Origin of the sequence: Nocardioides pymetrozini, assembly GCF_046058985.1 — a bacterium.
GTDB lineage: Bacteria > Actinomycetota > Actinomycetes > Propionibacteriales > Nocardioidaceae > Nocardioides.
In genome coordinates this window covers 2510809-2622897 of sequence record NZ_CP175556.1, presented here as the reverse complement: position 1 = coordinate 2622897, position 112089 = coordinate 2510809, and the positions used below count along the sequence as shown (strand labels likewise).

Below are 112089 nucleotides of genomic sequence, written 5' to 3'. Positions count from 1 at the left end.
CGGCTCATGCCTCCCTGCGGTGGTCGCCTCGCATCATGCGGGCCATGGCGAAGCAGCACACGGCCAGGGCCAGCATGCCGACCGCGAGGTGCGCCATCTGGTCGACGCTGAACAGGTCGACCGCCAGGAGCACCAGCCAGATGCCGAGGACGTCGGCACCGAAGTGCGGTGCCAGCGCCACGAGCACGCCCGCGGCGACGGTGATCGCGCCGACCCACACGATGACGTCGGAGGTGTCGCCGGGCAGGAAGTTGTCCGCCCACACCGCGACGTACTGCTCGTAGGACTCGGTCATGAAGCCGGTCATCATGTCGAGACCCCAGACGATGGGCAGCAGGGCGAAGGTCGCCCAGAGGGCGGCGCGGCCCTGGCGGTAGGCGTCGATGGTGGAGAAGTGCGCGAGGTCGTGCATCTCCTCGCGGAGGTCGTGGGTCACCTGGTCCCACGGGTGAGTGGCAGCCATCTCTGATCCCTTTCTCGAGCGGTCCCCTGTAAGGGACATCATCTTTGACGGTAGACCTGGTCAGGTCTTTCGGCAAGACTGGCTTCCGCTAGAGATGTGGGCGGCGGAGGGAGGGACCATGGACGAGGCCTTCGGCCAGCGCGTGGCCCGGGTGGGGGCGCTCGCCGACCCGGTGCGACGCGCCCTCTACCGGTTCGTGGCGGAGGCGCCCGGGGCGGTGAGCCGCGACCAGGCGGCCAGCGGGGTGGACGTGCCCCGGCACACCGCGAAGTTCCACCTCGAGCGGCTCGTCGAGGAGGGGCTGCTGGTCACCGAGTTCCGCCGCCTCACCGGACGGACCGGTCCCGGCGCCGGCCGGCCCGCCAAGCTCTACCGGCGCTCCCGACGCGAGCTCACCGTGAGCCTGCCGAGCCGGCGCTACGACCTGGCGGGCCAGGTGCTGGCCGACGCGGTCGAGCGCACGCTGTCCGGTACGCCGATCGCGGACGCGCTCGTCGCCGCCGTCGACGAGGCGGCGGGGCAGGTCGCCACCGCCGACCGCGACCTGGCCGACGCCCTCGGCGCGATGGGCTACGAGCCGCGCGCGGACGGGGCGGCGCTGGTGCTCGGGAACTGCCCCTTCGACCGCATCGCCGCCGACCACCGCGGCCTGGTCTGCGGGAGCGAGGACGGGCTCAACCGCGCCTTCGTCGACGGGCTGGTACGCCGGCTGGGCGGGCCCGGCGCGACCACCGAGCCCGTCGCTCCGGGGCCGGGCTGCTGTGTCCGGGTCGGCGGTGCCGCAACACACCCGTGACACTGCGACACTAGGCTGCGGCCATGGGTAAGCAAGAGGACTTCGTCCTGCGCGCTCTCGAGGAGCGCGACGTCCGGTTCGTGCGGCTCTGGTTCACCGACGTCCTCGGGTTCCTCAAGTCCGTCGCCGTGGCCCCCGCCGAGCTGGAGGGCGCCTTCTCGGAGGGCATCGGCTTCGACGGCTCCGCGATCGAGGGCTTCGCCCGCGTCTACGAGGCCGACATGCTCGCCCTGCCCGACCCGACCACCTTCCAGATCCTGCCCTGGCGCAGCATGGACGGCCCGGCCACGGCCCGGATGTTCTGCGACATCGTGATGCCCGACGGCTCCGCGTCGTACGCCGACCCGCGCAACGTCCTCAAGCGCACCCTCGGCAAGGCGGCCGAGAAGGGGTTCACCTTCTACACCCACCCGGAGATCGAGTTCTACCTGTTCAAGGACGAGCCGCGCGCCGGTGACGAGCCCGTCCCGGTGGACCGTGCGGGCTACTTCGACCATGCGGCGCACTCCCACGGCTCGGACTTCCGGCGGGAGGCGATCACCATGCTCGAGGCGATGGGGATCTCGGTCGAGTTCAGCCACCACGAGGGCGGGCCGGGGCAGCAGGAGATCGACCTGCGCTACGCCGACGCGCTGACCACGGCCGACAACATCATGACCTTCCGCACGGTCATCCGGGAGGTCGCGCTCAGCCAGGGGATCTGGGCCACCTTCATGCCGAAGCCGTTCACCACCCATCCCGGCTCCGGCATGCACACCCACCTCTCGCTCTTCGAGGGCGACCAGAACGCCTTCTACGAGGCCGGCGCCGAGTACCAGCTCTCCCGCACCGGCCGCCAGTTCATCGCGGGCATCCTGCGCCACGCCAGCGAGATCAGCGTCGTGACGAACCAGTGGGTCAACTCCTACAAGCGGATGATGTTCGGCGGCGAGGCGCCGTCGTACATCTGCTGGGGCCACAACAACCGCTCGGCGATGGTGCGCGTCCCGATGTACAAGCCGATGAAGGGCCAGTCCACCCGGGTCGAGCTGCGCACCATCGACTCCGCGTGCAACCCCTATCTCGCCTACGCCGCGGTGCTGGCCGCGGGCATGAAGGGCATCGAGAACGACTACGAGCTGCCGCGCGAGGCCGAGGACGACGTGTGGGCGCTCACCGAGCGCGAGCGGCGCAGCCTCGGCATCGAGCCGCTCCCCAAGAGCCTGCACGACGCGATCGCGATCGCCGAGCACTCCGAGCTGCTCGCCGAGACGCTGGGGGAGCAGGTCTTCGACTACTTCCTGCGCAACAAGCGCGCCGAGTGGGACGAGTACCGCGGCCAGGTCTCGGCCTTCGAGCGGGACCGGATGCTGCCGGTCCTGTGACATGAACCGGGCCACGCAGCGGACCGAGCTGCTCCGGCTCGGCTTCGTCGACCTCGACCGGGCGCTCGCCGACCTCGACCGGCTGGGGCCCGGCGCGGCGGACCTGCTCGCCCTGCTCGGGCGCACCGCCGATCCGGATGCGGCGCTGCGCGGGCTGTGCCGGCTCGCCGACGCGGCCGAGGAGGAGGGGGAGAGCGAGGAGCGGGCCAGGCTCCTCGCCGCCGTCCGCGACGACGAGGGTACGGCGATGCGCCTGCTCAGCGTCCTCGGTGCGAGTGCGGCGCTCGCCGACCATCTCGCCACCCACCCGGCGCACTGGCGCGAGCTCGCGGACCCCGAGCTCGGGTGCACCCGCCCGGCCGCGTGGGCGATCCGGGCCGCCCTGCTCGACGCCGTCCGCGACCGGCCCGACCGCGAGGCCGTCGACGCGCTGCGCGTCGAGTACCGCCGCCACCTGCTCCGGCTGGCGGCCCGCGACCTCACCCACCATCTCGGCGTCGACGACGCCGCGGCCGAGCTGTCCGACCTCGCCGCGGGGACGCTCGACGCCGCGCTCGCGGTCGCTCGCGCTCGGCTGGGAGAGGCCGCGGACGGCGTACGGCTCGCCGTGGTGGCGATGGGCAAGTGCGGAGGCCACGAGCTCAACTACGTCTCCGACGTCGACGTGCTGTTCGTCCACGAGGGCGACGAGCGGGTCGCCGCCCGTCTCGCCGCGCAGATGATGCAGGTCTGCGCCGACCACACCGCCGAGGGCACCATCTGGCCGGTCGACGCCGCGCTGCGCCCCGAGGGCAAGGCGGGACCGCTCAGCCGGACCCTCGCCAGCCACCAGAGCTACTACGAGCGCTGGGCCGAGCCGTGGGAGTTCCAGGCGCTGCTCAAGGCGCGTCCGGTCGCGGGCGACCTCGCCCTCGGTCGGGACTTCGTCGCGATGGTGGCGCCCATGGTCTGGTCGGTCGCCGACAAGGAGGGCTTCGTCGACGCGGCCCGGGCGATGCGGCGCCGCGTCCTCGACCACATCCCGGCGCGCGAGGCCGAGCGCCAGCTCAAGCTGGGCGCCGGCGGGCTGCGCGACGTCGAGTTCGCCGTGCAGCTGCTCCAGCTGGTCCACGGCCGCGCCGACGAGGCGATCCGGCCGCCGACGACGCTCAGCGCCCTCGCCCGGCTCACCGACGGCGGCTACGTCGGTCGCGAGGACGGCGACGCCCTCCACCGCGCCTACGCCTTCCTGCGCCAGCTCGAGCACCGGATCCAGCTCCACCGTCTGCAGCGCACCCACGTGGTGCCCGCCGACGAGGTCGCCCTGCGGCGGCTGGGGCGCAGCCTCGGCTTCTTCAAGGAGCCCGGGAAGAGGCTGGAGGAGACCTGGCAGGACCACCGCCGCGAGGTCAGCAGGCTGCACCAGAAGATCTTCTACCGCCCGCTGCTCTCGGCGGTGGCCCGGATCGGCTCCGACGAGGTGCGCCTGTCCTCGGAGGCGGCCGGGGCGCGCCTGTCCGCGCTCGGGTACGCCGACCCGCAGGCGGCCCTGCGCAACCTCGAGGCGCTGACCGCCGGGGTCAGCCGCACCGCCGCCATCCAGCGCACCCTGCTGCCCGCGATGCTCCAGTGGTTCGCCGAGTGCCCGGACCCCGACGGCGGCCTGTTCGGCTTCCGGCGGATCAGCGAGGCCCTCGGCCGCAGCCCCTGGTATCTCGCGACCCTGCGCGACGAGGGCGAGGCCGCCGAGCGGCTGGCGCACCTCCTGGCGACCTCCCGCTACTGCACCGACCTCCTCGAGCGCGAGCCCGCGGGCGTCCGGCTCCTCGGCGGCGACCTGCACCCGCTGGGCTCCGCGGCACTCACCGAGGAGATGCTGGCGACCGGCGGTCGGCAGGAGGGCTTCGAGAAGGGGATCCGCGCGGTGCGCGGCGTACGCCGGCGCGAGCTGCTGCGCATCGCCGCGGGCGACGTGCTCGGCCTGGTCGACGTCGCCGACGTCGGCTTCGCCCTCACCCGGCTGACCGACGCGACCCTCGAGGCGACCCTGCAGGGCGCGATGACCACCACCGCCCGGGCCCGCGGCCTCGGCGAGCCGCCCACCCGCATGGCGGTCGTCGCGATGGGTCGGTACGGCGGCTTCGAGCTGTCCTACGGCAGCGACGCGGACGTGCTCTTCGTGCACGAGCCGGTCGAGGGCGCCGACGCGCACGAGGCCGCCACCTTCGCCCGGTTGGTCGCCGAGGAGGTGCGCCGGGTCCTGGCGGCGCCGGGTCCCGACCCGGCCCTCGTGGTCGACGCCGACCTGCGTCCGGAGGGGCGCCAGGGGCCGCTGGTGCGCACGCTCGACGCCTACGCGTCGTACTACGCGAAGTGGTCGCACGTGTGGGAGGCCCAGGCGCTGCTGCGGGCCGACGCCGTGGTCGGCGACCCCGGCCTGCGGGCGCGCTTCACCGAGCTCATCGACCCGCTGCGCTACCCGGCCGGCGGACTCACCGACGACGACGTCGTCGAGGTGCGGCGGATCAAGGGCCGGGTGGACAAGGAGCGTCTCCCGCGGGGGGCTGACCCGGCGCTGCACCTCAAGCTCGGCCGCGGCGGGCTGGCGGACATCGAGTGGACCGTCCAGCTGCTGCAGCTGCGCCACGGCGCCGAGGTCGCGGGTCTGCGCACCACCCAGACCCTCGCCGCGCTCGACGCCGCCGCCGAGGCGGGCCTGATGACGCACGACGACGCCGCGACCCTCGCCGCGTCGTGGCGGCTCGCGACGCGGGTCCGCAACGCGGTCCTGCTGGCGCGGGGCCGGGCGGGCGACGAGTTCCCTCGCGCGGTGCTCGAGCGGCGCGCCGTCGCCGGCATCCTGGGCTACCAGCTCACGGAGACCGACCGGCTGCTCGACGACTACCTGCGGGTCACCCGGCACGCCCACGCGGTCGTCGACCGGGTGTTCTGGGAGTGACGCCGGCCCGGCATCCCCGGGAAAAAGGGTGCCGGGCCGCGACCTCTGGGGGGGTCGGTCGCGGCCCGACATCGGACATCATAAACACATCACCGCGCCCGTGGGGCGAGATGGGTGAGGTAGACCTGACTCAGGTCCACGATTTCACGCGGGCGCCCCTCGCCACCGGCTGTCCGCGTGGCGGGTGTCACTCTGTTCATCTACCTGTGACGACGAGTAGCGTCATCCGCGAGATACCGGAGGTACGTCATGCTCCTTGCCGCTGAACAGGCACCGCCCGCCGGGGGTGCCGCGCTCGACCAGGTCCTGATCGCCGCCGCGGCGTTCGCCGCGATCTATGTGCCGCTGGGCATCTTCCTGCTGCGCGAGCGCGACGGGAAGGCCACCCTTCTGGGCCGGCTGGCCGACCGGGTCGCGGCCGTCGACGGCCTGCCCCGCTGGGCCGGGCTGCCGGGCTATCTCGCCGTGATCTCCCTGATCGCGTGCGCGTTCGGCGTGTACTGGGACGTCCCGATCCACATGCAGAACGGGCGCGACGAGGGGCCGCTGGCCAACCCGTCGCACTTCCCGATCATGTTCGGGATCTTCGGCTTCCTCGCGGCCGGCGTCGTCTCGGCCGGGCTCGCGAAGGACCCGCTCCCGCGGCGTACGGTCCGGCTCACGCCGCGCTGGCGGGTGCCGATGGGCACACTGGTGCTGCTCGGCGCCGGGCTGATCGCGGCCGCGGGCTTCCCGGCCGACGACGTGTGGCACCGGCTCTTCGGCCAGGACGTCACGGAGTGGGGACCGACCCACGTGATGATGATCGGTGGCGCGGTCACCTGCATCCTCGCCCTGCCGCTGCTCTACGCCGAGGCCGCCCAGGTCGGCCGGCCGCCGGCGCGCGGGCAGGCGACCCGGCTCGTGATGACCGTCGTCATGAGCCTGTGCATCATCCCGATGGCCTTCCTCATGGAGTTCGACCTCGGCGTCCCGCAGTTCCCCGCCACCACGCTGTTCATCATCTCCGGCTTCCTCACCGGCTGGATCTTCACCGCCGGCCGGATCTTCCTCGGGCGCGGCGGCGCCCTGGTGGCGTGGCTGACCTACACCGGGATCCGGGTCGGGATCTACGCGATCACCCTGCCCATCCCCGACATCCACCGCGCCCGCTGGCTGCTCTTCCTGGGCGCCGCCGTGTGCATCGAGCTGCTGGCGCTGGTCTGGCGCGACCGCGGTCCCGCCTTCGCCGGCGTCGCCGGCCTGCTCGCCGGGACGCTGGGCCTGGCCACCGAGTGGTGGTGGATGGACCTCTTCCTGCCCTACCCGCTGCCGCCCGAGACCTCGCAGATGCCGCTCATGCTGGCCGTCGGCGGAGCCGCCGGCGTCGGCGGCGGCCTGCTGGGCTGGTCCTTCGCGCGGCACGTGGAGCGGATCGGCGACTTCGGCCCGGCGGCGGAGCCGGGCTCGGCCACTCCCTCCCGGGCTCGCTGGGTGGGGACCGCCGGCACCCTGGCCTTCATCGTGCTGATGGGCGTCTTCGCGGCGCCGGCAGGCGCCGGCGAGGTCGAGGTCGTCAAGGAGTGCGAGGGCGAGGACTGCCGCACGTCGTACCAGCCGGTCGCGGGCACGGACGTGATCATGGGCCACGTCTCGTACGACGAGGACTGCATCGGCGAGGAGGGCTGCACCTCGGTCGTCACCGTGCGCGTGGACCCCGACGAGGTGGAGGACGCGATCTGGTTCTCGGCGCTGGCCTACCAGGGCAAGCAGGAGGAGGACTCGCAGCGCCTCGGTGACGGCGTGCTCAGCGTGGCGATGGAGCCGACGGGCCGGGCGGGGGAGTACCGCAGCGCCGAGCCGCTCCCGGTCTACGGCCTGTGGAAGGTGCTCATCCGGCTCCACCTGCCGCTGCGGACGCTGGTGTCGATCCCGGTGCACATGCCCGCCGACACCGCCATCGAGGGACCGGGTGCGGGGCTGGTGCAGGTCGCGAACGACTCCGACGTCCCCTTCGTGCACGAGCCGTTCATGCTCCAGCGCGAGCGCAAGCCCGACGTCCCCGTCTGGCTGTGGACCACCATGTACGCCGTCGTGATCGCCTCGTGGCTGGCGCTGCTCGCCTTCTACGGCTGGCTGTTCTCCTCCGCCGCGGGCGCGGCGGGGGTGGCCAGCCGCCGGGAGAGCTCGCCGGTGTCCTGACCCGCGCCGCGGGGGAGGCGGTCAGTAGCTCTTCGGCAGCCCGAGCATCTGGGTGCCGATGTGCGCGAGCACGAGCTCCTCGGCGACCGGGATGTTCTTCGCGATCCGGGCGTCCCGGAAGATCCGCTCGACCGGGTACTCCTTGGAGTACGCCATGCCGCCGAGGGTCTGGAAGGCCTGGTTGGCCGCCTCCCAGCCGACCTGGGCACCGGTCAGCTTCGCGACATTGGCCTCGTTGCCGCACGGCCGGCCCTGGTCGAAGAGCCAGGCGGCCTGGTAGGTCATCAGCCGGCCCAGCTCGGTCTTCGCCTTGAGCTGCGCGAGCGGGAACTGCAGGCCTTGGTGGGCGCCGATCGGCCGGCCGAAGACCTCGCGCTCGCGGGCGTAGTCGCAGGCGATCCGCAGGGCGGCGTCCGCCGTGCCGATCCCGCCGGACGCGGCGAGGATCCGCTCGGGGTTGAGGACGTCCCACAGGACCGCGAAGCCGGCGTCGACCTCGCCGATGACGTTGGCCGCCGGGACGCGGACGTCGTCGAGGAACACCTGGCTGGACTGCAGGACGTTGCTGCCCATCTTGGGGATCGGCGTGTAGCTCAGCGTGCCTGCGGCCAGCGCCTCCTTCACGTCGACCAGGAAGAGGGTGAAGCCGGCGGTGCGGGGCAGGCCGTGCTCGCGCGTCTCGTGGGCGGGGATGGTCCGGGTGACCGCGACCATCCAGTCGGCGTTCTCCACGTTGGAGATCCACACCTTCTGGCCCTTGATGAGGAACTCGTCGGGGTTGTCGGGGGCCCGGCGGGCCGCGGTCGTGATCTCGATGGCGTTGCTGCCGGCGTCCGGCTCGGTGAGCGCCAGGCAGAACTGCAGCGTGCCGTCGGCCAGGCCCGGCAGGATCCGCTGCCTCTGCTCCTCGCTGCCGTGCCGCGTCAGCGTCATCGCGCCGAAGCCGGGGGTGGTGACGTAGAAGAAGGTGCCGGCCACGCCGCCGGAGGCGCACAGGGTCATGTTGGCCACCGCGAGCTCGAGGAGGCCCTGCCCGCCGCCGCCGTACTCCTCGGGGATGCACAGCCCGAACCAGCCGCCGTGGCCGAGGTCGTCGAAGATCTCCCGCGGGAAGCGGTGCTCCTCCTCGCAGCGCGACCAGTACGCGTGGTCGTACTTCGCGGCGACGGCCGCGACGCCCTCGCGGACGGCGAGGGCGCTCTCGGGCAGGTCGAAGTCCACAGGGTCTCCTTCAGACGAGGGGGCGGCCGAGCCGGCGGCGCAGGCGCATGTCGGCGAGCCAGAGGTTGAACGGGAAGGTCCGCAGGACCCGCGGCAGCCGCCGCTCGACGCCGCCGAGAGTCCGCAGCAGGCGGTCGAAGCGTCGCTGCTGGCGGGCGGTCCACGGCAGGCCCATCGCCTCCCGGAAGAGGGGTGGCAGGAAGCCGGTCGTCACGAAGAGCACGAACGGGCCGAGCAGGCGGAAGGGCCTGGGGAAGTTCTCCAGGCGGGTCAGGGAGAGCAGGTACGACGCCACCGCGGGGTCGATGTCGACCTCGGCCTCCGCCTGCTCCCAGTAGCGCCGGAAGGCGGCGCGGTCGGCGGGCCAGGCGTCGGCCGGCATCTGCAAGGTGGTCCCGAAGCGAGCGCAATGGGCGTAGAGCGCGTCGGCCTCGGCCTCGGGCAGCGGCCCGTGCATCCTCTCGATCATGTCGACCGTGCCGTAGTACAGGCACGCCGCGACCCAGGTCTGCAGGCGCGGGTCCATCGCGCGGTACTGGACCTTCTCGCCGGGACGCGACACGACCTGCGCGTGCTGTCGGTTGACCTCCCTGCGGAAGGCGGTCCGGTCGGCCTCGTCGCCGAGCAGGGCGACGGCGAGATAGGTGAACGTGGTCCGCCCCCGCTTGAACGGCCGCTTCGTGGCGGCGCCGTCGTGCACGCGGCTGTTCATCACGCCGTAGCCGACACTGGGCCAGCTCAGCTGCATGATCACGTTCGCCGGGCCGGCCAGGTGGGCGCCGATCCCCGAGACGTGCGCGCGCATGTCGAAGCCCGCGGGCACGGGGACGTCGCGCTCCTTGCGAGCGCCGGGCGACGGGGCGGTGGTGGTCACGACACCAGCCTAGTACGTTATTGGCAGACTGCCAATAGATAGGATCGCGCCATGCCCGAGCCCGCACGACGCCAGCGCCTGGCCCCCGACGAGCGACGCGAGCAGATCCTGGTCGCCGCCGAGCGGCTCTTCGCCGAGCGCTCCTACGCCGAGGTGTCGACCACGGGGATCGCCCGCGAGGCCGGCGTCGCCCGCGGGTTGCTCAACCACTACTTCGGCGACAAGCGCACGCTCTACCTGGAGGTGGTCCGCCGCGCGGCGCTGCTCCCGACGCTCGAGGACGTGCCGCTGCCGACCGGGTCCCTGACCGACCGGGTGGACGCCGCCGTGCACTGGTTCCTCGGGTCGATCACTCCCGAGCGCGCGACCTACCTGACCGTGCGCGCGGCCGAGGGCGTGGGGGAGGACGCCGAGGTGCGCGCGATCCTCGACGACGCACACGACCTGGCGGCCGGGCGGGTGCTGGAGATGGTCGGCGGCGACCCCGGCGACCCGGCGGCGCGCGCCGTGGTCCGCTCCTTCGGCGAGCTCGCGCGCGGCGCGATCCGAGAGTGGTCGCGAGAGGGGACGCTCACCCGGGAGCAGGCGCACCTGCTGCTGCGCGAGGCGCTGCTGGCCATCGTCGACCGGGTGCTCCCCGGCCTCTGAGGTCCGGGCCGCTCAGCACTCGATGACGTTGACCGCGAGCCCGCCGCGCGAGGTCTCCTTGTACTTCGTCTTCATGTCGCGGCCGGTCTCCCGCATGGTCTTCAGCGCCTTGTCGAGGCTGACCTTGTGGGAGCCCGTCCCGTGGATCGCCAGCCGGGCGGCGTTGATCGCCTTGACCGAGGCGATGGCGTTGCGCTCGATGCACGGGATCTGGACCAGGCCGCCGACCGGGTCGCAGGTGAGCCCGAGGTTGTGCTCGATGCCGATCTCGGCGGCGTTCTCGACCTGCTCGGGCGTGCCGCCGAGCACCTCGCACAGCGCCCCGGCCGCCATGGCGCAGGCCGAGCCGACCTCGCCCTGGCAGCCCACCTCCGCCCCCGAGATGGAGGCGTTCGTCTTCGCCAGGATGCCGATCGCGGCACCGGTGAGCAGGAAGCGGACGATCCCGTCGTCGACCTGCTCGGGCGCCAGGTCCCGGGCCTGGAAGCGCACCCAGTAGTGGAGCACGGCAGGCACGATGCCGGCCGCGCCGTTCGTCGGGGCGGTCACGATCCGGCCGCCGGAGGCGTTCTGCTCGTTGACCGCGAGCGCGAAGAGGTTGACCCAGTCGATGACGTCGAGCGGGTCCGTGCCGCCGGCGCGGCACAGCTTCGCGTAGAGCTCCGGGGCGCGCCGGGGCACCTTGAGGCCTCCGGGCAGCACCCCCTCGCGGTGGCAGCCCTCCTCGACGCACTCCGCCATCACCCGCCAGATCTCCAGCAGCCCGGCGCGGACCTCGGCCTCGGAGCGCCAGGTGAGCTCGTTGGCGAGCATCAGGTCCGAGATCGACATCCCGGTCCGCTCGCAGGCGGCCAGCAGCTCGCCGGCCGTGGTGAAGGGGTGCGGGAGCACCGTCTCGTCGGCCACCACGCGGTCCGCGCCGACCTGGCTGTCGTCGAGCACGAAGCCGCCGCCCACCGAATAGTAGGTGCGTGCCCGCAGCTCGGCGCCGGCCGCGTCGAAGGCGGTGAAGACCATGCCGTTGGGGTGCGCCGGCAGCGACTGGCGCCGGTGCATGACGACGTCGTCGGCCTCGAAGCGGACCGGGTGCGTGCCGGCGAGCCGCAGCTCGCCCTGCTCGAGGATCGCGGCCACGCGGTCGTCGTACGTCGCGGTGTCGGTGGTCGCGGGGTCGTCGCCCTGAAGGCCGAGGATCACCGCCTTGACCGAGCCGTGGCCGTGCCCGGTCGCGCCGAGCGAGCCGAAGAGCTCGGCCCGGACGCGGCGGACCCGGGTGAGCTCGCCGTCGGCGGCGAGCCCCTCGGCGAAGGTCCGCGCGGCGCGCATCGGGCCCACGGTGTGCGACGACGACGGCCCGATGCCGATCGAGTAGAGGTCGAAGACGCTCAATGCCATGCGATCACCGGCTTCTGCGTTCCATGGATCGACGGTACATCCGCGCTGCGCGGCACGCGGAGCATCCGACGCGGGGCAGCCACACGCCGGGCAGCCTCACGCCGAGGCCACCAGCGCCTCGTAGGCGGCGGCGTCCAGCAGGTCACCGGTCGCGGTGACGCGGACGACGAACAGCCAGCCCGCGCCGAAGGGGTCGCTGTTGACCAGGCTGGGGTCGGCGTCGACGGCGGCGTTGACCTCGACGACCTCGCCCGTGACGGGCGAGTAGAGGTCGCTGACCGACTTGGTCGACTCGAGCTCGCCGCAGGCCTCGCCGGCACTGACGGTGCTGCCGACGGCCGGCAGGTCGACGTACACGACGTCGCCGAGGGCGTCGGCCGCATAGCCGGTGACCCCGACCCGGGCGGTGTCGCCGTCGACGGCGATCCACTCGTGCTCGGCGGTGTACTGGAGGTCGGTGGGGTGGCTCATGGTCGGTCTCCTCGCGGTGGGTGGCTCAGGGTGTGGTCGCGGTCAGCGGGCGCGGGTGTAGAAGGGCAGCTCGACGACGTCGGCGTCCTCGCGGGCGCCGCGCAGCGAGACCTGCAGCCGGGTGCCGGGCGTCGCGAGCGCGGGCGGCACGTACGCCATCGCGATCGGGCGCTCCAGCGTCGGAGACGGCGCGCCGGACGTGACCTCGCCGACCTCCGCCCCGGTGGCGGGGTCGAGGACGGGATACCCGGCGCGCGGGGAGCGGCGGCCGCTGGCGACCAGGCCGACGAGGACCCGCCGGGGGCCCTGCTCCTTGCGCGCCGCCAGCGCCGCCTGCCCGACGAAGCCCTCCGGCTTGTCGAGCGCGACCACCCGGCCGAGGTTGGCCTCGTACGGCGTGGTGTCGCGGGTCAGCTCGTTGCCGTAGAGCGGCATGCCGGCCTCGAGACGGAGGGTGTCGCGGCAGGCGAGGCCGGCCGGGACCAGCCCGTGCGGCTCACCCGCCCGCTGGAGCGCGTCCCAGACAGCGGCCGCGTCGGCGGGCCGGCAGTAGACCTCGAAGCCGTCCTCGCCGGTGTAGCCGGTGCGGGCGACCAGCGCGTCGGCGCCGGCGACCGAGCCGGCCTCGATGGCGTAGTACCGCAGCGACGGGACGTCGAGCTCGGTCAGCCCGGCCAGGATCTCCGCGGACGCGGGCCCCTGGACGGCGAGCAGGGCCCAGTCGGCCGAGCTGTCGTGCACGGTCGCGTCGTGGCCCTCGGCGCGGGCGGCGATCTCCGGCGCCACGACCGCGACGTTGCTCGCGTTGGCGACGACGAGGAAGTGCTCGTCGGCCAGCCGGTAGACGACGAGGTCGTCGATGATGCCTCCGTCCTCGGCGCAGATCATGGAGTAGCGCGCGCGGCCGACGCCGATCGCCGACGGGCGGCCGACCAGCGCGCGGTCGAGCGCGGCGCCCGCGCCGGGTCCGGTCAGCTCGATCTCGCCCATGTGGGTCAGGTCGAAGAGCCCGGCGGCGGTGCGGACCGCCCGGTGCTCGGCGGTCTCCGAGCCGTAGCGGACCGGCATCTGCCAGCCCGCGAAGTCGGTGAACGAAGCGCCCAGGGCGGCGTGGACGTCGTGCAGCGGCGTACGCCGCGGGGTCCCTGAAGGAGTGGTCATCGGGAGGCTTCCTCGTGAGGCACGGCGGAGCCGTGCTCGTGGCTGGGTTGCCTCCCCGCTCTGTCATCGGGACCTGAGAGCTTCGCCGCCCGCGCGGGCGGCTTGCACCGTGGGTGCGGACCGGTGGATCCGGTCCGGCTTTCCAGAGTTCGCCTCGTCCCGGCGGTCAGGGGGCCTGAGAGATTCTTGGGGAGATTTGCTCCTTCGGCGCCCCGTCCTCGAGGGACAGGGACTCTCCCGCCGGGGTTCGAACGGCGCGTTGTTCAGTTGTGGGCCCTGCTCGTGGTGCCGGGGTCGGTGCCGTGGGTCGTCGTACGACCGCGCCGAGCATACGGCATCCGGCGCCCGACGCCCGTACGATCTGCCGGTGCCCAGCCCGTACTTCGTCGACCCCTCCGAGCAGCTGACCGGAATCGACCCCGACGAGCTCGCGATCACGCTCAAGGTCCTCGCCCAGCTCCCGCAGCTGCCGCCGGACCACGACGACATCCGCACCGTGAAGCGGGCGGCGTCGTACATGTACAAGCTGCTCAAGAAGTCGCGGCGGGCCGAGATCCGCATGGAGCGCCAGCGCCACGACCAGGACATCATCGAGCGCACGGCCACCGGCTCCCCGATGCGGATCGACGACGAGACGGCCGGCATCCCACTGGTCTCCACCGCGCAGGGCGCCTTCGCCGGTGAGCTGCTCACCGCCCGCGGGTGCTACATCTGCAAGGAGGACTTCACCCTCGTCGACGCCTTCTACCACTGGCTGTGCCCGCGGTGCGCCGCGATGAGCCACGCCAAGCGGGACCAACGCACCGACCTGAGCGGCAGGCGTGCCCTGCTCACCGGGGGCCGCGCCAAGATCGGGATGTACATCGCCCTGCGGCTGCTCCGCGACGGCGCCCACACCACGATCACCACCCGCTTCCCGAAGGACGCGGTGCGCCGGTTCGCCGCCATGGAGGACTCCGCCGACTGGCTGCACCGGCTCAAGATCGTCGGCATCGACCTGCGCGACCCCACCCAGGTCATCGCGCTCACCGATGACGTCGCGGCCGACGGCCCGCTCGACATCATCATCAACAACGCCTGCCAGACCGTACGCCGGCTGCCGGGCGCCTACACCCACCTCATCGACGGCGAGAGCTCGGCTCTGCCCAGCGCCGACGAGCTCGGGGTGAAGGCGCTCCCGGAGATGGTGACCTTCGACCGGATCTCCGAGGCGCACCCCGCCGCGATCGCCGGCGCGCTGGCCTCGACGGCCGTCGCCCACCACGACGGCGAGTCGCCGGAGTCGGCCCTCGCGGCGCACAACGCGGCCTCGATGACCGCCCTCGCGCTCAAGGCCGGCGGCGCCTCGCTGGAGGCCCACCTGGCCGGTACGGCGATCGACGCGGGCGGGCTCATCCCGGACATCCAGGACAACAACTCCTGGACCCAGGTCCTCGACGAGGTCGACCCGCTGGAGCTGCTCGAGGTGCAGTTCTGCAACGCGATCGCCCCCTTCCTCATCAACTCGCGCCTGCGCCCGGCGATGCGCGCGGCCGTGCAGAACGGCGCCCGTCGGGCGTATGTCGTGAACGTCTCCGCGATGGAGGGCCAGTTCTCCCGCCGCTACAAGGGCGCGGGCCACCCGCACACCAACATGGCCAAGGCGGCGCTCAACATGATGACGCGCACCTCCGCGGGCGAGCTGTTCGAGACCGACCGGATCCTGATGACCGCCGTGGACACGGGCTGGATCACCGACGAGCGACCGCACCACGAGAAGCTCCGGATCGCCGCCGAGGGCTGGCACGCGCCGCTGGACCTGGTGGACGGCGCGGCCCGCGTCTACGACCCGATCGTGCGGGGCGAGGCGGGCGAGGACCTGTTCGGCTGCTTCCTCAAGGACTACGAGCCCTCACCTTGGTGAGCGCGCGGCCGATGCGGTACCCGAGGCCGGTCCGAAGATTCGGCCTGATTTTGGTGCAGCATCACGAGAAGGTAGGTCCATGCTCTCCACCACGACGCGACGCCTCGGGCGTGCGCTGCTGATCCTCCTGTCCGCGACGGCGGTGGTCGCCGGCGTGCTGGCGCCGACCGCGCCGGCCAGCGCCGCCGACTCGCCCGTGCCCTGGGTCGCCGGCCAGGACGTCCGCGGGCAGAAGGTCGCGGTGACGCTCGCCTGGGACGGCGTGCCCGGCGCGGCGTCGTACACCGTGCACTGGACGCAGGGCTACGGCGCGCCACTCGACTCGCCCCACCAGTCCACCGGTCCGATCCACGGCACGAGCACCGTGATCGAGGGCCTCGAGCCGGGCACGACGTACTGCTTCTCCGTCGACACCGGCACCCGCGCCTGCAAGGTCACCCCGCCGACGAGCCGGGCGGTCAAGCCCGGTGCGTTCGCCACGACCGCCGCCACCTTCAACGTCGCCTGCGGGTCGAAGTCGAAGTGCAACGGCGGGTGGAAGTGGAAGAAGCGGCAGAAGCAGGTCGTGGACCGCATCGGCCGGATGAACGCCGACATCATGGTGTTCACCGAGGCGCACGTGGCGCACAAGTACGGCAAGAAGAAGCGCTGGATCGGCAAGGTCATGAAGAAGCGCGGCTACACGCTGGCCTGCCAGACCCAGCGGAGCAAGAAGCGCAAGCTGTTCAGCCAGGTCGCCTACGTCCGCTCGAGCGCGTACGCCGTGGTCGACCGCAAGCGCACCAGCAAGGGCAGCCGCTTCACCCGGTTCGGCGACCGCGACCACGGCTACTGCCACGCGCTGGTGCAGCACCGCGCGACCGGCCGGACCCTGGCCCTGGCCGCCCTGCACCTGCACGACGGCGAGGCGGACGCCGCCCGCCAGCAGGAGACCGCCTATGTCCTCGGGAAGCTGCAGGCCCGCTTCGGCGGCCAGCCCACCCTGCTGCTCGGCGACTTCAACTCCCACCGCGGCCGCGACCGCAAGGGCGAGAGCGACACGCCGCGGCTGGTGCTCGAGGGTGCCGGGTTCGCCGACGCCAGCGACATCGCGGCGTGGCTGACCCTGCCGTACCTCAACTCGGCCAACGGCTTCGAGGTCGACCCGCCGCGGTCGAAGGAGTGGCCGACCCACGTCGACCGGGTCTTCGTCTCGCCGGGTATCACCGTGCCCGCCTGGGAGAACCTCGCGGTCCTCGACGGCGCAGGGCGCTATGCCACGCCGATGGCCTCCGACCACAACCCGATCAAGGTCACGCTGAACATCCCCTGACCGCCGAGCGGAGGAGCCGGAGCCGCGGCTCTCCTACGATGACCGTCATGACCGAGGCGGAGCGGGACGGCTGACGGGTGCTGGTCGAGGAGCTGGTCCGCGCGACGGATCTCGAGCTGCGCGTCGTCGTGGAGGGCAACCTCGCGCTGCCTGTCCGCTGGGTCCACATCGTCGAGGTCGCCGACCCCGGCCGGTTCCTGCGCGGGGGCGAGGTGGTCCTCACCGCCGGCGTGTGGCGCTCGAGCGGCGTGAGCGCGGAGCACTTCGTCGACGAGGTCGCCGCGGCGGGCGCGGCGGCGCTGGGCTACGGCTTGGTGCATGCCGAGGAGGAGTGGCCCGAGGACGTGGTCGCCGCGGCTGCGGCGCGCGGCCTCACCTGCTTCGTCGCGCCGGTGTCGACCCCCTTCGTCGCGGTCGTCGAGGCCTTCGTGGCGAGCAAGCGGGCCGAGTGGGAGGCGCCGCTGCGCCGCCAGCTCGACCACCACGCGGCCATGGTGTCCGCGCTGCGCGCCGAGCGCGGACCGGGCTCGGTGCTGCGGGTGCTCGGCCGGCTCCTCGGCCGGCCGGTCGCGCTGCGCTCCGAGGGCAGCGTGTACGGCGCGCCGCCCGCGCCGTCGTACGAGGTCCCGCTGATCGGCGCCGGGCTGGCCGACGCGTCGCTGCTGCTTCCCGAGGAGATGGGACAGCTCGACGTCGGCCTGCAGGCGGCGATCTCGACGGCGATGCCGTTCCTGGCCCTCGAGCTGGAGCGGGAGCGCGCGATCCGGGCGACCGAGCAGCGCTACGCGCTGGAGGTGCTGGACTGGATCGAGTCCGGGACCGGCGACCAGGCGGCGATCGCCCACCGTCTGGAGCTGCTCGGCATCGCCGCCGACGCCGACGTCGCCGCGCTCGTCGTCCGCGGGCTCGACCGGGCGGAGGTCGAGGCCCTCGCCGGGCCCGGCAGCCTGGTCGTCGAGCGCACGGCGGAGACCGTCGTCCTCACGGCGGGCCATCCGCCGCAAGCCGCCACTGCCGGCTACGTCGGCGTGGGCCAGCGGGGTCCGGCGACGAGCCTGCGGGTGAGCATCCTGCAGGCCCGCAAGGCCGTCGAGGCGCTGGAGACGCGCGGCCGGCCGGGCTGGCTCTCCCACGAGCAGCTCGCCAGCCCCACCCTGCTGCTCGACCTGCAGGACCCGGCCCTCCTGCGTGCCACCGGCGAGGCAGTGCTCGGGCGGCTGGTCGCCGCGGACGCCGAGCGCGGCACGGACCTGGTGGCGACCCTCGCGGCCTTCCTCGACCACGGCGGCCGGTGGCAGGAGACCGCGGACGCGCTCCACGTGCACATCAACACGCTGCGCCACCGCCTCAAGCGGGTCGAGGAGCTGACCGGTCGCAGCCTGGCGTCGACGGCCGACCGGGTCGACCTCTTCCTGGCCCTGCGCCTGCGCTGACCCGCCCGGTGCTGATCCGCGCCTGCGCGCCCGGATGGCTCTAGGCTCGGTCCATGGCCGAGGAGACGCCCGCGATCGCCACCGACATCCCGCCGAGCAGCGCCGGCTGCGTCGACTGCGACGCCGTCGAGGGCTGGTGGGTCCACCTGCGCCGCTGTGCCGCCTGCGGGCACGTCGGGTGCTGCGACAGCTCGCCCGCCCAGCATGCGTCGGCGCACTTCCGCGCGACCGGTCATCCCGTCGTGCAGTCGTTCGAGCCGGGGGAGGACTGGTTCTGGGACTACGCACGCGAGGACTACGCCGAGGGCCCGGCGCTGGCCCCGCCGACGAGCCACCCCGAGGAGCAGCCCGCTCCCGGTCCGCGCGGGCGGGTGCCGCTCGACTGGCGTCAGCTGATCCACTGACCCGCCGGTCAGCCGGTCAGGCGCCGGCCGCCCGCAGCGTCGCGGCCACCACCGTCCGGGTCTCGGCGGGGTCGATCACGTCGTCGATCTCGAAGACCCGTGCCACGTTGAGGGCACCGGCGTGGGTGCGCAGCTCGGCGGTGTGCCGGGCGACCGCCGCCTCCCGCTCGTCCTCGGGCATCGCCGCCAGCTCGCGGGCCATGGCCAGGCGCACCGCGCCCTCGAGCCCCATCGGCCCCAGGTGCGCGTCGGGCCACGCCACGGTGAGCAGCGGCCGGTGCGTGCTGCCGCCGAGCATCGCCTGGGCGCCGAGCCCGTAGCCGCGGCGCAGGACCACTCCGACCAGCGGCACGGTGAGCCGCGCGCCGGCGTTGACCATGCGCGACGCGTGGCGCACCAAGCCGGTGCGCTCCGCCTCCGGGCCGACCATGAAGCCGGGCGTGTCGACGAGCGACAGCACGGGTAGCCGCCAGCGCTCGCACAGGTCGAGGAAGTCGGCGGCCTTGGCCGAGGCGTCGGCGGTGAGCGCGCCGGCCAGCTGGGTCGACTGGTTCGCCACGACGCCGAGCGGCAGGCCGTCGATGCGGGCGAAGGCGGTGACCAGCTCGGGCGCCCAGGCCGCCCGGAGCCAGGTCACGCTGTCGTCGTCCGCGAGCGCCTCGACGACCGGGCGGACGTCGAAGGCCTCGCGCTCGTTGGCGGGGAGCAACGTGCGCAGGATGGCCGGGTCGCCCGCCGTACCGCCCTCGGTCGGCCCGGCGAGATAGCCCAGCAGCCGTCGTACGACGGCCACGGCCTCCTCCTCGTCGTCGGCGAGGACGTCCACGACCCCCTGGGCCGCCTGCTCCGCCACGGGCCCGATCTCCTCCGCCGCGAACTGCCCGAGCCCGCCGCCCGCGATCATCGCGGGGCCGGCCATCCCGAGGTTGGTGTCGGGGGTCGCGACGCGCAGGTCGGCGGACCCGGCCAGCACCGCGTTGCCCGCGAAGCAGCGGCCCGACACCACCGCGATCCGGGGCACCACGCCCTCCAGTGCACCCCACAGCGCGAAGGAGCCGACGTCGAGAGCGGAGACGATCGGAAGGTCGGTGTCGCCGGGCCGTCCACCGCCGCCCTCGGTGAAGAAGACGGTCGGCAGTCCCATCCGCCGGACCAGGTCGAAGAGGCGGTCCGACTTGCGGTGTCCCCGCATGCCCTGGGTGCCGGCCATCACCAGGTAGTCGTAGGACAGCACGGCGCACGCGCGCCCGTCGACGGTGGCGGTGCCGCCGATGATCCCGTCGGCCGGCGCCTCGACGACCAGCTCGGCCAAGGGACGGCGCTGCTCCTGTGCGGCGGTGACGAAGCGGCCGTACTCGACGAAGGACCCCGGGTCGACGAGGTCGGCGATGTTCTCGCGCGCGGTACGCCGGCCGCGCGCGTGCCAGCGCTCGACCTTCTCCTCGCGAGCGGCATCAGTGGTCAGGAAGCGCCGGGCGACCAGCTCGACCAGGCCGGAGGCGGGTGGGCGGGCGGTGGTGTCGTCGGTCACCGGCTCATCATGGCGCAGCGGGTACCGTGCGGTGATGGCACTCCATGTCGGGTCCGAGGTCGGCGCGCTCCGCCAGGTGGTCCTGCACCGTCCCGGGCTCGAGCTCGAGCGGCTGACCCCGACCAACAAGGACGAGTACCTCTTCGACGACCTGCCGTGGGTCGAGCGCGCCCGGCGGGAGCACGACGCCTTCGCGGCCGCGCTGCGCGAGCAGGGCGTCGTCGTCCACCTGCTCGACCGGCTGCTCGCGGAGACCATGGAGATCCCGGAGGCGCGGCGGCACGTCCTCGACGCGACCGTCGACGAGCGGGTCCACGGCCCCGTCGCCGCCGACGCGCTGCACCACCTGTTCACCTCCCTGCCGGCGCAGGAGCTGGCGAGCTTCCTCATCGGCGGCATGACCAAGGCCGAGCTCCTCGAACGCGTGGAGGAGCCGCCGTCGTTCGTGGTCCGCTCCCGCGAGCCCGACGACCTCGTCGTCGCGCCGGTGCCGAACCAGCTCTTCACGCGCGACCCCACCGCCTGGGTCTACGACGGCGTCGCGGTCAACGCGATGCGCAAGCGCGCGCGGATGCCCGAGGCCGTCCACTTCGAGGCGATCTACCGCTGGCACCCGGCCTTCGCGGACGAGGACTTCCGTTGGTGGGCCGACGGCGGCGCCGGCGGCCCGGCGACGACGGAGGGCGGCGACATCCTCGTCCTCGGGCGCGGGGCGGTCCTGGTCGGCATGAGTGAGCGGACCACGCCCGCCGGGATCGAGCGGCTCGCCCGGCGGCTGTTCGACGCCGGGAGCGCCGACCGCGTCGTCGTCCTCGCTCTGCCGCAGAAGCGGGTGTTCATGCACCTCGACACCGTGATGACCATGGTGGACGAGGAGACCTTCACCCAGTACGCCGGCCTCGGCGGCCTGCCGTCGTACACGATCCGGCCGGGGGACGCGGCGAAGGAGATCCACGTGACCGCGCACGGGCCCGACGAGCTGCACGGTGTGATCGCCGCGGCGCTCGGGCTGGACCGCATCCGGGTGCTGACGCCGACCCAGGACGCGCGCTCGGCGGAGCGCGAGCAGTGGGACGACGGCTGCAACGTGCTTGCGGTCCGGCCGGGCGTGGTCATCGCCTACGAGCGCAACGTGACCACCAACGAGCACCTGCGGCGGCACGGCGTCGAGGTCGTGACCATCGAGGGCAGCGAGCTGGGCCGGGGCCGCGGCGGCCCGCGGTGCATGAGCTGCCCGATCGAGCGCGACGGCATCTGAGCCGGGAGGCTCAGGCGCGCGGGACCGACCCCGGGTCGCCGGTCAGCACCCGGAGTGCTAGAGCGGTCGTCGCCTCCATGTTCAGGTGGCCCACGACCCGCTCGACCCGCTCGATGTCCAGGGGCAGCAGGCCCGGCGTACCGGGGACGTCCGGCGTCAGCCCCAGGTCGAGGTCGGTACGGCCGGACATCATCCGCAGGTTGAACTCGTAGATGTCGCGCGCTCCGGGAGCCGCGAGCCGCCTGAGGACGGTGACGCCGGTGCGCCGCGCCCCGGTCTCCGCGGCCCATGCGTCGAGCGCCGCCACGACGGACCGACCCTCGTCGTGCTCGATGTCGGCCCAGATCTCCCGCATCGAGCCGATGTGCGAGAGCAGGTAGGCGGCCGTCTTCTCGCCGATCCCGGGCACGCCCGGCAGATTGTCGCTCGCGTCGCCGCGCACGGCCGCGAACTCCAGGTAGCGCTCCGCCGGCACGCCGTACATCGAGCGGAGGTGGGCCGGGGTGAGCAGGGGCGAGCCGTTGATGCCGCCGTTGATCAGCCGCAGCACCCGCGTGTGCGCGCTGATGTGGGCGAACGAGTCGCGGTCGGAGGTGATGATCACGCAGTCCCAGCCGTTCTGCTCGGCCCAGGTCGCCGCCGAGGCGTTGACGTCGTCGGCCTCGAGCCCCGGCGGGGTCAGCGTCGCGAGCCCGAGCGCGTCCAGCAGGGCGCCGGCCCGGTCGAGCTGGTCGACGAGGTCCGGGTCCTTCTCCGCCCGGCCCGCCTTGTAGTCCGGGTAGGCGTCGCGGCGCAGCGACGACGTGCGGTCGTCGAGGCCGAAGATCACCGCGTCCGGCGCGAAGGAGTCGATCGACTCGATGATCTGGCGCAGCATCCCGTGGAGCGCCCAGGCAGGCCGGCCGCCCCGGTCGCGCAGGCGCGTGTGCGCGCGGGCGTGGTGGTTGCGGTGCAGCAGGGACGGCGCGTCGACGGCGAGCAGCAGCCGGCGGGGGCGGTCGGGGACGGGGCTCATGGGGATCGCGGACGATCCTAGGTCGCGGGGGAGGGCGGTGGGGGCGCGCAGGGGCAGCTGTAACTACCTGTTCGTGTCACTGGCGTACCGGTCTACGGGTCAGGTGGTGACATGAACAGGTAGTTACAGCCCGGCCGGCCACGCTAGGCTTCGAACATGCGTTCGGTTCGAGGAGGCGCGACGGCGGCCCAGGAATGCCTCCCGCTCGACCTGCCCCCGCCGACGCAGCCGGCCCGTCGCGAGCGGCCGGCCCGCCCGCGGGCCGATCCCGTGGTCACCGACGGCGAGGACGTCCGGATCCGGCTGCGCAACGACGCCCTCGCCTCGCGCGGCTGGCCCGCGGGGACCGAGCTGCTCGTCTCGACCGATCGCAGGCCGCGCCGCGGGGAAGTGGCGCTGGTGCGCGAGGGCGGCCGGCTCAAGATCGGCGTGCTGGAGGTCCAGTTCGGCCGCTCGGCGCTGCGCACCGACGTCGGAGCGACCCTGCTCGGGTCGACGGCGCGGATGGTCGGCGTGGTGACCGTGGCGGGCGCGCCGCTGGCGGGCATGCCACCCGTCGTCCCGCCACCCGGCTAACGGGGCATCGGGCAGGCTGGGTCCATGAGCCCCGACCTGCTGCTCGCCCGCCGCGATCTCGACTTCCTGCTCCACGAGTGGCTCGACGTCACGGCGCTGACCGAGCGGGACCGGTACGCCGAGCACAGCCGGGACACCTTCGACGCAGTCCTCGACCTCTCGGCGGAGCTGGCCGCGGACCACTTCGCGCCCCACAACGCCCTCAGCGATGCCCACGAGCCGACGTTCGACGGGGAGACCGTGACGATCGTGCCGGAGGTCGGCGCGGCCGTACGGGCCTTCGCGGAGGCGGGGCTGGTGTCGGCGGCGATGGACGCGTCGGTCGGCGGCGGGCAGCTGCCGCGCGTCGTCCAGCAGGCCTGCTTCGCCTGGTTCCAGGCGGCGAACGTCGCGACGTCGGGCTATCCGATGCTCACCATGGCCAACGCCAACCTGCTGCTCGCCCACGCGACACCTGAGCAGGTGCGGCGGCTCGTGCCGCCGATGCTGGACGGGCGGTGGTTCGGGACGATGTGCCTGTCCGAGCCTCAGGCGGGATCGTCGCTGGCCGACGTCGCGACCCGTGCGGTGCGTCAGGCGGACGGCACCTTCCGCCTGTTCGGCAACAAGATGTGGATCTCCGGCGGCGACCACGAGCTGGGCGAGAACATCGTGCACCTCGTCCTGGCCCGGGTGGAGGGCGCGGCTCCCGGGGTGAAGGGGCTGTCGCTGTTCGCGACCCCGAAGTACGTCGTCGACGCCGACGGCGGTCGGGGCGAGCGCAACGACGTGGTCCTCGCCGGGCTGAACCACAAGATGGGCTTCCGCGGCACGGTCAACACCGTGCTCAACTTCGGCGAGGGCACCCACCGGCCCGGTGGCGGGGCCGGCGCGGTCGGTGAGCTGGTCGGCGAGGAGGGGCGCGGCCTCGCCGTTATGTTCCACATGATGAACGAGGCCCGGATCGGTGTCGGCGCAGGCGCCGCCGCGCTCGGCTACACCGGCTACCTCCGAGCGCTCGACTATGCCCGCGGCCGACGGCAGGGTCGCCCTCTGGCCGCCAAGGATCCCGCCGCACCGCCGGTCCCGATCGTCGAGCATGCCGACGTCCGGCGGATGCTGCTGGCCTCGAAGGCGTACGTCGAGGGCGGGCTCGCGCTGGTCCTGCGCGCCGCGCTGCTGCTGGACGACCAGCAGACCCACCCGGAGCCCGCGGTCCGCGAGCGCGCCGGAGCGCTGCTCGACGTACTCACCCCGGTGGTGAAGAGCTGGCCCTCCCAGTGGTGCCTGGCCGCGAACGACCTCGCGATCCAGGTGCACGGCGGCTATGGCTACACCCGGGAGTACGGCGTCGAGCAGCTCTACCGCGACAACCGGCTCAACCCGATCCACGAGGGGACGCACGGCATCCAGGCCCTCGACCTGCTCGGCCGCAAGCTGGTCCAGGCGCGCGGGCGCGGCCTGGAGATCCTGGCCGAGGAGGTGCACGCGACCGTGTCCCGCGCCCGCGACACCGGCGACGCCGCCCTGGCCGCGCACGCCGACCGGGTCGCCGCCACCGTGGACCGCTTCGCCGCCGCGGTCGCGACGGCATGGGAGTCCGGAGACCCGAGCGTCGCGCTGGTGAACGCCACCACCGGCCTGGAGGCGGCCGGCCACCTCGTGGTCGCGTGGACCTGGCTCGACCAGCTCGTGGCGGCGCACGGCCGTTCGGGCGGTTTCTACGACGGCAAGCGGGCGGCCGGGCGATACTTCCTCACCCACGAGCTGCCGAAGGTCGGACCGATGCTGGACCTGCTCGCCAGTGGCGACCAGCTGTTCAACGAGGTGGACCCGGCCTGGCTGTGAGGGGCGGGACCAGGTCGGACGCGGCACCAGGAGGAGATGTGGCGGACAGCCCGTCGGAGTCATTGGCAGGACGGTGGTTCGACGCACGTGCGATCTACGAGGACACCGGCTGGGCATGGACCCTCTGGGCGGGGGTCAAGACGGTCGTGGTCATGTTCGCCACCCTCGGTCTCAGCCTGGAGTGGTACGAGCCGAAGCGGTTCTACGACGTCCTCGTGGTCCGCCGTGACGACGGGTCCACGGTGCTTCGGTTCGACTACGAGAGGGCCGAGGAAGGGACCTATCACCTGAGCAGCCTGCGGCAGAGACTCCGTGAGGAGCATGTGTTCGACTTCTGCCGCGCTCTCGGCATCCCGATCGGCCAGGTCGTCGGACCTGGTGAGGAGATCGTCGACGATGCGGAGGCGGAGTCCATCGCCGTCCCGCGTGCGCTCAGGTTCTCGTGAACTCGTGACGCGCCTGCCGTCCATCTGGCCCGGAGCGGATCGCGGCATGAGCGCACGAAAGCATCTATGAGGGGCGCCACCAGGCTCGTGGCTCCCCATGCCACCACACGATCCCGTCGTCGTCCGGCTCGACGCCTTCGATCATCCCGCCGGGAGGTTCGCCGAGTTCCGCATTGAGAATTTGAGCAACCACGTCACGGACCGAAACGTCTGGATCGATCCTCCGCCGAAGCCCGAGCGTCCCGTCCTCCCACCAGCCCTTGTAGACGAGGCAGATGGTGTCGTCGCCTTCCGTCCAGGAATCCAAGATCCGAAGATCGCCATTGTCCGGGCTCGGCGGCGGTAGGTTCGCCAGTACCTCAGCCAAGGCCGCCGTCGCCCGCGATCGTTCCGTCACGGACTTCAGGCTAGTGAGCCCGCACGTTGGTTGCTCGCTCAACGGCGGGTCTGCGCGGATCGCGGCATGGTCGGGCGGACCTGCCTTATCCTGCCGCATGAGCAGTTCGCCGACGAGAGGAAGCAAAGCGGACGAGTGGATTGAGCGGCTGCGTGCTGCTTCCACAAGAGACGAGGTCCTCGGTGCAGTCTGGGACCTGCGTGACGACGCGTACGACTTCCCCGGCGAGTGGCAACGCGTCTCGGCTGTGAGGCTCTTGCACTTCTTGGCGGACCAGTTGGAGCAGGTTGCCGATGGCACGGTCACTTGGGAGCGGTTCGGAAGGTTAATAGGCAACGCTGTCGCAGATGCACGATCCGGGACTCCGTCCAACTGGGACGGCTGACTCACGCGGACAACCCCGCCCTCTCATCGGCATGAGCGTGCGGTCGTGGCGGCTCCTCGACGCTCTGGAATCGCCGCGCAGGGATGGCCGGTCCAGCGTGCTGCCTCACGTCTCGACGGGCTAGGCGCCTGGGATCTCCCCCCGCCAAGATCGGGGGCGCACCGCCGTCAGGCGCGGTGGCTCAGCACGTTCACCACCTGGCCAGAGCTCGTGCGGAGGAAGAAGCGGCGGACGCCCCAATCCTCGTCCTGCAGGAGGTGGACGATCTCAGCACCGCTGGCCTGTGCCAGCCGATAGGCGTCGTCGACGTCCTGCACTTCGAGCGACATCTCGGGATTGCACGGGGCAGACCGGTCCTTGTCCATGACGCTGAACTGGGCATCGACGTCGGTCACCGTCAGGATGGGCACTGCCCGCAGCAAGTCCATGGCCGCACCCTAGGCAAGGTGCCCGGCCGGGCTCTGCCCGCTCGGTCGCGACCGTGAGGTCAGCGGTGCTCGAGGGCGAGCTCGAGCCCGTACCGGGGACGCGTGTAGACCTCGCCGATGACGGTGCCGTCGGGGGCGCGGAGGATCTCCACGGGAGTGGTGCCGTGCGGAGTGACGACGCGGCCCAGGCCGTGCGGCGTGACCCAGCGGTAGGCGGTGAGGGCGACCTGGCGGACCTGGTAGCCGCCGCCTCCGTCGGGGAGGTGCCCGTGGGTCTTGATGCGATGGTGGGTGCGGGTCAGCGGCGCGGCATTGCGGTCGCCGGTCTGGCCGGGTGGTCCGCCGCGGGGAGGTGGGACGTAGGGCTCGGGGTGGTCCATGTCCAGCCGTGCGGTGCCGCCGGTGGAGTGGGGGAAGACGTCGCCGCCCATGCGCTGGATGGCGCGCTCCCGGACCAGTGCGGGGTGCTCGTAGGCGTCCACACTCGTGACAGCGGCCAGGTCGAGCACGGGCTGCAGCGTGATGTCGCGGCGGCCGAGGAGCCGGCCCAGCTGGTCGAGGAGGAAGGGACCGAGCTGCTCGACGCGGGCGACACCCGGCAGGAGGCCGGTCAGCGCGAGGGCCGACACGTGGACGTGCACGACCGCCTTGCGCCTCGGGCCGGGTGGGCGCTGCTCCGGCGCGGGGTCGTGCAGGCCGTCGAGGAAGGCGGCCGCCGCGTGCGGGTCGGCGAGCAGGGCCAGGGCCTCGGCGCGTAGCTGCCCCCGGGTGGCGGGCTGCTCCTCGTCGGCGAGGTCCTGATGCGCGGCGAGGGCGTCGGCGAGGTCGTCGATCACCGCGTCGAGCTCGACCGCGGCCCCGGCGGGGAGCTTGGCGGAGATCCGGCGGGTGGCGGCCTCGCCGGTGGCGCTGGTGGGGTCGACCAGGTCGCCCGGACGGGGCCGGGAGAGCCAGCAGCCGGTCGCCGCGGCGTCCTTGGCCACCCGGGCGCGATGGGCGGCGAGGTCGGCCTCGATGACCTTGGCCTCGGCAAGGCGCAGGATCCTGGTGGGGGACTGTCCGACGGCGGCGGCGACCGCGGCGTCGACCAGGCCCACCGCGGTGCGGTCGAGGTCCCGGGACATGCTTGCGACCTTGCGCGCCAGCCATGCCGGCACCGCCAGGTCGAGCACGCGCTGCCAGAGCAGCGGCAGCCGGTGGCGCAGGTCCAGGGCCGCGGCGACGAGGTGATGGGTGCCGACGTGGCCCGCCTCGAAGGCGATGGCGAGCTCGGCGACGCACAGCTCAGCCACCTCGGGGGTGCCGTCGCCGCCGATCCGCACCAGCCGGTCTCCGCCCCGGGAGACAGGCACGGCGCCGGGCACGTTCTGCGGGTCCGCGCTGTTGCGGTCGCACCAGGCCAGCGCGAGGAGGAGCTGGTCGACCTCGCCCTGGCGGCGTACGGCGACATTGGCCTCGGCGCGCGCCAGCAGCTCCGCCGCCGAGAGCTCCGCCAGGTCGATGTCCATGGACCGATCCTGCCCCGCACCCCCGACACAAAGGAGCCGCCGCCGGTCGGCTACGACAGCGACGCCACCAGCCACCGGTTGCGCGCCTCCAGGAGTCGCGTCAGGTAGCGGGTGAGCACGACCACGTCGACGGACCTCCCGACCGGACCCAACGGTGAGGCGAACTCCACCGTGTCCGCCATGGTCGTCACCCCGTCACTCTCCTCGAAGGTGTGCTCGTGCCACCACCGCTTGAACGGGCCACGCACCTGCTCGTCGACGAACCTGCGCGGTGCGTCGTACTCGGAGATCCGCGAGGTCATCGTGAACGGCAGGCCGAAGTGCCGCGCCTTCCACGTGACCGTGTCGCCGAGGCTCATGGCGCCCGCAGCGACGCCGCCGACGATCCGCTCGCGGGAGCGGGTCATGGACTCGACGTGGGCGTCGACCGAGAGACTCAGGTCGAAGCAAGCCCGCGCCGGCGCGGGGACCAGGGTCTCGAGGACGATGCGCGGCACCCCCGCATGCTAGGTCAGCGTCCGGGTCCCAGCGCCTCCCGGCCGTGCGGGGTGAGCCAGCCCTCCGGGTCCGGCCCCTTCGGCACGATGCCCGAGGGGTTGATGTCCTCGTGCACGACGTAGTAGTGCCGCTTGATCTGGTCGAAGTCGATGGTCTCGCCGAAGCCGGGCGTCTGGAAGAGGTCGCGGGCGTAGGCCCACAGCACGGGCATCTCGCTCAGCTTGTTGCGGTTGCACTTGAAGTGCCCGTGGTAGACGGCGTCGAAGCGGACCAGCGTGGTGAACAGCCGGATGTCCGCCTCGGTCAGCCGCTCGCCCATCAGGTAGCGGCGGTCGGCGAGCCGCTCCTCGAGCCAGTCCAGCGCCGTCCACAGCCGGTCGTACGCGGCGTCGTACGCCTCCTGCGAGCCGGCGAAGCCGCAGCGGTACACGCCGTTGTTGACCTCGGTGAAGACCCGCTGCATCACCTCCTCCATCTCCTCGCGGCACTCGTCGGGCCACAGGTCCGGCGCGTCCGGGCGGTGGTGGTCGCGCCACTCGAAGAAGAGGTCGTGGGTGATCCAGGGGAAGTCGTTGGTGACGACGGCCTTCGTGGGTACGTCGACCATGGCCGGCACGGTGATTCCGCGCGGGTACTCCGGGTCGCGCGCGAAGTAGGCCTCCTGCAGCCGCTCGTAGCCGAGGACCGGGTCGACCCCGCCGGGGTCGAGGTCGAAGGTCCAGCTGCGCTCGTCGTGGGTCGGCCCGGCCAGACCCATCGAGATGACGTCCTCCAGCCCGAGCAGCCCCCGCACGATGATCGCGCGGTTCGCCCAGGGGCACGCCCTGGCGGCGACGAGCCGGTACCGCCCGGGCTCGACGGGCCAGGTCGGCACGTCGAGCTCGCCCTCGTGCGGGTCCTGGCTGCGGCCCTCCACGCGGGTGATCCGGTCCGGGATGTAGTTCATGTCCCGGCTGAAGGCCTTGCCCTTGGTCGCGTACGTCGGCATCGGCTCGTCGCCCGCCTCAGAAGGGGAGCGCGTCGTGGGCGCTCTCCGCGGCCGAGCCGATCCGCTTCCCGGTCCGCCGCGCGGCACGGCGGGTGCCGTTGAGGAAGCCCTGCAGGCCGAGGGTCGCGCCGGCCCCGACGAGCCAGAGGTCCTTGGCGATCGGCACGCCGTCCTGGGTGGGCCGGATGCTGCCCTCCTCGCGCAGGCCGGGCACCCGCGCGTAGAGGCCGAGCAGGCCGACGCCGAAGCCGGCCAGGGCCGTCCCGGCGAGCGCGGAGGGGACCTTGGGGGTGAGCAGGGCAGCGCCCAGCGCGATCTCGCCGACGGCGAGCATCTTCGTGAAGCGTCCGGCCTCGATGTCCTTGAACTGCGGATAGGCCGTCGAGGCGAAGCCGTGCAGCTGCTGCGCGGTCGCCTCGTCGGCGCCGAGCTTGGTCAGCCCCGAGTTGAGGATGAAGGCGCCCGTGGCAGCGCGGAGAGGTGCGTGCGTCAGGTTCATGCGTCCAGCCTAGGTCGCCGCCGTCAGGCCGACGGCCCGTCCGGCTGTTCGTCCTTCGCCACGACCTCCGCGACATCGGCGGGCGTCACGTGGACCTGGCTCGGGTCGGCCTCGGCGTCGATCGCCGTGACCGGCGCCGGCTTCGGCGTCTTCGGCGGGCGGGGCTCGTCCACGGGCGCGGGGTCCAGGCCGAGCTCCTCGGTCACGTTGACCGGCTTGTCGGGCGAGATCTCGACCTTCGGCTCGTCCTGCGTCGTCGGCGCGGCGTCCGTCGGCGCCGGCGCGTCGGGTACGTCGCCGGGCGCGTCCTGCGTGGTCAGGGACCCGACCGCGTGGGCGGCCTTCTCCGTCGCCGTCCGCGCCACGCCGACGGCCGAGCCGGCCACCTTGCCGGGCACCTTCAACGCCTCGCCGGCGAGGTCCTTGATCGTGCCGAGCGGGTTCTTGGGGATCACGGAGCACTTCCCTTCACTGTGGTCTCACGGGGTGGTGTCAGGGTCGAGCCGGTCGGTCCCGACCGGCGCCGCAGCGGTACCCGTTCGCGGCGGTGCTACCCCAGCCCGGGCTGCCTGCGGCCCGGCGGAGCGCCTGTGTGATGCTTTTCGCTTGCACCGACACGGCCGCGCAGGCCACGACACGACGACGAGCACGGGGGGACGGGGTTGACCGAGGTCGCTGCCGAGCTGGGGCGGGTCAAGGGCGCCTTCGCCCAGCCGACCCTGACCCTGCTGCACCAGCGGCAGGCGCCGGTCGTGATCACGATCTTCCGGTCCGCCTTCGGGCGCAACAACAGGCCGATCCCCACCGCCCGTCTGCACACCCAGGTGGAGGAGCACCTCGCCGAGATCCGCCGCGCCGGCGAGACCGACCTCCCGGCGGGCAGCGGTCGCGAGATCTGCCAGCGCTGGATGCGGGGGCAGTGGCTGGTGCGCTCCCTCGACGAGCAGGGCAACGAGGTCTACACGCTCACCTCGCACGCCCAGCAGGCGCTGGAGCTGGTGAAGAACCTCGCCCGCGACCGGGCCACGCTGAGCGAGCACCGGATCGCGACGATCCTGAGCACGGTCCGGCGGTTCAACTCCGAGGCGAACCCGGACCGCAGCGCGCGGGTCACCCTGCTCAACGACGAGATCGCGCGGCTCAAGGCCGAGCGCGACCGCCTCGTCGACGGCGCGGAGATGGTGAGCGCGACCGAGGACTACATGGTCGAGGGCTTCACCGAGCTGCTGTCGCTGATCTCGGCGCTGCCCAGCGACTTCGCCCGGGTGGAGGAGCGCTTCGCCACGATCCGCGGTGAGATCCTGGCCGCCTTCCGCGCCGAGGACCGGCCCGCCGGCGAGGTCATCGACGAGTACCTCGCCCGCGCCGACGCGCTGATGACCGCGACCCACGAGGGACGTGCCTTCGAGGGCGCCTTCGCACTCCTGCGCGACGACGGCCTGGTGACCCAGCTGCGCGAGGACCTCAACGCGCTGCTGGAGCACCCGCTGTCGTCAGGCATCCTCGGCGAGGCCGACCGGGCCGAGCTGCGCGGGACCGTCAAGCTGGTCCGCGACGGGCTGGACCGGGTGCTGGCCCAGCGAAGCCGGGTCACGGCGACGTTGAAGGAGTACATCGTCTCCCACGACGCGGCCCGCGACCGCGAGCTGGAGCAGACCCTGCGCCAGGTGGAGTCGGAGCTGATGACGTGGATGTCCACCACCGGGCCGCGGGCGGCGCACGACGTGTCGCTGCTGCCCTCCCGGGTCAGCGTCGACCACCTGCGCGAGCGCTTCCACGACCCGGCCGACGACGTCCTGCCCGAGCCGATCGCCCCGGCCGACCCGTCGCAGGCGCCGAGCCTGTCGCTCGAGGAGCTGAAGGCCCAGGGTGGCCCGCAGCTCGGGTCGCTGCGCCAGCGGCTCGACGCCGCCCTGGGCGACCTGCTGCCGGCGGCCTCCCTGGGTGAGCTCTTCGACGCCCTGGAGCCCTCCCTGCGCCGGCCCGTCGAGATCTTCGGCCTACTGCACCTGGCCGCCGACCGGGAGTGGGAGACCGAGGACGCGCTGGAGCGCTTCGCCGCCGTCCGCCCCGACGGCTCCCGCCGTACCTTCGCCGTGCCGCGCACCCCGCTGCCCGACCCTGACCTCCAGCACGCCCGAGAGGAGACCCGCCCATGAGTGTGGAGCTGGACGAGTCCGCCGACGACCTCCGCGAGGACAACGACTTCGACGACCTCGACGAGGTCGCGGACGAGACCTCGGTCTCGCTGTTCGAGGGTGACGAGGGCGGACTGGAGTACGCCCAGCGGCACGCGCTCGTGACCCTGCTCAAGCAGCGCTTCATCAGCGCCCGCACCCACCCGCGGGACTGGCAGGTCCTGGTGGAGAACGAGCGCGTGATCCGCTCCCGCCTCAACGACCTCTTCCTCGACCTCCAGGTCGACCCCACGCGCGAGGTGGCGTGGAAGCGACAGGCCACCTCGGAGACCGCGAGCCGGTTCCCGACCCTGTTGCACGACACCGCCTGGTCGCGTGAGGAGACCCTCGTCCTGGTGCACCTGCGCGACCGGCTCCGCGCGGGCCTTGCCAGCGGCGACGCGCGGGTCTACATCGACCGCGAGGACATCGTCGACTACGTGGCGAGCTTCCGCCCGCTCCACGCGACCGACGAGGCCGGCGACGAGAAGCGGGCCCGCAACGCCGTGGTCAGCATCGTGAAGGCCGGCCTGCTCATCGGCTCGGCCACCGACGACCGCTACGAGATCAGCGAGGCCGTCGAGCCGTTGCTGCCGATCGAGCTGCTCCACGAGCTGCTGGAGGCGCTGCAGAGGGCGAACGGCACGGAGGACGCCGGGGAAGCCGAGGCCGACGCCGATCTCTTCGAGGAGGACAGCGAGTGAGCATCGACCAGCGTCTCGACACGACCTCGCCCGAGGGCCTCTTCGACAAGGAGGTCGTCACGACGCCCGCCGACGACACCGTCCAGTGGCGCGCCTCGTTGCTGCAGCTGGTCAACTGGGGCGGCTTCGGCGGGCTGACGACCGTCCCCCTGCGCGGGGACGCGACGATGATCTCCGGCGCCTCCGGCGTGGGCAAGAGCACCATCCTCGATGCCTACACGGCGCTGATGATGCCGTCGGACACGAAGTTCAACGGTGCCTCCAACGACGCCGTCGCCGGCCGTGCCCGCAGCGCCGGCCAGCGCAACCTGCTGTCGTACCTGCGCGGAGCCGTCGACGTGGTCGACAACCCGCGGACCGGCCGGCCCGAGGAGAAGCTGCTGCGCGGCAAGGGCTCCGACACCTGGGGCGCGGTGGCGATGACCTTCGTCAACGACCAGGGAGGCACCTTCACCGCCCTGCGCACCTACTACGTCCCGCGCCGCGCCGCCCGCTCCGGCGAGGTGCAGATGCAGCTCGCCACCCACGAGGGCGCCCTCTCGCTGGAGACCCTCGAGGTCGCCGTCCCCGAGCGCTTCCACGCCAACACGCTCAAGAAGCTCTTCCCCGGCATCCGGGTGCACCGCACGTACGCCGAGTTCGCGGCCGTGCTGCACGCCCGGCTCGGCATCGGCGCCAACGGCGACGGCTCCAAGGCGCTGCGCCTGCTCGCCCGGATCCAGGCGGGCAACCAGGTCCGCAGCGTCGACGAGCTCTACAAGGAGATGGTCCTCGAGCGGCCGGCGACCTATGCCGCCGCGGACCGCGCCATCGAGCACTTCGACGACCTGGACGCCTCCTACACGGCGATGCGCACCGAGGAGCAGAAGCTCGAGCTGCTCGAGCCGATCACCGACCTCCACGCCCGCAAGGTCGCCGCCGAGAAGCGGCTCTCGGAACTGGACTCGTACGGCGTCACCCTCTCCGGCGACACGCCGCTGCGCCTGTGGCTGCTGCGCACCCACCTGCGCCTGATCGAGACCGCGGTCGCCGCCAACCGCGCCGAGCGCCAGGCCACGACCGAGGCGCTGACCGCAACCCGATCGGCCGAGACCACCCTCGCCGGAGACCTCGAGGCGGCCAAGGAGGCGCACCGGGCTGCCGGCGGCGGCGACCTCCAGGCGCTCGCCTCCCAGGCCGAGCACGAGCGCGTCATCCGCGACGAGCGGGCCAACCGCCTCTCCGAGCTGGAGGAGCGGGTCTACCCCCTGGTCGGCCTCACCGACGCCGACGCCCCCGACCTCGAGTCCGCGCTCGACTCCGCCGCCGCCTTCGCCGAGCTCCAGCTGCTGGCCCGCAAGCGGCTCTCCGCCGGCGAGGCCGCGCAGGCCGCGCTGCGCGCCGAGCGCGACCGGGTCCGCGACGGGCTGGTGCCGCTCAAGAACGAGCAGGCGGTCCTCAAGCGCGAGCGGGCGTCGATGGAGAACCGCAACGGCCGGGTGCCGTCGTACCTGCACGACCTGCGGGCAGCGGTGGCGGAGGCGAGTGGGCTCGGGGTGGAGGAGCTGCCGTTCGTCGCGGAGCTGATCGACATCGCCCCCGAGGAGGCGCGGTGGCGTACGGCGATCGAGACCGTCCTCGGCGGCACCGCGCGGATGATGCTGGTCCCGATCGACCGCCTCGGCGACTTCTCCGCGGCCATCGACGGCCTGCGCCTGCCCGGCCGGCTGACCTTCCAGGGCGTCGAGCTGCACCTCCCCGACACCGGCCCGGCGGACCCCGAGCGGGTCGCGGGCAAGCTGCTGTTCAAGGAGTCGCCCTTCTCGGGGTGGGTCCAGCAGCACGTCGAGGAGCCCTCGCGCAACGCCTACTGCGTCGAGAGCGCGGCCGAGCTCGACGGCCCCGGCTTCCGGGTGACCGCCGCCGGCCAGACCCGCAACGGCGACCGCGGCGCCCACGGCCGCGGCGACCACCGCAACATCATCGGCTTCTCCAACGAGGACGCGATCGCGGAGATCGACGGCCAGCTCGAGGAGCTCGAGCGCCGGATGGAGCAGATCGACGCCCAGCTCGCCGACCTCGACCGGCGGAGCCGCCTGCTGGACCAGCAGCGCAAGGCGTACGACGCCATCGCGATGGTCCGCTTCGACGACGTCGACGTCGCGGGCAGTGACCGGCGCATCGCCGAGCTCGAGCAGCGGCGCACCGACATCCTCACCTCCGACGACCAGCTCAAGGTCCTGCAGCAGCAGATCGACGAGCTCGTGCACCGCCTCGACGACGCGCGCCAGGAGCGCTTCGCCCTCGAGCAGAAGCAGCGCGAGCTCAACGCGGGTCACAGCGAGCTGGTCGACTCCGAGGACCTCGTGAAGGACCGGCTCGAGGCGATGGAGGCGAGCGGCGCGGTCGAGCTGACCGCCGAGCAGGAGGCCGCGCTGGCCGCCGACTTCGCCGCCGCGGCCGCGCCGGCCGACCCGGAGGACCTCGACCGCTTCGCGGACAACTCCCACCGGCTGGGCGAGCGGCTGCGGACGGCGGTCGCGGACGCGGACGCGGAGATCCGGCGCTGCGACGACGACCTCGCGCTGATCTTCAAGCACTACAAGTTCCAGTGGGACTCGCCGAACCTCGGCGCGAGCGCCGACTCCTATCCGGACTACGCGCGGATCCTCGAGGAGATCCGCGGCAAGGGCCTGGCCGACCGCCGCGCCGAGTGGCGCCGGCGGCTGACGGAGTGGAGCGGGCAGGACCTGGTCCCGCTGCTGGGCGCGATGTCCTCCTCGGTCGAGGAGATCGAGGACCGGCTCGAGCCGATCAACGCGATCCTGCGGCGCCTCGAGTTCGGCGCGTCGGGGGACCGGCTGCGGATCCGCCTGCGCCGGCTCGCCCCGGCGCACGTGCAGGTCTTCCTGAAGGACCTGCGCGCCCTGTCGTCCGGCACCACCGGCGAGCTCGACGAGGCCGGCCTGGAGAAGAGGTTCACCGAGCTCAGCCGGTTCATGGGCCAGCTGCGCCGGCCCGCCCAGTCGGGCGAGGGAGCGGTCACGACGGACCGCGACCGCCTCCTCGACGTACGACGGCACGTCGAGATCAGCGCCGAGCGCTACGACCATCTCACCGGCGAGCTGCGGGCGACCTACCGGACGCTGGGGGAGAAGTCCGGCGGCGAGAGCCAGGAGCTGGTCGCGTTCATCGTCGGCTCGGCGCTGCGCTTCCGGCTCGGTGACGAGATGCGCTCGCGGCCGCGGTTCGCGCCGGTGTTCCTCGACGAGGGCTTCGTGAAGGCCGACTCCGAGTTCGCCGGCCGCGCGGTCCAGGCATGGAAGGGGCTCGGCTTCCAGCTGATCATCGGCGTGCCGCTCGACAAGGTCACCGGCCTGGAGCCGCACATGGACGAGCTGCTGGCGATCACGAAGAACACCACGACCCACCAGTCGTGGATCACCCCGATCACCGACGCGGAGCCCGCGGGGTCCTGACCACGGGCACTAGGGCTGGTGGCCGCGCAGGTCCGTGAACCGCACGCCGTCCACAGCGGCGACCGTCATCCACGCCCCGCGGTCGCTCGGGCGCGGGTGCCCGACGACCGCCGTGCAGGCCAGCGGCTCGGCGCGACAGAGGCGCCCGACCACGGCGCCGTCGAGGCGGGCGAGGTCGAACGGCCGGCGCTCGGCCCTCCCGGGACCTCCGTCGGTGAGCGACCGCCCGTCCCAGACCAGGGTGCGAGGCCCGGTCCCGCCGGGGACCGTGAGCACGGCGTTGCGCTGCGTCAGGACGACCTCGTGCACCTGCGCGGACCCGGTCTCGCGCACCAGCGCCTCGCGCAGGGCGTGCGTCCCGTCGGTGGTGAACAGGTCGGCGCCGCCCCGGACGGTGATCTCGGTGCGGTCGATCCTCGTCGTGACGGTCGTCGTCGTCGACGACGTCGCGGTGTCCTTCTCGCCGTCCAGGGAGCCGAGCGCCCACGCGGTGACCCCGGCGGCCGTGCCGCCCAGCACGACCACCGCGACCGCCACGAGCAGGCCGAGCCGGCGGCGTACCGGCTCCGGGCTCCGGCCCGGCTCGTACGCCGGGTAGCTCGGGGGTGCGTCGTCGCCGGGGGCACCGTACGGCCGCCACTGGTCCGTCATGGGCCGATCCTAGAGAGGTGTCACCGAAATTTGGCCGGTCGTGCCGTCAGACGTCGTCGTCGAGCACGGTCACCACCGCCTCGACGACCTGCTCGCCGAAGGTCACGGTGACGGTCACCACGGCGTCGGACGCGTCGTCGTCGGGCAGCGCGGTGAGTGGAACGGCGACCGAGGCCTGGCCGGCCGGGACGGTCACCGTCGCGGGTACGCCGACGGACAGCGGCGCCGAGGACGTCACGGCGAGCACCACGTCCTCCTCCGCGGCGGCGCCCAGCGACACGACCAGCTCGCCGTCCGGCCCTTCCTCGGCGAGCTGGAGCTCCGGAGGGTCGACGCTCAGCGTGTACACCGGGTCGGGGCCGTGGGGGGTCGTCGCGACGGGTGCACTCGGGGCGCCGTACCCGATCCGCACGGTCGTCGACCGGGCGCTGACGCGGAAGAGGTGCTCGACCTCGTTGGCGAGGCCGGCGAGCACCACCTCGGTGTCGTCGGTCTCCGCCGCGAGGGACCAGGTCGCGCCACCGTCGGTGCTCTGCTCGACGCGGTAGTGCCCGGAGGCGGTCTCCCCGGGCTCGTCGACCTCGGAGGCCAGCCAGGTGAGGGCCACCGTGGCGTCGCCCGCCAGCGCGGTGACATTCGTCGGCGGGCCGGGCGGCCTGCGGGCGGTGTAGGGGCCGGTGCCGGCGGTGCCGCCGTAGCCGGCCGCGTTGTGTGCCGCGACGCGCAGCCAGTAGCGGCTGCCCGGGGCGAGACCGGTCACCATGACCGGCTCCGCGGCCGTGCCCGGACGGGGGACCTCGGCGACGGTCGTCCAGACGGCACCGTCGGCGGAGACCTCGACGCGGTACCGGTCGATCGGTGCGCCGTTGGCAGGCGGCGTCCTCCAGTAGACGCCCAGCGCGGAGGCGTACAGGTCCGCCTCGGGCGCGCCCGGGGCGCCGGGCACCGTCCGCGGGACGGCGGTCACCACCGGCCCCGGCTTGCTCCAGCGTGCCTTGTTGCGGGCTCGGACCCGGAATGCATAGCTCACGCCGTTCCTCAGGTCGCCGACCTGCCAGGACCGCGCACGCTTGCCCACGGTCTTGACCGTGGTCCACGCGCCCGAGCTGCCCTGCTGCTGGATCGCGTACTTCTGGACCGCGGAGCCGCCCCGTCGTGCGGGCGGCCGCCACGACACGGTGACCGCGCCGTTCCCCGCCTCGGCCCGCACCGTGCGCGGCGCGGAGGGACGCCCGGCCGCGTCGGCCGGCCCGGCGCCGACCAGGAGCGGGCCGGACACCAGGAGGAGAGCCGCCAGGAGCCGGGCAGCCTTGGTCATCGCAGATTCCCCCTTCGGCGGGGACGCTACGACGCGTCGGCACGGCGCGCGCGCCGATCGGACCAACCTTTACCTTCCGCCCTCAGGAGTCGAAGCCCAGCCCCAGCCGGTCCAGGGTGCGCAGCCAGAGGTTGCGGCGCCCGGTCCGGTCGGCGCGCTCCGACGCCCAGCGGGTGAGCTGGATGCCGGCCCATGCGAAGGGCTCCGGCGGGAAGGGAAGGGGCGACTCGCGAACCATCGCGAGCCGGGTCCGCTCGGTCTGCTCGCCCGAGAGCAGGTCGAGCATCACGTCGGCGGCGAACCGGGACGCGCCCACCCCGAGGCCCGTGAACCCGGTGGCGTACGCCGCGCGACCGCCGTGCGCCGTACCGAAGAAGGCGCAGAAGCGGGTGCACGTGTCGATCACCCCGCCCCACCGGTGGCTGAAGCGCACGTCCGCGAGCTGCGGGAAGGTCGCGTAGAAGTGCTCGGCCAGCACCCGGTGGGTCGCCGGGCGCTGCTCGTACGCGGGGTCGATGCCCTTGCCGAAGTGGTACACGGCGTCGTAGCCGCCCCACAGGATCCGGTCGTCCGCGGTGAGCCGGTAGTAGTGGAACAGGTTGCCGACGTCGGCGAGCCCACTGCGGGTCTCCCAGCCGACCGCCGCGAGCTGCTCGGCGGTGAGCGGCTCGGTCGCGAGGACGTGGTCGTAGACCGGGACGACCCGGGTCCGCATGCGCCGCAGCAACGAGGTGAACACGTTCGTGGCCAGCACGACCTGGCGCGCACGGACGACGCCGTGCGCCGTCGTGACCTCCATGCGGTCGCCGCGGCGCCGCATCCGCAGGACCGCGGTGTCCTCCGCGATCCGCGCGCCCAGCGACTCGGCGGTCTCGGCCAGGCCCCACGCCAGCCGGGCCGGGTCGACCATCGCGCAGCCCTCCGCGTCGAGCCGGCCGGCCAGATAGGTGGGGGAGTCCACCAGCCGTCGCACCGCCGCCGCGTCGAGGAATCCGGGCTCCGCGGGCTCGAGCAGGTCGACCTCGTGCGGCCGGGTGGCGACCGCGAGCTGGCCGGTGCGGCGCAGGTCGCAGTCGATGCCGTAGCGCCGCACGGTCGCCTCGATCTCGTCGAGATTGGCCAGGCCCATCCGCTCCAGCTGGTCGTACTCGTCGGGCCAGCGCTCGCGCCCGTTGGCCTCGCCATGGGTCAGGCTGGCCTCACAGAAGCCCCCGTTGCGGCCGGTGGCGTGCTCGGCGACGCGGTCGCGCTCGACGACCAGGACCGACCGGCCGGGCTCGCGCTCGAGGGCGCGCACCGCGGTCCACAGGCCCGTGAAGCCCCCGCCCACGACGAGCAGGTCGACGTCCGCGTCACCCACCGGCGGGCGCGGCTCGGGGCGGGCCGGGGTGTCGAGCCACAGCACCCGCGGCGCCGCCGCGTCCGCGCGGGCATGGGCCTCTCGGGGAGACACGCCGCTCACGCGCCGGTGTACGACATGACGTGCTTGATGCGCGTGTAGTCCTCGAGCCCGTACAGGGACAGGTCCTTGCCGTAGCCGGAGTGCTTGAAGCCCCCGTGCGGCATCTCCGAGACGAACGGGATGTGGGTGTTGATCCACACCACGCCGAAGTCGAGCCGGCGCGACATCCGCAGCGCTCGCGCGTGGTCCTTGGTCCAGACGCTCGAGGAGAGCCCGTAGGCCACGTCGTTGGCACTGCGCACCGCCTCCGCCTCGTCGGCGAAGCGCTGCACGGTGATGACGGGGCCGAAGATCTCCTGCTGCACGGCCTCGTCGTCCTGCCGCAGGCCCGAGACCACGGTGGCGTCGTAGAAGTAGCCGCCCTCGCCGCCGGCCACGCTCGGGCGGGTGCCGCCGGCCTCGATCCGCGCGTGGTCCGGAAGCCGGTCGACCATGCCAGCGACCCGGGCGAGCTGGTCGGGGTTGTTGAGGGCGCCGTACGCGACGCCCGGGTCGTCGGGCAGCCCGGTCCGCGTGGCGCGCGCCTGCTCGGCGAGCGCGGCCACCAGGTCGTCGTGGACCCCCTCGGCGGCCAGGACCCTGGTGGCCGCGGTGCAGTCCTGGCCCGCGTTGAAGTACCCGGCCGCGGCGATCGCCTCGGCCGCCGCGGCGACGTCCGCGTCGTCGAACACGACGACCGGCGCCTTGCCGCCGAGCTCGAGGTGGACCCGCTTGAGGTCGGCGGCGGCGGAGCCCGCGACCTCCATGCCCGCGCGCACGGAGCCGGTGATCGCGACCATCTGCGGCGTCCGGTGCTCGACCAGCGCGCGTCCCGTCGTACGGTCTCCGCAGACGACGTTGAGCACGCCCGGCGGGAGGAACTCGGCGGCCACCTCGGCGAGCAGCGCAGTGCTGGCGGGCGTCGTGTCGCTGGGCTTGAGCACGATCGTGTTGCCCGCGGCCAAGGCAGGCGCCACCTTCCAGATCGCCATCATCAGCGGGTAGTTCCACGGCGTCACCTGGGCCACCACGCCGATCGGCTCGCGCCGGATCCACGACGTGTGGTCCTCGAGGTACTCGCCCGCGCTGCGTCCCTCCAGCACCCGGGCGGCGCCGGCGAAGAAGCGGAGCTCGTCGACGCTCGGAGGCAGCTCCTCCTCGGCGGTCAGCGCGACCGGCTTGCCGGTGTTCTCGCACTCGACGCGGACGAACTCATCGGCGCGGTCCTCCATCGCCTGGGCGATGCGCAGCAGCGCCTCCTGCCGCTGCTTCGGCGTGGTCTCGCCCCACGTCTCGAAGGCGGCCGCCGCGGCGCGCATCGCGCGGTCGACGTCCTCGGCGCCGCTGGCGGGCGCCGTCGCGTAGGCCTGTCCGGTGGCGGGGTTGACGACGTCGTACGTGGCGCCGGAGGCGGCGTCGACGGACGCGCCGTCGATGAAGTTGCGCAGGGTGGTCATGGCTGGCGAGCGTAGCCAGCAAGCTCGTGGCGCGGAAGGGTTGACGCAACGAAATCCGTCGCTTGTCGGCAGATCGGCCACTGATTCGCTTGCCGAAACCCGGCTCGGGCGTCAAGATGGGGTGGTGGTAGACGAAAAGGCGCACGCCGCCCTCCAGCAGTCAGCGCGGGATCACCTGTGGATGCACTTCACCCGCATGTCGTCGTACGACACCGCGGAGGTGCCGGTCATCGTCCGCGGTGACGGCGCCTACGTGTGGGACGCCCACGGCCGCAAGTACCTCGACGCCCTCGGCGGGCTCTTCGTGAGCCAGCTGGGCCACGGCCGCACCGAGCTGGCCGAGGCCGCCGCGAAGCAGGCCTCCGAGCTCGCCTTCTTCCCGCTGTGGTCCTATGCCCACCCGACGGCGATCGAGCTGGCCGCGAAGATCGCGAGCCACGCGCCCGGCGACCTCAACCGGGTGTTCTTCACCTCCGGGGGCGGCGAGGCCGTCGAGTCGGCGTGGAAGCTCGCCAAGAACTACTTCAAGCTCGTCGGCAAGCCGATGAAGCACAAGGTGATCAGCCGGGCCATCGCCTACCACGGCACCACCCAGGGCGCGCTGTCCATCACCGGGCTGCCCGGGCTCAAGGCGCAGTTCGAGCCACTGGTGCCCTCGACCTTCCGGGTGCCCAACACCAACGCCTACCGGGCCGAGGAGATCACCGGCGGCTTCCTCGACGGCTCCGACCCTGAGGCCTTCGGCCGCTGGGCCGCGGACCAGATCGCGGTCGCCATCGAGAACGAGGGGCCCGAGACGGTCGCCGCCGTGTTCCTGGAGCCGGTGCAGAACGCCGGCGGCTGCTTCCCGCCCCCGCCGGGCTACTTCCAGCGCGTGCGCGAGATCTGCGACCAGTACGACGTACTGCTGGTCTCGGACGAGGTCATCTGCGCCTACGGGCGGCTGGGGTACATGTTCGGCGCCGAGCGCTACGGCTACCAGCCCGACATCATCACCTCCGCCAAGGGCATCACCTCGGGCTATGCCCCGCTCGGCGCGATGATCGCCAGCGACCGGATCTACGAGCCCTTCGCCCACGGCACCGAGACCTTCCTGCACGGCTACACCTTCGGCGGCCACCCGGTCTCCACCGCCGTCGCGCTGAAGAACTTCGAGATCTTCGAGGAGGAGAAGGTGCTCGAGGGCGTGCGCGAGCGCGAGGGCGCCTTCCGCGGCACGCTGGAGAAGCTGCTCGACCTGCCGATCGTCGGCGACGTCCGCGGCGACGGCTTCTTCTACGGCATCGAGCTGGTCAAGGACAAGGCGACCAAGGAGACCTTCGACGAGGACGAGTCGGAGCGCCTGCTGCGCGGCTTCCTCTCCAAGGCGCTCTACGACGCCGGTCTCTACTGCCGCGCCGACGACCGCGGCGACCCGGTCGTCCAGCTCTCCCCGCCGCTGATCTGCGACCAGGGCCACTTCGACGAGATCGAGCAGAAGCTCCGCGCGGTCCTCACCGAGGCCGCCACCCTGCTGTAGCCATCGGCGTTGAGTCGTCACTACTGACCCTCTGAGTCGTCGGTTCCGACCCGTTGAATGGTCGACCGTCAAGTGGCGCGAAGTGACGAGTCGAGGGGTCAGAACTGACGACTCGACGGGTCAGAAGTGACGACTCAACGTCCGACCGCGACCTTCCTGCGGGTCACGAGCATGTTGCCGAGGACCAGGGTCAGGGAGATGAGGAACATGACGGTGCCGACCACGTTGACCTGCATCGGGATGCCGCGCTGCGCCACGCCCCAGACGAACATGGGGAAGGTGACGGTCTGGCCGGCGTTGAGGTTGGTGATGATGAAGTCGTCGAAGGACAGCGAGAAGCTCAGCAGGGCGGCGGCGGCGACACCGGGGAAGACCAGCGGGAAGGTGACCCGCCAGAACGTCGTCCACTCGCTGGCGTAGAGGTCCATCGCGGCCTGCTCGAGGTTCTGGTCGAGCCCGGCGAGCCGGGCCTTGACCGTCACGATGACGAACGACAGGCAGAACATCACGTGGGCGATGAAGATCGTCACGAAGCCCAGCCGGCCGCCGAAGCCGCCCGCGACGAACAGGGCGAGCAGCGAGGAGCCCATCACGATCTCCGGCGAGGCCATGGGCAGGAAGATGACCGTGTTGGCGACCGAGCGCCCGGCGAAGTCGTGGCGGACGAGCGCGAAGGCGGCCAGGCTGCCGAGGATCGTGGCCACGAGGGTGGCGAGCAGGCCGATCTCGATGCTGCGCAGGACCGCGTCGCACATCCCGTCGGGCTTGCACGGGTTGGCCCAGTTGCTCCAGGTGAAGTCCTGGAAGGCGTAGACGTTGCGCGACTCGCTGTTGTCGTTGAAGCTCATCAGCATCACGACGGCGATCGGCACGAACATGTAGACCAGGACGAGCAGTCCGGCCGCCAGCACCAGGTGCTCGCCGACCCACCGTCCGGCCCGCTGCAGCCCGCTCATACCAGCTCCTCCGTCCCGGCCGTGCGGATGTAGACCATGACCATCGCGACGATGATGGCCATCAGGATCACCGAGAGCGCCCCGGCGGCCGCGTAGTCGCCGGTGCTGGTGAACAGGTTCTGGATGACATTGCCGACCATGCGCTGGTTGGGGCTGCCGAGCAGCGCGGCGTTGATGTAGTCGCCCGCCGCCGGGATGAACGTCAGCAGCGTGCCCGCGACGACGCCCGGCTTGGACAGTGGCAGGGTCACCTTGAGGAAGCCGCGGGCCGGCGAGGCGTAGAGGTCGCCCGCCGCCTCCACCAGGCGCCCGTCGATCTTCTCGAGGCTCGCGTACAGCGGCAGGACCATGAACGGCAGGAAGTTGTAGACCAGGCCGGCGATGACCGCGACGGGCGTCGCGAGCAGCCGGCCGTCGTCGCCGAGCAGGTGCAGGAACTGCAGGGTGTCCACCACGAACCCGTCGTCGGCCAGGATCAGCTTCCACGACAGCGTCCGGACCAGGAAGCTGGTGAAGAACGGGGCGATCACCAGCACCAGGAGGAGGGTGCGCCACCTGCCGGCCTTGAACGCGATGGCGTAGGCGAGGACATAGCCCAGCACCAGGCAGATCGCGGTCGCGACGGCGGCGTACCACAGCGACCGGACGAGGGGCTCCCAGAACTGCTCGAGCGCGTCGGCGAAGTTCGCCAACCGGTAGGTGACGTCGTAGCCGGTGAGGACCGATCCCTCCGGGTCGAACAGGCTGGTCGCGAGCAGCGAGTAGAACGGGATGACGAAGAACAGCGCGAGCCACAGGCCCGCCGGCAGCATCAGCCAGTAGCCCGTGAAGCGACCCCCACGCATCAGGCCTCCTCGACGACGCCGGCGTTGACGTCCTGGCTCGCCGGCAGCAGGAAGGCGAACTCCGGCCGCCACGACACGTCGACCTTGGTGCCCCTCGCCAGGACGGTACGACGACCGGTGTTCTGCTCGAAGGAGAGGAGTTCCTGGCCCCAGGGCATCCGCACGAGGTACTGCGTGCTCACGCCGAAGAAGCTGACGTCGGTGATGATCCCGCCCGACATGTGGTTGCCCGGGGCGTCGATCGGCTCGCCGGCCGGCGCGATGAGGACCTTCTCGGGCCGGATGCCGACCCAGCCGTCGCCGCCCCGGACATGGGCACGGTCGGCCGGGATCGAGACCTGGGTGCCGTGCATGTCGACCCGGACGACGTCGCCCTCGGCACTCTGCACCGAGCCCGGGATGAGGTTCGACTGGCCGAGGAAGTTGGCGACGAAGGTGGTGCGCGGGTTCTCGTAGAGCTCGGCGGGGGAGCCCATCTGCTCGATGACGCCGCCGTTCATCACCGCGATCGTGTCGGCCATCGTCATCGCCTCCTCCTGGTCGTGCGTGACGTGCACGAAGGTGAGGCCGACCTCGGTCTGGATCCGCTTGAGCTCGATCTGCATCGAGCGGCGCAGCTTGAGGTCGAGGGCGCCGAGCGGCTCGTCGAGCAGCAGCACCTCGGGTCGGTTGATCAGCGCCCGAGCGAGGGCGACCCGCTGCTGCTGGCCGCCGGACATCTGGGTGGGCTTCTTCCGAGCCTGCGCGTCGAGCTCGACCAGGGCGAGCATCTCCTTCACCTGCTGGTCGACGTCCTTCACCTTGCGGCGGCGCAGGCCGAAGGCGACGTTCTCGTGGATGTCGAGGTGGGGGAAGAGCGCATAGTTCTGGAAGACCGTGTTGACCGGACGCCGGTACGGCTTCTCGTAGGTGATCTCGTCGTCGCCCAGGTGGATCCCGCCGGACGTCGGCGTCTCCAGACCCGCCACCATCCGCAGGGTGGTGGTCTTCCCGCAGCCGGACGGTCCGAGCAGGGCGAAGAACGTCCCGGCGGGGACCTCGAGGTCGAGGGAGCGCACGGCCGTGAAGGTCGAGAACTCCTTGGTGAGCGCCGTGAGCCGGAGGTCCCGGGGTGCGGTCGCGCGGTCAGCCGCCAATGACATCGGCGAAATCTCCTTCGTAGGCGCGGATCTGGAACTCCTCGAGTGCCATGAACGAGTGCATCGTCTTCAGCGACTCGGCAGACGGGAAGATCAGCTGGTTCTCGACGAGGCTGGGGTCGACCTTCTCCATCGCCTCCTGGGCGCCCTTGACCGGGCAGATGTACCAGACATAGGCGGCGAGCTTCGCGGCCACCTCGGGCTCGTAGTAGTAGTTGATCCACTCCTCGGCGTTGCCCTGGTGGCTGGCGAGGTTGGGCACGAGCATGTTGTCGGACCAGATCATCTGGCCCTCCTCGGGAGCGACGAACACGAGGTTCTCGTCCTCGGCTGCGGCGACGTCACCCGACCAGGCCTCGCAGGCGAGGATGTTGCCCGCGGAGAGGTCCTGGATGTACTCGTTGCCGGTGAACGCGCGGACCTGGCCGTCGCTGCGCGCCTTGCGCAGCCGGTCGATCGCGTTGTCCCAGTCGTCCTGGTCGAAGTCGGCCGGATCACTGCCCTGGGCGAGCATGAGGAGCCCCATCGTGTCGCGCATCTCGGTCAGCAGGGAGATGCGTCCCTTCAGGTCGGGCCGCGACAGCAGCTCCTCGACCGAGCGCACCTCCTCGACCTTCGCCTTGTTGTACGCGATCCCGGTCAGGCCGCTCTGCCAGGGAGCCGAGTAGGCGCGCTCGGGGTCCCAGCCGACGCCTTGCAGGGAGTCGATGAGGTTGGCGTGCAGGTTCGGCACCTTCGCCTTGTCGAGCGGCTGGATCCATCCGACCTGGATCATCCGCGCCGCCATCCAGTCCGTCAGCATGAACAGGTCGCGCTTCGACGGCTGGCAGGACCCGAGCTGGTTGACGACCTTGGCGAAGAACTCCAGGTTGTCGTTGACGTCGGCGGTGTAGCTGACCCGGATGCCGGTGCGCTGCTCGAACTCGGTGAGCGTCGAGACGTAGTCGCCGTCGTCCTCGTCGATGTAGCCGGGCCAGTTCGAGACGACCAGCCTCGGGTCGGAGGCCGACACGTCGTCCGCGCGGCACGCCCCGGGGTCCTGCTTGCGGTCCGGCGTGCCGAAGAGGGGGAGGACGCCGAGACTGGCACCACCGAGCAGGACCCCTGCGCCGCCGCGCAGCGCGGACCTGCGACTCAGCCGGACATCGACCACGAAATGCCACCTCCCCAGAACCGGAACCAGCAGATCGTGGCATGACCCCCGTCACATGACAAGCGATTCCGAAGCGATTTCACGAGATTGCAACGGATTCCGTATTCGGCTGTTGCACGAGGCCGGCGCTGCTGTGAGGATCGCCCTGTGTCCAAGCCGAAGCCGCCGCCCCTCGACGACGTCTCGAAGGCGATCATCGCCGAGCTCCAAGAGGACGGCCGACGCTCGTACGCCGCCATCGGCAAGGCCGTGGGCCTCTCGGAGGCCGCGGTGCGCCAGCGGGTCCAGCGTCTCGTCGACAGCGGGGTCATGCAGGTCGTGGCGGTCACCGACCCCACCGAGATCGGCTTCGCGCGCCAGGCGATGATCGGCATCCGTGCGACGGGCGAGCTCGAGCCGATCGCGGATGCGCTCGCGGAGGTGAAGGAGGTCGACTACGTCGTCATCACCGCCGGGTCCTACGACCTCCTCGCGGAGGTCGTCTGCGAGACCGACGAGCACCTGCTCGAGATCATCTCCCGCCGGATCCGCACCATCCCCGGCGTGATGACCACCGAGACCCTCGTCTACCTCAAGCTGCGCAAGCAGACCTACTCGTGGGGCGTGCGCTAGGCCTGGTTCTTTGCCGGTGACGGCAGATTCGGGTCGGTCGGCAGGACCCGGACTCCCGTCGCCGCCCAGGCATAGCTGGCCAGCTGGGCCTCCGCCTGCTCCAGGCTGAGGGACGAGTTGTGGGCCAGCAGGTGGAGGCCGAAGGCGTCCTCGAGGGCGACGAAGTTCCGGGCGATGGCCTCCGCGGAGTCGGCCAGGGTGAAGACCTGGGTCGCGCGGCCGACCTCGAGCACCGCCGTGTACAGCGAGACCTCGCGGTCGAAGAGCAAGGTCATCAAGGTGGCGTGCATCGGGCTCCGGCTGGCACTCACGGAGATCTCGTCGAGCACTTGGCTCAGGAGCAGGTCCTCGCCGCGGGGAAGCCCGGAGTACATGAGCCGTCCCAGCTTCTCGACGGGGGAGAGCTCGCCCTCGACGACCTGGTGTCGCGACCAGTAGTAGCGGTCCGTCGCGGCCTGGTGGGCGGCCTCCACCAGCCCGTCCAGCTCCGGGTAGTAGTACGCGACGAGGCGCGGGGAGATGCCCGCCTCCTCGGCGATGTTCTTCATCGTCACGCCGTTCAGCCCGTGCCGCGCGATCACCGTCAGGGTCGCGGCGATGAGGTGTTCGCGTCGCGCTGCCTGGTCCTTGCGTCGTGCCATGGCCACCACCGTAGCGCCCGGGCCTGGTGCGCGACCGGTCGTTGACAGGGCCAGGTGACTCGGGTCATATTTGCGCCGAAGCGCAAAGAAAGGATCTGCCTGTGCGCACCCACCAGGACTGGCGAGCCGCGGCCGCCGAGGTCGTCCTCCCCACCCGTCCGTTCATCGGCGGGAAGCACGTCGAGATCGGCGCCGCGACCTTCGAGAACCGCAACCCCGCGACGGGTGCCCTTCTCGGCGAGGTCGCCGACGCCGGCGCGGAGGGAGTGGACGCGGCCGTCCGCGCGGCCCGGGCGAGCTTCGACTCCGGCGTCTGGAGCCGCGCGGGGGTGGCCCTGCGCCGCGAGCGGATGCTGCGCTTCGCCGACCTCCTCGCCGAGCACGCCGCCGAGCTGGCCGTGCTCGACTCCCTCGACATGGGCAAGCGGGTGGTCGACGCCCACGAGCTCGACCTGCCCTTCTCGGTGGGCCTCTTCCGCTACTACGCCGAGGCGATCGACAAGATCAACGACGAGGTCGCGCCCACCCCGCCCGGGACCCTCGGCCTGGTCCGGCGCGTCCCGCTCGGCGTCGTCGGCGCCGTCGTGCCGTGGAACTACCCCGTCGACATGCTCGCCTGGAAGGTCGCGCCGGCCATGGCCGCGGGCAACAGCGTGGTGCTCAAGCCCGCCGAGCAGTCGCCGTCCTCGGCGCTGCGGATCGCCGAGCTGGCCGCCGAGGCGGGGATCCCGGACGGCGTACTCAACGTCGTCCCCGGGCTGGGCGAGACCACCGGCCGCGCCCTGGGCCTGCACCCCGACGTCGACGTCCTCGCCTTCACCGGCTCGACCGAGGTCGGCGCCTACTTCCTGCAGTACGCCGGACAGTCGAACCTCAAGCAGGTCTGGCTCGAGTGCGGTGGAAAGAGCCCGCACCTGGTCTTCGCCGACGCCGAGGACCTGGCCGCGACCGCGAAGCAGACCGCCTTCGGCATCTGGTTCAACCAGGGCGCCGTGTGCTCGGCGCACTCCCGGGTCCTCGTCCAGCGCGAGGTCCACGAGGAGCTCGTGGCGCTCGTCGCGGCCGAGGCGGCGGCGTACGCGCCAGGCGACCCGCTCGACCCGGCCGCCGGCATGGGCGCGATCGTCTCCGCCGAGCAGACCGACCGGATCATGGCGTACGTCGACGGCGCCCGCGCCGCCGGAGCCCGCCTGGTCACCGGCGGAGAGCGGGTGACCCGCGACGGGAGCGACTGCTATGTGCAGCCGACCGTGTTCGACGGCGTGGACCCGGAGTCCGCCCTCGCCCGCGAGGAGGTGTTCGGGCCGGTCCTGGCGATCACGCCGTTCGACACCGAGGATCAGGCGGTCGCCCTGGCCAACGACACCGCCTACGGTCTCGCCGCGTCCGTGGCGACCGGCAGCCTGAGCCGCGCCCACCGGCTGGCCGAGCGGATCCACGCGGGGACGGTGACCGTCAACGGGGTCGACGCCTTCAGCGCCTGGACGCCCTTCGGCGGCTTCAAGGGGTCCGGCTTCGGCCGCGACCTGTCGCTGCACGCGCTCGACAAGTACGTCGGTCTCAAGACCGTCTGGATCAACCACTGACCCCCGCAGGACCACTCGACCGCCTAGGGACCACCATGACGCAGACCAACCAACCCACCGAGCTCGCCGCCGAGCAGCACGCGCTGCTGCACAAGACGCTGCGGCGCTTCGACATCGTCTTCTTGATGATCGCCGCGGTCGTCGGCCTCGAGACCCTCGGGCAGGTCTCGCTGTACGGCGCGGAGGCGTTCACCTGGGCGCTCGTGCTCGCCGTGTTCTTCCTGGTGCCCTACGGCCTGATCTTCGCCGAGACCGGGGCCGCGTTCAGCGAGGAGGGCGGCGCCTACACCTGGGTGCGCGACGCCTTCGGCCGTCCGGCCGGCGCGGTCGCCGCGATCCTGACCTGGATCACCCAGCCCGTCTGGGTCGGCGGCTCGATGGCGTTCCTGGCCGCCGAGACGATCAGCAGCTACATCACCCCGCTCGAGCACGGCTCCTTCGGCGACTACCTGTTCAAGATCGTCTTCATCTGGGTCACCGTGCTCGCGGCGATCGTCAGCCTGCAGAAGGGCAAGTGGCTGCCCACGAGCGGAGCCCTGCTCAAGATCGGGCTGCTGGTCTTCTTCGTCCTCACCACCGCGATCTACGCCGTGAAGAACGGTGTCGTGGGCATCAGCCCCGGCGACTTCAGCCCGTCCCTGCTCGGCCTGTTCGGCTCCGTGCCGATCCTGCTCTTCGCCTACCTGGGCTTCGAGTCGTCCAACAGCGCGGCCGGCGAGATGGAGAACCCCGCGCGCGACGTACCGGTCTCGATCTTCCGCTCCTGCGCGACCGCGGCGGCGTGCTACCTGCTGCCGATCTTCGCGATCCTGCTGGTCGTCCCGACCGAGGACATCACCGGCATCGGCGGGCTGCTCGACGCCGTTGGCACCGTCTACTCCGTGTACGGCGGCGCGGCGGACGCACTGCTCACGCTGACCGCCTTCGTCTTCGTCTACATCCTGATGAGCCAGGGCGCGGCCTGGATGATCATCTCCGACCGCATGCAGGCGATGACCGCGGCGGACGGGTCGTTCTTCGGCGGCTTCTTCGGCCGCTTCCACGCCGGGCTCGGCACGCCGGTGCGCGTCAACCTGCTCTCCGGCGTCGTGTCCACGACCTTCATGCTCGTCGCGATGCAGGTCACCGGCTCCGGCGCCTCGGTGTTCGGGGTCGTGCTGACCATTTCGATCTCGACCTTCCTGCTCAGCTACCTGCTCGTGATCCCCGCCGCGATCCGCCTGCGCACCCGCTATCCCGAGCGGCACCGGCCCTTCCGCGTCCCGGTGTCCGACGCCGGCTTCGCCGCCCTGGGCTGGACCGCCTTCGCCTGGGTGCTGCTCGGCTCCTGGGTCGCCGTCTTCCCCGGGACGCTCGAGCGGCTCTTCGGGCAGGCCTATCCCTTCCGGGACATCTGGGGCGTGAGCCAGACGACCTTCGAGGTCTTCACGCTCGGCACCCTCGCCTGCCTGCTCGCCCTCTGCGCCGTGGGCTACGTCCGCGGCGCCCGGGTCCGCGGCGCCGTCGGCGCCCCCGTCCCCACCGCCCCGCCCGCCACCCCGCCCGCCACCGCCGAGGAGCCCACCCGATGACCGAGCAGACCCCCGTGGCTGCGCCCTACGACATCCTCTTCGAGCCGGTGCAGATCGGGCCGCTCACCACGAAGAACCGCTTCTACCAGGTGCCGCACTGCAACGGCATGGGCTATCGCGACCCCAGCGCCCAGGCGGCGATGCGCAAGATCAAGGCCGAGGGCGGCTGGTCGGTGGTCTGCACCGAGCAGGTGGAGATCCACGCGACGTCCGACATCGCGCCGTTCATCGAGCTGCGGATCTGGGACGACCAGGACCTGCCCGCCCTCAAGCGGATCGCCGACGCGATCCACGAGGGCGGTGGCCTGGCCGGCATCGAGCTGGCGCACAACGGCATGAACGCCCCCAACCAGCTCAGCCGCGAGACCCCGCTGGGGCCCGGACACCTCCCGGTCGCGCCCGACACGATCGCGCCGATCCAGGCCCGGGCGATGACCACGCAGGACATCGCCGACCTGCGGCGCTGGCACCGCAACGCCGTACGCCGCTCGCTCGAGGCGGGCTACGACGTCATCTACGTCTACGGCGCTCACGGCTACAGCGGTGTCCACCACTTCCTCTCGCGGCGCTACAACCAGCGCACGGACGAGTACGGCGGCTCGCTGGAGAACCGGATGCGCCTGCTCAAGGAGCTGCTGGAGGACACCCTCGACGAGGTCGCCGGGCGCGCCGCGGTGGCCTGCCGGATCACCGTGGAGGAGGAGATCGACGGCGGCATCACCCGCGAGGACATCGAGGGCGTGCTCCGCGAGCTCGGCGAGCTCCCCGACCTCTGGGACTTCGCGATGGGCAGCTGGGAGGGCGACTCGGTCACCTCCCGGTTCGCGCCCGAGGGTCGACAGGAGGAGTTCGTCGCCGGGCTGAAGAAGCTCACCACCAAGCCGGTGGTCGGCGTCGGCCGGTTCACCTCTCCGGACGCCATGGTGCGCCAGATCAAGGCGGGCATCCTCGACCTGATCGGCGCGGCCCGCCCGTCGATCGCGGACCCCTTCCTCCCGAACAAGATCCGCGACGGCCGGCTCGAGCTGATCCGCGAGTGCATCGGCTGCAACATCTGCGTCTCGGGCGACCTGACCATGTCGCCGATCCGGTGCACCCAGAACCCGAGCATGGGGGAGGAGTGGCGCCGGGGCTGGCACCCGGAGCGGGTCCGCGCCAAGGAGAGTGACGCGCGGATCCTCGTCGTCGGCGCGGGTCCCTCCGGCCTGGAGGCGGCGCGGGCGCTCGGCGTCCGCGGCTACGACGTCGTCCTCGCCGAGGCGTCGCGCGACCTCGGCGGGCGCGTCACCCAGGAGTCGGCACTGCCCGGGCTGTCCGCCTGGGGCCGGGTCAAGGAGTACCGCGAGGCGGCCCTGGCCGAGCTGCCCAACGTCGAGATCTACCGCGAGAGCCCGATGACGGCCGACGACATCGTCGAGTTCGGCTTCGAGCACGTGGTCACGGCGACGGGTGCCACCTGGCGCACCGACGGCGTCGCCCGCTTCCACACGACGGCGCTGCCGATCACCGAGGGCGCCCAGGTGCTCGGCCCGGACGACCTGTTCGCCGGCCGGCTGCCCGACGGCAGGAGCGTCGTGGTCTACGACGACGACCACTACTACATGGGTGGTGTGCTCGCCGAGCTGCTCGCCCAGAGGGGCTACGACGTCTCGATCGTCACCCCCGGCGCCCAGGTGTCGTCGTGGACCAACAACACCTTCGAGGTGAACCGGATCCAGCGCCGCCTGATCGAGAGCGGCATCGCCCGGATCACCGACCACGCCGTGACGAGCGTCGGCGTCGGAGGGGTCCGGGTCCGCGACGTCTACGCCGGCGTGGAGCGCGAGCTCACGTGCGACGCGGTCGTCATGGTGACCGCGCGACTGCCCCGCGAGGAGCTCTATCTCGAGCTGGTCGCACGCCGCGACGCGGGCGAGATCGCCTCCGTGCGCGGTGTCGGTGACGCCTGGGCCCCGGGCACGATCGCCGCCGCGGTGTGGTCCGGTCGGCGCGCGGCCGAGGAGTTCGACGCCGTGCTGCCTTCGAACGACGTCGTACCCTTCCGGCGTGAGGTCACCCAGCTGGCGTGAGGCGCAACCGTGCCAGCTGGGGCAGGAAGCCGCACCCCGGGTCTCCGTGTGAGGCCCGGGGTGCGGTGCTTTCTGCTGCGGTACGGCGGCGCCGTCAGCCGCCGTGGGTGAGATAGCTGCGCTGCGTGGCGATGTGGCCGGCGATGTGCTTGGCGTCGTGCCAGACCCCCCAGATGAAGCTGGACCCGCGACGCGAGAGCCACGGCAGGCCGAGGAAGTAGACCCCGGGCTCAGAGGAGACGCCGCGGCGGTGCTGGGGGCGGCCGGCCTCGTCGAAGGCATCGACCTGGAGCCAGCCGTAGTCGAGCGCGAAGCCGGTGGCCCACACGATCGACGTCACGCCGGCCGCGGCGAGGTCGAGGGCGAGAAGCGGCTCCCGGGCGGCCTGCGGATCGGGGCCGAGGATCCGCGCCTGCGGCTCCTCGGGCAGGTCCAGTCCGTTGCGCTCGACGTAGGCGTCCGCGGCGTCGAGGAGGGCGAGGTAGTTGAGGTCGCCGCGGGTGATGTTCTCGGCGAGGTCCTCGCGGAAGCGCAGCACCCCGTCGGCGAAGGTGTCGGTCATCCCGACCAGCTGGATGCCGATCGCCTCGAGCGCGCGGAAGTCGACGGTGTGCCCGCCACGGGCGCCGCTGACGGCGATGGTCACGTGCTCCGCGCCGGCGGGCGGCGTCTCGAGGTCCCACAGGTTGAGGACGCCCAGCCACCAGCAGAAGTCGCGGCCGCGGTAGCTGCGGGGCGGGCGGTCGTGGGGTCCGACGGAGAGGAAGACCTCGCGACCCGAGCGCCGCAGCTCGTCGGCGATCTGCACGCCCGAGGAGCCCGCGCCCACGACGAGGACCGCGCCGTCGGGCAGCTGGTCGGGGTTGCGATAGTCGCTGGAGTGGATCTGCGCAACCGTCGCGCCGTCCGGCACGATCGGCGGGATGACGGGGCGCTGGAACGGCCCCGTGGCGGCGACGACGTACCGGGCGTCGATGACCCCGTCGGAGGTCTCCACGCGGAAGCCCGGGCGTCCCTCGTTGCGGGTCACCGAGGTCACGTCGACGCCGGTGCGGATGGGGGCGTTGATCTTCTCGGCGTAGGCCTCGAAGTACGTCGCGACCTGGTCCTTGGTCGCGAAGGCGTCGCCGTCGACGTCCTGGAACTCCATGCCCGGGAAGCGGTCGTGCCAGGCCGGCCCGTTCGCGACGAGGGAGTCCCATCGCATCGTCCGCCAGCGCTCCGCGATCCGGTCGCGCTCGAGCACGAGGTGCGGAACGCCGTTGTCGCTCAGGTGCTCGCTCATCGCCACGCCGGCCTGTCCGGCGCCGACGACGACGACCTCCACCTCTTGGTCCGACATCCCAACCTCACTCTCAGTGCCTCGCTCCACGGGTTTCTCCCGTCGATCCTCCGGCTCCGCGAACCCCGTGTCCAACAGATGTTGTCGGCCTAAGACATCTGATCCGTCGATGCAATGAGCACCCATCGACGAGACATCGCGTCGCCAGATGCAAGACTTCGGAAAGATCTGTTGGACACATGACCGGGCTTCCGGTCCACTGGGTCCATGAGCATCGTCGTCGGCGGCCACACCCGCATCCGCCCCTTCAACACGCGGGACACGTATCCGGAGCAGAACCTCGACAACGACCTGTGCCAGGCGGTCCGTGCCGGCGACACCGTCTACGTCCGCGGCCAGATCGGACAGGACCTCGACACCAGCGAGTCGGTCGGCATCGGCGACGTGGAGGCGCAGACCGAGCAGGCGATGGCGAACATCAAGATGCTCCTGGAGGAGGCGGGGGCCCGGATGGAGCACCTGGTCAAGCTCACCATCTACATCGTCGACCCGCGCTACCGCGAGACCGTCTACCGCACGATCGGCCGGTGGACCCGGGGCGTCCACCCGATCTCGACCGGCATCGTCGTCTCCGCCCTGGCCCGGCCCGAGTGGCTGGTCGAGGTCGACGCCATCGCGGTGGTCGCGTGACCTTCTCCGTGCTCGGCACCGACGGCACGGGCGCCGTCGGGATCGCGGTCACCTCGTCCAGCCCGGCCGTCGCCGCCCGGTGCATCCACCTGCGCCCCGGCGTCGGAGGCGCGTCGTCGCAGAACATCACCGACCCGCGCCTGGGCACCGAGCTGCTCGACGCGCTGGCGAGTGGTCTCGACGCGCGGGCGGCCCTCGCCGCCGTCACCCAGGACCGCCAGCACATCGAGCACCGGCAGCTGACGGTGCTCGGACTCGACGGGGCGGGTGCCGCGTTCAGCGGCGCAGGCTCCCTCGGCGTGCACCACCACGTCGTTGCGCCCGACGTGGTCGCCGCCGGCAACCTGCTCGCCGCGCCGGAGGTCGTCGACAGCGTCGTCGCCGCCTTCGCCGCGGCGGGTGGGGAGCTCGAGGAGCGGCTGATCGCCGCCCTCGAGGCCGGTCTCGCGGCAGGTGGCGAGGCGGGTCCGCTGCACTCCGCCGGGCTCTCCGTCGTCCGCGACGTCGCCTGGCGGGTCACCGACCTGCGCGTCGACTGGAGCGAGGAGCCGATCGCCGAGCTGCGCTCGCTGCTGGACGTGTGGCTGCCGCAGCGCGACGACTACGTGACCCGCGGCCTGGACCCGACCGCCGCCCCGTCGTACGGCGTCCCCGGGGACGAGTGACCGATGGCCCCGACGACCCCGACGGAACCGACGAGCCCGGCGAAGCGGAGCGCCGCGGCGACGGTCGCCCGCGACGCCGCGCGGCTCGTGCGGCTCTCCGAGCAGCTGCACGCCCACCCGGAGACCGGCTGGGAGGAGCACCGCTCCTCGCGCTGGGTCGCCGAGACGCTCGAGGAGGCCGGCTTCGCCGTGACGCCGGCCTATCTCGGGCTGGAGACCGCCTTCCTCGCGACCTACGGCTCCGGCCCGTTCCGGCTCGGCCTGTGCGCGGAGTACGACGCCCTGCCGGGCCTAGGCCACGCCTGCGGCCACAACCTGATCTCGGCGATCACCGTCGGTGCGGCTCGCGCCCTCGCGCCGCTCGCCGACGCGACGGGGCTGACCATCGAGGTCTACGGCACCCCGGCCGAGGAGGGCGGGGGCGGCAAGATCGAGCTGCTCGAGCGGGGTGCCTTCGCCGGGCTGGACCTGGCGATGATGGCCCATCCCGCCCCGGTGGACGTGGCGGAGGCGGAGCCCTTCGCCGTGTCCCACTCGCACGTGGAGTACCGCGGCAAGGCGGCCCACGCGGCGGCGTACCCCGAGCAGGGCGTGAACGCCGCCGACGCCTTCACGATCGCCCAGGTGGCCGTCGGCCTGCTCCGCCAGCAGCTCCCGCCGAGCGTGCGGGTCCACGGCGTGATGACCAACGGGGGAGAGGCGCCCAACGCCATCCCCGCCCGCACCGAGGGGCGCTGGTACGTCCGGGCGGAGAGCCTGGCCCAGCTCGCCGAGACCGAGGAGCGGGTCTGGCGCTGCTTCGAGGCCGGGGCCCTCGCCACCGGAGCAACTCTCACGGTGACTCCCGAGAGCAAGCCCTACGCCGAGTTCCGCACCTTCGCGCCCGCGCTGGCGTCGTACCGGCGCAACGCGGAGGAGCTGGGTCGCGTCTTCGACGACCACTCGCCAGCCCGCCGGATGAACCGCGCGTCCACCGACATGGGCAACGTGTCCCAGGTCGTGAACGCGATCCACCCCTACGTCGGGATCAACTCCGGCTCCGCCCTCAACCACCAGCCCGAGTTCGCCGCGCACTGCGTCGGCGGGGACGCCGAGGAGGCGCTCCTCGACGCCGCGACCGCGCTGGCCTGGACCGCGCTCGACGTCGTCGAGGAGACGACCGCACCATGACCGCAGAGCTCTCGCTCACCCGCACCGAGCACGACTCGCTCGGCCCCCACGAGGTCCCGGCGGCCGCCTACTGGGGCGTGCACACCGCGCGGGCGCTGACCAACTTCCCCGTCAGCGGCACGCCGGTCGGCAGCCACCGGACGCTGGTGGCCGCCCTCGGCGCGGTCAAGGCCGCGGCCGCCCGGGCCAACCACGACCTCGGGCTGCTCGACGACCGCCGGTACGACGCGATCGCCGCCGCGGCGGAGGAGGTCCGCCTCGGGCTGCTCGACGACCAGTTCGTCGTCGACGTCATCCAGGGCGGCGCCGGAACGTCGACGAACATGAACGCCAACGAGGTGATCGCCAACCGCGCGCTCGAGGTCCTCGGGCTGCCGCGGGGCAGGTACGACGAGATCGACCCGCTCGACCACGTGAACCGCTGCCAGTCGACCAACGACGTGTACCCGACCGCCGTACGCCTCGCCCTCGTGGCGGCGATCGACCGCCTGTCGGAGGCCACGGCGCGCCTGGCCGACGCCTTCGCCGCGAAGGCCGTCGCCTTCCGCTCGGTGCCCAAGATCGGCCGGACCCAGCTGCAGGACGCGGTGCCCATGACCGTCGGGCAGGAGCTCGGCGCGTTCGCGGTCACCCTGCGCGAGGAGCTGGCCCGCCTGGCGGACTCGCGCGCGCTGCTGTGCGAGATCAACCTCGGCGCGACGGCCATCGGCACCGGCATCACGGCCCATCCCGACTATCGCCGGCGAGCGGTCCGCCATCTCGCCGAGATCACCGGACTGCCGGTGGTCGGGGCCGGGGACCTCGTCGAGGCGACGAGCGACACCGGCGCGTTCGTCCAGGTCTCCGGCGTGCTGAAGCGCATCGTGGTGAAGGTCTCGAAGATCTGCAACGACCTCCGGCTGCTCGGCTCCGGTCCGCAGGCCGGCTTCGGCGAGCTCCGGCTGCCGGCGCGCCAGGCGGGCTCCAGCATCATGCCCGGCAAGGTGAACCCGGTCATCCCGGAGATGGTCAACCAGGTCGCCTTCTGGGTGATCGGCACCGATGTCACCGTGACGATGGCCGCGGAGGCGGGCCAGCTGCAGCTCAACGCCTTCGAGCCGGTGATGGGGCACGGCCTGCTCCAGGGCTTCGACTGGGCCGCCGCCGCCTTCGACGCCTTGCGCGAGCTGTGCGTGGACGGCATCGACGTCGACGGCCCCAAACTCGCGGCGGCGGCCGCCGCCAACGCCGGCCTGGCCACGGCGCTCACGCCGCTGCTGGGCTACGCGAGGTCGGCGGAGATCGCCAAGGCCGCGCTGAGCGGTGCGGGCGACGTCCGCGCGCTGGCGCTGGCCACCGGTGGCGTCGACCCGGAGATCCTCGATGCGCTGCTGGAGCCCGAGACGCTCGCGAACCTCGACGCGTCCGGCGGCAGCGACGCGTGAGCTGCGGCAGGATGGCCGCATGGCCGAACCCGCCTTCACCCTGACCCAGCTGCGGTACTTCGCCGCCGCTGCCGAGCAAGGCAGCATGACGGCCGCATCGCGGCAGCTCATGGTCTCCCAGTCGGCGGTCTCGACGGCCGTGGCCCAGCTGGAGAAGGAGCTCGGCGTCCAGCTGCTGCTCCGCCACCACGCGCGGGGCCTCACCCTCACCGCCGCGGGCGAGGAGTTCTACCGCGAGCTGCGCAGCTATCTCGTCCACACCAGCGAGCTGGTCGAGGTGGCCCGCTCCGCAGGCCAGGCACTCGTCGGTGAGCTGGTGGTCGGCTGCTTCACCACCCTCGGTCCCTTCGAGCTGCCGCGGCTGCTGGCCGCGTGCGAGGCGGACCATCCGGGCATCCGGGTCTCGGTCGTCGAGGACGAGCACGCGGCTCTCAAGCACGCGCTGCGCTCCGGCCGGTGCGAGCTGGCCCTGATGTACGGCTACGACCTGGACGACGACATCGACCACGTGCGGATCGGCCTCGCGGCGCCCTATGTCCTGGTCGGCAAGGGCCACCGGCTCGCGCGTCGCAAGCGGGTCGCCCTCGCGGAGCTCGCGGACGACCCCATGGTCCTGCTGGACCTGCCGCACAGCGGGCCCTATCTCGAGCGGATCGCCGCGTCCGCGGGCTTCCGTCCGCAGATCCGCCACCGCACCGCGGGCTTCGAGACCGTACGGGCGATGGTGGCCAACGGTCAGGGCTGGTCGGTCCTCAACCAGCGTCCGGCCAGCCGCACGACGTACGACGGGGCCGAGGTCGTCACGCTCGAGATCAGCGACCCGGTCGACCCGCTGGAGATCGTGGTCGCCTCGATGAAGGGGGTCCGGCTGACCGCGCGTGCCCAGGCCTTCGTCCGCTCCTCGGTGCGCGTGGCACGCCGACGGGCAGGCCGCCCGGAGTAGGGATCCCGCAGGATCTCCTCCCCTCCGGTGCGACCTGCCCGTCGGCAGGGGAGCGGTCAGGCGGTGACGGCGGGCGCCAGCTCGCTCGGGGCCAGCTTCCGGCCACGGGCCAGGAAGTAGTAGACCGGGCCGGTCGCGACGAGGCCGATGATCCAGCTCAGGTCGGCTCCGCCGAGCTCGTCGGCGACGGTGCCGGCGTAGAGCGGGGTGTTCATGAACGGGATCTGGACCGCGATGCCGATCACGTACGCGAGGATCGCCTGGCCGTTGAACCGTCCGTAGATGCCGCCGTCGGCCGCGAAGATCGAGTCCATGTCGTAGTTGCCGCGGTGGATCAGGTAGAAGTCGATCAGGTTGATGGCGGTCCACGGCACGAGCACGACCAGCAGGGCGAGGACGATGTCGACGAAGTGGGAGATGAAGTCGCCGGAGACGCCGATCGCGAAGTAGGTCGACGCGACCATCACCGCGACGGACAGCACGACCCGGCTGCGGGCGGTGGGGATCCAGCGCGCCACAAAGGTCTGCACACAGGTGATGACCGAGAGCACCGTGCCGTAGAGGTTGAGCGCGTTGTGGCTGATCACCGACAGCAGGAAGAGCACGAGCAGCGGGGTGCCGAACGCACCCGTCGTGTCGCGCACGCCGGTCATCACGTCGATGCCGGGCTTCATCGCCAGCGCGACGATGGCGCCGAAGACGAACGGCAGGATCGAGCCGAGGGTGCAGCCGAGGTAGGTGGCGTTGAAGGTGGCCCGCACGCCGACGTCGGCCGGGAGGTAGCGCGAGTAGTCCGAGACGTAGGGCGCGAAGGCGATCTGCCACAGGGCGGCGAGCGAGACGGTCGCGAGGAAGCCCGCGGTGGTGTAGCCGCCCTGGGTCCAGAAGCCGGCAGGCAGGCCGGACACGAAGATCGCGGCGGTGCCGAGCACGATGCCGACGCCGAGCACCCAGGTGGCGACCTTGTTGAGCGCGTGGATGAACTTGTAGCCGATCACGCAGATCAGGCCGGATCCCAACGCGCCGAGGACGATGCCCGCCTCGACGGGGACCGGGTCGGCGATCCCGTGCAGCGACTGCCCGGCGAGCACGATGTTCGAGGCGAAGAAGGCCAGGTACATCACCGCCGCGATCACCACGACGATCAGCGCGCCGTACGAGCCGAACTGGCCGCGGCTCTGGATCATCTGCGGGATGCCCATCTGCGGTCCCTGCGCCGAGTGCAGGGCCATGAAGACGCCGCCGACGAGGTGTCCGACGACGATGGCGACGACGCACCAGAAGAGGTCGAGGCCGAAGACGGTGACGCCGGCGGCGCCGGTGACGACGGGCAGGGGGGCGATGTTCGTCCCGAACCACAGGGTGAACAGGTCGCGGACCTTGCCGTGGCGGTCCTCCGGTGGGACGTAGCCGATGGTGTGCTTCTCGACGACGGACTGGTCGGTCATGGTTCTTCTCCAATGGGTGTGAGGCGCACCACCCATCGTCGTGACGAGCCGGGTCCTCTGGCAAACGAATCCTTTTGGCGCAGTGCATCGGCAGAACCGATGCACTGCGCCGCGAGGGGCCGTGCTCAGACCGAGGCGGCGGCGGGCTGCTGTGTCTCGACGCGGGTGCCGTGGCGTGCGCGGCGCACGGCCTCCGCCACGACCAGGACGACCAGGTTCGGCGCGAGCGCGATCAGGCCGGAGTCCCAGCTGCCGACCGGTACCTCGAAGAAGGTGATCCACGCGACCGTGGCGACGCCGACCACCATGCCCAGGAGCACCGGCACGGCGCCGACGGTGACGCGCCGGCGCAGGCCCAGCAGGGTGGCCGGGGCCATCTGGGTCAGCCCGCCGTAGGTCAGCAGCAGGAGCGAGGCGATGTCGGAGTTCGCCAGGCCGAAGCCGAGGGAGAGCACGATCGCGAGGACGACGAACAAGGTGTTGACCCGCAGCCGGAGCGACTCGCGGACCGACACGAGGTTGGTCGACACCAGGGAGGAGATGCCCATCGCGATCGCGGCCGCAGGGACCATGGCGGCCGAGGCTCCCGCGATGGCGACGACGGCGACGAGCCACTGCGGGAGGGTGGCGTTCGCGGTGTCGAGCAGGACGTGGTTGCCGGCGGTGCCCGCCGCGAGCTCCTGGGTGGCGATGAGGCCGACGAGGATCGGGGCGAAGAGCATGAGCTGGTAGAGGGCGAGCCACTTGTAGTTGCTGCGCAGCACCTCGCCGGACTTGGCGGCCAGCACCGGCGGCCACAGGTGCGGGAAGGTGTTGAGGCCCGCACCGATCCCGGTGACCACCACCGCGGTCAGGAAGAAGGTCGTGTCCCAGCCCGGCTGGCTGAAGTCGAGCAGCTGCGGTCCGACGCTGTGGATGTGGGCGAAGGACTCGGGGATGCCGGCGATGCCGAAGACGGCGCCGCCCACGACGACGAGCAGTGCCGCGATCATCAGGACGTCCTTGACCATGGCCACCCGCGCGATCCCGCGGATGCCCGACCAGACGACGAAGACGACGACCAGGGCGCTGGCGACGACCATCGAGAGCCCGCGTCCCGCGGCGCTGCCCGTGGCGAGCTCGACGATCAGGCCGAGGCCGGTGATCTGCAGCTGCAGGTAGGGGAGCAGGAAGACCGCGCCGACGACCGCGGCGACCTTGCCGAGGACCGGGCTGCCAAAGCGGTCGGCGAAGAAGTCGGCCTGGGTCAGGTAGCGCCGCTCCTGGCCCAGCTGCCGGATCCGCGGTGCGACGAAGTAGAGGCCGATGGCGGAGATGGACAGGTACGCCAGGGCGAAGACGCCCACGACGCCGCCCCCGAAGGCGATGCCGGCCAGGCCGAGGAAGCTGAAGGTCGTCAGGGACTCGCCGGCCTGCAGGAACCAGGAGGTCCACCGCGGGAAGCCGCGCCCGCTGACGGTCCAGTCGGCCATGGTCGTGCTGCGCCGCCCGCTCATGCCGAGCGCGCCCAGCGCGACGATGCCGAGGATGATGGCGGTGGTCAGGATCATCGCCCGCTCCCCTCGTCGCCGCCGGCGGCCTGCTCGGCGGCGTCGGCCTGGGCTCCGCCGTCGCGGCGGTAGTCGGCCTCGACGACCTGCAGCGCCACGACCGTGCCGACGACCCAGATGGCCGTCCACACCAGCACGGAGGGGACGCCGAACCACAGCTGCGGGCCGTTCACGAAGGGCAGCAGTGGCGTCGAGAGGAAGCCGGCGATGGGCACGGCGGCGATGGCGAGGCGCCGTGGGCACGCCAGGGGCGGGGTGGACGGGTTCACGAGAGGACCTCCGGGAGGCGAGGGGCGCAGCGGCCGTGGCCGGTCGCTGCTTCGAATGCTGCAGCGATGCCGAGCAGGGTGGACTCGGTCCGGGCCCGGGTGACGATCTGGAGACCGACCGGGAGACCGTCGGGCGTGAACCCCGCGGGCACTGAGATGGCAGGAACGCCCAGGGGGGTGAGCAGGTAGCTGGCGGCCATCCAGTCCAGATAGGTGTGCTGGACCGAGCCCTCGATGTCCGTCGGCCAGGGGATCTCGACCGGGAACGGCGCGACCTGGCTGACCGGGGCCAGCAGGACGTCGTACTCGTCGAAGAAGGTGTGGGCGGCGCGGTGCAGCCGGGTGACCTCCGCGAAGGCCCGCATCACGTCGCGGCCGGAGAGCCGCCTGCCCTCGCGGATGTTCCAGGCGAGGTCGGGCTTGAGGTCCGCGGGCCGTTCGTCGAGCAGCTCGCCCCAGAGGAGGTCGAACTCGGCGGCGCGCAGGGTGCGGAAGGCGTCGTCGGAGCCGTCGAGGTCCAGGCACGCCTCCTCGACGTCGGCGCCCAGGCCGGCGAAGACCTTCACCGCGGGCTCCAGGACGTCGAGCACCTGGCGCTCCACGGTGACCCGCTCGCCCAGGGTGGGTGCCCACGCGACGCGCAGCCCGCGCAGGTCGACCGGGTCGACGCCCCCCGCGAGCTCGGCGGCCAAGTCGCCGCCGTGATCGGAGAGGGGGTCGTCGCGGTGGGGGCCGGCCATCACGCCGAGCAGCAGGGCCGTGTCGTCCACGGTGCGCCCCATCGGGCCGGACACGGCGAGGGGGGTGAACGCCATGCCGGTGGCCGGGTCGGCGATCCGTCCCGGCGTGGGCCGCAGGCCGACCACGTTGCACATGGAGGCGGGGTTGCGCAGGGAGCCGCCCATGTCGCTGCCGTCGGCGACCGGCTGGAAGCCGGCCGCGAGCGCCGCCGCGGCGCCGCCGCTGCTGCCACCGGCGGTGCGACCGACGGCGTAGGGGTTGTGCGTCGCGCCGAAGACCTCGTTGAAGGTGTGCGACCCGGCCGCGAACTCCGGCACGTTGGTCTTGCCGACCCGCACCGCGCCGGCGTCCGCGATGCGCCGCACGACCTCGTCGTCGGCGGCGGGGACGTGCTCCCGGTGCAGCGGCGAGCCGTAGGTCGTCCGCATGCCGGCTGTCGCATGGGTGTCCTTGAACGCGATCGGCACGCCGTGCAGCGGCCGCAGCGGCCGGCCCTCGGCACGGCGGCGTGCGGTCTCCGCGTCGGCGGCGGCGGCCGCCGCCTCGGCACCCTCGCGGTCGATGGTCACGAGGGCGTTGACCACGGGGTTGACCCGGTCGATCCGATCGAGGTGGGCGGCGAGCACCTCGCGCGCGGAGAAGTCGCCGCGCTGCTGGCCCTCGACCAGCTCGCGGGCACGGGCACGGGTGAGGTCGTCGACCACGGTGGCTCCTTCGGATGGGGGCCCGCGAACGTGACGCGGAGCACAGGCGTTTGAGCCACAGTCTGCGGCGTACTGCCGATCTAGGTCAACAGATTCGGAAAAGTAACTAGAATGAGCCAAGTGGTGAGGCATTCATGATCGTGCGGGCCGTCGCGGGCGTGATCGGCGCGGTCGTGCCGGATACTGGCCCCGTGTCGAGTGCCCCCTTGGACCCCCTGTCGCGGCGGATCGTCGGAGCCCTGCAGGTCGACGGTCGTGCCTCGTGGCGCCGGATCGCGGAGGTGCTCGGCGAGCCGGTCCGCACGGTGGCGCGCCGGGGGGCGGCGCTCCTCGAGGACCGCACGGTGCAGGTCGTGGGCCTGCCGAACACCAGCCCGACGCACATCGTGCGCCTGCGCTGCCGGTCCGGAGCGGTCGCCTCGGTCGCGGCGGCGGTCGCGGCCCGCCGCGACACGATCTTCGTGTACGCCGTCGGCCGGGCACCGGAGATCGTCGCCGAGGTGATGACGCCGTACGACACCCTGGCCGGCCTCGTCCTCGACGAGCTGCCGGCACTCGACGGAGTCGAGGAGGTGCGGGCCGACCCTGCTCTGCTGTACTTCCGCACCGTGGCGGAGTGGTCCCCGGGCCTGCTGAGCGCGGAGGAGGGCGACGCCCTCGGGGCGGTCGCCTCGACGGAGCCCTTCTCGCCGGAGACCGCGTTCGAGCTCGACGAGGGTGAGCAGCGCCTGCTCGACGCCCTCGTCGCCGACGGCCGCACCCCGCTCCAGGACATCGCGGAGCTGCTCGGGTGCTCCGACGCCACGGCGCGGCGCCGGGTCGAGCAGCTGCTCGGCCGCGGGGCGCTGCGGATCCGCGCCGTCGTCGAGCCCGCCCTGCTCGGGCTGCCCGTGGAGACCCTGCTGTGGGTGCGGGTCCACCCGGCGAGGGTCGAGGAGGTTGGCAAGGCACTCGTCGCCTCGCCGCTCGTGCGCTACTGCGCCTTCGTCGGCGGCGACGGCCAGCTGCTGGTGGACGTGACCACGCCGGACGTCGACGGCCTCCGGTCGCTGCTCACCGACCCCGCCTGGGCCGGCGGTGCGGAGCGGGTCGGCGCGACGCCCCTGCTGCGCGCCTACAAGCGCGGCGGCGTCCTGGTGGATCCGAACCGGTAGAGCGCGAAGCCGGTCACCAGCAGCAGCCCGAGCAGGACCGCGACCCGCTGCCCGAACTCGGCGGGCCGCCCGGCGTCCAGGGCGGCGTACACCCCGAGGTCCGCGCCGACGTACCAGCCCAGGTACGCCGCCGGCGGCGCCAGCCAGGTCAGCGGGTGCCACCACCGGACCTGGTGGTGGTTGCGGCCCACCAGCACGAAGTCCAGGACGACCAGGGTCGGGGTGAGCACGTGCTCGAACAGGGACCAGGCCTGCAGGAGGTTGCCGTTCTGCATCGGCACGTAGGCGAGGCCGACGAGCACCATCACGGTGGTCAGGGAGCCCCGCAGCCAGGGGGAGCGGGGCTCGCGCAGGGCCAGCCCGACGAAGCACCCGGCCACGGCCAGGTTGGACAGCTGGGACAGCGCGGTCCACCACACGTCGTACTGCCGGGCGGCGAGGACGACTCCCGTCGCCGCGCTGGCGGCGACGAGGAGGCGCCAGAGCGCGACGGCCGGTGAGTTCACCGCGGCATCGTGCCACGTTCACCTCCCGTTCACCCAGCGAGCGCGGGCGCCCGGGTCGCTAGGGTCGTGCGCATGCACTTCGTCGGAGTCGACCTCGCCTGGGGCGAGCGCAGGCCCACCGGCCTGGCCGTCCTCGACGCCGAGGGCCACCTGCGCGCCGTGGCGGCCGTGCGGACCGACGCCGAGATCGTCGCCGCGCTGGCGTCCTACGTGGAGGAGGACTGCCTCGTCGCGATCGACGCCCCGATCGTGGTGGCCAACGCGACAGGCAACCGACCCGCGGAGGCCGCTCTCAACAAGGACTTCGCCCGCTTCGACGCCGGCGCGCATCCCTCCAACACGGGCAAGCCGGAGTTCCGCGACCAGCCCCGTGCCGCACGGGTCGCGGCGCTGCTGGGTCTCGACATCAACCCGCGCTCGCGACGCCCCCGTCGGGCCATCGAGGTCTACCCGCACCCGGCCACCGTCGCCCTGTTCCGGCTGGGGCGGACGCTGAAGTACAAGAACAAGCCGGGCCGCGACCTCGAACAGCTGCGCGCCGACCTCCTCGTGCTGCTCGGGTTGCTCGAGGGCCTCGCGGCCGCCGAGCCGCCGCTCCACGTCGGGGGCGTCCCGGCCTGGCTGTCCCTGCGCTCGGCGACGGAGACGGCGACCCGCAAGAGCGAGCTGCGGGTCGTGGAGGACCAGGTCGACGCGGTGGTCTGCGCCTACGTCGCGTTGTTCGCCGAGCGGCGGCCGGAGGACACCACGACCTATGGCGACCTGGAGACCGGCTACATCGTCACCCCGACCCTGCCCGCGGACCTCGTCCCGGCGCCCCGGCCGGCGCGCGACGCCGCGGCGAGCACCGACATCGGTGCCGCGGTGCGTCGCTACGCGGAGCTGGAGCCCGGGCTGCGCCGGGTGACCGACGGCTTCGTCCAGCTGGTGACGTCCATCCTCGACGAGGCCGGCATCAACTACCTGACCGTCACCGGGCGCACGAAGTCGGTCTCGTCCTTCGCGGCCAAGGCGGCGCGCACCGTCGCGGGCCGTCCGCTGTACGCCGACCCGCTGCGCGAGATCACCGACCAGGTCGGGGTCCGCGTGATCACCTACGTCCACAGCGACGTGCAGGCCGTCGTCGACCTCCTCGACGACCAGGTCGTCGTCCACGACGACCGCGACCTGGGCCAGGAGACGGCCAACGAGGGGCGGTTCGGCTACTCCAGCCGGCATCTGGTCGTCGGCCTGGCGCCCGGCGGTCACGATCCGGAGGACGTGCTGCAGGGCCACCAGGCCTCGATCCAGATCCGGACCGTGCTCCAGCACGCCTGGGCGGAGTTCGAGCACGACATCCGCTACAAGGGCACGGTCCCCGCCGAGCACGTCCTCGAGCTCGATCGGCGCTTCACCCTCGCCGCCGGGCTCCTCGAGCTCGCCGACCGCGAGTTCTCCACGATCCGCGACCTCCTGCGCGAGGGCCCGACGGAGGCCGACGACGTCGACGAGGACGACGAGCTCGAGGGGGAGGACCCGCGGATCAGCCCGCGTGAGCTGGCCGCCTTCCTCGCCGGGCAGTACGCCGACGCCGGCTGGTCGCGCACCGACCACTACGCCTGGATCTCGGCCCTGGTCCTCGAGCTCGGGATCACCTCCCTGGCGGCGCTCGGCGAGGCGCTGCGCTCCGTCGACGACGACACCCTGCGGGAGCGGATGGGCTATCGCTACCCGCCCGGAGCGGTCCGCCGCCTCGACGACGCCCTGCTGTGGGTGTACGGCGAGCGCTATGTCCAGCTGCGCGGCAACGCCCACCGTGCCGCCGCGCTGCGCGCGCGCTGGGCGCGGATGCGCGGCGAGGACTGAGCCGGGCGGTCGACCGCGGGACGAGCCGCGGGTGCGCGTGCGATCGAACCCCGTCAGCGCTCTGGCGTCGCCGGGCGCGGCCGACTACTCTGGCACGGTCGGTGCGTATTACGAAAAGAGTTCCTTCATGCGCAACAGCGATCGTGCCACCGTCCGGCGACTGCTCGGCAACGCGCGCTACGAGATCCTTCCGACCGCCACGGTCGAGGCGAAGGTCCTGGACTCCGTGCCGACCACGGTGCCGCTGACGGTGACCGCGTCCCCGTCCATGGGGCTGGAGCGCACCGTCGGCACGGCCGAGCGGCTGGCGGCGGCCGGCTACACGGTCGTTCCGCACCTGGCGGCCCGGATGGTGAGCGGACGCGCCGAGCTCGAGGAGCTGGCCGCCCGTCTCGGCGCTGCCGGCATCGCCAACGTCTTCGTGCCCGCCGGGGACGCCGACCCGGTCGGCGACTACAAGGACGCGATCTCGATGCTGGAGGACCTCACCGCGATCGGCAGCCCGTTCGCACAGGTGGGCGTGACGGGCTACCCCGAGAGCCATCCGACCATCGACGACGACCTCACGGTGCAGTCGATGTGGGACAAGCGCAAGCACGCGACGTACATCGTCAGCAACCTGACCTTCGACCCCGCGGTCATCAAGGACTGGCTCCAGCGGGTGCGGCGGCGCGGCGTGGAGCTGCCGCTGCTGCTCGGCGTGCCCGGCCCGGTCGAGCGTACGAAGCTGCTCGGCATGGCCACCAAGATCGGCGTGGGCGACTCCACCCGGTTCCTCGCCAAGCAGAAGGGGCTGATGGCACGGCTCGTCGCGCCCGGCGGGTTCTCCGGCGAGTCGTTCGTGGAGAGGTGCGCCCCGACCCTGGGCGTGCCTCAGATGCGGGTCACGGGCCTGCACCTGTACACCTTCAACCAGGTCGCGGAGACCGAGGCCTGGCGCCGGGACTGGCTCAGCCGGCTGGAGGCGTGAGCAGTCCCGCGAGCGCCGACTCCAGACCGGCATGGCCGGTGTCGACGACGGTGAGCGGCAGCCCGATCGCCGCCGCGGCCTGCTCGGCCAGCCCGCGCAGCTCGTCGTCCGGCTCCTGCGCGAGCCAGACCACCCGCGTGTAGGTGCCGAAGTAGTCGTCGCGCAGCTCGGGGTAGCGGTCCAGGCCGAGCTCGCGCAGCACCGTGCGCGCGAAGGAGCGGACCAGGAAGTCGGTGAGAACGTAGGTCCCCGGCTGCTCCTCGAAGAAGCGTGCCAGGCGTTCGGGCCCCGCGAGCACGTCGTAGCAGTGCAGACCCGGCAGCCGCTCGACCGCCAGGTCGCGGCAGACCTCGTCGAGCGCGCCATAGGTGCCGCAGTCGGCGTACCCGACCGCGACGCGGCGGCCCGTGGCCAGCAGCCGCTCGGCGAGGGCGCGGACCTCGTCGGCGATGAGCTGGGGCTGGTTGTGCAGCAGGGGAGGCAGCGGATGGACCTCCACCGGCCACCCGCGCCGCTCGGCGATCGCGGCGGCCGGCTGGGCCAGGGCGCCGCACGCCACCAGCGCCCAGGTGGGCCGCGGCGCCTCAGAAGCCGAGCTGGTCGACGAAGCGGTCGTTGAAGTCGGGGCGGTCGGAGAGCTCGACATAGGTCACCTCCTGCAGCAGCGCCGCCGCCCCCGCCCGCTCGCGCACCGACAGCAGCGCCATCTTGGCGCCCTCGCCGGCCACGTTGCCGGCCGAGACGATCCGCAGCACGGGGAGCTTCGGCACCAGGCCGATCCGGACCGCGGAGGCGGGGGAGATGTAGCTGCCGAACGAGCCCGCCATCAGCACCTGCTGGACGTCGCGGTGCTCCAGGCCGAGCTCCTCCAGGAGCAGTGTCCAGCCGGTCGAGATCGCCGCCTTCGCGAACTGCAGCTCGCGGACGTCGCGTTGCGACAGCACGACGCAGTCCTCCGGTGGCGCGCCCGGGTGGGGACGGTGTAGCACGAAGACCCGCTCCTCGCCGATCCGGGTGAGCCGGTCGGCGAGCACCGGCGCGACGCTCTTCGCATCCTCGTCCGGCACGAAGCGCCCCGAGGCGTCCAGCAGGCCGACCTTGACGAGCTCCGCGACGGCGTCGACCAGGCCGGAGCCGCACAGGCCCTTCGGCTCGACGTCGCCGATCACCCCCAGCTCCACGGCGTCCTCGGCGGTCGCGCCGAGCCGGACCACCTCGATCGCGCCGTCCGCCGCGCGCATCCCGCACTTGATCGCGCCGCCCTCGAACGCCGGTCCGGCGGGCGCCGCGGTCGACACGATGCGGCTGCCGTCGCTCACGACGATCTCGCAGTTGGTGCCCACGTCGATGAAGAGCCGGGTGCGCTTGTCCCGGTCCATGCCGGTCGCCAGCATCCCGGCGACGATGTCGCCCCCGACGTACGCGCCGAGGGCCGGGAACGAGTAGACCCGCGCCCCCGGGTGCACGGCGAGCCCGAGGTCGCTGGCGAGGACGGCCGGGGGCTGCTCGGTCGTCATCACGAAGGGCGCGACGCCGAGCGGCTCCGGGTCGATGCCGAGCACGAGCGCGGTCATCGTCGCGTTGCCCGCGACGGCCACCTCGTAGACCTGGCCCGGGTCGACCCCACCCTCGGCGCAGACCTGTCCGGTGAGCTCCGCCAGCGTCGCCGCTGCCGCCTGCTGGAGGCGGGGGAGCGTGTCCGGGTCCATCATCGTGGCGCTGATCCGGGTGATCACGTCGCCCCCGAACGGCTGCTGCTTGTTGAGCATCGAGGCCACGGCCACCGGGGTCCCGAGGGCCAGGTCGAGCAGCGTGGCGACCACGGTCGTGGTGCCCAGGTCGAAGGCGATGGCGTAGCGCTGCTCGGTGGTGTCGCCGGGCTCGACGTCGACCAGCACCTCGTCGACGACCACCGCGGTCACCTTGAAGTCGGCGGAGCGCAGCACGGTCGGGAGTCGGCGCAGCACGTGGAGGTCAGGTCGGGGCTCGAGATCGTCGATCGCGTCGAGCAGCCGCCGGAGGTCGGGTCGCTGGTCGGACAGGTCGGGCTCGCTCAGCTCGACGTACCTCTTCTGCACGGCCGGACGCAGGATCACCTGGCGCCCGACGCCCACCGTCGCCGCCTTGGGGCGCGTCGTCAGCGGCGGGACGACGACGGCGAGGTCGCGCGTCGCCTGCTGGAGGCAGGCCAGCCGCCACCCGGCGTCGAGCTGCTCGCGGCTGAACGTGCGCACGTCGTGGCGCGAGATCGGGCTCGGCCCCTCCACGCGGACCTTGCACTTGTGGCAGGTCCCGTGGCCGCCGCAGGTCGAGTCGATGGCGATGCCGTTCCACGACGCGGAGTCGAAGACGGTCACGCCCGGCGGCACCCGGACGCCGCGCTCGCTCGCGGGCGCGCCGCCGGCGTCCTCGACGGTGAAGGAGATCGCGACCCGGCCGGTGCCGTCGTGGGGGACGGTCTCCGTGCCCGGCGTGGGCAGCAGACCCTCCCGACGGACGTGGTCGAGGGAGAACTCCTCGCCCTCGTCCGGTCCCGACGTCATGGCCTGCTCACGCGGTGGCCGCCTGCCGGGCCCGGTGGGCCGCGATCCAGGCGCCGCCCCACTCGTCGTGGCCGAGCAGCAGGTCGGCCGCCTTGACGGCCTCGACGATCTGCGGCGTGCGGGTGTCCATGATCGCCGACGTCAGGCCGGCCTGCATCGCCATCGGGAGGAAGGCCGCGCCGAGCGCGTGCCGCGACGGCATGCCGAAGGAGACGTTGGACGCGCCGCAGGTCATGTTCACCCCGAACTCGTCGCGGATGCGGCGCATCGTCTCCAGCACCGTGACCACGACGCCCTGGTCCGCGCCGATGGGCATCGCGAGCGGGTCGATCACGATGTCGGCGGCGGCGATGCCGTACTCGGTGGTGGCGACCTCGATGATCTTGCGGGTCAGCTCGACCCGCTTCTCCACCTCCATCGGGATCTCGTCCTCGTCGTTCGGCAGGGCGATGATCGCCGCGTCGTGCTTCTTCACCAGCGGGAGGATCTGGGCCATCCGCTCGTCCTCGGCGGTGACCGAGTTGACCAGCGCGCGGCCCTGGTAGACCGACAGGCCGGCCTCGAGCGCCTCCACGACCGAGGAGTCGATGCAGATCGGCTTGTCGGTGAGCTCCTGGACCATGGTGATCGCCTTGGCGAGCAGGTCCGCCTCGTCGGTGAGCGGCACGCCCATGTTGACGTCGAGCACGTCGGCCCCGCCCTCGACCTGCGCCTTGACGTCGCGCTCGATCGCGGAAAGGTCGCCCGCGCGGAGCTGCTCTTGGAAGATCCGCCGGCCGGTGGGGTTGATCCGCTCCCCGATGAGGCAGAAGCGGGTGTCGTGGCCGATCACGACCTCCTGCGTGGCCGAGCGCAGCCGGGTCTCCAGACGGGGTGCGGGCGTGCTCGTCAGGGGGGTGCTCATGCGGGGACCGTCGCGCGCTTCTCGTGCAGCAGCGCCTTGGCGCGCTTGACGGTCTGCGAGGCGTCCGCGGCGTACCCGTCGGCGCCGACGGCGTCGGCGTACTCCTGGGTGACCGGGGCGCCGCCGACCATCACGATGACCTCGCTGCGCAGGCCCGCCTTCTCTAGAGCGTTCATGTTCGCCTTGAACATCGGCATCGTGGTGGTGAGGAAGGCCGAGAAGCCGACGATGTCGGGCTGGTGCTCCTCGATCGCGGCGACGAACTTCTCGGGGGCCACCTGGACGCCGAGGTCGATCACCTCGAAGCCGGCTCCCTCGAGCATGATGTTGACCAGGTTCTTGCCGATGTCGTGGACGTCGCCCTTGACCGTGCCCATCAGGAACTTGCCGATGGTCTCGACGCCGGTCTCCGCGAGCAGCGGGCGCAGCCGCTCCATGGCGCCGGCCATCGCGCGGCCCGCGATCAGCATCTCCGGCACGAAGAAGTCGCCGCGCTCGAAGCGAGCGCCCACCTCCTCCAGCGAGGGGATGAGCGCGTCGAAGAGCAGCGTCTGCGGCTCCATGTCGAGCGACAGCCCCTCGTTCGTCAGCTCGAGCACGCGCGGGGCGTTGCCGACCAGGGTCTCGTCGTACAGGCCTTGAAGGATCTCTTCTGGGGTCATGCCACGCCCTCCTTGCGGGTGTGCCGACGCAGCAGCCCGGATAGCTGCTCCGCTCGGTCGCTCAGCTGTCGTCCGATCTCCTCGCGCCGCTCGCTCAGCCGGGGGCTGGGCCCCGAGATGCCGAGCGCCGCGACCACCTCGCCCGTGCTCCCACGCACCGGCGCGGCGATGCCCGAGAGCCCGATCTCGAGCTCGTCGACGGTGCCCGCCCAGCCGCGGCGCACCACCTGCGCGAGGTCGCGGCGCAGCGCCTCGCGGTCGGTGATCGTGTGCGGTGTCAGCTGCTCGAGCTCGCCCGCGGGCAGCTGCACGGCGCCGTGGGCCAGGAGCACCTTGCCGAGGGCCGAGCAGTGCGCGGGCACGTCCTCGGTGGTCCAGTCCCGGGTGCCGAGCAGGTACGTCGAGTCGACCTGCGCGACCTGGACCACGCGGGAGCCGCGGCACACCGAGAGGTTGACCGTCTCGCCGGTCTCGGCGCCGACCTTGTCCATCGTGGGCCGGGCCAGCCGCACCAGCTCCTCCCACGGGTCGTGGCGGGCGGCGTAGAGCCAGAACAGGGGACCGGCGACATAGGACCCGGCGTCGTTGCGCTCGAGCAGCTCGGTGCGCTCGAGGGCGGCGAGCATCCGCGAGGTCGTCGACTTGGGCAGCCCGCAGGCCGCCTGGAGGTCGGCGAAGGTGAGCGGCTCGTCCGCGTGCACGACGGTCGCGACCAGCAGCGCGGCGCGGTCCACCGCCTGGGTGCCGGTGCTGGGCTGTGCGCTCATGGGGGGCCGTTCCGTTCGCTCGCGGTCCGCTGCAAGAGTTCCATGATGTGGAACTCCGTTTCCACATGATGAGGCTAGGATGCGGAACGAGCCCGGTCAAGGACGGTCGTGCAGACCTCCTCCGGCAGGACCGGCCCGCACGCCCCAGGAGGCTCGATGTTCCACAACCGGATGCCGCGCTACGAGGTCCTCTCGGCCGAGGCGATGGCCACCCTCGACCGCGGCTGGCGCAGGCTGATGACCGAGATCGGCGTGGAGTTCATGGACGACCGCGCGCTCGAGCTGTTCCGCAGGGCCGGGCAGCGGGTCGAGGGCAACACGGTCTACCTCGACCCGGACTTCGTCCTCGAGCAGGTCGCCAAGGCGCCTGCGGAGTTCGACGTCCAGGCCCGCAACCCGGCGAACAACATCCACGTCGGCGGCGACGCCATGGCCTTCGGCGCGGTCTACGGCCCGCCCTTCGTGCGTCAGGGCGAGGTCCGGCGCGACGCGACCATGGACGACTTCACGAGCTTCACCAAGCTGGCCCAGTCGTTCCCCGTCCTGGACTCCGCCGGTGGCGTGATCTGCGAGCCCAACGACACGCCCCTCGACAGCCGGCATCTCGACATGACCCTGGCTCTGCAGACGCTGACGGACAAGGTCTACATGGGCAACGTGGTGTCCGGCGTGAACGCCGCCGACACGCTCGCCATGACCTCGATCCTGTTCGGCTCGCGCGAGGCGATCGAGGAGACGCCGGCGACGATCTCACTGATCAACTGCAACTCGCCGCTGCGCTGGGACGACCGGATGCTGGAGGCGCAGTTCGAGTACTCCGGCGCGGGGCAGCCGGTCGTGCTGACGCCGTTCATCCTGATGGGCGCGATGTCGCCGGTGACGATCCCGGCGGCGCTCGTCCAGCAGATCGTCGAGGCCCTCTCGGGCATCGCGCTCTCCCAGCTCATCCGGCCCGGCACGCCAGTGATCTTCGGCTCCTTCCTGTCCAACATCGACATGCAGTCCGGCTCGCCCACCTTCGGCACCCCCGAGTCCGGGATCGGGCTGCTGTGCACCGGCCAGATCGCGCGCCACTTCGGCCTGCCCTTCCGCACCGGCGGCGGGCTGACCTCCTCCCAGGTGCCCGACGCGCAGGCCGGCTACGAGGCACTGATGACGATGATGCCGACCTTCCTGGCCGGGGCGAACTGGGTCATGCACTCCGCCGGCTGGCTCGAGGGCGGGCTGGTGGCCGGGTACGAGAAGTTCATCGTCGACATCGAGCTGCTGCAGATGATGCAGGCAGAGTTCACCCCGCTGGAGATCGACGAGGAGTCGATGGCGTTCGGTGCCCACGAGGAGGTGGGGCACGGCGGTCACTTCCTGGGCGCCATGCACACCATGGAGCGCTTCCGCACCTGCTTCTACCGCCCCCTGCTGTCGTCCTCGGAGAACTACGAGCGCTGGATGCGGGGCGGCGGGAAGGACGCGGCGGACCGAGCCGAGGAGATCTACCGCAAGACGCTCGAGGAGTACGAGCCTCCGCCGCTCGACGCCGCGGTCGAGGAGGAGCTGCGCGAGTACGTCGTGCGCCGGCGCGCCGAGCTCGGCGACTGACGGCGGGGGACCCGATGGCCTTCGCGACGACGCAGAGCGCGCCGCGGGCGAGCGCCCCGTCCGGCGACTACGTCCTGGTGCTCACCTGCCCCGACCGGCCCGGCGTCGTGCACGCCGTGACCGGCTTCCTGGTGCGCCACGGCGGCAACATCATCGAGAGCCAGCAGTTCGGCGACCAGCTCACGGGACGCTTCTTCATGCGCCTGGACTTCGTCCTGCCCGAGGCGGGGGCGGATGCAGGCGGTGGGACGGTCGGCGCCGAGGAGCTCCGGCGCGACTTCGCGGAGGCGACCGCCGGCTTCGAGATGACCTTCGAGCTGTGGGACGCGCGGGCGCCGTACCGCACGCTGATCATGGTGTCCAAGCACCTGCACTGCCTCAACGACCTGCTCTTCCGGCACAGCACCGGCTCCCTGCAGATCGAGATCCCGGTGGTGGTGTCCAACCACCGCGACGCCGAGCCGCTCGTGCGCGCCCACGGCCTGGACTTCGTGCACCTGCCGGTGACGCCGGAGACCAAGCAGCACGCCGAGGACCGGCTGCGCGAGCTGGTCGCCGAGCACGACGTCCACCTCGTCGTCCTGGCGCGCTACATGCAGGTGCTCTCCGACCGCCTGTGCGCCGACCTCGCGGGGCGGGCGATCAACATCCACCACTCGTTCCTGCCGAGCTTCAAGGGAGCCAAGCCCTACCACCAGGCGTTCGACCGGGGCGTGAAGCTGGTCGGCGCCACGGCGCACTACGTCACCGCCGACCTCGACGAGGGGCCCATCATCGAGCAGGACGTCGTCCGGGTGGACCACGGCTACAACCAGGAGCAGCTCGTCACCGCCGGGCGCGACGTGGAGGCGCAGGTGCTCTCGCGGGCCGTTCGCTGGCACGCGGAGTCGCGGGTGCTGCTCAACGGGCACCGCACGGTGGTCTTCCGCTGACGCCTTGACCTGTTCCGCCCAGGGCCTAATGTTGCGCCATGAGCAACAACGAGGGCGCCAGTGTCCAGTCGGTCGACCGGGCCCTGACCATCCTCGAGGTGCTGGCCCGGCTCGGCACGGCGGGCGTCACGGAGATCGCCGCCGAGCTCGGCGTGCACAAGTCGACGGCCTTCCGGCTGGTCTCGACCCTGGAGGCGCACCGCCTCGTCGAGCAGGCGGGCGACCGGGGCCGCTACTCCCTGGGCGTCGGGCTGCTGCGCCTCGCGGGCGCCACGACGGCGCGCCTCGACCTGGTCCAGGAGGCGCGCCCGATCACGCGCCAGCTGGCCGCGGACACCGGCGAGACGGTCAACATCACCGTGCGCGCCGAGCACGCCGCGCTCTATCTCGACCAGGTCGCGGGCTCCTCGGCGCTGCAGTCCCACAACTGGGTCGGCCAGCACATCCCGCTGCACGCGACGAGCAACGGCAAGGTGCTGCTCAGCGAGCTGTCGCCGGAGCAGCTGGCGGAGGCCACCGGGTCACTGGCCCGGTTCACACCGGCCACCATCACCCGCAAGGCGCGGCTGCGCGAGGAGCTGGAGCGGATCCGGGAGCAGGGCTACGCCGTGGCCGTGGACGAGCTCGAGGTGGGGCTCGCCGCGGTGGCCGCGCCGATCCGCAACGCCCACGGGGACGTCATCGCCTCGATCAGCGTCTCCGGGCCGACCTTCCGGCTCTCCGAGGAGCGGCTCGACAGCGTGATCGCCCAGTGCCGCTCGGCCGCGGAGGAGATCTCGCACCGGCTCGGCTGGGGCCTGCGACCCTGACCGGCGCGGCGCGGGGTCCTTGACGGGAGGGGCGGAGCACAGCATTCTCAGAGCGTTGCGCAGCAAGAAGTGATTTGCGCCATACGCAACGCCTACCTCTAGGAGCGGGGTGCCACCGTGCCGGATCTGTACGTCGACGGGGAGTGGCGCGTCGCTGTCGCGGGCGGGCGGCGCGAGATCCGCTGCCCCGCCGACGGCAGCCTCGTCGCCGAGGTCGACGAGGCGAGCGCGGAGGACACGACGGCGGCCGTCGCCGCGGCGTACCGCGCCTTCCACGAGGGACCGTGGCCGCGCACCACTGCGCGTGAGCGCGGCGACCTGGTCCTGCGGGTGGCCGACCTGATCGAGCGCGACAAGGACGTCCTCGCGCGGATGGAGTCGCTCGACACCGGCAAGCGGCTCGTCGAGTCCGAGTACGACGTGGACGACATCGTCGGCGTCTTCCGCCACTACGGGCGGATCGCGGCCGAGGAGGCGGGGCGGGTCGTCGACACCGGCAGGGTCGACGTGGTGAGCCGCATCGTCCACGAGCCGATCGGGGTCTGCGGCCTGATCGCCCCGTGGAACTACCCCCTGCTCCAGGTCTCCTGGAAGGTCGCGCCCTGTCTCGCGGCCGGCAACACCTTCGTCCTCAAGCCCAGCGAGCTCACGCCCCACACCTCGATCCACCTGATGCGCCTGCTCGAGGAGGCGGGCCTGCCCGCGGGTGTCGCCAACCTCGTCCTGGGCGCCGGGCCCGACGCGGGCGCTCCGCTGGCCGAGGACCCGCGCGTCGACCTGGTCTCGTTCACCGGTGGCCTGGCCACGGGAAGGCGCCTGATGGCCGCGGCCGCGGGCACGGTGAAGAAGGTGGCACTCGAGCTCGGCGGCAAGAACCCCAACATCGTCTTCGCCGACGCCGATCTCGACGTCGCGCTCGACTTCGCGCTAACCGCGGTCTTCCTGCACTCCGGCCAGGTGTGCTCCGCCGGGGCCCGGCTACTCGTGGAGGAGTCGGTCCACGACGCGTTCGTCGACGCCCTCGTCGAGCGGGCGGGACGGATCCGGCTGGGCGGCCCGTTCGACGAGCGGGCCGAGACCGGCCCGCTGACCGGTGCCGCGCACCGCGACAAGGTCGAGGCGTACGTCGCCGCCGGCATCGCCGAGGGTGCGGTGCTGCGCTGCGGCGGTCGCCGACCGGACGCCGTCGAGCGGCCCGACCTGGCCGAGGGATTCTACTACCTGCCGACCGTGCTCGACGGCTGCCGCAGCGACATGTCGGTGACCCAGGACGAGTCGTTCGGCCCGGTGCTGACCGTCGAGACCTTCACCGGCGAGGACGAGGCGGTGCGGATCGCCAACGACAGCATCTACGGCCTGGCCGGCGCGGTGTGGACCCAGGACGCGGGCAAGGGCCAGCGGGTGGCCGCCCGGCTGCGGATGGGCACGGTGTGGATCAACGACTACCACCCCTACGTGCCGCAGGCCGAGTGGGGCGGCTTCAAGCAGTCCGGAACCGGGCGCGAGCTCGGCCTGGCCGGTCTCGACGAGTACCGCGAGACCAAGCACGTGTGGCACAACATCCGACCGGCCGAGCAGCGCTGGTTCGCCGGATAGACGGGACAGGGGCGACATGGGTGCGGAGCGGTTCGACTACGTGATCGTGGGTGGCGGCTCCGCGGGGTGCGCCCTCGCGAACCGGCTCTCGGCCGACCCTGGCACGCGGGTGCTCGTGCTCGAGGCGGGCCGCTCCGACTACCGGGTCGACCCCTTCATCCACATGCCGGCGGCGCTGCCCATACCGATCGGCAACCGGCTCTACGACTGGCGCTACGAGACTGACCCCGAGCCGCACATGGGCGGCCGGCGGGTCTTCCACGCGCGGGGCAAGGTGCTCGGTGGGTCGAGCAGCATCAACGGGATGATCTTCCAGCGCGGCAACCCGATGGACTACGAGCGCTGGGCCGCCGACCCGGGCATGGAGAGCTGGGACTACCTCCACTGCCTGCCGTACTTCAAGCGGATGGAGACCCGCTATCTCGCCGACGGCTCCGTCGGCGCCGACGACTGGCGCGGCGGCGACGGTCCGCTGCGGCTCGAGCAGGGGCCGGCGCGCAACCCGCTCTTCGCGGCCTTCTTCGCCGCGGCCCAGGAGGCGGGCTACCCGCTGACCGACGACGTGAACGGCTACCGCCAGGAAGGCTTCGCGCGCTTCGACCGCAACGTCTACCGCGGGCGGCGCTGGTCCGCGGCGCGCGCGTACCTGCATCCCGTCAAGGACCGGAGGAACCTGACGGTGCGGACCTACGCCTTCGTGACGAAGGTGCGCTTCGAGGGCCGACGGGCGGTGGGCGTCGACTACACCCGGGCCCGCCGCTCGCACAGCGTGCGCGCCGGCGAGGTCATCCTCTGTGGCGGCGCGATCAACACGCCGCAGCTCCTGCAGCTCTCCGGCGTCGGCGACGAGGCGCTGCTGCGTCAGCACGGCATCCCGGTCGTCCAGCACCTGCCCGGGGTCGGGGAGAACCTGCAGGACCATCTCGAGGTCTACATCCAGTACGCCTCCAAGCAGCCGGTGTCGATCGCGCCCGGGCTGCGCTACCGCGAGCGCCCTCGGATCGGCTACCAGTGGCTCTTCCACCGCAGCGGGCTGGGCGCGACCAACCACTTCGAGGGCGGCGGCTTCTGCCGCAGCAACGACCAGGTCGACTACCCGAACCTGATGTTCCACTTCCTGCCCATCGCGATCCGGTACGACGGCTCCGCGCCGGCCAACCTCGAGAAGGGCGCCCACGGCTACCAGGTCCACATCGGCCCGATGTACGCCGACACCCGCGGCTGGGTGCGGATCCGGAGCGCCGACCCGCGGGTGCACCCGAGCATGCAGTTCAACTACCTCTCGACGCCCAACGACCGCAGGGAGTGGGTCGAGGCGGTGCGGGTCGCCCGCGACATCCTCAACCAGCCGGCGTTCGCGCCGTACAACGACGGCGAGCTCTCGCCCGGACCGTCGGTTCAGAGCGACGAGGAGATCCTGGACTGGGTCCGCAAGGACGCCGAGACGGCCCTGCACCCCTCCTGCACCGCGAAGATGGGCGTCGACGACAGGGCGGTCGTCGACCCCGCCTCGATGCGGGTGCACGGGACCGAGGGGCTGCGCGTGGTCGACTCATCGGTCTTCCCCTATGTCACCAACGGCAACATCTACGCGCCGGTGATGATGGTCGCCGAGAAGGCCGCCGACCTGATCGCGGGCAACACGCCACTTCCCGCGCTCGACGTCCCCTACTACCGCTACCGGGACGGGATGCCCCTGTATCCGCCCGGGGACAGCCGCAACCGTGAGGAGGCCACATGAGCGTGGCGAGCGAGAAGGACGCAGCCGAGCAGACCGCGTCGGACCGGAGCGCGCTGTCGGTGCGCGAGCTGTGGAAGATCTTCGGCCCGCGGGCCGACAAGATCATCGGCACGCCCGACGCCCAACTCTCGCGTGCTGAGCTGAAGGCGAAGACCGGGTGCGTCGCGGGCGTCAAGGACGTCTCCTTCGAGGTCGCGCCCGGCGAGGTGTTCGTCGTCATGGGCCTCTCGGGATCGGGGAAGTCGACCCTGGTCCGGTGCCTGACCCGGCTCATCGAGCCGACCGCCGGCACCGTGCGGATCGACGGCATCGACGTCACCACCGCCAACGAGGCCCAGCTGCGCGACCTGCGCCGCAACCGGGTGTCGATGGTGTTCCAGCACTTCGGACTGCTGCCGCACCGCCAGGTCATCGACAACATCGCCTACGGCCTCGAGATCCGCGGCATGAAGAAGAAGGAGCGGCGGGCGAAGGCCGAGGAGGTCGTGTCCCTGGTGGGGCTCGACGGCTTCTCGCGCTCCTATCCGGACCAGCTGTCCGGGGGCATGCAGCAGCGGGTCGGGCTGGCCCGGGCGCTGGCCGGGGACCCGAGCATCCTGCTGTTCGACGAGCCGTTCTCCGCCCTGGACCCGCTGATCCGCCGGGACATGCAGAACGAGGTCATCCGGCTGCACCGCGACCTGCGCAAGACGATGGTCTTCATCACCCACGACCTGCAGGAGGCGCTCAAGCTCGGCGACCGGATCCTCATCATGCGCGACGGCGAGATCGTGCAGATCGGCGCTCCGGACGAGGTCGTCGGCGCTCCGGTCGACGACTACGTCCGCGACTTCGTCTCCGAGGTGCCCCGCTCGCACGTGCTGACCCTGAAGTGGGTCATGCGCGACCCGCGCCCCGACGACTCGATGGACGGTCCCGTGATGTCCCGCGACACCATCGTGCGCCAGGCGGCCAAGGCGGCGCTCGCCTCCGAGCACCCGGTGCGCGTCGTCGACGAGAACGACCGGCTCGTCGGCATCGTCGACGACGACGCGATCCTGCGGGTCGTCGTCGCGGAGGAGGAGGCACACCAGTGAGCGCGACCCTCGCCCCGACCGCTCCGGAGCCGCCGGCGCCGGAGGCGGACGCGCGGCGGCGCTCGCTCGCGACGGTGCCGCGGTGGACGTGGGTGCTGGGGGTGCTCGTGCTCTGGGTGGTCCTCTGGGCGCTGACCAAGGGCAGTGACACCCTCGTGCTCGCGGGGCGCGAGCACACCGACGTCCAGCGCTCGCTCGGTGACTTCCGCGACGACGTGCTCGCCAGCCGCGGCGACAACCCGGTCATCCAGCTCACCTACGACCTCGGCGCGTGGTTCACCTCCGTCGTCGACTGGTGCCAGCGGATGCTGTCGGTCCCCGACTTCCCGCGCCCGGTCCCGCAGGTCGGCTGGCTGGGCGTCACCGCCGTGGCGACCTGGGTGGGCCTGGCGATCGCCGGCTGGCGGATCGCGCTCCTGGTCGCGCTGTCGTTCGTCTCCTTCGGGGCCTTCGGCTACTGGGCCGACGCGGTCGACCTGCTCATCGTCACCTTCGTGGCGGTCGCCGCGTCGGTCCTGATCGGCATGCCTCTCGCGGTCCTGGTCGGCACCGGCAACCGCGCGGTCAACGCCGTCACCAACACGGTGCTCGACATCTTCCAGACGATGCCGACGTTCGTGTACCTGCTGCCGATCGTCCTCTTCTTCGGCATCGGCGCCGCCGGTGCCGTCGTCTGCACCCTGGTCTACGCCCTCCCGCCGATCATCCGCATCGCCGGGCACGGCATCCGCAACGTGTCGGAGACGACGATCGAGGCCACCGACTCCGCCGGCCAGACCTGGTGGCAGCGGCTCACCAAGGTGCAGCTGCCGATGGCGCGCAAGACGATCGTGGTCGGGCTCAACCAGACGATCATGGCGGCGCTGTCGATGGCCACGATCGCGTCGTACGTCGACGGGCCGGGCCTGGGTCAGCCGGTGCTCAACGCGCTGGTGAAGAACGACGTCGGTGGCGCCTTCGTCCCCGGTGCGCTGATCGTCGTGATGGCGGTGATGCTCGACCGCTCCACGACCGCGGCCAGCGAGTACGCCGAGAGGGCCGCGCGCGGCGGCGTCGACCTGCGGCTGCGCCGCATCGTGCTCGCCGCGGCAGCGGTCCCGGCGATCGTCGCGGTCTACCTCTCGCGCACCTACCCGTGGGCCGCCGAGCTCGAGGACCCGGGCTGGACGCCGCGGGTCGCCGACGGCGTGGACTCCTTCTTCGGGTGGTTCACCGACACCTTCCGCGACCTCACGCAGGGCTTCAAGGACCTGATCAGCGCGGTGCTCCTCGATCCGCTGCAGTCGCTGCTCGCCGAGTCGCCGTGGTGGCTGGCCGCCGCCGCGCTCCTCGCGCTCGCCTTCGTCTTCGGCGGGCTGCGCGCGCTGGTGCCGACGGTGGTCTGCATCGGAGGGCTGCTGTACTTCGGGCTCTGGCACGACGCGATGGTCACGCTCAACATGACCCTGGTGGGGACCGTCCTGGTCATGGTCCTCGCCCTGGTCCTCGGGGTGGCCATGGCCCGCCGGCGGGCCGTCGACCTCGCACTGCGGCCGATCCTCGACGCCGGCCAGACCATCCCGCCGTTCGTCTACCTGATCCCCGTCCTGGCGCTCTTCGGCCCGACCCGCTTCACCGCGATCGTGGCCGGCGTCGTATATGCCGCGCCGGTCGCCATCAAGCTCGTGGCCGACGGCGTCAAGGCCGTGTCGCCGTCGACCATCGAGGCGGGACGCTCGACCGGCTCCACCCGGTGGCAGGAGATCACCAAGGTGCAGCTCCCCATGGCCCGCGCGTCGCTGGTCCTGGCGGCCAACCAGGGCCTGCTCTACGTCCTCGCGATGGCGGTCATCGGCGGCCTCGTCGGGGCCGGCGCGCTGGGATACGACGTCGTCCTCGGGTTCTCGCGCTCCGAGGAGTGGGGCAAGGGCGCGGCCGCGGGGATCAGCATCGTCCTCCTCGGGATCATGATCGACCGCATCGCGAGGGCGGCCGCACACGACAGCACCACGACCCGCTAGCGGGCGTGCTCGGGCACGGGACACCAACAACCAAGGAGACACCATGCACCATGCAAGGACGAGGGCGGCCGGAGTCGCCTCGGTGGCGGCGTCCATGACGCTCCTGCTCGCCGCCTGCGGCGGAGGGACCATCGACGACGAGACCAAGGCCAACGAGTCGCGTGCCGCGACCACGGGCGAGTGCGGCGAGATCAACATGGCCGTCAACCCGTGGGTCGGCTACGAGGCGAGCGCGTACGTCGTCGGCCGGGTGGCGAGCGAGCAGCTGGGTTGCAAGGTCACCTACAAGAACCTCAAGGAGGACGTCTCCTGGCAGGGCTTCGGCACCGGAGAGGTGGACGTGGTCATCGAGGACTGGGGCCACCCCGACCTGGAGAAGAAGTTCTTCGCCGAGGAGGGCGACGGCAGCGCGATGGACGGCGGCCCGAACGGCAACGTGGGCATCATCGGCTGGTACGTCCCGCCGTGGCTGGCCGAGGAGCACCCGGACATCCTCGAGTGGGAGAACCTCAACAAGTACGCCGAGCAGTTCGCCACCTCCGAGTCGGGCGGCAAGGGTCAGTTCCTCGGCGCGGACCCGTCGTACGTCCAGTTCGACGAGGCGATCATCAGCAACCTCGACCTCGACTTCAAGGTGGTCTTCTCCGGCAGCGAGGCGGCGACCATCACCGCCTTCCAGCAGGCGGAGAAGAACAAGGAGTTCCTGATCGGCTACTTCTACGAGCCGCAGTGGCTCTTCGCCGAGATCCCGCTGGAGAAGGTGGCCCTGCCGCCGTTCGAGGAGGGCTGTCAGGACGACCCGGCGAAGGTCGCCTGCGACTATCCCGAGACCGAGCTGAAGAAGATCCTGTCGACCTCGTGGGTCGAGGAGGGTGGCTCGGGCGTCGAGCTGGTGCAGAACTTCGAGTGGACCAACGAGGACCAGAACGAGGTCGCGAAGTACATCTCCGAGGACGGCATGTCCGCCGAGGAGGCGGCCGACAAGTGGATCGCCGACAACCAGGACAAGGTGGACGCCTGGCTCCCGTAGGCGCCGACGCACGTCCGACCTCACCGCGCCCGGCCGGGCATTGACACCCGGCCGGGCGCGGGTGATTCTTGGAGTGTCTCGCATAGTGCACCACGTTGCGCAATATGCAACAGCCTCCGGCTCACCTCCTAAGGAGTCCCATGGCCACCGTCCCCACCACCGCCGGCGTCGTCGTGATCGGCGCAGGCATCGTCGGCAACAGCCTCGTGCACCACCTGGCCCGGCTGGGCTGGCGCGACATCGTGCAGATCGACAAGGGCGCCCTGCCCAACCCGGGTGGCTCGACCGGCCATGCGTCGAACTTCATCTTCCCGGTGGACCACTCCCGGGAGATCACGGACCTGACCCTGGACTCGGTGCGGCAGTACCAGGAGATGGGGGTGTTCACCCAGTCCGGCGGCTTCGAGATCGCGCGGACGCCGGAGCGGATGGAGGAGCTGCGGCGGCGGATGTCGAGCGCGCGGGCCTGGGGGATCGAGGCCGAGCTCGTCTCCCCGGAGTTCGTCAAGGAGAAGGTGCCCTTCATCGAGGCCGACCAGTTCGTCGGCGCCTTCTGGACGCCGAGCGTCGGCGTCGTCGACTCGCTGCGGGCCGGCACGATCATGCGCGAGAGCGCCCTCGCGACCGGCCAGCTGACCGTCGTACCCACTGTCGAGGTGGTCGGCATGGACGTCGAGGAGGGACCGGACGGACGGCGCCGGATCCGCCGGGTGCGCACCGACGGCGGGGACATCGAGACCGAGCACGTCGTCATCGCGGCGGGCGTGTGGAGTCCCAAGCTCGGCGACATGGCCGGCATCAGCATCCCGCTGACGCCCGCCGTGCACCAGATGATCAGCGTGGGTCCGTGCCCGCAGCTGGCCGAGCGCGAGGGGGAGATCTCCTTCCCGATCATCCGGGACATGGACACCTTCTGCTACGAGCGCCAGCACGGCGCCGACATGGAGGTCGGCTCCTACGCGCACCGCGCGATCCTGCACGAGCCGGAGGACATCCCCTCGATCGAGCAGGCCAAGCTGTCGCCGACCGAGCTGCCCTTCACCTCCGAGGACTTCGACCCGCAGCTCGAGCAGGCCTACGAGCTGATGCCGGAGCTGCTCGGCGCGGAGGGCGCCGAGATGCGCTATGCGATCAACGGCCTGCTGTCGCTGACCTGTGACGGCGCGCCGATCCTGGGGGAGAGCCCGGTCAGGGGACTGTGGACCGCCGCGGCCGTGTGGATCAAGGAGGGACCGGGCGTCGGGCGGGCGGTCGCCGAGTGGATGACCCACGGCTACTCGGAGATCGACATCCACCACAGCGACATCGCCCGCTTCCACCCGCACCAGATGCGCCGCGAGCACACCCGGCTGCGCACCACCGAGTCGTTCATCAAGACCTACGGGATCGTCCACCCCGCCGAGCAGTACGAGTCGGACCGCGACCAGCGCCTCGCCCCGATGCACGAGTCCCAGCGGAAGCTGGGGGCCTTTTTCTTCGAGACCGCCGGTTGGGAGCGGCCGCACTGGTACGAGTCGAACGCCCCGCTCCTGGAGGTGTACGGCGACGCCGTGATGCCGCGCGAGCACGAGTGGGACGCCCGGTGGTGGAGCCCGATCATCAACGCCGAGCACCTGCGCATGCGCGAGGCGGCGGGCGTCGTCGACCTCTCCGCGTTCGCCGTCCTCGACATCACCGGCCCGGCCGCGCTCGACACCGTGCAGCGCACCTGCGTGGCCCAGTGCGACGTCGCGGTCGGCAAGGTGATCTACACGCCGGTCCTCAACGCGGCCGGCGGGTTCCTGTCCGATCTCACCGTCATGAGGCTGGGCGAGGAGCACTTCCGCGTCGTGACCGGCGGCGCGCACGGCATGGCCGACCGCAAGACGTTCAGCGACCAGGTCACCGACCCGGACACGGTGCTGACCGACCGCACCGACGAGGTCTGCACGATCGGCCTGTGGGGCCCGCGGGCTCGCGACATCCTCTCCTCGCTCACCGGCGACGACGTCTCCGACGCGGGCTTCGGGTTCCTGACCTGCCGCGAGATCACGGCCGCGGGCGTCCCGGTGCTCGCGTCGCGGATCTCCTACGTCGGCGAGCTCGGCTGGGAGCTCTACGTCGCCATGGAGCACGGCGCGACGCTGTGGGACGCCCTGCTGGAGGCGGGGGAGCCCCACGGCGCCGTACCGGTCGGCATCGGGGTGTACGGAACGACGGGCCGGCTCGAGAAGGGCTATCGCGCCTACGGCTACGAGCTCGACGCGGAGCGCACCATCGTCGAGGCCGGGATGCAGCGGCCGAAGGTGAAGGCCGCCGACTTCGTCGGCAAGGAGGCCTACCTGGCCCAGCGCGAGCAGCCGCCGGCGGCGGTGCTCTGCACGCTCACCGTCGACGACCACACCTCGGCCAGCGGCATCAAGAGGTACATGCTCGGCGGCGAGCCGATCCTGACCCGCGACGGCGGCACCCTGACCGACGGACACGGCCACCACCCGTACGTGACGAGTGCCGGCTCCGCGCCATCGCTCGGCAAGCACGTGCTGATGGCCTACCTGCCGCCCGACCAGGCTGCCCTCGGCAACGAGCTCGCGGTGTCGTACATGGAGGAGCTCTACCCGGTGACGGTCGCCTCCGTCGACGCGACCGCGCTCCTCGACCCCGGGAACGAGCGGATCCGATGAGTCACCCCACGAGCGGGCCCGACATCCTGGTCTGCGTCAAGCGGGTCGTCGACGCGACCGGCGAGGTGGTGCTCACCGCGGACGGACAGGCCGTCGACGGGCGGTACGCCGGCTTCACGATGAGCAACCACGAGGAGTGCGCGGTCGAGCTGGCCGTGCGGACGGCCGCGGCGACCGACGGACGCGCGTCGGTGCTCACCCTCGGCGACGCGGACGCGGTCGAGCAGCTGCGCGCCGCGCTCGCGGTCGGCTGCACCGCGGCGACCCACGTGGAGGCCGACGCGGGCGCCTTCGGCCCCGCCGACGTCGCCCGTGAGATCGCCGCCGTGGTCCGGGACCACGAGTCCGCCGGGCGCCCCCACGACCTCGTCCTCCTCGGCAACGACGCCGCGGACAGCGGTGACTTCCAGGTCGGCATCCGGCTGGCCTACGAGCTCGGCCGGCCGGTCGTCAACGGGGCCGCCACCCTCACCGTCGAGGACGGTGAGGTCGTCGCCGGCGTCAAGGGGCCGGAGGGACGCGAGACCTACCGGGTGCCGCTGCCGGCGGTCGTGACCGTGCTCGAGGGCGGCGTCGAGCCCCGCTACCCGACGGTGCCGGGCCGGATGAAGGCCAAGAAGGTCGAGATCGAGCAGCGCCCGCCGAGCACCACGCCGTCCGGGCCGCAGCGCACCCGTCTCCGGCTGCCCCCGCCGCAGCCCAGCGAGGTCGAGATCCTCGGCAAGGGGGCGGACGCCGCGCCTGCGGTGGTGGACCTGTTCGAGCGGCTGGGAGTGGTGGCCCGATGATCCTCGTCCTCGTCGAGACCGACGGCACCGGCGCGACCGAGGTGTCCCGGGAGACGCTGACCTTCGCCCGCGACCTCTCCGCCGCGGGCGGCGGCGTTCCCGTCGACGCGGTCGTCGTCGGGAGCCCGGCATGCTCGGTCGAGGCGCTGGCCCAGCAGCTCGCGGCATACGGCGTGCGCGACGTGCACCACGTCAGCGGCGACGCGTTCAGCGCCTACGGCGGCGCGGCCTGGGCGAGCGCGGTGCAGTCGGTGCGCGCGGAGGTGGGCTCGGTGGTGGTCGCCGCGGCCGGGACGCCGCGCGGCATGGAGGTGCTGGCGCACCTCGGGGCCCGGCTCGGCGTGCCGATGGCGGCCAACGTCGTGGCCTTCGACGGGCTCGCCCCGTTCACCGTGACCCGACAGGTGGTGGGGGGCGCCGTACTCGAGGACATGGTCCTCGACCAGCGCCCGGCGCTCTTCACCGTGGCCGGACACGCGGTCGAGGCCGCGGCGGCAGCCACCCCCGGCGCGGGGCGCTTGGTCGGCTCCACCCCGGAGGTCGCCCCCGCCGACCTCGTCGCCCGGGTCGTCTCCTCCGAGCCGGCGCAGGCCGACCTCTCCGGCGGGCTGAAGTCGGCCCGCGTGGTCGTCGGCGCCGGCCGGGGCGCCGGCAGCGCCGACGGCTTCGGCGACCTGCTGGAGCTGCGCGACCTGCTGGACGGCGCTCTGGGGGTCTCCCGCGTCGTCACCAGCCTCGGCTGGCGCCCGCACCACGAGCAGGTCGGGCAGACGGGCAGCCGGATCTCCCCGGACCTCTACGTCGCCTGCGGCATCTCCGGCGCCATCCAGCACTGGGCGGGCTGCTCGAGTGCGAAGACGATCCTCGCCATCAACACCGACGAGGACGCCCCGATGGTCGCCAAGGCGCACTATGCCGTCATCGGGGACCTGCACGAGGTCGTTCCGGCGATCAACGAGGAGTTGCGCAGGCGCCGCGGAGGCGGTTGAGTGCGTCGGTCATGACCGATGGCCTGTACGTCCTCGAGCTGGACGGCATGCAGCAGTCGGCCGTCGACCTCGCGGACCCGACCCGGCTGGTCTTCGACTACGTGCGCCGCATCGGCGACCTCGTCGACGCGATCTCTCCGGTTCCCCCTGCGCCGCTGCGGGTCCTGCACGTCGGCGGGGCAGCGATGACCCTGCCGCGCTATGTCGCGGCGACGCGGCCGCGCTCGTCGCAGATCGTGCTGGAGCCCTCCGCGGAGACGATCGAGCGGGTCCGCGCCGAGGCGCCGCTGCCCGCACGCAGCGGCATCAGGGTGCGGCCGGTCGGGGGTGAGGAGGGCATCCTCGCCGTGCGCGACGGCTCGCAGGACCTGGTGGTCCTCGACGCCTTCTCCGGCGGCGCGGTCCCCGGCTCGCTGACGTCGGCGGCGTACGCCGAGCAGGTCGGGCGCGTGCTGGCGCCCGGCGGCCTGTTCGTGGCCAACCTCGTCGACCGGCCGCCGTACCGGCAGGTGCGCTCGTTCGTCGCCGCCGTGGGGGCGCTCGGCGACATCGCGGTCGGCGCCGAGCCCGCCACCCTCAAGGGGCGGCGGGCCGGCAACCTGGTCGTCGCGAGCGGGGCGCTGCCCGCCGATGCGTTCGGACACCCCTCGCCGCTCGCGTATCGGGTGTTCCGCGGTCGTGCCGTGGCCGACGCGTTCGGCGGCGGGCGCGCTAGCTGAGGGCGGGAAGCACCTGCTCGCCGTAGAACTCGATCATCTCCAGGTAGTGCGGCCCCATGTTCGACACGTAGACCTCGTCGAACCCGGCGTCGGCGTACTCCCGGAGGGCCGCGACGTGCTCGTCGAGGTCCGCCCCTGCGACCGCGCTGCTCGCGGTCGACTCCTTGGTGACCAGCTGGGAGGCCTGCTCGAAGTGGCGGGGGGAGGGGAGCACCTGGGCGAGCTCGCCCGGCAGGCCGGCGTTGGCCCACAGGCGGTGCGCGTGGTCGACGCCCTCCTCCTTGGTCGGCGCGAAGGCGACCTTGTGCCCGGCGGCCGCCGGCTTGCCGCCGGACTCGGCGGCGAAGAGCGAGCGGAGCTCGGCGTCCGGAGCCGTGTGCACGTAGCCGTCGGCGAGCTCGGCGGCCGCCCTCGTCGCCTTCTCGCCGAAGCCGGACATCCAGATCTCCGGTGGCGTGTCCGGCAGGGTCCACAGCCGGGCGTCGTCGACGGTGAAGAACTCGCCGCGGTGGTCGACGGGCTTGCCGGTCCACAGGGCGCGCATCAGGTCCACCGCCTCGCGGAGCATCGCGAGCCGGACGTCGAAGGAGGGCCAGCCCTGGCCGTTGAGGTGCTCGTTGAGCGCCTCGCCGGTGCCGATGCCGAGCCGGAAGCCCGGGTTGAGGACGGCGCAGGTCGCCGCGGCGTGGGCGACCAGCAGCGGACTCTGGCGGCCGATGGGGCAGGTCACCGCGGTCATGATCGGCAGTCGGGTCGCCTGCGCGACGGCGCCGATCATCGGCCAGACCATCGGGCTGTGTCCCTGGCTCGAGTTCCACGGCTGGATGTGGTCGCTGATCCACAGGCCCTCGAAGCCGGCGCGCTCGGCCGCGACGGCCTGCTCGACGAGCTGCTGGGGCGTGAACTCCTCGCAGGAGAGGAAGTAGCCGATCCTCATCGTGTTCCCTTCGGTAGGTCGCTTCCGTCCCCTGGTGATCCCCCTGTCGGTGCGGGAGCTCCGGGGACGCTGTCTGCCTTGACCGCGCCGCGCTCGCCGAGCGGGCGGGGTGGTCCGACCGTGGTGTCGCGGACCGTCTGCTGCTCGGCCTCGGCGTTGATCTCGGCGCCGAGCAGCACGAGGAACATCGTGATCCACAGCCACAGCAGGAGGACGACCACGCCGGCGAGCGCGCCGTAGGTCTTGTTGTAGGAGCCGAAGTTGTCGACGTACAGGGAGAAGCCGACGCTGGCGACCACCCAGGCCACCGTCGCGACGACCGCGCCGACGGACACCCAGCGGAACTGCGGGTCGTCGCGGTCCGGGGCGAGGCGGTAGAGCACCGCCAGGGCCACCGCCATGGCCAGCACGAGACCGACCCACCGAGCGGCCTCGAGCGCCCAGCGCGACGGGCCGGCACCGACCACCTCGTCGAGGAGAGCGGGCGCGGCCGCGACCAGGCCGAGCGCGACCACGACGAACGCGATGGCGCCGAGCGTGAGACCGAGCGCGAGCAGCTTGCGCTTGACGAAGCCGCGCGTCTCCTCCTCGTCGTAGGCGACGTTGATCGCGGTCATCACGTTGCCGACCCCGCCCGATGCGCTCCACAGGGCGAGGACGAGCGCCACGACCAGGCCCAGACCGAGGGACTGCTGCGGGGTGGACGCCACCGCGGTCATCTGGTCGGTCAGGAGGGACGCGGCGTCGGCCGGCAGCGCGTCGGCGATCTCGCCCGCCTGCGCCTCCACGTCGGCCGGGTCTCGCACCAGTCCGTAGACGAGGACGGCGGCGATCATCGCCGGGAAGAGGGCGAGGAAGGTATAGAACGCGACCCCGGCGGCCATGAGGGGCACCTGGTCGGTCTTCGACTCCTGCCACGCGCGTCGGACGACCTGCCGCCACCCGCGCGGCGGGATCTGCGCGGGACTCGACGCGCCGGCGCCGGGGTAGCTGTCCTCGAGGCCGGTCACGACTCGGCTTCGTCCTCCAGGGTGTCCTGGAGCTCGCTCTTGCTCATCGAGGTCGCGCCCGAGACGCCCGCGTTGGCGGCCTGCTGCTCCAGCTCGGACTTCGTGATGTCGGCCGGCTGGTCGCCCAGGTGGGCCGCCCGGGAGGCCAGGAAGGCCTCGCCCAGCTCCTCCCGCCGGGAGTCGTCGATGCGCGCGCGGATGCCGGGGAGGACCGTCTCCTCCTCCTCTTCGACGTGGTGCCGCACCGCGTCGATCAGCTGCTGCAGCACTGCCGGGAAGTCGGCGGAGTCCGGGTCCGTCTCGGCCACCTGCTTGGCGAGCTGGTCGGCCTCGAGGTGCTCCTTCTGGCTGTGCTCGACGTCGTCCTCGCCGCCGGCCTCCCGGGCGGCGGGGTAGACCTCGGACTCCTCGGCCCGGCTGTGGGCGGTGAGCAGGGTCGTCATCACCGGCACCAGGGCGGGCCGCTTGTCCGGCTCGTTGAGGAGGGTGTCGAAGAGCTTCTCGAGCTCGCGGTGGTCGTTCATGATCAGGTCGACGACGTCTTTGGTCATGGCTGACGAATACCCGGCCGCGGGTCGGCGATACGCCGCGCGCGCAGGTCAGGCGTCGGGGGGCCGGTCGTTGTAGGACGCGGCGCGCTCCTGGCCGGTGAGTGCGTGGATGGCGTCCATGATCTCATCGGTCGCCTCCCGCCGCGCGCGCCCTGGGGCCACGCCCTCGAAGCGTCCGGCGAAGTCGAGAGGCTTGCCGAAGCGCACCGTGACCTTGGCCAGGCGCGGCAGGCGGGCGTCGACCGGCTGCAGCTGGTCGGTGCCGCGGAGGCCGACGGGCACCACGGGCACGCCGGCCGTGAGGGCGAGCTGCGCCACCCCGGTGCGGCCGCGGTAGAGCCGGCCGTCCCGCGACCGCGTGCCCTCGGGGTAGATCCCGAACGCCTCGCCGCGGCCGAGCACCTCCAGGGCCACGTCGAGCGAGCTGAGCGCGGCGCGGGTGTCGTCGCGGTCCACGGGCACCATGCCGAGGCCCTCGAACCAGGCCTTGCTGAGCCGGCCGGTGAGTCCCGAGCCGGTGAAGTACTCGGCCTTCGCCAGGAACACCACCTTGCGGGGAGCGACGATCGGGATGACCACGCTGTCGGCAAAGCTCAGGTGGTTGCTCGCCAGCAGCACCGGCCCCGTCAGGGGCACGTGCTCGATGCCCTCGACCGTCGGTCGCCACAGCGCCCGGGCGAGGGGCGGGACCGTCGCATGGAGGACCTCGTACAGCACGGGGCCAGCCTAGGGCTGCCGGCTGCGCACGCCCGGATCGGCACGACCTGTGACCTGACGCGCGACCAGCTGCTCCCACGACTCCACCACGGCGCACGCGCCGGCCCGGAGCAGCTGGGCCGTGCGTCGCTCCCGCTCGGCAGCTCGCACGAACTGCAGGAGGCCCACGACCGGAACCCCCGCCGCCACGGCGGCCTGCACGCCCACTCCGGAGTCCTCCACGGCCAGCACCGGGGCGTCCGCGTCGTCGATCCGCGACACCGCCTCCACGTACACCGCCGGGTCGGGCTTGCTCGCCGGGGGCCGCAATGCCTCGGCACTGAACCTGCGGTGGTGGGGGAAGAGCGCGGCGAGCCCCGTCGCCGCCAGGCAGGCGTCGATGCGCGCCGACGCGCTGGAGCTGACGACGGACAGCACCGCGGCCGCGCCAACCTGGGAGAGCGGGGCCAGCACGGCGGGATCGGGCGTCAGCACCCGGCTCAGGTGCCGGGTCACCACGTCGCGTTCGAGGGCGACCCACCGCGCCAGCTCGCCGGCCGTGACGGCACGGCCGTGGCGACCGCAGAGGATCGCCGCCGTGGCGCGGAAGTTCAGGCCGGTGAACTCGGTGCGCAGCTGGGTCGCTGAGTAGGACCGGGCGATGCCGACGTGCGCGAGGAACTGGGCCATCACCTCCGCGGAGGCGTCGTACGCCGGCTCCTCGGACGGGAAGAGACAGCCGTCCGCATCGCACAGCAGGCGCAGCCTCACGAGATCAGGTCCGGGCTCGGACCGAGCGAGCCGTCCGTCACGGCCAGGGGGTGTCGCCAGCCGTGGTCGGCCCGGGCGAGGGCACGCCGGACCGCGGGGGCGACTCCGTGGTCGAGGTCGCCCAGGGCCCGGCGCAGCTCCGTCCGCACCGAGCGCTCCTCACCGAGGCCGCCGAGGACGTCTCTCACGCCGAGCAGCGGAGCCGGGTCGTGACCCCCTCGGCGTGCGAGTGGCTGCAGCTCCGCGAGCCGGGCGTCGTCGATCTCGATCACGCGCCCGTGGAGGTCCACCCCTCGCAGGTACCGGAACCAGCCGGCCAGGGCGAGCGTGAGCAGGGGTGCTCGGCGGCCCGCGCGGACGGCGGCCGACAGGGCGGGCAGGAGGTAGGCGGGCACCTTCGTGGAGCCCCGCCGACAGAGCCGGTCGAGCGGGTCGGCGATGCGGGGATTGGCGAGTCGCTGGAGGACGGTGTCGACGTAGTCGTCGATGCCCATTCCGGGCACCGACACCAGCTGCGGAGCCACCTCGCTGCGCATGAGCTCGGTGAGGAAGTCGAGCATGGTCGGGTCGCTGGTCAGCTCGGCGGTCGTGCGGTGCCCTGCCAGCCAGCCCAGGTAGGCGACGGCGGTATGGGTCCCGTTGAGCAGCCTCGACTTCACCACCTTGTACGGCGCGACGTCGCTCACGAGCTGTGCGCCGACGTCCTCCAACGGCGGACGTCCCTGGCAGAAGGAGTCCTCGATGACCCACTGCCGGAAGGGCTCGGTCGCCACGGGCGACCGGTCCGTCAGCCCGTAGCGACGGGCCATCAACGCCCGCAGCTGGTCCCCGCTGCCGGGCGTGATGCGGTCGACCATCGCCTCGGGGAAGGTGACATTGCGACGGATCCAGCGTGCCAGCGTCTCGTCGCGGCGGGCCGCACGTCGCAGGACGGCGTTGCGGGCCGCGGCGCCGCTCTGGTCGCGGTTGTCGCACGAGAGCACCGTGAAGCCGCCGAGGCCGGCGCCCCGGCGCTGCGCCAAGGCGGCGACCAGGTACGCCGACCACGTGGCGTCGTCCTCGGGAGCGGTCGCGCCGACCTCCCCGGCGTCATCGTAGCCGTCCCCGGTGACGGTCAGCGTGACGAGCCGGGTGTCGGGGAGGGCGAGCCGGGCGACGACGGCGCGCGGATCGTCCGGGCCGAAGAGGTAGTCCGTCATCGCCGCGACCACGCGCGGCCGCTCGCCCTCGGTCCCGAGCTCCACGACGCTGAAGAGGTCGTCCTGCTCGGCGAGCTCCGAACACAGACCCCGACTGCGCAGGCTCACGCCCACCTCACCCCACTCCGTCGAGCCGGCCCGGGCCAGGTCGTCCAGATAGACTGCCTGGTGCGCGCGGTGGAACCCGCCGACGCCGATGTGCACGACCGACGGGCGCAGCGCCGACCGGTCGTAGGTGGGGACGTCGACGAGACGCGAGCACGCCAGCTGGGGGAGGGTCGACTGACAGAGGTTGATCATGGAGACCTCGCAGGGCGGGGGTGAGCGACCGAGCGGGCACCGGTTCGGGAGCGGACCGGGCACCTCCTGCTTCACCAGGGCTCAGCTGGCGTGAGGTGTCCGGGCAGTACCCACGGCGGCGCGCCGCAACGGATGCACGGGTGCCCTGCGGGTACCTGGCCTGCGTGGGCGGGCCGCGGAGGTGGGTGAGCAACCGTGGGGCGAGGATCGTCTACAACAGCTTCCACGGGCGCTACAGCGACAGCCCCCGCGCGATCTTCGAGCGGCTACGGGACCCTACCGACCCGGGGGCCGAGCCGGGGGCCGAGCTGGAGCACGTGTGGCTGGCGCACCGCGACCACCTCCACGCGTTCCCAGCGGGCGTCACGACCGTCGACATCGAGGGACCCGAGGCGGGCGCGCTCCTGGAGGGAGCGGACATCCTCGTCGCCAACACCCACACCGAGGTCGAGTGGACGAAGTCCGACGCGACCTTCTACCTCCAGACCTGGCATGGCACGCCCCTCAAGCGCATCCACCACGACGTGCTGTGGGCGCCCGAGGGGCGGCTCGCGCGGCTGGACGAGGACGTGGCGCGATGGGATCTGCTGCTGTCGCCCAACGCCTTCAGCACGCCGCTGCTGCGCCGGGCCTTCCGCTTCGGCGGTCCGATCGAGGAGACCGGCTACCCGCGCAACGACGTGCTGGCGTCGTACGACGGGGGCGGATCCCGTGAGCGCATGGTGCGCTCCCTCGGCCTCCGCTCCGACCGCCGCGTCGTGCTCTACGCCCCGACCTGGCGCGACGACGAGTGCTTCGACGAGGCTTGCGGCATCACCACGGCCCTCGACCTCGCCGCCTGGGTGGAAGAGCTCGGCGCCGACCACGAGCTGCTGGTGCGCTCGCACAGCATGGTCACCGGGCGCTCGACCCATCCGGACCTGCCCGGCGTCCACGACGTCTCCTGGTATCCCGACATCCGCGACCTCTACCTCGCCGCGGACGTCCTGGTCACGGACTACTCGTCGGCCATGTTCGACTTCTCGATCACCCGGCGGCCGATGGTGTTCTTCGCCTACGACCTGGAGAGGTTCGCCACCGCGATCCGTGGCTTCTACTTCGACTTCCTGCCCGAGGCGCCGGGTCCCGTGGTGCGCACGTCGGCGGAGCTGGTCGCGCTCATGTCCGACCTCGACGGCGTGGCGGGGACCTACGCCACGGCCGCGGACGCCTTCCGCAGGCGCTTCTGCAGTCTCGAGGACGGCGGCGCCACCGACCGCGCGATCGCGCTCCTGCCCCTCCCGGGCCGCGAGCCTCCTCGGCCGACGGACGTTGCCCGGGCCCGCCGTACGCTCGACGCATGACCGCCGTTCCTCCGCAGGTCGCGAGGCTGCAGCACCACTTCGCGGAGGCCCTGCCCGAGCTGGCCCTGCCGTCGGAGGCAGCCTCGACGCCCGACCCGCGGATCGTCGTCCTCAACGAGCCGCTGGCCGCCGACCTCGGCCTCGACCCGGCCGAGCTGCGCACGCCCGAGGGCGTCGGGCTGCTCACCGGCACGGTCGTGCCCGAGGGGGCCACGCCGGTCGCGCAGGCCTATGCCGGCCACCAGTTCGGCGGCTTCGCCCGGCTCGGCGACGGTCGCGCACTGCTGATGGGCGAGCTGGTGGACGCTCACGGCCGGCTGCGCGACCTGCACCTCAAGGGCTCCGGCCGCACCCCGTTCGCCCGCGGCGGCGACGGCTTCGCCGCGCTGGGGCCGATGCTGCGCGAGTACGTCGTCAGCGAGGCGATGCACGCCCTCGGCATCCCGACGACCCGTTCGCTGGCCGTGGTCGCGACCGGTCGCCTGGTGCATCGCGAGGAGCCGCTGCCCGGCGCGGTGCTGGCGCGGATCGCCGAGAGCCACCTGCGGGTCGGCACGGTCCAGCTGGCGCGCGCCACCGGCGACGTCGACCTGCTGCGCCGCGTGGCCGACCACGCGATCGAGCGCCACCACCCGGAGGCGGCGGGCGCCGCCTCTCCCTATCTGGCGCTCTACCGCGCGGTCGTCTCGGCGCAGGCCCGCCTGGTCGCGCGGTGGATGCTCGTGGGCTTCGTCCACGGCGTGATGAACACCGACAACATGACCTTGTCGGGGGAGACCATCGACTACGGTCCGTGCGCCTTCCTGGACGCCTTCGACCCCACGATCGTGTTCAGCTCGATCGACCACGGCGGCCGCTATGCCTACGCCCAGCAGCCGGCGGCGGGGGAGTGGAACCTCGCGCGGCTGGCGGAGGCGCTGCTGCCGTTGTTCGACGACGACGAGGACCGCGCGATCGCGCTGGCCACGGAGGCTCTCGCATCCTTCCGCGCCGAGTACGGCGCGGCCTGGTCCGCCGGCATGCGCGCGAAGCTCGGGCTGGCGGTGGACGACGCCCGCGCCGACGACCTGTTCGCCCCCCTGCTCGACCTGCTCCGGGACAGCCACGTCGACCACACGTCGTTCTGGCGGGCGCTGGCGACCGCGGCACGCGGCGACGCGGAGCCGGTGCGTGGCCTGTTCCTCGACCTGCCCGGTCTCGACTCCTGGCTGGCGCAGTGGCGTGCGCTCGGCCCGGACCCGGACGCGATGGACCGGGTCAACCCACTCCACATCCCGCGCAACCACCTCGTCGAGGAGGCCCTCGACGCGGCGGCGACCGGCGACCTCGCGCCCCTGGAGGACCTGCTCGCCGCGGTGCGCTCGCCGTACCGGGCCGTTGCCGGGTTGGAGAGGTACGCCGAGCCGCCGCCGGCGGACTTCGGCCGCTATCGGACCTTCTGCGGCACCTGACTCACCGTCCTTCTGCATGTTTCGGCTCGCGCGGGTACCGCGCGTTGAACCGACCATCGGAGGACAGCGCATGACGACATACACGGGCGGATCCACGCCCAGCAGCCCCGGCACCCCCGGCCCGGGCGGCGGAGCCCAGGAGCAGGCTCGCGAAGCCGTGGGGACGGCGAAGGAGGAGACCCAGCACGTCGCCGAGGTGGCGAGGGGCGAGGCCCAGAACGTGGCGGCCGAGGCGAAGAGCCAGGCCGCACACCTGCTCGAGGACGCACGAGCGCAGATCGAGGAGCAGTCGAGCACCCAGCTCGACCGCTTCGCCGGGATGCTGCGGGAGTTCGGCGACGACCTGGAGCGCATGGTCCGCGGCGAGCCGAGCCAGGGAGGACCGGCCCAGGAGCTGGTCGGCGAGGTCGCCGAGAAGGCACGAGCCCTGCGCTCGCAGATCGAGGGCCGCCAGCCCGCCGAGCTGCTCGACCAGGTGCGTGACTTCGCGCGCCGTCGTCCGGGGACCTTCCTGCTCGGGTCGCTGGCCGCCGGGGTCCTCGCCGGCCGGCTGACTCGCGGAGCCAAGACGGCCCACGACGGCGGCTCGGCCGACACCGCACCGGCCGACACCGCACCGGCCGGCGTCCCCGCGGGCACGGCGGCAGCGGCACCCCTGGCGGGGACGGGCACGCCGCCGACCGACCCGGTCTACCCGGAGGGCACCGGACCGATCGCGAGCACGCCGTGACGGCCACGCCCGCGCCGGACCCCACGCCCGCCGCACCCGGTGAGACCCGCTCGCTCGGTGACATCGTGGGCGACATCGCCAGCGACCTCACCACGCTGCTGAAGCAGGAGCTCGACCTGGCCAAGACGGAGGCGAAGGCCGAGGCGGCGAAGGCCGGGAAGGGCGCCGGGTTCCTGGCCGGGGCCGGTGTCGCCGGTCACCTGACGCTGCTCTTCTTGTCCCTGGCCCTGATGTTCCTGCTCGCGAGCTGGATGGACCCCGGTTGGGCCGCCCTCATCGTGGGCGTGCTCTGGGCCCTCGCCGCAGCCGTGCTCGCCGCGACCGGACGCCGCGAGCTGAAGTCGTTGGACCCGACGCTGGAGACCACCCAGCGGACCCTGAAGGAGGACGTGGCATGGGCCAAGCAGATGAGGCACGAATGACCTCGGAGATCGCCGGCACCAGGCAGAGCCTGGCGCGCGACGTCGACGAGCTCTACGACAAGGTGAGCCCCAGCCGGGTCATCGAGCGGCGCAAGGCCTCCCTGCAGGGACGGGTCAGCTTGATGAAGGACAAGGTGATGGGGACCGCCCAGAGCGGGGTCCACAGCACCGCCGGCACGGCCCAGAGCGCGGTCGGGTCGGCGTCCGCGACGGCCTCCGGCGCCGTCGACGCCGTCGAGGGCGCAGCGCAGTCGGCCGTACACACGGTCGAGGCACGGACCCAGGGTGCTCCGCTGGCCGCGGGACTCATCGCTTTCGGCGCCGGCATGGTCGCCTCGGCCCTCCTTCCCGCCTCCTCGGCGGAGACCCAGGCCGCGCGGCGACTGGGCGAGGCGGCCCAGGACCACGGCCTCGTCGACGAGGCGAAGTCCCTGGGCAAGGAGGTCGGCGAGAGCCTCAAGGAGAGCGCGACCGAGGCCGTCGGCGAGGTGAAGGCCACTGCCCAGGACTCGGCCGAGACGGTCAAGGAGGAGGGCCGCACCTCGGCCCAGCACGTCCGGGAGGACGCCCCCGGAGCCTGAGCCCCCGGCGTACGGACACGACGAAGGCCCCGGCGGACGCCGGGGCCTTCGTCCTCCGGCGACGGGGTCCCCGTCACGGCCCCTGACCGGTCGAGTCGGAGCGGCGCCGTTCCGACTCGACTGCCTGCGGGCCTCGGACGAATCCCACGGCGTGCCGACCGGCCTGTCGAAGTACGCCGTCAGCGAGCATCGACGCCAGACCCTCCGACACCGCCTCGTCGGGCTCTCCGTACAGCTCGAGGCTCTCCACGGTGCAATGCCGCATGACGTCGCTGATGTAGGGGTCCGAGAGGCTCCAGTGCCGCAGGACCGCGGCCGAGTCGGCGTACAGCTGGAAGCTGTGAGCGACCAGCTGAGTGTGGTCGACGAAGACCTGCACCATGTACTGCGGCCCGTGCTGTTCCGCGAACTCGACCGCGCGTCGCACCGCCTGGTGGAACTCCTCGACGTGTCCGGGTGTGATGCGCATGGTGTTGTGCATCAGCAGGGGTTCGCTCTGTGTGGCTGCCATGGCTCCGTCCTCATGCTGCGTGCGGATCCGCCGCACGGGCGCTTCGCAGTGCGCTCGCCCACCAGTCGAGCTGGTCGAGCATCGTCTTGGCGGCGGCGTCGGCACCCTCGGGAACGGCCCCGGCACCGAAGGTCGACCAGCAGTTCGGTAGGCAGACGCCGTCGCGGATGGCCACGGCGTGCAGCTCCGCGAACACCTGTCGGAGCTGCTCGGCGGCCCGAAGCCCGCCGCTGACGCCGCCGTAGGAGACGAAGGCGACCGGCTTGCGCTGCCATTCCTCGAACGCGATGTCGATGGCCTGCTTGAGGGAGGCCGGGTAGCCGCGGTTGTACTCCGGCGTGACGACGACGAACGCGTCGGCACGAGCGAGGCGGGCGAGATAGGACTCCACGGCGGGCGGCCGACTGTCCGTGAGAGCCGCGGGCAGGTCGACCTCCTGGAGGTCGATGACATCGACCGCGTAGCGGCCGTGCTGCCGAGCTGTCGGCACGAACCACTCGGTGATGCGGGGAGCGAGGCGTCCTTCGCGCGTGCTTGCGATGATGATCGCCAGGTTCAGCTGGTCCACGAGTTGTCCTTTCTGTGTACGCGCCCGCTCAGGCGTGCGGCGCGGTGGTTGACACGGAACGGGGCGAGGGTCGTCTGGGCCGCGGTGACGAGGAAGGTGGTGGCGGTCCCGACGATGGCGGTGGCGGCAACGAGCCCGACGGCGTCGACGAGCGCACCTGCGCCGAGCACGGGCCCGGCGAGCCCGAGGTACGCCGCGACGAACCAGGTCGTCGAGACCGCCGCGCGCTCCTGGACGGGCGCGTTCTCGGTGGCCGCGAAGAGGCCCCTCCCGAACGCGAGCCCGGCACCCAGGCCTCCCAAGGCGATGGCGGCGAGCAGAAGCGGGACGGAGTCGAGGGTCAGCGCGGTGACACACGACACGACGCCGGTCGACGACGCCGCCGTCGACCAGGCGGATCCCGCGGCGAACGAGCCCCCGAGGAGCTGCGGAGCGCCCGCGGCGGCGAAGAGCAGCGCGCCTGCGAGTCCGCTGAGCAGCACACTGACCTCGCCGTGGATCGCGGAGAGCATGGTCGATGCGAGGGCGGCGTAGAGCCCCAGTTGGGCGTTGCTCGCGAAACCCAGCAGGCACGCCGCCCGGAACGCGGGGGTCCGTGGCATCGCGACGCTGTGCCTCGGGGTGTCCCTCGGCCGGACGTCTCCGACGGGCATCCGTGCGGGCCGCCCATGCGGCGAGGCAAGCCAGGCCACCACCGGCGCGAGGAGCAGGAGATGCGCCAGGTAGGCGCCGCGCGCGGCCGCGGGGCTGACGTCGACGACGGCGCCGGCGAGCAGCGGGCCGGCCGCAAGGCCGGCCATCGTGGCGAACGTGGACACGCGAGCCGCACCGTCAGGCCCGCTCCGGTGTGCCAGAGCAAGGGCCCCCACCGCGGCGCTGCTGACCAGGCCGACGGACAGGCCGGCGAGCGTCCGTCCGGCGAAGAGCGCCGGGAGACCCTCGACCAACGAGAGCGCGCTGGCCGCCGCCGAGCAGAGGACCCCGCGCCGGAGGGACGGCCACGGACCGCGGCGGTCGGCCAGCGAGCCCCACGTCAGGAGCGAGGCGACGACCGCGACCGCGTAGGTGGCGAAAGCCGCGGTGACCGCGGTGGCCGGCACGTTCCACCGAGCCTGGTACCAGCCCCAGAGGGCGTTGGGAAGCGTGGTCCCTGCCATGACCACGAAGAGCAGGCCGCCGATCGCCAGCGGGGCCATCCTTGCGTCGTCGCGCATGCGATCCTCCCGTACTCACTATCAACGCGAATGACGCTATACAAAAGGTAGTGACTTACGCAAGGCTGTGGCCGTGGTCTAGGTTCGAGGGGTGACCGACGACAGTGGCTTCGATGTCGACCGCGCGTTCTGCCCGGACTACCACCGCGCGGTGGAGCTGATCGGGCGGCGCTGGACGGGTGTGATCCTCCGGGCGCTGCTGCACGGCGCCCGACGGTTCAGCGAGATGCGCGACGTCATCCCCGAGATGACCGACAAGATGCTGTCCGCGCGACTACGTGAGCTCGAGGCCGAGGGCATCGTGGTGCGGCACGTGACCGCCGACATTCCGGTACGCGTCGAGTACGCCCTCACCGACAAGGGACGAGACCTGGGCGAGACCATCGCCGCGCTCAGCGCGTGGGCTGACCGGTGGGCCGCCGTCGAGGGGACACAGAACGGCCCCTGACCCGTGAAGACGTTGACGCTGTCTTCGCGGGCCAGGGGCCGTCAGCTCCTCGCCAGTGGCCGCTCGGCCACCCGGGCTCAGATGTCGTAATAGTGATGCGGCCCAGCCGCTGACCTGCACAAACGCCGGATTTCAAGCCCCGTGGGCCGCGGTGTGGCCGCACGCGGCAGAATTTCGCAGCCGAGGCGGCCAGTCGCTTGGCCTGCGTTGGCCCCAACTGGGGTGCCGGTTCGCACAGTTCTTCATGATGCCGCGGGGTGTAGCTCGAACCGCAGCCCGAGGGCATTGGTGACCTTCAGGATGGTCGACCAGGTCGGGTTACCGTCGGCGGAGAGCGCCTTGTAGAGGCCGTCGCGGCTCATGCCGACGCGGCGGGCGAGCTCGCTCATGTTCTGCGAGCGGGCGATGATGCCGAGCGCATGCGGGACGGCGCTGGGGTCTTCGGCAGAGTCCTCCAGGGCGGCCTCAAGGAAGGCGGCGACGTCGTCGAGAGTCTCGAGGTAGTCGGCGGCGTCGAAGGGCTTGTACTTCTCGCTGCTGGTCATCGCTGGGCCTCCTCGTCCTTCTTGTCGGCCCGCCACTGCGTGGCCAATTCGTGTGCTCTGTCGATGTCCTTCTGCTGCGTGGACTTGTCGCCACCGCACAGCAGAAGGATCAGGGTGTCTCGGTCTTGCAGGTAGTAGACCCGGTAGCCCGGGCCGACATCGAGCCGGAGTTCCGACAGTCCCTTGCCGATCGGCCGCACGTCGCCGGGGTTGCCCTGGGCGAGCCGGTCGAGCCGGCGCAGGATGCGTGCCTTGCCTCCCGCGTCCTTCAGCTTCCTCAACCACGTCTCGAACTCGCCGGTTCGGACGAGTTCGAGCACGTGTCGACTATAGCTGACACTCCGGCTGGGTGTCGACCGCTTGTCCTCAGGCGTCATCGTCGTCTTCCTCGTTGATCTCAAGGGCGTCTTCGAGCGGCTGCCCCTCGGCTTCGATTGCCTCGTCGGCGGGCAGGTCTGGTGTCTCGTGCCCGAACACGGCGTCGACCGCGCGCTTGGTACGTTCGGCGCTGCCTTCGACCAGGTGGGTGTAGGTGCGCAGGGTGAAGCCAGGGTCTGCGTGGCCGAGGTACTCGCTGAGAGCCTTGATGGACTCACCCTCGTGGAGCGCCGTACTCGCGTAGAAGTGACGGAGCGCGTGACTGCCGTTCTCGCGCGTCGCAGGGACGCCGGCGCGCTTGAGCGCCGGCTTCCAGATGAAGGTGTTGATGTAGTTGCGGGCGAGGGCCTTCTTTTCGCGGCTGTAGAGGATCAGCGTGACGGTGGTGGGCTTGCCATCGCTCTTCTCCCACGGCAGCGTCACATCGATCGGCGGATAGGCGGTCATATGCGCATTGATCGCCTCAAGAACCGCGTCGGGCAGTGGGACTTCGCGGACTTTGCGCCCCTTGGGCAGACCGAACATCTGCTTGTTGCCGAGGAGCTTGACCTGGCGCCGGACGCGTACCTCGCCGCGCTCGAGGTCGATGTCGTCGGGGGACAGCCCAAAGATCTCGCCCTGCCTGAGCCCGAGACCGGCACCCAGCCAGACCATCAGCTGGAATCTCGCCGGCAGTTCGTCGCGAACGGCAAGGACGCGTTCGCGCGGCCAGGGCACCACCTTGTGATGGCCACGCTTCGGTCGTCGAACGGACCGTGCCCGGCATGGATTGGCGAGAATGAGTGAGTCATCGACTGCAGCGCTGAACACTGTGGATACATTGGCGAAGATGATCTGCCGGTACGACGGCGCCAGATCCGAGAGGGTACGGAGCCAGCTCTGGATGGTCGAGGGTTGGATGTCGTTGAGGTTCAGCCTGCCGAGGACCGGGAACGCGTGCAGTCGGAATCGCAGTTCGACAGCCACGTGCGTGCCTTCTTCAAAGGTCTGCGCGGCGAGCCACTTCTTGGCGTAGGTCTCGAACAGGATCTTGCCGGCGTCAGGGTCGATGTACTGACCCCGGACGAGGTCAGCTGACACGGTGGCGGCGAAGCGATCGGCATCGACCTTTCGCTTGAAGCTTTTGTTGCGCTCCTTGCCGTCAGGCCCCCGCCAGCGGACGCGGTAGGACCTCAGGACCTGTCCGTTCTTCCCGCGGCGCTCGCGTCGCTCAATGTGCGCCATGGTGATCGGCCAGGTGATCTTCAAGCCATGCGCGGACGGTGCTCGGCTCGTACCTGAGGTGCCTGCCGACGCGATAGGCGTCGGGACCGCAGCCCTTGTGACGCCACTGGTAGAGCGTGGCGACCGGGATGCCGAGGAACTCGGCCACCTCGTCGGCGGAGAGGAGTCGCTCCATCCTCTGCCGCGCCCTTGGGACGCTGTCCTTCGCGCTAGAGACCTGGGACATCGGGCTGCGCTCCCTTCGCGGGCGGACGGTGGATGAGGGCGGCGTGGAGGTCTGCCCGGCTCGTCCCCGCCGACGAAGCTGAGGGCTCTTCCGGGGGTCGCAGGTGCTCGCGGGCAGTCCGGATGACCTCGAGGTCAGCCGCGCGTGCGACGGGCACGAAACGTTCGCGGACCGGATGAACCAAGCGCCCGTCGCCGCTCACGAGCCGTGGGACCGTCACGCGCTGGACGAAGGCTCCTCGTTCGACTCCGGATTCGAGAATGTCCGTGATACGCGAGTCGACCCGACGAAACAGCGCCTGGAAGCCGCCGAGCATCCTCGGCTCGATCACCGCCTCCGGCCGCAGCGCCTTCAGTCGGCTGACGGCGTTCGCCGCCTCGCCTGCGGCGAACGTGCCGTTGCCGAGCCGCCCTCCGATGTTGCGGAGTTCTCGCTGGATGCGCGAGTAGGTCTCGGCGCGGGTACCCCATTGGTCAGCAAGGTTGGGGTCGATCCGCTTGGCGTATGGCACCAGACCGGAACTCAGCAGTCGCTGCGAGTCGACGACCAGGCGGAGATTCATCGCATCGGGGAAGGACGCCAGCCTCACGAGGAGGTTGTGCTCGGCCTGGAGGACGCCGAGGACTCCCGGCTTGGCGGGGCCGCCAATGGGCTTGGTCCGCGGGCGCCACCCTGTTTGGTCGACGCTGTAGTCAGGCTGCCCGAGGCTGACGTCCAAGGCCGTGGCGAGCGCCGCCCAGCCGAGTCGATCGCACCCGGCGAGGGTCTCCCATCCGGGGGTGTTGCGATACCGGCGGTCGAGGACGACGAGAGCCTGAGTGATCGCGGCGACATCGCCTGCGATGGTTCGCGCTTGTGCCGCGGTGAGGTGGATCGCCTGGTCGGGCGCGGTGTCGTGTTCGGCGAGCGCTGCGGCCCGAGCTGCGAGTCGCCAGTGCTCGACGACGGTGTTCGCGCTGGGGGTCGTGAACTCCTGGGCCGACGCAGGCGGTGTCGTCGCCTGAGCGCGTGCCGCGTCCAAGGCCCGCGCAAGCTCAACCACTGCGGCGCCATGGTCGGTCGCCGCACGGAACGGGTCGGCCGGCTTCTGCGGAACGTTCGGGAACGTGAGAGGTCGCGCCGCTCCTATGGCCTGCGCGCACCAGACGAGAACGGTCTGCCGGTATCGGAGGATCTGTTGACCGGCGGCCGCGCGCTCAGCGGACGAGTCGGAAGCGAGTCGGCGCATGATCCGGTGCTGGCGAAGCAGCGCAGCCAGCTCCGTGCGCATCTGCGCGCCGTTCTCGCCGTACATCAGCCGATGTCCAGGTCGTGTGCGTCGACGAGCATCGCGAGGATCAGCTCGACCGACAGTGGGTCGATGCCGTAGCTCTCGAGCTCTTCGATGGCGTTGCTCGCGACGGCGAGGAGGATGTCTCGGTCGTCGGTGAGGTCCTCGGTGTCGAGTGCCGGGCATTCGTCGCCGTGCACCCGGTCGAGTTCGAGCAGTGCGCGCTCGTACGCGGAGGATGCCTCGAGTGTCAGAGCTCGGTCGGCGAGGGCCGCTACGTAGGACCTCGCTTGAGCGAGCGTCTGTGCGTGGGGGAGAAGCATCGTCCCTCCTTCAGTGGGTCAGATACCGACCCTGAGCGGGCAGTCGCGATTGGCGATCGCTTGCTCGGACTTCTGTGGATGAGTGCGAGCACGAGCTGGCCATGGCGGGCTCCTGGACTCAGCCGATGAGCTGCTGGTTGGCGATCGCCGCGACGCGGCGCCTTCGGAGTACGTCGTCTCGGACGAATGCCGCGAAGTCTTCGTCCCGATTCCGGATCTCGACCTCGGTGCCCGCCGGGGGCGCTGACTCGCCGGGCCACGTCGTCTGCCTTGTGGGCCGGTCGCGATCGAGACGCGTACCGCAGATCGAGACCCAGTCCCGTAGGCGGTAGCGCGCATCGGAGAACTCGCGCATCCATGCGATGGGAGCCGACGGTGACGCGGACTCGTGGTAGCAACTCAGCCAGTGGCAGTGAAGCGCGGAGAGTTCCCAGACAAGCTCGTCGTGGCGGTGCCAGTACGGCGGCACGATGTTGGGCGGGAGGCCGAACGTGGTCTTGAGCCACTTCACCCAGAGGTCGAGATCTCGCCACTCGATCTCGGCCTGCTCGGCGTCGAGGACGTTCCAATTGATCGGGGCGGGTGGGCGCTCGAGCAGGTCGGTCACGCTGCGCCAGGCATCAGCGTCGTTGCGCCAGGCATCGGCGTCGTCGGGCTCGTCCGGGAACGGACTCATCACAATGCCCAGTCAGAGGCCGACGGCGGGTGGCTGCGGCACAGCGGTAAGGGGCCGATCGGCGGCGTGGCGGCCGCGCTGGACGACGTAATCGGTCTTGTTGGCGTTGTGGCCGATCTTGCGGGCGACGAACTCCTCCTTGATGACGCTGCGCTCGCGACCGTCGACCTCGTACTCGTGGACGTAGCCGCTGGCCACGAAGGAGTCGCCCTTGCGGAAACGGGCGTAGGTCTCGCGTGCGGTGCTTTCGAAGGCGACCATGTCGTGGAAGGTCGGGTCGAGCTTCGTGAAGCTGCCATCGACCTCCTTGCGCCATTGCTCGATGCCGACGCGCACACGGCAGCACTCAGCACCGGCCTTCGTGAAGTGCAGTTCGGGTGCTGAGGCGATGAAGCCGGCGAGGCTCATCTGGGTGGGGATGGACATCCTGACTCCCTGAAGTTCAGGGCGGCTCCACATGGATACCGCGCTCAGGGGTTAGGTACACAGGGACTGCCAGTTCGTCGCAGCGCTTCCGCTCACCCACGTCTCCTAGGCCACGAGCCCTCACACTGGGCTGAGAGGTGCCCTGTCACGGCCCCTACGTCGAGGGCAGCCCGAGCTTGTCGAAGAAGGCCCGGTTACGTTGAGTCGCACTATTCAGCAGCCGGTCGTAAGACATGACTTCGATATATGCCTTTGCCGCCGTGTTGTAGCCGAAGTACCCCATCCCGTCATGAGTCGGTTGTAGGTTCGCGAGCTCGCACCGGGCGACCATCTTCGCCGTGAGGTCAGCGATCACGTAGCAAAAGGCGGGGGCGTCAACGGTCTTTGGAATGGGCCGACCCGTCGACGTCTTGATGCCGCCGTCGCGCACTCGCTTTACGTAGCTGAGTGTCTGGCCGATTGGATCCTCGCCTTCGTCTGCGTCGTTTCGCATGGGTCGCTTTAGCTCAACGACGACGATGGATGGGAGCGGCACGGACGTTCCCTCGGCGGCGAGGAACGGGGCGTCCAAGATTCGTGTAGCTAGCAGGTCAGGTCGCGTCGGGGAGTCCGAGCCCGTTACCGGGATGGAAGTCAGCGGAATATCAGAGGCGAGGTAGTCATGGAAGGCGAGGCTCTCATCGATGATCCACAAGTTTGAGCCGTCGGGTCCAACGGCGTTTGAGTCGGCCCGCATCGGCATAAGGAGGGAGTGGATCGCGTCCTCTCGGGAGTACTTGCCGAGCTCGTTCGCAGCGATCAACTTCTGCAGGAGGTCCAGGGTCACCTTGCGGCGCGCGACGTAGGCCGCGAGATCGGACTGGTTGATGTCCTGCACGGTCGCCCAGTACTCGCTCAATCGCTGCTCGTACTCGTCAAGGGGAAGTGCACCAATGCCAGCTGCGACCTTCTGTCCCTCCTCGAATGCTTGCCGCTCTACCACTTGGAGCTTCTCGTGCAGAAGGGACTCCAACTCTGCGTTCTTCATCGAGGGATCGACCGTGATCCCGAGCTGCTCGATACGTGCGAGCACCGGGCGATAGCGGGGCGCCGTACGGCTCACGAAGTCGTTGAGACGTTCCCGGCCAGCATCGCGCACCCTGTCAAGCGGCTCTGCAAGGAGTCTCTGGATCTCAGCGAGCGCGCCGTCCCGAATGTCTTGGAGCGTTACCTCGGCGAAGGTCACCTCTCCGTCGGTGCCCTCACTGAGGTCGAACGCGGTCCGGTCCGACCGAACGTGCTCGTCGAGAAAGTCGGACATCAGGTAGCCGACGTATGTGAACTCCCCGCCCGAGTCATCCTTCATACGAGCGACCAGGCCCGGGATGCGGCTCGTGATGGTCTCTTCCGTCACGACACGGTTGGCTGCGCACCAGTTCAGACGGGGTGCTGTGACCTTCGCGGAAGGCTTCAACGCGAGGTTGACGATCTCGAACCGCGTCCCGTTGACCTCAAAGCTCGAGCGGGTGAGCGTGTGGTCGACAAGGTCGTCAATCAGACCTTGGAGCGAGATCGCCTCATCGTCGACCACTGTGATCGTCGGTGCTCCACCTGGCCGAAGGAAGTACCAGATGCAGTGCTCGGCGATGTCCCTCGCAATGGCTTCGCCGGTTTTCGGCGCTGCAGCTTGGTGCGCCGCCTTGAATCCATCAAGTGTCACGACGGTCCCGCTCGCGACCGGCTCAGTGTCACGGTCCACAAGCACCCGCACCTCGTCGGCCTCGGTGAACTCGAACTCACGCGACCGCGTCTTGCCTTGAGCGTCGACGTACTGGCTCGTGACTTCCACTCGGGTAAAGGCCTTAAGCCAGAGCAGGCGGCCAACGCCCCTGCAGCCCAGTTCGGACTTGTGGTCGGAGTCGAGCGTTTCGAAGGACCGCAGGTTCTCGTCGTTGAAGCCGACGCCGTTGTCAGTGATCTCGAATCCGACGATGGGTGGCAGGGCAGTACGGCCTGGTCCCGCGTTGGTTTCCAGCACCTCCTGTGGGCTCCGGACGATTCGAACGGTTACCGCGCCGTCGGTGATGTCGTCCCCGCAACGCGGGTCGATCGCTTGAATGGCGTTGACCACTGCTTCGTGGACCGGCAACAAGCTGTGGCTCTTGGGCAGGCTGGTGTTCCTGACTCGGCCGGCGAGAGATGTGCGCAGCAATGTTCCTCCCTGTATCGCGCACACTAACTGCAGGGACCGACAGATCGCTGGCAAGCCGGCGAGGTCCAGTCGTGCCTTAGTTGTTGCCAACGCACTCGCTCCCGTCCGGGATGCCGGGGTAGACCTCGCGTAGAAGCACTGAAGCGGCACCGCATCGGGCTATGCCTTCATCCGCGTCGGTTCCGAGTGCTGCTGCCCGGTCGTGCTGTCCACGGGCGAAGTCTGGTGACGATTGGGGGCGTGCTGCGCAGGAGCACGAGGGCGGCACCGAAGGGCAGCGTTCGGATTTGCTCCGGCGGCATGACCGCGCGCCGCCGGCTTGACCGCTGGAGAGACCGTTGCCCGTAGTCGCCGATGCTCACCGTGTCGGTGCGCTCGTCGCGTTCGCCGATGAGGACCGAGAGTTCTTGGAGGTCCTTCGAGGACGACGAGCCGCCGAGGATGACCTTGACGATGCTCGCGTCCCAGATCGTGCTGGCCGCATGATCGCCCCACTTGTTGCGCGCCTGCGCCAGCGACTGCAGCACCGGCATCGTCGTGATTCCCGTACCACCGCCCTCCGCCATGAGGACCGGGAGGGAGGGGAGCGGCGCCAGGTTGCCGATCTCGTCGAGCGCCATCAGCACCGGCGGGTCTAGGCGCGCGCCCGGTGACGCGGCGGCGAGGTGTCGGGCTACCTCGGTGAGGTCTTCCAAGAATGCGGCAACGAGCGGCCACGAGGCTCCAGCGCCGGCTCCCGTGGCGAGCAGGTAGAGCGTGCCGTTCTGGGCCAGGAAGTCGCCCGGGTCGAAGGCCTCGCCGGCCTCCGGGCTGACGGCGTCGAGCACGGCGGGGTCGGCGAGGCAGGAGAGGGCTTGGGCGACGGCCATCCAGATGGAGTCGCGGGTGCGTGGATCGGAGCTGATCATGCCTTCGAGCGAATCCGACCATCCCGCTGCGGCTTGCGGGTGACTGGCGAGGATCCCAACGGCGTCGGCTGCGGCAGAGGCGGACAGCGACCACTCGAAGAGGGCCCGAGTCGGTAGCTTCTCGAGCGCAGCTGCATGGAGGAGCGCTTGGAGCGCGGAGCGGGCCTTCCCTTCCCAGAAGCCGCCGGACTCCGTGCCGCCGGAAGAGAGTCCGGTCGACGATGCCAGCCCTGAAGCGCGGATCATCGCGGTCAGGGGCTGCTCACAGCCGCGGATCGTCGACCACCGGACGCCGCAGCCGTCGACGGCAGGCAGCCCTGCCGTGAGGTGTTGCGGGTCGAAGACGGCGACCGGCCCGAGGTCCTTCCGAGCGGCGATCGTCGCGGCGATGTTGTCCGGCCGGGTCGAGGTGGTGACGACGGCCCCAGGCGCGTCGAGGATGGCATTGATGACGAGATGGAGTCCCTTGCCGGAACGCGGCGGACCGATCACGAGGATCGAGTCCTCGACCGAGGCCCAGATCTCGCGGCCGCAACTGCGCCCGATCAGGTAACCGACGTCGTTCGCGCGGGGATGGCGGATCGACGGGCGGAGAGTGGCGGCGCGCCGTACGAGGGCCTTCTTCGATGCGGTCGTGTCGATGTCCCGCGCTGTTGCGGTGCCTGGGATGCGGTGGGGATCTCGAGCATTCCGGTGGCGGAGCCGGGTAACCACTCTCCACACGCACCAGGCGACTGTCCCGAGGACCGCGAGGAAGAGCGTCACGACGCTCCAGTACACGATCGCCGACAACCCGGGCGCCTCGAATGCCCGCGCCGGCCGACTCGGATCCACCAGCACACGCAGTCCGCTCGCGATCCCGCCTTCGGGCGCGGCCGCGCCCGTTGTCATCGCGGCGGCCGTGGCTGCGGCGCGGAGCAGCAGCGCCAGAGCGAACGCTGCGACCATCCCGATGAGTGCCAGGTTCACGAGCTCGTCGTTCGCGCCACGGGCAGCGGGGTTCATGCCGGCGCCTCGAACGGGGTGACTGTCCGTGAGGTCATCCCGAGGAGCACGAGTCCGCCGCGGGTTGCGGCGATCAGCGCGGGTGGGAGGTTGAGTGATGCGTTGCCTTCGGCATCGGCGTTCTGGCGTACGACGACGTAGGCCAGCGCGACCTCCTCGCCGGGCTGGAACCCGGCACCAGCGAGCGCCGGACTTGGCGGGGTGGGTGGCTGCTCTGCGGCGGCTGGTGCCCGAGTCGGGGGAGTCGCGACATCGGTGAAGGTCGAGCCGTCGGCCTCGCGCACCTCGACGCGCACCGGCGCGCCGAGGTCTGCGGTGATCTCGTCGATGACAGCGCGAAGGTGGTCACGGGTCCTGGTCTGGTCGGAATCGCGCGGGACACCATCGACGTCGACCGCGAGTACGCCGTCGGCGTCGATGGCGACGTGAACGACGGAGAGGACGACGGGGATCTTCATAGCCCGAGCACCGCCGCCCCATCGCGGCGTGCAGTGGTGGTGACAGCAGCTGTCCCGGTGCGGTGGCTGAGGGCTTCGCGGTCGAGCCCGGGCGGGCTGCCGTCGCCGACCTTCTGGGTGTCGACCTTGTCGAGGATGCCGAGCGCGGTCGCGCGGACACGTTCGGCGGTCGACTGGACGACCTCGACCGGATTCGTGCCTGGAACGCTCGCTGCCCAGGTCGACACGTACGGCACCGTGTAGGAGGAAGTGTCGAGCCCGTGTGCGGCGCCGACCATGAGCGCGACGGATTCGGCCTCCACCTCGGCGATCCCACGGTGCAAGGTCGCGTCGG

General features: G+C 71.7%; 104 protein-coding genes and 1 riboswitch (1 of these 105 only partly in view). Of the genes, 48 read left to right on the top strand and 56 right to left on the bottom strand.

Annotated features, from left to right (window positions below; translation table 11 throughout):
• Window positions 1-4: 4 nt before the first annotated feature.
• Window positions 5-463, bottom strand: a complete 459-nt coding sequence (locus ACJ5H2_RS12780; RefSeq protein ID WP_408895783.1) for a hypothetical protein — start codon at window positions 461-463, stop codon at window positions 5-7.
• Between the two features lie 118 nt (window positions 464-581).
• Here ACJ5H2_RS12780 and ACJ5H2_RS12775 point away from each other — a divergent pair, with 118 nt between their 5' ends.
• From ACJ5H2_RS12775 to ACJ5H2_RS12760, 4 genes are all read left to right on the top strand, one after another.
• Window positions 582-1259: a helix-turn-helix transcriptional regulator gene (locus ACJ5H2_RS12775; RefSeq protein ID WP_408895782.1), complete on the top strand. Its 678-nt coding sequence runs from the start codon at window positions 582-584 to the stop codon at window positions 1257-1259.
• Between the two features lie 23 nt (window positions 1260-1282).
• Window positions 1283-2623: a glutamine synthetase family protein gene (locus ACJ5H2_RS12770; protein WP_408895780.1), complete on the top strand. Its 1341-nt coding sequence runs from the start codon at window positions 1283-1285 to the stop codon at window positions 2621-2623.
• 1 nt (window position 2624) lies between these two features.
• Complete coding sequence (locus ACJ5H2_RS12765) at window positions 2625-5561, top strand: bifunctional [glutamine synthetase] adenylyltransferase/[glutamine synthetase]-adenylyl-L-tyrosine phosphorylase (protein ID WP_408895778.1); 2937 nt, start codon at window positions 2625-2627, stop codon at window positions 5559-5561.
• Window positions 5562-5810: 249 nt separating this feature from the next.
• Window positions 5811-7742 carry a hypothetical protein gene (locus ACJ5H2_RS12760; RefSeq protein ID WP_408895777.1) on the top strand — a complete coding sequence of 644 codons (1932 nt, stop codon included), beginning with the start codon at window positions 5811-5813 and terminating at the stop codon, window positions 7740-7742.
• Window positions 7743-7763: 21 nt separating this feature from the next.
• Here ACJ5H2_RS12760 and ACJ5H2_RS12755 read toward each other — a convergent pair whose 3' ends face one another.
• Both ACJ5H2_RS12755 and ACJ5H2_RS12750 read right to left on the bottom strand, forming a co-directional pair.
• Complete coding sequence (locus ACJ5H2_RS12755; RefSeq protein WP_408895776.1) at window positions 7764-8963, bottom strand: acyl-CoA dehydrogenase family protein; 1200 nt, start codon at window positions 8961-8963, stop codon at window positions 7764-7766.
• Between the two features lie 10 nt (window positions 8964-8973).
• Entirely contained in the window at window positions 8974-9837 is an 864-nt protein-coding gene (locus ACJ5H2_RS12750; RefSeq protein ID WP_408895775.1) for an oxygenase MpaB family protein, read from the bottom strand.
• A gap of 51 nt (window positions 9838-9888) precedes the next feature.
• Here ACJ5H2_RS12750 and ACJ5H2_RS12745 point away from each other — a divergent pair, with 51 nt between their 5' ends.
• Window positions 9889-10485, top strand: coding sequence for a TetR/AcrR family transcriptional regulator (locus tag ACJ5H2_RS12745; RefSeq protein WP_408895774.1), 597 nt, complete (start codon window positions 9889-9891; stop codon window positions 10483-10485).
• Between the two features lie 12 nt (window positions 10486-10497).
• Here the strand turns inward: ACJ5H2_RS12745 and ACJ5H2_RS12740 are convergent, their stop codons facing one another.
• The 3 genes from ACJ5H2_RS12740 to gcvT form a co-directional block, all read right to left on the bottom strand.
• A complete protein-coding gene (locus tag ACJ5H2_RS12740) occupies window positions 10498-11880 on the bottom strand; it encodes an L-serine ammonia-lyase (RefSeq protein WP_408895773.1) in 1383 nt (460 codons plus the stop codon).
• A 96-nt stretch (window positions 11881-11976) separates the two neighbouring features.
• Window positions 11977-12351, bottom strand: a complete 375-nt coding sequence (gcvH, locus tag ACJ5H2_RS12735) for a glycine cleavage system protein GcvH (protein ID WP_408895772.1) — start codon at window positions 12349-12351, stop codon at window positions 11977-11979.
• Between the two features lie 42 nt (window positions 12352-12393).
• Entirely contained in the window at window positions 12394-13512 is a 1119-nt protein-coding gene (gene gcvT, locus ACJ5H2_RS12730) for a glycine cleavage system aminomethyltransferase GcvT (RefSeq protein WP_408895771.1), read from the bottom strand.
• Between the two features lie 153 nt (window positions 13513-13665).
• Window positions 13666-13762, bottom strand: a riboswitch (glycine riboswitch).
• Window positions 13763-13879: 117 nt separating this feature from the next.
• Here gcvT and ACJ5H2_RS12725 point away from each other — a divergent pair.
• The 4 genes from ACJ5H2_RS12725 to ACJ5H2_RS12710 all read left to right on the top strand — a co-directional run bounded on the left by ACJ5H2_RS12725 (window position 13880) and on the right by ACJ5H2_RS12710 (window position 18564).
• On the top strand, window positions 13880-15415 hold the full coding sequence (locus ACJ5H2_RS12725) for an SDR family NAD(P)-dependent oxidoreductase (protein ID WP_408895770.1): 1536 nt from the start codon (window positions 13880-13882) through the stop codon (window positions 15413-15415).
• Window positions 15416-15494: 79 nt separating this feature from the next.
• Window positions 15495-16727 (top strand): endonuclease/exonuclease/phosphatase family protein, encoded by a 1233-nt coding sequence (locus ACJ5H2_RS12720; protein WP_408895769.1) that lies wholly within the window; start codon window positions 15495-15497, stop codon window positions 16725-16727.
• Window positions 16728-16804: 77 nt separating this feature from the next.
• A complete protein-coding gene (locus ACJ5H2_RS12715; protein WP_408895768.1) occupies window positions 16805-18160 on the top strand; it encodes a helix-turn-helix domain-containing protein in 1356 nt (451 codons plus the stop codon).
• Window positions 18161-18213: 53 nt separating this feature from the next.
• Window positions 18214-18564, top strand: a complete 351-nt coding sequence (locus ACJ5H2_RS12710) for a UBP-type zinc finger domain-containing protein (RefSeq protein WP_408895767.1) — start codon at window positions 18214-18216, stop codon at window positions 18562-18564.
• Window positions 18565-18580: 16 nt separating this feature from the next.
• Here ACJ5H2_RS12710 and ACJ5H2_RS12705 read toward each other — a convergent pair whose 3' ends face one another.
• Entirely contained in the window at window positions 18581-20095 is a 1515-nt protein-coding gene (locus ACJ5H2_RS12705; protein ID WP_408895766.1) for an acyl-CoA carboxylase subunit beta, read from the bottom strand.
• Window positions 20096-20129: 34 nt separating this feature from the next.
• Here ACJ5H2_RS12705 and ACJ5H2_RS12700 point away from each other — a divergent pair, with 34 nt between their 5' ends.
• Window positions 20130-21353, top strand: a complete 1224-nt coding sequence (locus ACJ5H2_RS12700; RefSeq protein ID WP_408895765.1) for an arginine deiminase — start codon at window positions 20130-20132, stop codon at window positions 21351-21353.
• A 10-nt stretch (window positions 21354-21363) separates the two neighbouring features.
• Here the strand turns inward: ACJ5H2_RS12700 and ACJ5H2_RS12695 are convergent, their stop codons facing one another.
• Window positions 21364-22368: a 5'-3' exonuclease H3TH domain-containing protein gene (locus ACJ5H2_RS12695; protein WP_408895764.1), complete on the bottom strand. Its 1005-nt coding sequence runs from the start codon at window positions 22366-22368 to the stop codon at window positions 21364-21366.
• Between the two features lie 156 nt (window positions 22369-22524).
• Between ACJ5H2_RS12695 and ACJ5H2_RS12690 the strand changes: the two genes are divergently transcribed.
• Genes ACJ5H2_RS12690 through ACJ5H2_RS12680 form a run of 3 tightly spaced genes read left to right on the top strand, consistent with a single transcriptional unit; the run spans window position 22525 to window position 25217 of the window.
• Window positions 22525-22944: a hypothetical protein gene (locus ACJ5H2_RS12690; protein WP_408895763.1), complete on the top strand. Its 420-nt coding sequence runs from the start codon at window positions 22525-22527 to the stop codon at window positions 22942-22944.
• 24 nt (window positions 22945-22968) lie between these two features.
• Window positions 22969-24771, top strand: coding sequence for an acyl-CoA dehydrogenase (locus tag ACJ5H2_RS12685; protein WP_408895762.1), 1803 nt, complete (start codon window positions 22969-22971; stop codon window positions 24769-24771).
• A 38-nt stretch (window positions 24772-24809) separates the two neighbouring features.
• Complete coding sequence (locus ACJ5H2_RS12680) at window positions 24810-25217, top strand: hypothetical protein (RefSeq protein WP_408895761.1); 408 nt, start codon at window positions 24810-24812, stop codon at window positions 25215-25217.
• A gap of 64 nt (window positions 25218-25281) precedes the next feature.
• Here the strand turns inward: ACJ5H2_RS12680 and ACJ5H2_RS12675 are convergent, their stop codons facing one another.
• Window positions 25282-25614, bottom strand: a complete 333-nt coding sequence (locus tag ACJ5H2_RS12675) for a hypothetical protein (protein ID WP_408895760.1) — start codon at window positions 25612-25614, stop codon at window positions 25282-25284.
• A gap of 97 nt (window positions 25615-25711) precedes the next feature.
• On the opposite strand from ACJ5H2_RS12675, the gene ACJ5H2_RS12670 reads away from it, so the two are divergent.
• Window positions 25712-25999 carry a hypothetical protein gene (locus tag ACJ5H2_RS12670; RefSeq protein WP_408895759.1) on the top strand — a complete coding sequence of 96 codons (288 nt, stop codon included), beginning with the start codon at window positions 25712-25714 and terminating at the stop codon, window positions 25997-25999.
• A gap of 167 nt (window positions 26000-26166) precedes the next feature.
• On the opposite strand, the gene ACJ5H2_RS12665 is transcribed toward ACJ5H2_RS12670, so the two are convergent.
• Genes ACJ5H2_RS12665 through ACJ5H2_RS12640 form a run of 6 tightly spaced genes read right to left on the bottom strand, consistent with a single transcriptional unit; the run spans window position 26167 to window position 30375 of the window.
• On the bottom strand, window positions 26167-26427 hold the full coding sequence (locus tag ACJ5H2_RS12665) for a hypothetical protein (RefSeq protein WP_408895758.1): 261 nt from the start codon (window positions 26425-26427) through the stop codon (window positions 26167-26169).
• A gap of 59 nt (window positions 26428-26486) precedes the next feature.
• Entirely contained in the window at window positions 26487-27935 is a 1449-nt protein-coding gene (locus ACJ5H2_RS12660) for a hypothetical protein (protein WP_408895757.1), read from the bottom strand.
• A gap of 50 nt (window positions 27936-27985) precedes the next feature.
• Window positions 27986-28432: an SRPBCC family protein gene (locus ACJ5H2_RS12655; RefSeq protein WP_408895756.1), complete on the bottom strand. Its 447-nt coding sequence runs from the start codon at window positions 28430-28432 to the stop codon at window positions 27986-27988.
• Window positions 28433-28446: 14 nt separating this feature from the next.
• Window positions 28447-29421, bottom strand: coding sequence for a glutathione S-transferase family protein (locus tag ACJ5H2_RS12650; protein ID WP_408895755.1), 975 nt, complete (start codon window positions 29419-29421; stop codon window positions 28447-28449).
• Between the two features lie 16 nt (window positions 29422-29437).
• Complete coding sequence (locus tag ACJ5H2_RS12645) at window positions 29438-29920, bottom strand: hypothetical protein (RefSeq protein WP_408895754.1); 483 nt, start codon at window positions 29918-29920, stop codon at window positions 29438-29440.
• 23 nt (window positions 29921-29943) lie between these two features.
• Entirely contained in the window at window positions 29944-30375 is a 432-nt protein-coding gene (locus tag ACJ5H2_RS12640) for a hypothetical protein (RefSeq protein ID WP_408895753.1), read from the bottom strand.
• A 207-nt stretch (window positions 30376-30582) separates the two neighbouring features.
• On the opposite strand from ACJ5H2_RS12640, the gene ACJ5H2_RS12635 reads away from it, so the two are divergent.
• From ACJ5H2_RS12635 to ACJ5H2_RS12625, 3 genes are read left to right on the top strand one after another with little or no spacing between them, the layout of a single operon-like run.
• The gene (locus tag ACJ5H2_RS12635) at window positions 30583-32079 is read left to right on the top strand and encodes a DUF3375 domain-containing protein (protein WP_408895752.1); all 1497 of its coding nucleotides are present in this window, start codon (window positions 30583-30585) and stop codon (window positions 32077-32079) included.
• Window positions 32076-32801, top strand: coding sequence for a DUF4194 domain-containing protein (locus tag ACJ5H2_RS12630; protein WP_408895751.1), 726 nt, complete (start codon window positions 32076-32078; stop codon window positions 32799-32801). Before ACJ5H2_RS12635 ends, ACJ5H2_RS12630 begins: the two co-directional genes overlap by 4 nt.
• Complete coding sequence (locus ACJ5H2_RS12625) at window positions 32798-36259, top strand: ATP-binding protein (protein ID WP_408895750.1); 3462 nt, start codon at window positions 32798-32800, stop codon at window positions 36257-36259. The genes ACJ5H2_RS12630 and ACJ5H2_RS12625 overlap by 4 nt, the downstream gene beginning before the upstream one ends.
• 9 nt (window positions 36260-36268) lie before the next feature.
• Here the strand turns inward: ACJ5H2_RS12625 and ACJ5H2_RS12620 are convergent, their stop codons facing one another.
• The 4 genes from ACJ5H2_RS12620 to ACJ5H2_RS12605 form a co-directional block, all read right to left on the bottom strand.
• Complete coding sequence (locus ACJ5H2_RS12620) at window positions 36269-36910, bottom strand: hypothetical protein (RefSeq protein ID WP_408895749.1); 642 nt, start codon at window positions 36908-36910, stop codon at window positions 36269-36271.
• Window positions 36911-36956: 46 nt separating this feature from the next.
• The gene (locus ACJ5H2_RS12615) at window positions 36957-38228 is read right to left on the bottom strand and encodes a fibronectin type III domain-containing protein (RefSeq protein ID WP_408895748.1); all 1272 of its coding nucleotides are present in this window, start codon (window positions 38226-38228) and stop codon (window positions 36957-36959) included.
• A gap of 82 nt (window positions 38229-38310) precedes the next feature.
• Complete coding sequence (locus ACJ5H2_RS12610; RefSeq protein ID WP_408895747.1) at window positions 38311-39681, bottom strand: NAD(P)/FAD-dependent oxidoreductase; 1371 nt, start codon at window positions 39679-39681, stop codon at window positions 38311-38313.
• Window positions 39682-39686: 5 nt separating this feature from the next.
• Window positions 39687-41126 carry an aminobutyraldehyde dehydrogenase gene (locus ACJ5H2_RS12605; protein ID WP_408895746.1) on the bottom strand — a complete coding sequence of 480 codons (1440 nt, stop codon included), beginning with the start codon at window positions 41124-41126 and terminating at the stop codon, window positions 39687-39689.
• A 124-nt stretch (window positions 41127-41250) separates the two neighbouring features.
• On the opposite strand from ACJ5H2_RS12605, the gene ACJ5H2_RS12600 reads away from it, so the two are divergent.
• On the top strand, window positions 41251-42645 hold the full coding sequence (locus tag ACJ5H2_RS12600) for an aspartate aminotransferase family protein (RefSeq protein WP_408895745.1): 1395 nt from the start codon (window positions 41251-41253) through the stop codon (window positions 42643-42645).
• Between the two features lie 134 nt (window positions 42646-42779).
• Here ACJ5H2_RS12600 and ACJ5H2_RS12595 read toward each other — a convergent pair whose 3' ends face one another.
• From ACJ5H2_RS12595 to ACJ5H2_RS12580, 4 genes are read right to left on the bottom strand one after another with little or no spacing between them, the layout of a single operon-like run.
• Window positions 42780-43601: an ABC transporter permease gene (locus tag ACJ5H2_RS12595; RefSeq protein ID WP_408895744.1), complete on the bottom strand. Its 822-nt coding sequence runs from the start codon at window positions 43599-43601 to the stop codon at window positions 42780-42782.
• Window positions 43598-44446: an ABC transporter permease gene (locus ACJ5H2_RS12590; protein WP_408895743.1), complete on the bottom strand. Its 849-nt coding sequence runs from the start codon at window positions 44444-44446 to the stop codon at window positions 43598-43600. The genes ACJ5H2_RS12595 and ACJ5H2_RS12590 overlap by 4 nt, the downstream gene beginning before the upstream one ends.
• Window positions 44446-45588, bottom strand: a complete 1143-nt coding sequence (locus ACJ5H2_RS12585) for an ABC transporter ATP-binding protein (RefSeq protein WP_408895742.1) — start codon at window positions 45586-45588, stop codon at window positions 44446-44448. Before ACJ5H2_RS12585 ends, ACJ5H2_RS12590 begins: the two co-directional genes overlap by 1 nt.
• Window positions 45572-46738, bottom strand: coding sequence for a spermidine/putrescine ABC transporter substrate-binding protein (locus ACJ5H2_RS12580; protein ID WP_408895741.1), 1167 nt, complete (start codon window positions 46736-46738; stop codon window positions 45572-45574). Before ACJ5H2_RS12580 ends, ACJ5H2_RS12585 begins: the two co-directional genes overlap by 17 nt.
• A gap of 147 nt (window positions 46739-46885) precedes the next feature.
• On the opposite strand from ACJ5H2_RS12580, the gene ACJ5H2_RS12575 reads away from it, so the two are divergent.
• On the top strand, window positions 46886-47350 hold the full coding sequence (locus tag ACJ5H2_RS12575; RefSeq protein WP_408895740.1) for an Lrp/AsnC family transcriptional regulator: 465 nt from the start codon (window positions 46886-46888) through the stop codon (window positions 47348-47350).
• Here the strand turns inward: ACJ5H2_RS12575 and ACJ5H2_RS12570 are convergent.
• Window positions 47347-47991 (bottom strand): TetR/AcrR family transcriptional regulator, encoded by a 645-nt coding sequence (locus tag ACJ5H2_RS12570; protein ID WP_408895739.1) that lies wholly within the window; start codon window positions 47989-47991, stop codon window positions 47347-47349. The two genes, ACJ5H2_RS12575 and ACJ5H2_RS12570, sit on opposite strands and share 4 nt — an antisense overlap.
• Before the next feature lie 101 nt (window positions 47992-48092).
• Between ACJ5H2_RS12570 and ACJ5H2_RS12565 the strand changes: the two genes are divergently transcribed.
• From ACJ5H2_RS12565 to ACJ5H2_RS12555, 3 genes are read left to right on the top strand one after another with little or no spacing between them, the layout of a single operon-like run.
• Entirely contained in the window at window positions 48093-49577 is a 1485-nt protein-coding gene (locus tag ACJ5H2_RS12565) for an aldehyde dehydrogenase family protein (RefSeq protein ID WP_408895738.1), read from the top strand.
• Window positions 49578-49612: 35 nt separating this feature from the next.
• Window positions 49613-51148, top strand: coding sequence for an APC family permease (locus ACJ5H2_RS12560; RefSeq protein WP_408895737.1), 1536 nt, complete (start codon window positions 49613-49615; stop codon window positions 51146-51148).
• Window positions 51145-53217: an FAD-dependent oxidoreductase gene (locus tag ACJ5H2_RS12555; RefSeq protein ID WP_408895736.1), complete on the top strand. Its 2073-nt coding sequence runs from the start codon at window positions 51145-51147 to the stop codon at window positions 53215-53217. Before ACJ5H2_RS12560 ends, ACJ5H2_RS12555 begins: the two co-directional genes overlap by 4 nt.
• Before the next feature lie 94 nt (window positions 53218-53311).
• Here ACJ5H2_RS12555 and ACJ5H2_RS12550 read toward each other — a convergent pair whose 3' ends face one another.
• Entirely contained in the window at window positions 53312-54559 is a 1248-nt protein-coding gene (locus ACJ5H2_RS12550; protein ID WP_408895735.1) for a flavin-containing monooxygenase, read from the bottom strand.
• A 207-nt stretch (window positions 54560-54766) separates the two neighbouring features.
• On the opposite strand from ACJ5H2_RS12550, the gene ACJ5H2_RS12545 reads away from it, so the two are divergent.
• The 5 genes from ACJ5H2_RS12545 to ACJ5H2_RS12525 are packed head-to-tail and all read left to right on the top strand — an operon-like array spanning window position 54767 to window position 59391.
• Window positions 54767-55189, top strand: a complete 423-nt coding sequence (locus tag ACJ5H2_RS12545; protein ID WP_408895734.1) for a RidA family protein — start codon at window positions 54767-54769, stop codon at window positions 55187-55189.
• Window positions 55186-55854 carry a DUF1028 domain-containing protein gene (locus ACJ5H2_RS12540; protein WP_408895733.1) on the top strand — a complete coding sequence of 223 codons (669 nt, stop codon included), beginning with the start codon at window positions 55186-55188 and terminating at the stop codon, window positions 55852-55854. Before ACJ5H2_RS12545 ends, ACJ5H2_RS12540 begins: the two co-directional genes overlap by 4 nt.
• A 3-nt stretch (window positions 55855-55857) precedes the next feature.
• On the top strand, window positions 55858-57024 hold the full coding sequence (locus tag ACJ5H2_RS12535; protein WP_408895732.1) for a M20 family metallopeptidase: 1167 nt from the start codon (window positions 55858-55860) through the stop codon (window positions 57022-57024).
• Window positions 57021-58448 (top strand): aspartate ammonia-lyase, encoded by a 1428-nt coding sequence (locus tag ACJ5H2_RS12530; RefSeq protein ID WP_408895731.1) that lies wholly within the window; start codon window positions 57021-57023, stop codon window positions 58446-58448. The genes ACJ5H2_RS12535 and ACJ5H2_RS12530 overlap by 4 nt, the downstream gene beginning before the upstream one ends.
• A 19-nt stretch (window positions 58449-58467) precedes the next feature.
• Window positions 58468-59391 (top strand): LysR family transcriptional regulator, encoded by a 924-nt coding sequence (locus ACJ5H2_RS12525; protein WP_408895730.1) that lies wholly within the window; start codon window positions 58468-58470, stop codon window positions 59389-59391.
• A gap of 56 nt (window positions 59392-59447) precedes the next feature.
• Here the strand turns inward: ACJ5H2_RS12525 and ACJ5H2_RS12520 are convergent, their stop codons facing one another.
• From ACJ5H2_RS12520 to ACJ5H2_RS12505, 4 genes are all read right to left on the bottom strand, one after another.
• A complete protein-coding gene (locus ACJ5H2_RS12520; RefSeq protein WP_408895729.1) occupies window positions 59448-60839 on the bottom strand; it encodes a purine-cytosine permease family protein in 1392 nt (463 codons plus the stop codon).
• A 125-nt stretch (window positions 60840-60964) separates the two neighbouring features.
• Window positions 60965-62389: a sodium:solute symporter gene (locus ACJ5H2_RS12515; RefSeq protein WP_408895728.1), complete on the bottom strand. Its 1425-nt coding sequence runs from the start codon at window positions 62387-62389 to the stop codon at window positions 60965-60967.
• Window positions 62386-62658, bottom strand: a complete 273-nt coding sequence (locus tag ACJ5H2_RS12510) for a hypothetical protein (protein ID WP_408895727.1) — start codon at window positions 62656-62658, stop codon at window positions 62386-62388. The genes ACJ5H2_RS12515 and ACJ5H2_RS12510 overlap by 4 nt, the downstream gene beginning before the upstream one ends.
• Window positions 62655-64103, bottom strand: coding sequence for an amidase family protein (locus tag ACJ5H2_RS12505; RefSeq protein ID WP_408895726.1), 1449 nt, complete (start codon window positions 64101-64103; stop codon window positions 62655-62657). The genes ACJ5H2_RS12510 and ACJ5H2_RS12505 overlap by 4 nt, the downstream gene beginning before the upstream one ends.
• 134 nt (window positions 64104-64237) lie before the next feature.
• On the opposite strand from ACJ5H2_RS12505, the gene ACJ5H2_RS12500 reads away from it, so the two are divergent.
• Complete coding sequence (locus ACJ5H2_RS12500; protein WP_408895725.1) at window positions 64238-65257, top strand: AsnC family transcriptional regulator; 1020 nt, start codon at window positions 64238-64240, stop codon at window positions 65255-65257.
• Here the strand turns inward: ACJ5H2_RS12500 and ACJ5H2_RS12495 are convergent.
• On the bottom strand, window positions 65218-65763 hold the full coding sequence (locus ACJ5H2_RS12495) for a hypothetical protein (RefSeq protein ID WP_408895724.1): 546 nt from the start codon (window positions 65761-65763) through the stop codon (window positions 65218-65220). The two genes, ACJ5H2_RS12500 and ACJ5H2_RS12495, sit on opposite strands and share 40 nt — an antisense overlap.
• 72 nt (window positions 65764-65835) lie before the next feature.
• Between ACJ5H2_RS12495 and ACJ5H2_RS12490 the strand changes: the two genes are divergently transcribed.
• Both ACJ5H2_RS12490 and ACJ5H2_RS12485 read left to right on the top strand, forming a co-directional pair.
• On the top strand, window positions 65836-67608 hold the full coding sequence (locus ACJ5H2_RS12490; RefSeq protein ID WP_408895723.1) for a DUF429 domain-containing protein: 1773 nt from the start codon (window positions 65836-65838) through the stop codon (window positions 67606-67608).
• 127 nt (window positions 67609-67735) lie between these two features.
• Window positions 67736-68578 carry a methylenetetrahydrofolate reductase gene (locus tag ACJ5H2_RS12485; protein WP_408895722.1) on the top strand — a complete coding sequence of 281 codons (843 nt, stop codon included), beginning with the start codon at window positions 67736-67738 and terminating at the stop codon, window positions 68576-68578.
• On the opposite strand, the gene ACJ5H2_RS12480 is transcribed toward ACJ5H2_RS12485, so the two are convergent.
• Genes ACJ5H2_RS12480 through ACJ5H2_RS12460 form a run of 5 tightly spaced genes read right to left on the bottom strand, consistent with a single transcriptional unit; the run spans window position 68559 to window position 73454 of the window.
• The gene (locus tag ACJ5H2_RS12480; protein ID WP_408895721.1) at window positions 68559-69137 is read right to left on the bottom strand and encodes a DUF1638 domain-containing protein; all 579 of its coding nucleotides are present in this window, start codon (window positions 69135-69137) and stop codon (window positions 68559-68561) included. The genes ACJ5H2_RS12485 and ACJ5H2_RS12480 overlap by 20 nt on opposite strands.
• 25 nt (window positions 69138-69162) lie before the next feature.
• Entirely contained in the window at window positions 69163-71121 is a 1959-nt protein-coding gene (locus ACJ5H2_RS12475) for an ASKHA domain-containing protein (protein WP_408895720.1), read from the bottom strand.
• A 7-nt stretch (window positions 71122-71128) separates the two neighbouring features.
• Window positions 71129-72025 carry a dihydropteroate synthase gene (locus tag ACJ5H2_RS12470; protein WP_408895719.1) on the bottom strand — a complete coding sequence of 299 codons (897 nt, stop codon included), beginning with the start codon at window positions 72023-72025 and terminating at the stop codon, window positions 71129-71131.
• Entirely contained in the window at window positions 72022-72687 is a 666-nt protein-coding gene (locus tag ACJ5H2_RS12465; RefSeq protein ID WP_408895718.1) for a corrinoid protein, read from the bottom strand. The genes ACJ5H2_RS12470 and ACJ5H2_RS12465 overlap by 4 nt, the downstream gene beginning before the upstream one ends.
• Window positions 72684-73454: an IclR family transcriptional regulator gene (locus tag ACJ5H2_RS12460; protein WP_408895717.1), complete on the bottom strand. Its 771-nt coding sequence runs from the start codon at window positions 73452-73454 to the stop codon at window positions 72684-72686. Before ACJ5H2_RS12460 ends, ACJ5H2_RS12465 begins: the two co-directional genes overlap by 4 nt.
• A 156-nt stretch (window positions 73455-73610) precedes the next feature.
• Here ACJ5H2_RS12460 and ACJ5H2_RS12455 point away from each other — a divergent pair, with 156 nt between their 5' ends.
• From ACJ5H2_RS12455 to ACJ5H2_RS12400, 12 genes are all read left to right on the top strand, one after another.
• Window positions 73611-75050 (top strand): trimethylamine methyltransferase family protein, encoded by a 1440-nt coding sequence (locus ACJ5H2_RS12455; protein ID WP_408895716.1) that lies wholly within the window; start codon window positions 73611-73613, stop codon window positions 75048-75050.
• Between the two features lie 14 nt (window positions 75051-75064).
• The gene (gene purU / locus ACJ5H2_RS12450) at window positions 75065-75982 is read left to right on the top strand and encodes a formyltetrahydrofolate deformylase (RefSeq protein WP_408895715.1); all 918 of its coding nucleotides are present in this window, start codon (window positions 75065-75067) and stop codon (window positions 75980-75982) included.
• 38 nt (window positions 75983-76020) lie between these two features.
• Window positions 76021-76791, top strand: coding sequence for an IclR family transcriptional regulator (locus tag ACJ5H2_RS12445; protein ID WP_408895714.1), 771 nt, complete (start codon window positions 76021-76023; stop codon window positions 76789-76791).
• 117 nt (window positions 76792-76908) lie between these two features.
• On the top strand, window positions 76909-78387 hold the full coding sequence (locus ACJ5H2_RS12440; RefSeq protein ID WP_408895713.1) for an aldehyde dehydrogenase family protein: 1479 nt from the start codon (window positions 76909-76911) through the stop codon (window positions 78385-78387).
• 16 nt (window positions 78388-78403) lie between these two features.
• Window positions 78404-80128, top strand: coding sequence for a choline dehydrogenase (gene betA / locus ACJ5H2_RS12435; RefSeq protein WP_408895711.1), 1725 nt, complete (start codon window positions 78404-78406; stop codon window positions 80126-80128).
• Entirely contained in the window at window positions 80125-81204 is a 1080-nt protein-coding gene (locus ACJ5H2_RS12430) for a glycine betaine/L-proline ABC transporter ATP-binding protein (protein WP_408895709.1), read from the top strand. Before betA ends, ACJ5H2_RS12430 begins: the two co-directional genes overlap by 4 nt.
• A complete protein-coding gene (locus tag ACJ5H2_RS12425; protein ID WP_408895708.1) occupies window positions 81201-83204 on the top strand; it encodes an ABC transporter permease in 2004 nt (667 codons plus the stop codon). Before ACJ5H2_RS12430 ends, ACJ5H2_RS12425 begins: the two co-directional genes overlap by 4 nt.
• Window positions 83205-83298: 94 nt before the next feature.
• Window positions 83299-84234 (top strand): ABC transporter substrate-binding protein, encoded by a 936-nt coding sequence (locus tag ACJ5H2_RS12420; protein WP_408895707.1) that lies wholly within the window; start codon window positions 83299-83301, stop codon window positions 84232-84234.
• 140 nt (window positions 84235-84374) lie between these two features.
• Window positions 84375-86897, top strand: a complete 2523-nt coding sequence (locus ACJ5H2_RS12415) for an FAD-dependent oxidoreductase (RefSeq protein WP_408895705.1) — start codon at window positions 84375-84377, stop codon at window positions 86895-86897.
• Window positions 86894-87685, top strand: coding sequence for an electron transfer flavoprotein subunit beta/FixA family protein (locus tag ACJ5H2_RS12410; RefSeq protein ID WP_408895704.1), 792 nt, complete (start codon window positions 86894-86896; stop codon window positions 87683-87685). The genes ACJ5H2_RS12415 and ACJ5H2_RS12410 overlap by 4 nt, the downstream gene beginning before the upstream one ends.
• Entirely contained in the window at window positions 87682-88674 is a 993-nt protein-coding gene (locus ACJ5H2_RS12405; protein WP_408895703.1) for an electron transfer flavoprotein subunit alpha/FixB family protein, read from the top strand. Before ACJ5H2_RS12410 ends, ACJ5H2_RS12405 begins: the two co-directional genes overlap by 4 nt.
• 11 nt (window positions 88675-88685) lie before the next feature.
• The gene (locus tag ACJ5H2_RS12400) at window positions 88686-89393 is read left to right on the top strand and encodes a spermidine synthase (RefSeq protein ID WP_408895702.1); all 708 of its coding nucleotides are present in this window, start codon (window positions 88686-88688) and stop codon (window positions 89391-89393) included.
• Here ACJ5H2_RS12400 and ACJ5H2_RS12395 read toward each other — a convergent pair.
• The 6 genes from ACJ5H2_RS12395 to ACJ5H2_RS12370 are packed head-to-tail and all read right to left on the bottom strand — an operon-like array spanning window position 89386 to window position 94857.
• Entirely contained in the window at window positions 89386-90330 is a 945-nt protein-coding gene (locus tag ACJ5H2_RS12395) for a TIGR03557 family F420-dependent LLM class oxidoreductase (protein WP_408895701.1), read from the bottom strand. The two genes, ACJ5H2_RS12400 and ACJ5H2_RS12395, sit on opposite strands and share 8 nt — an antisense overlap.
• Complete coding sequence (locus ACJ5H2_RS12390; protein WP_408895700.1) at window positions 90327-91340, bottom strand: YihY/virulence factor BrkB family protein; 1014 nt, start codon at window positions 91338-91340, stop codon at window positions 90327-90329. The genes ACJ5H2_RS12395 and ACJ5H2_RS12390 overlap by 4 nt, the downstream gene beginning before the upstream one ends.
• Window positions 91337-91891: a hemerythrin domain-containing protein gene (locus ACJ5H2_RS12385; RefSeq protein ID WP_408895699.1), complete on the bottom strand. Its 555-nt coding sequence runs from the start codon at window positions 91889-91891 to the stop codon at window positions 91337-91339. The genes ACJ5H2_RS12390 and ACJ5H2_RS12385 overlap by 4 nt, the downstream gene beginning before the upstream one ends.
• A gap of 48 nt (window positions 91892-91939) precedes the next feature.
• The gene (locus ACJ5H2_RS12380; RefSeq protein WP_408895698.1) at window positions 91940-92608 is read right to left on the bottom strand and encodes a lysophospholipid acyltransferase family protein; all 669 of its coding nucleotides are present in this window, start codon (window positions 92606-92608) and stop codon (window positions 91940-91942) included.
• Window positions 92609-92617: 9 nt separating this feature from the next.
• On the bottom strand, window positions 92618-93358 hold the full coding sequence (locus ACJ5H2_RS12375; protein WP_408895697.1) for an HAD-IA family hydrolase: 741 nt from the start codon (window positions 93356-93358) through the stop codon (window positions 92618-92620).
• Window positions 93355-94857, bottom strand: coding sequence for a mannitol dehydrogenase family protein (locus ACJ5H2_RS12370; protein WP_408895696.1), 1503 nt, complete (start codon window positions 94855-94857; stop codon window positions 93355-93357). The genes ACJ5H2_RS12375 and ACJ5H2_RS12370 overlap by 4 nt, the downstream gene beginning before the upstream one ends.
• 185 nt (window positions 94858-95042) lie before the next feature.
• Here ACJ5H2_RS12370 and ACJ5H2_RS12365 point away from each other — a divergent pair, with 185 nt between their 5' ends.
• From ACJ5H2_RS12365 to ACJ5H2_RS12345, 5 genes are all read left to right on the top strand, one after another.
• Entirely contained in the window at window positions 95043-96200 is a 1158-nt protein-coding gene (locus ACJ5H2_RS12365; RefSeq protein ID WP_408895695.1) for a CDP-glycerol glycerophosphotransferase family protein, read from the top strand.
• Window positions 96197-97651: a protein adenylyltransferase SelO gene (locus ACJ5H2_RS12360; protein ID WP_408895694.1), complete on the top strand. Its 1455-nt coding sequence runs from the start codon at window positions 96197-96199 to the stop codon at window positions 97649-97651. The genes ACJ5H2_RS12365 and ACJ5H2_RS12360 overlap by 4 nt, the downstream gene beginning before the upstream one ends.
• A 70-nt stretch (window positions 97652-97721) precedes the next feature.
• Window positions 97722-98381: a hypothetical protein gene (locus tag ACJ5H2_RS12355; protein ID WP_408895693.1), complete on the top strand. Its 660-nt coding sequence runs from the start codon at window positions 97722-97724 to the stop codon at window positions 98379-98381.
• Window positions 98378-98803, top strand: coding sequence for a phage holin family protein (locus ACJ5H2_RS12350; protein WP_408895692.1), 426 nt, complete (start codon window positions 98378-98380; stop codon window positions 98801-98803). Before ACJ5H2_RS12355 ends, ACJ5H2_RS12350 begins: the two co-directional genes overlap by 4 nt.
• Window positions 98800-99384 carry a DUF3618 domain-containing protein gene (locus ACJ5H2_RS12345; protein WP_408895691.1) on the top strand — a complete coding sequence of 195 codons (585 nt, stop codon included), beginning with the start codon at window positions 98800-98802 and terminating at the stop codon, window positions 99382-99384. The genes ACJ5H2_RS12350 and ACJ5H2_RS12345 overlap by 4 nt, the downstream gene beginning before the upstream one ends.
• Before the next feature lie 73 nt (window positions 99385-99457).
• Here ACJ5H2_RS12345 and ACJ5H2_RS12340 read toward each other — a convergent pair whose 3' ends face one another.
• From ACJ5H2_RS12340 to ACJ5H2_RS12330, 3 genes are read right to left on the bottom strand one after another with little or no spacing between them, the layout of a single operon-like run.
• The gene (locus ACJ5H2_RS12340; protein ID WP_408895690.1) at window positions 99458-99895 is read right to left on the bottom strand and encodes a hypothetical protein; all 438 of its coding nucleotides are present in this window, start codon (window positions 99893-99895) and stop codon (window positions 99458-99460) included.
• 10 nt (window positions 99896-99905) lie between these two features.
• Window positions 99906-100463 carry an NADPH-dependent FMN reductase gene (locus tag ACJ5H2_RS12335; protein WP_408895689.1) on the bottom strand — a complete coding sequence of 186 codons (558 nt, stop codon included), beginning with the start codon at window positions 100461-100463 and terminating at the stop codon, window positions 99906-99908.
• Window positions 100451-101677, bottom strand: a complete 1227-nt coding sequence (locus ACJ5H2_RS12330) for a hypothetical protein (protein ID WP_408895688.1) — start codon at window positions 101675-101677, stop codon at window positions 100451-100453. Before ACJ5H2_RS12330 ends, ACJ5H2_RS12335 begins: the two co-directional genes overlap by 13 nt.
• Window positions 101678-101768: 91 nt before the next feature.
• Here ACJ5H2_RS12330 and ACJ5H2_RS12325 point away from each other — a divergent pair, with 91 nt between their 5' ends.
• Window positions 101769-102125, top strand: coding sequence for a winged helix-turn-helix transcriptional regulator (locus ACJ5H2_RS12325; protein ID WP_408895687.1), 357 nt, complete (start codon window positions 101769-101771; stop codon window positions 102123-102125).
• A 242-nt stretch (window positions 102126-102367) separates the two neighbouring features.
• Here ACJ5H2_RS12325 and ACJ5H2_RS12320 read toward each other — a convergent pair whose 3' ends face one another.
• The 12 genes from ACJ5H2_RS12320 to ACJ5H2_RS12265 all read right to left on the bottom strand — a co-directional run.
• Window positions 102368-102670: an addiction module antidote protein gene (locus tag ACJ5H2_RS12320; protein WP_408895686.1), complete on the bottom strand. Its 303-nt coding sequence runs from the start codon at window positions 102668-102670 to the stop codon at window positions 102368-102370.
• Window positions 102667-102990, bottom strand: coding sequence for a type II toxin-antitoxin system RelE/ParE family toxin (locus ACJ5H2_RS12315; RefSeq protein WP_408895685.1), 324 nt, complete (start codon window positions 102988-102990; stop codon window positions 102667-102669). The genes ACJ5H2_RS12320 and ACJ5H2_RS12315 overlap by 4 nt, the downstream gene beginning before the upstream one ends.
• A gap of 46 nt (window positions 102991-103036) precedes the next feature.
• Window positions 103037-104296, bottom strand: a complete 1260-nt coding sequence (locus ACJ5H2_RS12310) for a tyrosine-type recombinase/integrase (protein WP_408895684.1) — start codon at window positions 104294-104296, stop codon at window positions 103037-103039.
• On the bottom strand, window positions 104259-104447 hold the full coding sequence (locus tag ACJ5H2_RS12305; protein WP_408895683.1) for a helix-turn-helix transcriptional regulator: 189 nt from the start codon (window positions 104445-104447) through the stop codon (window positions 104259-104261). The genes ACJ5H2_RS12310 and ACJ5H2_RS12305 overlap by 38 nt, the downstream gene beginning before the upstream one ends.
• A gap of 34 nt (window positions 104448-104481) precedes the next feature.
• Window positions 104482-105792 (bottom strand): hypothetical protein, encoded by a 1311-nt coding sequence (locus tag ACJ5H2_RS12300; protein WP_408895682.1) that lies wholly within the window; start codon window positions 105790-105792, stop codon window positions 104482-104484.
• Entirely contained in the window at window positions 105792-106091 is a 300-nt protein-coding gene (locus tag ACJ5H2_RS12295; protein WP_408895681.1) for a hypothetical protein, read from the bottom strand. The genes ACJ5H2_RS12300 and ACJ5H2_RS12295 overlap by 1 nt, the downstream gene beginning before the upstream one ends.
• Window positions 106092-106209: 118 nt before the next feature.
• Window positions 106210-106767: a hypothetical protein gene (locus tag ACJ5H2_RS12290; RefSeq protein ID WP_408895680.1), complete on the bottom strand. Its 558-nt coding sequence runs from the start codon at window positions 106765-106767 to the stop codon at window positions 106210-106212.
• 12 nt (window positions 106768-106779) lie between these two features.
• Window positions 106780-107193: a single-stranded DNA-binding protein gene (locus ACJ5H2_RS12285; protein WP_408895679.1), complete on the bottom strand. Its 414-nt coding sequence runs from the start codon at window positions 107191-107193 to the stop codon at window positions 106780-106782.
• Window positions 107194-107347: 154 nt separating this feature from the next.
• On the bottom strand, window positions 107348-109384 hold the full coding sequence (locus tag ACJ5H2_RS12280; RefSeq protein WP_408895678.1) for an ATP-binding protein: 2037 nt from the start codon (window positions 109382-109384) through the stop codon (window positions 107348-107350).
• Window positions 109385-109551: 167 nt separating this feature from the next.
• Entirely contained in the window at window positions 109552-111297 is a 1746-nt protein-coding gene (locus ACJ5H2_RS12275) for a type IV secretory system conjugative DNA transfer family protein (protein ID WP_408895677.1), read from the bottom strand.
• Window positions 111294-111755: a hypothetical protein gene (locus tag ACJ5H2_RS12270; RefSeq protein ID WP_408895676.1), complete on the bottom strand. Its 462-nt coding sequence runs from the start codon at window positions 111753-111755 to the stop codon at window positions 111294-111296. Before ACJ5H2_RS12270 ends, ACJ5H2_RS12275 begins: the two co-directional genes overlap by 4 nt.
• Window positions 111752-112089, bottom strand: partial view of an ArdC-like ssDNA-binding domain-containing protein gene (locus ACJ5H2_RS12265; RefSeq protein WP_408895675.1) — the 3' portion only. The gene runs 745 nt beyond the window's last position; 338 of the gene's 1083 nt are visible here — the last part of the coding sequence; its start codon lies off the right edge, out of view — the gene reads right to left on this strand; its stop codon occupies window positions 111752-111754. Before ACJ5H2_RS12265 ends, ACJ5H2_RS12270 begins: the two co-directional genes overlap by 4 nt.

Bases quoted from the DNA above. Each gene is read 5' to 3' on its own strand.
- ACJ5H2_RS12780 (WP_408895783.1), bottom strand. From the start codon at position 463: ATGGCTGCCACTCACCCGTGGGACCAGGTGACCCACGACCTCCGCGAG.
- ACJ5H2_RS12775 (WP_408895782.1), top strand. From the start codon at position 582: ATGGACGAGGCCTTCGGCCAGCGCGTGGCCCGGGTGGGGGCGCTCGCC.
- ACJ5H2_RS12770 (WP_408895780.1), top strand. From the start codon at position 1,283: ATGGGTAAGCAAGAGGACTTCGTCCTGCGCGCTCTCGAGGAGCGCGAC.
- ACJ5H2_RS12765 (WP_408895778.1), top strand. From the start codon at position 2,625: ATGAACCGGGCCACGCAGCGGACCGAGCTGCTCCGGCTCGGCTTCGTC.
- ACJ5H2_RS12760 (WP_408895777.1), top strand. From the start codon at position 5,811: ATGCTCCTTGCCGCTGAACAGGCACCGCCCGCCGGGGGTGCCGCGCTC.
- ACJ5H2_RS12745 (WP_408895774.1), top strand. From the start codon at position 9,889: ATGCCCGAGCCCGCACGACGCCAGCGCCTGGCCCCCGACGAGCGACGC.
- ACJ5H2_RS12740 (WP_408895773.1), bottom strand. From the start codon at position 11,880: ATGGCATTGAGCGTCTTCGACCTCTACTCGATCGGCATCGGGCCGTCG.
- gcvH (WP_408895772.1), bottom strand. From the start codon at position 12,351: ATGAGCCACCCCACCGACCTCCAGTACACCGCCGAGCACGAGTGGATC.
- gcvT (WP_408895771.1), bottom strand. From the start codon at position 13,512: ATGACCACTCCTTCAGGGACCCCGCGGCGTACGCCGCTGCACGACGTC.
- ACJ5H2_RS12720 (WP_408895769.1), top strand. From the start codon at position 15,495: ATGCTCTCCACCACGACGCGACGCCTCGGGCGTGCGCTGCTGATCCTC.
- ACJ5H2_RS12710 (WP_408895767.1), top strand. From the start codon at position 18,214: ATGGCCGAGGAGACGCCCGCGATCGCCACCGACATCCCGCCGAGCAGC.
- ACJ5H2_RS12700 (WP_408895765.1), top strand. From the start codon at position 20,130: ATGGCACTCCATGTCGGGTCCGAGGTCGGCGCGCTCCGCCAGGTGGTC.
- ACJ5H2_RS12695 (WP_408895764.1), bottom strand. From the start codon at position 22,368: ATGAGCCCCGTCCCCGACCGCCCCCGCCGGCTGCTGCTCGCCGTCGAC.
- ACJ5H2_RS12690 (WP_408895763.1), top strand. From the start codon at position 22,525: ATGCGTTCGGTTCGAGGAGGCGCGACGGCGGCCCAGGAATGCCTCCCG.
- ACJ5H2_RS12685 (WP_408895762.1), top strand. From the start codon at position 22,969: ATGAGCCCCGACCTGCTGCTCGCCCGCCGCGATCTCGACTTCCTGCTC.
- ACJ5H2_RS12670 (WP_408895759.1), top strand. From the start codon at position 25,712: ATGAGCAGTTCGCCGACGAGAGGAAGCAAAGCGGACGAGTGGATTGAG.
- ACJ5H2_RS12665 (WP_408895758.1), bottom strand. From the start codon at position 26,427: ATGGACTTGCTGCGGGCAGTGCCCATCCTGACGGTGACCGACGTCGAT.
- ACJ5H2_RS12660 (WP_408895757.1), bottom strand. From the start codon at position 27,935: ATGGACATCGACCTGGCGGAGCTCTCGGCGGCGGAGCTGCTGGCGCGC.
- ACJ5H2_RS12650 (WP_408895755.1), bottom strand. From the start codon at position 29,421: ATGCCGACGTACGCGACCAAGGGCAAGGCCTTCAGCCGGGACATGAAC.
- ACJ5H2_RS12645 (WP_408895754.1), bottom strand. From the start codon at position 29,920: ATGAACCTGACGCACGCACCTCTCCGCGCTGCCACGGGCGCCTTCATC.
- ACJ5H2_RS12630 (WP_408895751.1), top strand. From the start codon at position 32,076: ATGAGTGTGGAGCTGGACGAGTCCGCCGACGACCTCCGCGAGGACAAC.
- ACJ5H2_RS12620 (WP_408895749.1), bottom strand. From the start codon at position 36,910: ATGACGGACCAGTGGCGGCCGTACGGTGCCCCCGGCGACGACGCACCC.
- ACJ5H2_RS12615 (WP_408895748.1), bottom strand. From the start codon at position 38,228: ATGACCAAGGCTGCCCGGCTCCTGGCGGCTCTCCTCCTGGTGTCCGGC.
- ACJ5H2_RS12605 (WP_408895746.1), bottom strand. From the start codon at position 41,126: ATGACCACCCTGCGCAACTTCATCGACGGCGCGTCCGTCGACGCCGCC.
- ACJ5H2_RS12595 (WP_408895744.1), bottom strand. From the start codon at position 43,601: ATGAGCGGGCTGCAGCGGGCCGGACGGTGGGTCGGCGAGCACCTGGTG.
- ACJ5H2_RS12590 (WP_408895743.1), bottom strand. From the start codon at position 44,446: ATGCGTGGGGGTCGCTTCACGGGCTACTGGCTGATGCTGCCGGCGGGC.
- ACJ5H2_RS12585 (WP_408895742.1), bottom strand. From the start codon at position 45,588: ATGTCATTGGCGGCTGACCGCGCGACCGCACCCCGGGACCTCCGGCTC.
- ACJ5H2_RS12570 (WP_408895739.1), bottom strand. From the start codon at position 47,991: ATGGCACGACGCAAGGACCAGGCAGCGCGACGCGAACACCTCATCGCC.
- ACJ5H2_RS12560 (WP_408895737.1), top strand. From the start codon at position 49,613: ATGACGCAGACCAACCAACCCACCGAGCTCGCCGCCGAGCAGCACGCG.
- ACJ5H2_RS12555 (WP_408895736.1), top strand. From the start codon at position 51,145: ATGACCGAGCAGACCCCCGTGGCTGCGCCCTACGACATCCTCTTCGAG.
- ACJ5H2_RS12550 (WP_408895735.1), bottom strand. From the start codon at position 54,559: ATGTCGGACCAAGAGGTGGAGGTCGTCGTCGTCGGCGCCGGACAGGCC.
- ACJ5H2_RS12545 (WP_408895734.1), top strand. From the start codon at position 54,767: ATGAGCATCGTCGTCGGCGGCCACACCCGCATCCGCCCCTTCAACACG.
- ACJ5H2_RS12535 (WP_408895732.1), top strand. From the start codon at position 55,858: ATGGCCCCGACGACCCCGACGGAACCGACGAGCCCGGCGAAGCGGAGC.
- ACJ5H2_RS12530 (WP_408895731.1), top strand. From the start codon at position 57,021: ATGACCGCAGAGCTCTCGCTCACCCGCACCGAGCACGACTCGCTCGGC.
- ACJ5H2_RS12525 (WP_408895730.1), top strand. From the start codon at position 58,468: ATGGCCGAACCCGCCTTCACCCTGACCCAGCTGCGGTACTTCGCCGCC.
- ACJ5H2_RS12520 (WP_408895729.1), bottom strand. From the start codon at position 60,839: ATGACCGACCAGTCCGTCGTCGAGAAGCACACCATCGGCTACGTCCCA.
- ACJ5H2_RS12515 (WP_408895728.1), bottom strand. From the start codon at position 62,389: ATGATCCTGACCACCGCCATCATCCTCGGCATCGTCGCGCTGGGCGCG.
- ACJ5H2_RS12500 (WP_408895725.1), top strand. From the start codon at position 64,238: ATGATCGTGCGGGCCGTCGCGGGCGTGATCGGCGCGGTCGTGCCGGAT.
- ACJ5H2_RS12490 (WP_408895723.1), top strand. From the start codon at position 65,836: ATGCACTTCGTCGGAGTCGACCTCGCCTGGGGCGAGCGCAGGCCCACC.
- ACJ5H2_RS12485 (WP_408895722.1), top strand. From the start codon at position 67,736: ATGCGCAACAGCGATCGTGCCACCGTCCGGCGACTGCTCGGCAACGCG.
- ACJ5H2_RS12475 (WP_408895720.1), bottom strand. From the start codon at position 71,121: ATGACGTCGGGACCGGACGAGGGCGAGGAGTTCTCCCTCGACCACGTC.
- ACJ5H2_RS12470 (WP_408895719.1), bottom strand. From the start codon at position 72,025: ATGAGCACCCCCCTGACGAGCACGCCCGCACCCCGTCTGGAGACCCGG.
- ACJ5H2_RS12465 (WP_408895718.1), bottom strand. From the start codon at position 72,687: ATGACCCCAGAAGAGATCCTTCAAGGCCTGTACGACGAGACCCTGGTC.
- ACJ5H2_RS12460 (WP_408895717.1), bottom strand. From the start codon at position 73,454: ATGAGCGCACAGCCCAGCACCGGCACCCAGGCGGTGGACCGCGCCGCG.
- ACJ5H2_RS12455 (WP_408895716.1), top strand. From the start codon at position 73,611: ATGTTCCACAACCGGATGCCGCGCTACGAGGTCCTCTCGGCCGAGGCG.
- purU (WP_408895715.1), top strand. From the start codon at position 75,065: ATGGCCTTCGCGACGACGCAGAGCGCGCCGCGGGCGAGCGCCCCGTCC.
- ACJ5H2_RS12445 (WP_408895714.1), top strand. From the start codon at position 76,021: ATGAGCAACAACGAGGGCGCCAGTGTCCAGTCGGTCGACCGGGCCCTG.
- betA (WP_408895711.1), top strand. From the start codon at position 78,404: ATGGGTGCGGAGCGGTTCGACTACGTGATCGTGGGTGGCGGCTCCGCG.
- ACJ5H2_RS12430 (WP_408895709.1), top strand. From the start codon at position 80,125: ATGAGCGTGGCGAGCGAGAAGGACGCAGCCGAGCAGACCGCGTCGGAC.
- ACJ5H2_RS12420 (WP_408895707.1), top strand. From the start codon at position 83,299: ATGACGCTCCTGCTCGCCGCCTGCGGCGGAGGGACCATCGACGACGAG.
- ACJ5H2_RS12415 (WP_408895705.1), top strand. From the start codon at position 84,375: ATGGCCACCGTCCCCACCACCGCCGGCGTCGTCGTGATCGGCGCAGGC.
- ACJ5H2_RS12410 (WP_408895704.1), top strand. From the start codon at position 86,894: ATGAGTCACCCCACGAGCGGGCCCGACATCCTGGTCTGCGTCAAGCGG.
- ACJ5H2_RS12405 (WP_408895703.1), top strand. From the start codon at position 87,682: ATGATCCTCGTCCTCGTCGAGACCGACGGCACCGGCGCGACCGAGGTG.
- ACJ5H2_RS12400 (WP_408895702.1), top strand. From the start codon at position 88,686: ATGACCGATGGCCTGTACGTCCTCGAGCTGGACGGCATGCAGCAGTCG.
- ACJ5H2_RS12395 (WP_408895701.1), bottom strand. From the start codon at position 90,330: ATGAGGATCGGCTACTTCCTCTCCTGCGAGGAGTTCACGCCCCAGCAG.
- ACJ5H2_RS12385 (WP_408895699.1), bottom strand. From the start codon at position 91,891: ATGACCAAAGACGTCGTCGACCTGATCATGAACGACCACCGCGAGCTC.
- ACJ5H2_RS12370 (WP_408895696.1), bottom strand. From the start codon at position 94,857: ATGATCAACCTCTGTCAGTCGACCCTCCCCCAGCTGGCGTGCTCGCGT.
- ACJ5H2_RS12360 (WP_408895694.1), top strand. From the start codon at position 96,197: ATGACCGCCGTTCCTCCGCAGGTCGCGAGGCTGCAGCACCACTTCGCG.
- ACJ5H2_RS12355 (WP_408895693.1), top strand. From the start codon at position 97,722: ATGACGACATACACGGGCGGATCCACGCCCAGCAGCCCCGGCACCCCC.
- ACJ5H2_RS12345 (WP_408895691.1), top strand. From the start codon at position 98,800: ATGACCTCGGAGATCGCCGGCACCAGGCAGAGCCTGGCGCGCGACGTC.
- ACJ5H2_RS12340 (WP_408895690.1), bottom strand. From the start codon at position 99,895: ATGGCAGCCACACAGAGCGAACCCCTGCTGATGCACAACACCATGCGC.
- ACJ5H2_RS12330 (WP_408895688.1), bottom strand. From the start codon at position 101,677: ATGCGCGACGACGCAAGGATGGCCCCGCTGGCGATCGGCGGCCTGCTC.
- ACJ5H2_RS12320 (WP_408895686.1), bottom strand. From the start codon at position 102,670: ATGACCAGCAGCGAGAAGTACAAGCCCTTCGACGCCGCCGACTACCTC.
- ACJ5H2_RS12305 (WP_408895683.1), bottom strand. From the start codon at position 104,447: ATGGAGCGACTCCTCTCCGCCGACGAGGTGGCCGAGTTCCTCGGCATC.
- ACJ5H2_RS12300 (WP_408895682.1), bottom strand. From the start codon at position 105,792: ATGTACGGCGAGAACGGCGCGCAGATGCGCACGGAGCTGGCTGCGCTG.
- ACJ5H2_RS12295 (WP_408895681.1), bottom strand. From the start codon at position 106,091: ATGCTTCTCCCCCACGCACAGACGCTCGCTCAAGCGAGGTCCTACGTA.
- ACJ5H2_RS12290 (WP_408895680.1), bottom strand. From the start codon at position 106,767: ATGAGTCCGTTCCCGGACGAGCCCGACGACGCCGATGCCTGGCGCAAC.
- ACJ5H2_RS12285 (WP_408895679.1), bottom strand. From the start codon at position 107,193: ATGTCCATCCCCACCCAGATGAGCCTCGCCGGCTTCATCGCCTCAGCA.
- ACJ5H2_RS12275 (WP_408895677.1), bottom strand. From the start codon at position 111,297: ATGAACCCCGCTGCCCGTGGCGCGAACGACGAGCTCGTGAACCTGGCA.
- ACJ5H2_RS12270 (WP_408895676.1), bottom strand. From the start codon at position 111,755: ATGAAGATCCCCGTCGTCCTCTCCGTCGTTCACGTCGCCATCGACGCC.